At 37.3% G+C, this 115,343-nt stretch carries 120 protein-coding genes, 1 tRNA gene and 1 pseudogene (2 of these 122 only partly in view); 92 read left to right on the forward strand and 30 right to left on the reverse strand.

What is annotated here, in order from left to right; all coding sequences use genetic code 11:
* The 4 genes in view from opp3b to QNH17_RS06985 are tightly spaced (at most 17 nt apart) and all read left to right on the forward strand, a layout consistent with a single transcriptional unit that may run on beyond the window.
* Positions 1–825 carry the 3' portion of an oligopeptide ABC transporter permease gene (gene opp3b, locus QNH17_RS06970; RefSeq protein ID WP_144553652.1) on the forward strand. The gene continues 108 nt to the left of window position 1, outside the view, so 825 of the gene's 933 nt are visible here — the last part of the coding sequence; the start codon falls outside the window, past its left edge; it ends in the stop codon at positions 823–825.
* Entirely contained in the window at positions 822–1,850 is a 1,029-nt protein-coding gene (opp3C, locus tag QNH17_RS06975) for an oligopeptide ABC transporter permease (RefSeq protein WP_283878019.1), read from the forward strand. Before opp3b ends, opp3C begins: the two co-directional genes overlap by 4 nt.
* 17 nt (positions 1,851–1,867) lie before the next feature.
* A complete protein-coding gene (locus QNH17_RS06980; RefSeq protein WP_283878020.1) occupies positions 1,868–2,962 on the forward strand; it encodes an ABC transporter ATP-binding protein in 1,095 nt (364 codons plus the stop codon).
* Positions 2,963–3,901, forward strand: coding sequence for an ABC transporter ATP-binding protein (locus QNH17_RS06985; protein WP_283878021.1), 939 nt, complete (start codon positions 2,963–2,965; stop codon positions 3,899–3,901).
* Positions 3,902–3,966: 65 nt separating this feature from the next.
* Here QNH17_RS06985 and QNH17_RS06990 read toward each other — a convergent pair whose 3' ends face one another.
* Positions 3,967–4,152, reverse strand: a complete 186-nt coding sequence (locus tag QNH17_RS06990) for a hypothetical protein (protein WP_283878022.1) — start codon at positions 4,150–4,152, stop codon at positions 3,967–3,969.
* Between the two features lie 571 nt (positions 4,153–4,723).
* Between QNH17_RS06990 and spxA the strand changes: the two genes are divergently transcribed.
* The 5 genes from spxA (at position 4,724) to pepF (ending at position 10,950) form a co-directional block, all read left to right on the forward strand.
* The gene (gene spxA, locus QNH17_RS06995) at positions 4,724–5,119 is read left to right on the forward strand and encodes a transcriptional regulator SpxA (protein ID WP_026566143.1); all 396 of its coding nucleotides are present in this window, start codon (positions 4,724–4,726) and stop codon (positions 5,117–5,119) included.
* A gap of 306 nt (positions 5,120–5,425) precedes the next feature.
* Positions 5,426–6,097, forward strand: a complete 672-nt coding sequence (gene mecA / locus QNH17_RS07000; protein ID WP_283878023.1) for an adaptor protein MecA — start codon at positions 5,426–5,428, stop codon at positions 6,095–6,097.
* Positions 6,098–6,176: 79 nt separating this feature from the next.
* Entirely contained in the window at positions 6,177–7,688 is a 1,512-nt protein-coding gene (gene cls / locus QNH17_RS07005) for a cardiolipin synthase (protein ID WP_283879449.1), read from the forward strand.
* Positions 7,689–7,786: 98 nt separating this feature from the next.
* Positions 7,787–8,983 carry a competence protein CoiA gene (locus QNH17_RS07010; protein ID WP_283878024.1) on the forward strand — a complete coding sequence of 399 codons (1,197 nt, stop codon included), beginning with the start codon at positions 7,787–7,789 and terminating at the stop codon, positions 8,981–8,983.
* A 143-nt stretch (positions 8,984–9,126) separates the two neighbouring features.
* A complete protein-coding gene (gene pepF / locus QNH17_RS07015; protein ID WP_283878025.1) occupies positions 9,127–10,950 on the forward strand; it encodes an oligoendopeptidase F in 1,824 nt (607 codons plus the stop codon).
* Positions 10,951–11,650: 700 nt separating this feature from the next.
* Here pepF and QNH17_RS07020 read toward each other — a convergent pair.
* The 3 genes from QNH17_RS07020 to QNH17_RS07030 all read right to left on the reverse strand — a co-directional run bounded on the left by QNH17_RS07020 (position 11,651) and on the right by QNH17_RS07030 (position 14,649).
* On the reverse strand, positions 11,651–12,538 hold the full coding sequence (locus QNH17_RS07020) for a ClpXP adapter SpxH family protein (RefSeq protein ID WP_283878026.1): 888 nt from the start codon (positions 12,536–12,538) through the stop codon (positions 11,651–11,653).
* Positions 12,507–12,917 carry a globin domain-containing protein gene (locus tag QNH17_RS07025; RefSeq protein ID WP_283878027.1) on the reverse strand — a complete coding sequence of 137 codons (411 nt, stop codon included), beginning with the start codon at positions 12,915–12,917 and terminating at the stop codon, positions 12,507–12,509. Before QNH17_RS07025 ends, QNH17_RS07020 begins: the two co-directional genes overlap by 32 nt.
* Positions 12,918–14,061: 1,144 nt before the next feature.
* Positions 14,062–14,649, reverse strand: coding sequence for a CYTH domain-containing protein (locus tag QNH17_RS07030; protein ID WP_283878028.1), 588 nt, complete (start codon positions 14,647–14,649; stop codon positions 14,062–14,064).
* A 122-nt stretch (positions 14,650–14,771) separates the two neighbouring features.
* Between QNH17_RS07030 and QNH17_RS07035 the strand changes: the two genes are divergently transcribed.
* The 4 genes from QNH17_RS07035 to QNH17_RS07050 are packed head-to-tail and all read left to right on the forward strand — an operon-like array spanning position 14,772 to position 17,564.
* Positions 14,772–15,137: a UPF0738 family protein gene (locus QNH17_RS07035; RefSeq protein ID WP_283878029.1), complete on the forward strand. Its 366-nt coding sequence runs from the start codon at positions 14,772–14,774 to the stop codon at positions 15,135–15,137.
* Positions 15,138–15,157: 20 nt separating this feature from the next.
* Positions 15,158–15,796 carry a GTP diphosphokinase gene (gene yjbM / locus QNH17_RS07040; protein WP_144553676.1) on the forward strand — a complete coding sequence of 213 codons (639 nt, stop codon included), beginning with the start codon at positions 15,158–15,160 and terminating at the stop codon, positions 15,794–15,796.
* A 49-nt stretch (positions 15,797–15,845) separates the two neighbouring features.
* Complete coding sequence (locus QNH17_RS07045; protein ID WP_098572462.1) at positions 15,846–16,640, forward strand: NAD kinase; 795 nt, start codon at positions 15,846–15,848, stop codon at positions 16,638–16,640.
* Between the two features lie 18 nt (positions 16,641–16,658).
* Positions 16,659–17,564: an RluA family pseudouridine synthase gene (locus tag QNH17_RS07050; protein ID WP_283878030.1), complete on the forward strand. Its 906-nt coding sequence runs from the start codon at positions 16,659–16,661 to the stop codon at positions 17,562–17,564.
* A 33-nt stretch (positions 17,565–17,597) separates the two neighbouring features.
* Here QNH17_RS07050 and prpE read toward each other — a convergent pair whose 3' ends face one another.
* Positions 17,598–18,335 carry a bis(5'-nucleosyl)-tetraphosphatase PrpE gene (gene prpE, locus QNH17_RS07055; RefSeq protein ID WP_283878031.1) on the reverse strand — a complete coding sequence of 246 codons (738 nt, stop codon included), beginning with the start codon at positions 18,333–18,335 and terminating at the stop codon, positions 17,598–17,600.
* An 89-nt stretch (positions 18,336–18,424) separates the two neighbouring features.
* Here prpE and QNH17_RS07060 point away from each other — a divergent pair, with 89 nt between their 5' ends.
* The 3 genes from QNH17_RS07060 (at position 18,425) to QNH17_RS07070 (ending at position 21,883) form a co-directional block, all read left to right on the forward strand.
* Positions 18,425–20,284, forward strand: a complete 1,860-nt coding sequence (locus QNH17_RS07060) for a monovalent cation:proton antiporter family protein (RefSeq protein WP_283878032.1) — start codon at positions 18,425–18,427, stop codon at positions 20,282–20,284.
* Between the two features lie 157 nt (positions 20,285–20,441).
* A complete protein-coding gene (fabI, locus tag QNH17_RS07065) occupies positions 20,442–21,212 on the forward strand; it encodes an enoyl-ACP reductase FabI (protein ID WP_283878033.1) in 771 nt (256 codons plus the stop codon).
* A 143-nt stretch (positions 21,213–21,355) separates the two neighbouring features.
* On the forward strand, positions 21,356–21,883 hold the full coding sequence (locus tag QNH17_RS07070; protein WP_283878034.1) for a CotO family spore coat protein: 528 nt from the start codon (positions 21,356–21,358) through the stop codon (positions 21,881–21,883).
* A gap of 44 nt (positions 21,884–21,927) precedes the next feature.
* On the opposite strand, the gene QNH17_RS07075 is transcribed toward QNH17_RS07070, so the two are convergent.
* Positions 21,928–22,437 carry a CotY/CotZ family spore coat protein gene (locus tag QNH17_RS07075; protein WP_283878035.1) on the reverse strand — a complete coding sequence of 170 codons (510 nt, stop codon included), beginning with the start codon at positions 22,435–22,437 and terminating at the stop codon, positions 21,928–21,930.
* Between the two features lie 134 nt (positions 22,438–22,571).
* On the opposite strand from QNH17_RS07075, the gene QNH17_RS07080 reads away from it, so the two are divergent.
* The 7 genes from QNH17_RS07080 (at position 22,572) to spoVIF (ending at position 26,308) form a co-directional block, all read left to right on the forward strand.
* Positions 22,572–22,928, forward strand: a complete 357-nt coding sequence (locus tag QNH17_RS07080; RefSeq protein ID WP_283878036.1) for a DUF1360 domain-containing protein — start codon at positions 22,572–22,574, stop codon at positions 22,926–22,928.
* 378 nt (positions 22,929–23,306) lie between these two features.
* Positions 23,307–23,774, forward strand: a complete 468-nt coding sequence (locus QNH17_RS07085; protein WP_283878037.1) for a sporulation protein — start codon at positions 23,307–23,309, stop codon at positions 23,772–23,774.
* Positions 23,775–23,790: 16 nt separating this feature from the next.
* Positions 23,791–24,270, forward strand: coding sequence for a stage V sporulation protein AC (gene spoVAC, locus QNH17_RS07090; protein WP_098572471.1), 480 nt, complete (start codon positions 23,791–23,793; stop codon positions 24,268–24,270).
* A 1-nt stretch (position 24,271) separates the two neighbouring features.
* Complete coding sequence (spoVAD, locus tag QNH17_RS07095) at positions 24,272–25,297, forward strand: stage V sporulation protein AD (protein ID WP_283878038.1); 1,026 nt, start codon at positions 24,272–24,274, stop codon at positions 25,295–25,297.
* A 4-nt stretch (positions 25,298–25,301) separates the two neighbouring features.
* Positions 25,302–25,658 carry a stage V sporulation protein AE gene (spoVAE, locus tag QNH17_RS07100; protein ID WP_144553697.1) on the forward strand — a complete coding sequence of 119 codons (357 nt, stop codon included), beginning with the start codon at positions 25,302–25,304 and terminating at the stop codon, positions 25,656–25,658.
* Between the two features lie 107 nt (positions 25,659–25,765).
* On the forward strand, positions 25,766–25,885 hold the full coding sequence (locus QNH17_RS07105) for a YjcZ family sporulation protein (protein ID WP_283878039.1): 120 nt from the start codon (positions 25,766–25,768) through the stop codon (positions 25,883–25,885).
* A 168-nt stretch (positions 25,886–26,053) separates the two neighbouring features.
* Positions 26,054–26,308 carry a sporulation-specific transcription regulator SpoVIF gene (spoVIF, locus tag QNH17_RS07110; RefSeq protein WP_283879450.1) on the forward strand — a complete coding sequence of 85 codons (255 nt, stop codon included), beginning with the start codon at positions 26,054–26,056 and terminating at the stop codon, positions 26,306–26,308.
* Positions 26,309–26,331: 23 nt separating this feature from the next.
* Here the strand turns inward: spoVIF and QNH17_RS07115 are convergent, their stop codons facing one another.
* The 5 genes from QNH17_RS07115 to QNH17_RS07135 all read right to left on the reverse strand — a co-directional run bounded on the left by QNH17_RS07115 (position 26,332) and on the right by QNH17_RS07135 (position 30,876).
* On the reverse strand, positions 26,332–28,632 hold the full coding sequence (locus tag QNH17_RS07115) for a UvrD-helicase domain-containing protein (protein ID WP_283878040.1): 2,301 nt from the start codon (positions 28,630–28,632) through the stop codon (positions 26,332–26,334).
* 138 nt (positions 28,633–28,770) lie between these two features.
* Positions 28,771–29,193: a GNAT family N-acetyltransferase gene (locus QNH17_RS07120; protein WP_283878041.1), complete on the reverse strand. Its 423-nt coding sequence runs from the start codon at positions 29,191–29,193 to the stop codon at positions 28,771–28,773.
* Positions 29,190–29,711, reverse strand: a complete 522-nt coding sequence (locus QNH17_RS07125; protein ID WP_283878042.1) for a YjcG family protein — start codon at positions 29,709–29,711, stop codon at positions 29,190–29,192. Before QNH17_RS07125 ends, QNH17_RS07120 begins: the two co-directional genes overlap by 4 nt.
* 122 nt (positions 29,712–29,833) lie before the next feature.
* Positions 29,834–30,556, reverse strand: coding sequence for an alpha/beta hydrolase (locus QNH17_RS07130; RefSeq protein ID WP_283878043.1), 723 nt, complete (start codon positions 30,554–30,556; stop codon positions 29,834–29,836).
* A gap of 110 nt (positions 30,557–30,666) precedes the next feature.
* The gene (locus QNH17_RS07135) at positions 30,667–30,876 is read right to left on the reverse strand and encodes a hypothetical protein (RefSeq protein WP_283878044.1); all 210 of its coding nucleotides are present in this window, start codon (positions 30,874–30,876) and stop codon (positions 30,667–30,669) included.
* A gap of 202 nt (positions 30,877–31,078) precedes the next feature.
* Between QNH17_RS07135 and QNH17_RS07140 the strand changes: the two genes are divergently transcribed.
* Positions 31,079–31,151 (forward strand) — tRNA-Val (locus QNH17_RS07140).
* A gap of 296 nt (positions 31,152–31,447) precedes the next feature.
* On the opposite strand, the gene QNH17_RS07145 is transcribed toward QNH17_RS07140, so the two are convergent.
* Positions 31,448–32,341: a LysR family transcriptional regulator gene (locus QNH17_RS07145; RefSeq protein WP_283878045.1), complete on the reverse strand. Its 894-nt coding sequence runs from the start codon at positions 32,339–32,341 to the stop codon at positions 31,448–31,450.
* Positions 32,342–32,537: 196 nt separating this feature from the next.
* On the opposite strand from QNH17_RS07145, the gene QNH17_RS07150 reads away from it, so the two are divergent.
* The 4 genes from QNH17_RS07150 to QNH17_RS07165 all read left to right on the forward strand — a co-directional run bounded on the left by QNH17_RS07150 (position 32,538) and on the right by QNH17_RS07165 (position 35,390).
* Positions 32,538–33,380: a fumarate hydratase gene (locus QNH17_RS07150; protein WP_283878046.1), complete on the forward strand. Its 843-nt coding sequence runs from the start codon at positions 32,538–32,540 to the stop codon at positions 33,378–33,380.
* A 25-nt stretch (positions 33,381–33,405) separates the two neighbouring features.
* A complete protein-coding gene (locus QNH17_RS07155; RefSeq protein ID WP_283878047.1) occupies positions 33,406–33,981 on the forward strand; it encodes a Fe-S-containing hydro-lyase in 576 nt (191 codons plus the stop codon).
* A gap of 26 nt (positions 33,982–34,007) precedes the next feature.
* The gene (locus QNH17_RS07160) at positions 34,008–34,337 is read left to right on the forward strand and encodes a hypothetical protein (protein WP_283878048.1); all 330 of its coding nucleotides are present in this window, start codon (positions 34,008–34,010) and stop codon (positions 34,335–34,337) included.
* Between the two features lie 120 nt (positions 34,338–34,457).
* Positions 34,458–35,390, forward strand: coding sequence for a DMT family transporter (locus QNH17_RS07165; protein WP_283878049.1), 933 nt, complete (start codon positions 34,458–34,460; stop codon positions 35,388–35,390).
* Positions 35,391–35,793: 403 nt separating this feature from the next.
* On the opposite strand, the gene QNH17_RS07170 is transcribed toward QNH17_RS07165, so the two are convergent.
* Positions 35,794–35,970: a hypothetical protein gene (locus QNH17_RS07170; RefSeq protein WP_186328809.1), complete on the reverse strand. Its 177-nt coding sequence runs from the start codon at positions 35,968–35,970 to the stop codon at positions 35,794–35,796.
* Positions 35,971–36,584: 614 nt separating this feature from the next.
* Here QNH17_RS07170 and QNH17_RS07175 point away from each other — a divergent pair.
* The 12 genes from QNH17_RS07175 (at position 36,585) to QNH17_RS07230 (ending at position 49,279) form a co-directional block, all read left to right on the forward strand.
* Positions 36,585–37,766 carry an acyl-CoA dehydrogenase family protein gene (locus tag QNH17_RS07175; protein WP_283878050.1) on the forward strand — a complete coding sequence of 394 codons (1,182 nt, stop codon included), beginning with the start codon at positions 36,585–36,587 and terminating at the stop codon, positions 37,764–37,766.
* The gene (locus QNH17_RS07180; RefSeq protein ID WP_283878051.1) at positions 37,756–38,628 is read left to right on the forward strand and encodes a transporter substrate-binding domain-containing protein; all 873 of its coding nucleotides are present in this window, start codon (positions 37,756–37,758) and stop codon (positions 38,626–38,628) included. The genes QNH17_RS07175 and QNH17_RS07180 overlap by 11 nt, the downstream gene beginning before the upstream one ends.
* 21 nt (positions 38,629–38,649) lie before the next feature.
* Positions 38,650–39,357, forward strand: coding sequence for an amino acid ABC transporter permease (locus QNH17_RS07185; protein WP_283878052.1), 708 nt, complete (start codon positions 38,650–38,652; stop codon positions 39,355–39,357).
* Between the two features lie 12 nt (positions 39,358–39,369).
* The gene (locus QNH17_RS07190; RefSeq protein WP_283878053.1) at positions 39,370–40,083 is read left to right on the forward strand and encodes an amino acid ABC transporter permease; all 714 of its coding nucleotides are present in this window, start codon (positions 39,370–39,372) and stop codon (positions 40,081–40,083) included.
* A gap of 22 nt (positions 40,084–40,105) precedes the next feature.
* Positions 40,106–40,861 carry an amino acid ABC transporter ATP-binding protein gene (locus QNH17_RS07195; protein ID WP_283878054.1) on the forward strand — a complete coding sequence of 252 codons (756 nt, stop codon included), beginning with the start codon at positions 40,106–40,108 and terminating at the stop codon, positions 40,859–40,861.
* A 482-nt stretch (positions 40,862–41,343) separates the two neighbouring features.
* On the forward strand, positions 41,344–41,841 hold the full coding sequence (locus QNH17_RS07200) for a TRAP transporter small permease (RefSeq protein WP_283878055.1): 498 nt from the start codon (positions 41,344–41,346) through the stop codon (positions 41,839–41,841).
* 1 nt (position 41,842) lies between these two features.
* Positions 41,843–43,138, forward strand: a complete 1,296-nt coding sequence (locus tag QNH17_RS07205; protein ID WP_283878056.1) for a TRAP transporter large permease — start codon at positions 41,843–41,845, stop codon at positions 43,136–43,138.
* 47 nt (positions 43,139–43,185) lie between these two features.
* Entirely contained in the window at positions 43,186–44,211 is a 1,026-nt protein-coding gene (locus QNH17_RS07210) for a TRAP transporter substrate-binding protein (RefSeq protein WP_283878057.1), read from the forward strand.
* A 118-nt stretch (positions 44,212–44,329) separates the two neighbouring features.
* Entirely contained in the window at positions 44,330–46,174 is a 1,845-nt protein-coding gene (locus QNH17_RS07215) for a sensor histidine kinase (protein WP_283878058.1), read from the forward strand.
* Positions 46,171–46,911, forward strand: coding sequence for a response regulator transcription factor (locus QNH17_RS07220; RefSeq protein WP_283878059.1), 741 nt, complete (start codon positions 46,171–46,173; stop codon positions 46,909–46,911). Before QNH17_RS07215 ends, QNH17_RS07220 begins: the two co-directional genes overlap by 4 nt.
* Positions 46,912–47,251: 340 nt before the next feature.
* Entirely contained in the window at positions 47,252–47,470 is a 219-nt protein-coding gene (locus tag QNH17_RS07225; protein ID WP_283878060.1) for a hypothetical protein, read from the forward strand.
* A 51-nt stretch (positions 47,471–47,521) separates the two neighbouring features.
* Positions 47,522–49,279, forward strand: coding sequence for a glycoside hydrolase family 3 protein (locus QNH17_RS07230; RefSeq protein WP_283878061.1), 1,758 nt, complete (start codon positions 47,522–47,524; stop codon positions 49,277–49,279).
* 66 nt (positions 49,280–49,345) lie between these two features.
* Here the strand turns inward: QNH17_RS07230 and QNH17_RS07235 are convergent, their stop codons facing one another.
* On the reverse strand, positions 49,346–50,263 hold the full coding sequence (locus QNH17_RS07235; RefSeq protein WP_283878062.1) for a DNA-3-methyladenine glycosylase 2: 918 nt from the start codon (positions 50,261–50,263) through the stop codon (positions 49,346–49,348).
* A 181-nt stretch (positions 50,264–50,444) separates the two neighbouring features.
* Between QNH17_RS07235 and QNH17_RS07240 the strand changes: the two genes are divergently transcribed.
* Positions 50,445–51,428 carry a 2-hydroxyacid dehydrogenase gene (locus QNH17_RS07240; protein ID WP_283879451.1) on the forward strand — a complete coding sequence of 328 codons (984 nt, stop codon included), beginning with the start codon at positions 50,445–50,447 and terminating at the stop codon, positions 51,426–51,428.
* Between the two features lie 216 nt (positions 51,429–51,644).
* Positions 51,645–52,589, forward strand: a complete 945-nt coding sequence (gene cyoE / locus QNH17_RS07245) for a heme o synthase (RefSeq protein WP_283878063.1) — start codon at positions 51,645–51,647, stop codon at positions 52,587–52,589.
* Positions 52,590–53,040: 451 nt separating this feature from the next.
* On the opposite strand, the gene QNH17_RS07250 is transcribed toward cyoE, so the two are convergent.
* A complete protein-coding gene (locus tag QNH17_RS07250; protein WP_283878064.1) occupies positions 53,041–54,141 on the reverse strand; it encodes an AI-2E family transporter in 1,101 nt (366 codons plus the stop codon).
* 187 nt (positions 54,142–54,328) lie between these two features.
* Here QNH17_RS07250 and yknW point away from each other — a divergent pair, with 187 nt between their 5' ends.
* From yknW to QNH17_RS07285, 7 genes are all read left to right on the forward strand, one after another.
* Positions 54,329–55,000, forward strand: coding sequence for a YknW family membrane protein (gene yknW, locus QNH17_RS07255; protein WP_283878065.1), 672 nt, complete (start codon positions 54,329–54,331; stop codon positions 54,998–55,000).
* Positions 55,000–56,121: an efflux RND transporter periplasmic adaptor subunit gene (locus QNH17_RS07260; RefSeq protein WP_283878066.1), complete on the forward strand. Its 1,122-nt coding sequence runs from the start codon at positions 55,000–55,002 to the stop codon at positions 56,119–56,121. Before yknW ends, QNH17_RS07260 begins: the two co-directional genes overlap by 1 nt.
* Complete coding sequence (locus QNH17_RS07265) at positions 56,118–56,810, forward strand: ABC transporter ATP-binding protein (RefSeq protein WP_283878067.1); 693 nt, start codon at positions 56,118–56,120, stop codon at positions 56,808–56,810. Before QNH17_RS07260 ends, QNH17_RS07265 begins: the two co-directional genes overlap by 4 nt.
* A complete protein-coding gene (locus QNH17_RS07270) occupies positions 56,807–58,000 on the forward strand; it encodes an ABC transporter permease (RefSeq protein ID WP_283878068.1) in 1,194 nt (397 codons plus the stop codon). Before QNH17_RS07265 ends, QNH17_RS07270 begins: the two co-directional genes overlap by 4 nt.
* A 179-nt stretch (positions 58,001–58,179) precedes the next feature.
* Positions 58,180–59,346 carry a tryptophan synthase subunit beta gene (gene trpB, locus QNH17_RS07275; protein ID WP_283879452.1) on the forward strand — a complete coding sequence of 389 codons (1,167 nt, stop codon included), beginning with the start codon at positions 58,180–58,182 and terminating at the stop codon, positions 59,344–59,346.
* Between the two features lie 68 nt (positions 59,347–59,414).
* A complete protein-coding gene (locus QNH17_RS07280; RefSeq protein WP_283878069.1) occupies positions 59,415–60,293 on the forward strand; it encodes a GNAT family N-acetyltransferase in 879 nt (292 codons plus the stop codon).
* Between the two features lie 170 nt (positions 60,294–60,463).
* The gene (locus QNH17_RS07285; RefSeq protein WP_283878070.1) at positions 60,464–61,069 is read left to right on the forward strand and encodes a YitT family protein; all 606 of its coding nucleotides are present in this window, start codon (positions 60,464–60,466) and stop codon (positions 61,067–61,069) included.
* 139 nt (positions 61,070–61,208) lie between these two features.
* Here QNH17_RS07285 and QNH17_RS07290 read toward each other — a convergent pair whose 3' ends face one another.
* Together QNH17_RS07290 and QNH17_RS07295 are read right to left on the reverse strand one after the other, a co-directional pair.
* On the reverse strand, positions 61,209–62,012 hold the full coding sequence (locus QNH17_RS07290; RefSeq protein WP_283878071.1) for an alpha/beta fold hydrolase: 804 nt from the start codon (positions 62,010–62,012) through the stop codon (positions 61,209–61,211).
* 92 nt (positions 62,013–62,104) lie between these two features.
* Positions 62,105–62,884 (reverse strand): alpha/beta fold hydrolase, encoded by a 780-nt coding sequence (locus tag QNH17_RS07295; protein ID WP_283878072.1) that lies wholly within the window; start codon positions 62,882–62,884, stop codon positions 62,105–62,107.
* Positions 62,885–63,434: 550 nt separating this feature from the next.
* On the opposite strand from QNH17_RS07295, the gene QNH17_RS07300 reads away from it, so the two are divergent.
* The 6 genes from QNH17_RS07300 to QNH17_RS07325 are packed head-to-tail and all read left to right on the forward strand — an operon-like array spanning position 63,435 to position 68,665.
* Positions 63,435–65,069 (forward strand): long-chain-fatty-acid--CoA ligase, encoded by a 1,635-nt coding sequence (locus QNH17_RS07300; protein ID WP_283878073.1) that lies wholly within the window; start codon positions 63,435–63,437, stop codon positions 65,067–65,069.
* Between the two features lie 17 nt (positions 65,070–65,086).
* Positions 65,087–65,866 carry an SDR family oxidoreductase gene (locus QNH17_RS07305; RefSeq protein WP_283878074.1) on the forward strand — a complete coding sequence of 260 codons (780 nt, stop codon included), beginning with the start codon at positions 65,087–65,089 and terminating at the stop codon, positions 65,864–65,866.
* A gap of 38 nt (positions 65,867–65,904) precedes the next feature.
* Complete coding sequence (locus tag QNH17_RS07310) at positions 65,905–66,378, forward strand: hypothetical protein (protein WP_283878075.1); 474 nt, start codon at positions 65,905–65,907, stop codon at positions 66,376–66,378.
* Positions 66,362–66,985: a hypothetical protein gene (locus QNH17_RS07315; protein ID WP_283878076.1), complete on the forward strand. Its 624-nt coding sequence runs from the start codon at positions 66,362–66,364 to the stop codon at positions 66,983–66,985. The genes QNH17_RS07310 and QNH17_RS07315 overlap by 17 nt, the downstream gene beginning before the upstream one ends.
* A gap of 22 nt (positions 66,986–67,007) precedes the next feature.
* Positions 67,008–67,574, forward strand: a complete 567-nt coding sequence (locus QNH17_RS07320) for a polyhydroxyalkanoate biosynthesis repressor PhaR (protein WP_283878077.1) — start codon at positions 67,008–67,010, stop codon at positions 67,572–67,574.
* Positions 67,575–67,594: 20 nt separating this feature from the next.
* Positions 67,595–68,665, forward strand: a complete 1,071-nt coding sequence (locus QNH17_RS07325) for an alpha/beta fold hydrolase (RefSeq protein ID WP_283878078.1) — start codon at positions 67,595–67,597, stop codon at positions 68,663–68,665.
* A 62-nt stretch (positions 68,666–68,727) separates the two neighbouring features.
* Here the strand turns inward: QNH17_RS07325 and QNH17_RS07330 are convergent, their stop codons facing one another.
* Positions 68,728–69,510 carry an alpha/beta fold hydrolase gene (locus QNH17_RS07330; protein ID WP_481858578.1) on the reverse strand — a complete coding sequence of 261 codons (783 nt, stop codon included), beginning with the start codon at positions 69,508–69,510 and terminating at the stop codon, positions 68,728–68,730.
* A gap of 279 nt (positions 69,511–69,789) precedes the next feature.
* Between QNH17_RS07330 and QNH17_RS07335 the strand changes: the two genes are divergently transcribed.
* Positions 69,790–70,932: a sensor histidine kinase gene (locus tag QNH17_RS07335; RefSeq protein ID WP_283878080.1), complete on the forward strand. Its 1,143-nt coding sequence runs from the start codon at positions 69,790–69,792 to the stop codon at positions 70,930–70,932.
* Positions 70,925–71,524 carry a response regulator transcription factor gene (locus QNH17_RS07340; protein WP_283878081.1) on the forward strand — a complete coding sequence of 200 codons (600 nt, stop codon included), beginning with the start codon at positions 70,925–70,927 and terminating at the stop codon, positions 71,522–71,524. Before QNH17_RS07335 ends, QNH17_RS07340 begins: the two co-directional genes overlap by 8 nt.
* An 82-nt stretch (positions 71,525–71,606) precedes the next feature.
* Here the strand turns inward: QNH17_RS07340 and QNH17_RS07345 are convergent, their stop codons facing one another.
* A complete protein-coding gene (locus QNH17_RS07345) occupies positions 71,607–72,455 on the reverse strand; it encodes an alpha/beta fold hydrolase (RefSeq protein WP_283878082.1) in 849 nt (282 codons plus the stop codon).
* Between the two features lie 268 nt (positions 72,456–72,723).
* Here QNH17_RS07345 and QNH17_RS07350 point away from each other — a divergent pair, with 268 nt between their 5' ends.
* The 3 genes from QNH17_RS07350 to QNH17_RS07360 all read left to right on the forward strand — a co-directional run bounded on the left by QNH17_RS07350 (position 72,724) and on the right by QNH17_RS07360 (position 74,819).
* Positions 72,724–73,632, forward strand: a complete 909-nt coding sequence (locus tag QNH17_RS07350; RefSeq protein WP_283878083.1) for an ABC transporter ATP-binding protein — start codon at positions 72,724–72,726, stop codon at positions 73,630–73,632.
* The gene (locus QNH17_RS07355) at positions 73,625–74,467 is read left to right on the forward strand and encodes an ABC transporter permease subunit (RefSeq protein ID WP_283878084.1); all 843 of its coding nucleotides are present in this window, start codon (positions 73,625–73,627) and stop codon (positions 74,465–74,467) included. The genes QNH17_RS07350 and QNH17_RS07355 overlap by 8 nt, the downstream gene beginning before the upstream one ends.
* 157 nt (positions 74,468–74,624) lie before the next feature.
* Positions 74,625–74,819: an IDEAL domain-containing protein gene (locus QNH17_RS07360; RefSeq protein WP_026566206.1), complete on the forward strand. Its 195-nt coding sequence runs from the start codon at positions 74,625–74,627 to the stop codon at positions 74,817–74,819.
* A gap of 185 nt (positions 74,820–75,004) precedes the next feature.
* Here the strand turns inward: QNH17_RS07360 and QNH17_RS07365 are convergent, their stop codons facing one another.
* The 4 genes from QNH17_RS07365 to QNH17_RS07380 form a co-directional block, all read right to left on the reverse strand.
* The gene (locus QNH17_RS07365; protein ID WP_283878085.1) at positions 75,005–75,637 is read right to left on the reverse strand and encodes a PepSY domain-containing protein; all 633 of its coding nucleotides are present in this window, start codon (positions 75,635–75,637) and stop codon (positions 75,005–75,007) included.
* 126 nt (positions 75,638–75,763) lie between these two features.
* Positions 75,764–76,516, reverse strand: coding sequence for a PepSY domain-containing protein (locus tag QNH17_RS07370; RefSeq protein WP_283878086.1), 753 nt, complete (start codon positions 76,514–76,516; stop codon positions 75,764–75,766).
* A gap of 68 nt (positions 76,517–76,584) precedes the next feature.
* Entirely contained in the window at positions 76,585–77,946 is a 1,362-nt protein-coding gene (locus QNH17_RS07375) for a sensor histidine kinase (protein ID WP_283878087.1), read from the reverse strand.
* A complete protein-coding gene (locus QNH17_RS07380; protein ID WP_283878088.1) occupies positions 77,943–78,638 on the reverse strand; it encodes a response regulator transcription factor in 696 nt (231 codons plus the stop codon). Before QNH17_RS07380 ends, QNH17_RS07375 begins: the two co-directional genes overlap by 4 nt.
* 175 nt (positions 78,639–78,813) lie before the next feature.
* On the opposite strand from QNH17_RS07380, the gene pabB reads away from it, so the two are divergent.
* From pabB to QNH17_RS07425, 10 genes and pseudogenes are all read left to right on the forward strand, one after another.
* Positions 78,814–80,205 (forward strand): aminodeoxychorismate synthase, component I, encoded by a 1,392-nt coding sequence (pabB, locus tag QNH17_RS07385; protein ID WP_283878089.1) that lies wholly within the window; start codon positions 78,814–78,816, stop codon positions 80,203–80,205.
* Positions 80,206–80,210: 5 nt separating this feature from the next.
* On the forward strand, positions 80,211–80,804 hold the full coding sequence (gene pabA / locus QNH17_RS07390; protein ID WP_283878090.1) for an aminodeoxychorismate/anthranilate synthase component II: 594 nt from the start codon (positions 80,211–80,213) through the stop codon (positions 80,802–80,804).
* A 2-nt stretch (positions 80,805–80,806) separates the two neighbouring features.
* Positions 80,807–81,673, forward strand: a complete 867-nt coding sequence (pabC, locus tag QNH17_RS07395) for an aminodeoxychorismate lyase (RefSeq protein ID WP_283878091.1) — start codon at positions 80,807–80,809, stop codon at positions 81,671–81,673.
* 2 nt (positions 81,674–81,675) lie between these two features.
* Positions 81,676–82,446, forward strand: a complete 771-nt coding sequence (locus QNH17_RS07400) for a nucleotidyltransferase domain-containing protein (RefSeq protein ID WP_283878092.1) — start codon at positions 81,676–81,678, stop codon at positions 82,444–82,446.
* Positions 82,447–82,671: 225 nt separating this feature from the next.
* Entirely contained in the window at positions 82,672–83,406 is a 735-nt protein-coding gene (locus tag QNH17_RS07405; protein WP_283878093.1) for an urease accessory protein UreH domain-containing protein, read from the forward strand.
* Positions 83,407–83,515: 109 nt separating this feature from the next.
* Positions 83,516–83,723 (forward strand): annotated as a pseudogene (locus QNH17_RS07410) (C40 family peptidase); the annotation flags it as partial.
* Between the two features lie 219 nt (positions 83,724–83,942).
* Positions 83,943–84,569 carry a YdhK family protein gene (locus QNH17_RS07415; protein ID WP_283878094.1) on the forward strand — a complete coding sequence of 209 codons (627 nt, stop codon included), beginning with the start codon at positions 83,943–83,945 and terminating at the stop codon, positions 84,567–84,569.
* Positions 84,570–85,374: 805 nt separating this feature from the next.
* Entirely contained in the window at positions 85,375–85,542 is a 168-nt protein-coding gene (locus QNH17_RS07420; protein WP_283878095.1) for a hypothetical protein, read from the forward strand.
* On the forward strand, positions 85,535–85,678 hold the full coding sequence (locus tag QNH17_RS29960; RefSeq protein ID WP_481858579.1) for a FeoB-associated Cys-rich membrane protein: 144 nt from the start codon (positions 85,535–85,537) through the stop codon (positions 85,676–85,678). Before QNH17_RS07420 ends, QNH17_RS29960 begins: the two co-directional genes overlap by 8 nt.
* A 276-nt stretch (positions 85,679–85,954) precedes the next feature.
* Positions 85,955–86,878 carry a F510_1955 family glycosylhydrolase gene (locus QNH17_RS07425; protein WP_283878096.1) on the forward strand — a complete coding sequence of 308 codons (924 nt, stop codon included), beginning with the start codon at positions 85,955–85,957 and terminating at the stop codon, positions 86,876–86,878.
* Positions 86,879–86,932: 54 nt separating this feature from the next.
* Here QNH17_RS07425 and QNH17_RS07430 read toward each other — a convergent pair whose 3' ends face one another.
* On the reverse strand, positions 86,933–87,655 hold the full coding sequence (locus QNH17_RS07430; RefSeq protein ID WP_283878097.1) for a response regulator transcription factor: 723 nt from the start codon (positions 87,653–87,655) through the stop codon (positions 86,933–86,935).
* A 277-nt stretch (positions 87,656–87,932) separates the two neighbouring features.
* Here QNH17_RS07430 and QNH17_RS07435 point away from each other — a divergent pair, with 277 nt between their 5' ends.
* The 8 genes from QNH17_RS07435 (at position 87,933) to QNH17_RS07470 (ending at position 94,106) form a co-directional block, all read left to right on the forward strand.
* Positions 87,933–88,310 carry a hypothetical protein gene (locus QNH17_RS07435; RefSeq protein ID WP_283878098.1) on the forward strand — a complete coding sequence of 126 codons (378 nt, stop codon included), beginning with the start codon at positions 87,933–87,935 and terminating at the stop codon, positions 88,308–88,310.
* On the forward strand, positions 88,291–89,676 hold the full coding sequence (locus QNH17_RS07440; RefSeq protein ID WP_283878099.1) for a 4Fe-4S binding protein: 1,386 nt from the start codon (positions 88,291–88,293) through the stop codon (positions 89,674–89,676). The genes QNH17_RS07435 and QNH17_RS07440 overlap by 20 nt, the downstream gene beginning before the upstream one ends.
* Before the next feature lie 410 nt (positions 89,677–90,086).
* Positions 90,087–90,431, forward strand: coding sequence for a metal-sensitive transcriptional regulator (locus tag QNH17_RS07445; protein ID WP_283878100.1), 345 nt, complete (start codon positions 90,087–90,089; stop codon positions 90,429–90,431).
* A 25-nt stretch (positions 90,432–90,456) separates the two neighbouring features.
* Complete coding sequence (copZ, locus tag QNH17_RS07450) at positions 90,457–90,663, forward strand: copper chaperone CopZ (RefSeq protein WP_283878101.1); 207 nt, start codon at positions 90,457–90,459, stop codon at positions 90,661–90,663.
* A gap of 83 nt (positions 90,664–90,746) precedes the next feature.
* Entirely contained in the window at positions 90,747–93,161 is a 2,415-nt protein-coding gene (locus QNH17_RS07455) for a heavy metal translocating P-type ATPase (RefSeq protein WP_283878102.1), read from the forward strand.
* Positions 93,162–93,172: 11 nt separating this feature from the next.
* Positions 93,173–93,301: a hypothetical protein gene (locus tag QNH17_RS07460; RefSeq protein ID WP_283878103.1), complete on the forward strand. Its 129-nt coding sequence runs from the start codon at positions 93,173–93,175 to the stop codon at positions 93,299–93,301.
* A gap of 111 nt (positions 93,302–93,412) precedes the next feature.
* On the forward strand, positions 93,413–93,604 hold the full coding sequence (locus QNH17_RS07465; protein WP_283878104.1) for a hypothetical protein: 192 nt from the start codon (positions 93,413–93,415) through the stop codon (positions 93,602–93,604).
* Positions 93,605–93,752: 148 nt separating this feature from the next.
* Positions 93,753–94,106, forward strand: coding sequence for a hypothetical protein (locus tag QNH17_RS07470; protein WP_283878105.1), 354 nt, complete (start codon positions 93,753–93,755; stop codon positions 94,104–94,106).
* A gap of 344 nt (positions 94,107–94,450) precedes the next feature.
* Here the strand turns inward: QNH17_RS07470 and QNH17_RS07475 are convergent, their stop codons facing one another.
* Entirely contained in the window at positions 94,451–94,708 is a 258-nt protein-coding gene (locus QNH17_RS07475; protein ID WP_283878106.1) for a hypothetical protein, read from the reverse strand.
* A 350-nt stretch (positions 94,709–95,058) separates the two neighbouring features.
* On the opposite strand from QNH17_RS07475, the gene QNH17_RS07480 reads away from it, so the two are divergent.
* Positions 95,059–96,708 carry a copper resistance CopC/CopD family protein gene (locus QNH17_RS07480; RefSeq protein WP_283878107.1) on the forward strand — a complete coding sequence of 550 codons (1,650 nt, stop codon included), beginning with the start codon at positions 95,059–95,061 and terminating at the stop codon, positions 96,706–96,708.
* Positions 96,709–96,739: 31 nt separating this feature from the next.
* Entirely contained in the window at positions 96,740–97,396 is a 657-nt protein-coding gene (locus tag QNH17_RS07485; protein WP_283879453.1) for a YcnI family copper-binding membrane protein, read from the forward strand.
* Between the two features lie 100 nt (positions 97,397–97,496).
* Here QNH17_RS07485 and QNH17_RS07490 read toward each other — a convergent pair whose 3' ends face one another.
* Positions 97,497–98,132, reverse strand: coding sequence for a YczE/YyaS/YitT family protein (locus tag QNH17_RS07490; RefSeq protein ID WP_283878108.1), 636 nt, complete (start codon positions 98,130–98,132; stop codon positions 97,497–97,499).
* Between the two features lie 178 nt (positions 98,133–98,310).
* On the opposite strand from QNH17_RS07490, the gene QNH17_RS07495 reads away from it, so the two are divergent.
* From QNH17_RS07495 to QNH17_RS07530, 8 genes are all read left to right on the forward strand, one after another.
* Positions 98,311–99,492: an LL-diaminopimelate aminotransferase gene (locus QNH17_RS07495; RefSeq protein WP_283878109.1), complete on the forward strand. Its 1,182-nt coding sequence runs from the start codon at positions 98,311–98,313 to the stop codon at positions 99,490–99,492.
* A 140-nt stretch (positions 99,493–99,632) separates the two neighbouring features.
* Positions 99,633–100,082, forward strand: a complete 450-nt coding sequence (locus tag QNH17_RS07500; RefSeq protein WP_283878110.1) for an SRPBCC family protein — start codon at positions 99,633–99,635, stop codon at positions 100,080–100,082.
* An 84-nt stretch (positions 100,083–100,166) separates the two neighbouring features.
* Positions 100,167–101,318 carry a cadherin-like beta sandwich domain-containing protein gene (locus tag QNH17_RS07505; RefSeq protein WP_283878111.1) on the forward strand — a complete coding sequence of 384 codons (1,152 nt, stop codon included), beginning with the start codon at positions 100,167–100,169 and terminating at the stop codon, positions 101,316–101,318.
* A 173-nt stretch (positions 101,319–101,491) separates the two neighbouring features.
* Positions 101,492–104,251, forward strand: a complete 2,760-nt coding sequence (gene ppc / locus QNH17_RS07510) for a phosphoenolpyruvate carboxylase (RefSeq protein WP_283878112.1) — start codon at positions 101,492–101,494, stop codon at positions 104,249–104,251.
* 267 nt (positions 104,252–104,518) lie between these two features.
* Entirely contained in the window at positions 104,519–107,122 is a 2,604-nt protein-coding gene (gene adhE, locus QNH17_RS07515) for a bifunctional acetaldehyde-CoA/alcohol dehydrogenase (RefSeq protein WP_283878113.1), read from the forward strand.
* Positions 107,123–107,161: 39 nt separating this feature from the next.
* On the forward strand, positions 107,162–107,815 hold the full coding sequence (locus tag QNH17_RS07520; protein WP_283878114.1) for a hypothetical protein: 654 nt from the start codon (positions 107,162–107,164) through the stop codon (positions 107,813–107,815).
* Positions 107,816–107,834: 19 nt separating this feature from the next.
* Entirely contained in the window at positions 107,835–108,383 is a 549-nt protein-coding gene (locus QNH17_RS07525; protein ID WP_283878115.1) for a hypothetical protein, read from the forward strand.
* 1 nt (position 108,384) lies between these two features.
* Positions 108,385–109,446 (forward strand): alpha/beta fold hydrolase, encoded by a 1,062-nt coding sequence (locus QNH17_RS07530; protein WP_283878116.1) that lies wholly within the window; start codon positions 108,385–108,387, stop codon positions 109,444–109,446.
* A 68-nt stretch (positions 109,447–109,514) separates the two neighbouring features.
* Here QNH17_RS07530 and QNH17_RS07535 read toward each other — a convergent pair whose 3' ends face one another.
* Positions 109,515–110,297: an alpha/beta fold hydrolase gene (locus QNH17_RS07535; RefSeq protein ID WP_283878117.1), complete on the reverse strand. Its 783-nt coding sequence runs from the start codon at positions 110,295–110,297 to the stop codon at positions 109,515–109,517.
* Positions 110,298–110,447: 150 nt separating this feature from the next.
* Here QNH17_RS07535 and phaQ point away from each other — a divergent pair, with 150 nt between their 5' ends.
* From phaQ to QNH17_RS07550, 3 genes are all read left to right on the forward strand, one after another.
* Positions 110,448–110,885 (forward strand): poly-beta-hydroxybutyrate-responsive repressor, encoded by a 438-nt coding sequence (gene phaQ, locus QNH17_RS07540; RefSeq protein WP_283878118.1) that lies wholly within the window; start codon positions 110,448–110,450, stop codon positions 110,883–110,885.
* The gene (locus QNH17_RS07545) at positions 110,866–111,450 is read left to right on the forward strand and encodes a hypothetical protein (RefSeq protein WP_283878119.1); all 585 of its coding nucleotides are present in this window, start codon (positions 110,866–110,868) and stop codon (positions 111,448–111,450) included. The genes phaQ and QNH17_RS07545 overlap by 20 nt, the downstream gene beginning before the upstream one ends.
* 396 nt (positions 111,451–111,846) lie before the next feature.
* Complete coding sequence (locus tag QNH17_RS07550) at positions 111,847–113,058, forward strand: coiled-coil domain-containing protein (RefSeq protein WP_283878120.1); 1,212 nt, start codon at positions 111,847–111,849, stop codon at positions 113,056–113,058.
* A 32-nt stretch (positions 113,059–113,090) separates the two neighbouring features.
* Here the strand turns inward: QNH17_RS07550 and QNH17_RS07555 are convergent, their stop codons facing one another.
* The 3 genes from QNH17_RS07555 to QNH17_RS07565 all read right to left on the reverse strand — a co-directional run bounded on the left by QNH17_RS07555 (position 113,091) and on the right by QNH17_RS07565 (position 114,826).
* Positions 113,091–113,648 (reverse strand): hypothetical protein, encoded by a 558-nt coding sequence (locus tag QNH17_RS07555; RefSeq protein WP_283878121.1) that lies wholly within the window; start codon positions 113,646–113,648, stop codon positions 113,091–113,093.
* Between the two features lie 94 nt (positions 113,649–113,742).
* Complete coding sequence (locus QNH17_RS07560; RefSeq protein WP_349632566.1) at positions 113,743–114,192, reverse strand: DUF6114 domain-containing protein; 450 nt, start codon at positions 114,190–114,192, stop codon at positions 113,743–113,745.
* Positions 114,193–114,220: 28 nt separating this feature from the next.
* Positions 114,221–114,826: a DUF6230 family protein gene (locus QNH17_RS07565; protein ID WP_283878123.1), complete on the reverse strand. Its 606-nt coding sequence runs from the start codon at positions 114,824–114,826 to the stop codon at positions 114,221–114,223.
* Between the two features lie 270 nt (positions 114,827–115,096).
* On the opposite strand from QNH17_RS07565, the gene QNH17_RS07570 reads away from it, so the two are divergent.
* Positions 115,097–115,343, forward strand: the beginning of a protein-coding gene (locus tag QNH17_RS07570) for a response regulator transcription factor (protein WP_283878124.1). 944 nt of this gene lie beyond the right edge of the window; 247 of the gene's 1,191 nt are visible here — the first part of the coding sequence; its start codon is at positions 115,097–115,099; its stop codon lies off the right edge, out of view.

Genomic DNA, 115,343 nt, shown 5'->3' on the forward strand with positions numbered 1-115,343 from the left:
AACTTCGAAAAGCTTTCTGAAGTTCAGCGGAATATTTTACTGGATAAATATGGTTTGAACGACCCCCTGCCTGTTCAATATTTTAACTATATGATGAGCTTGGTAAAAGGAGATTTAGGAGTTTCCTTCCAATTTGATAATACCCCTGTAACAGAACTTATTGCTAATCGCCTGGGACCTTCTGCACAATTAGGTTTTCAAGCTATGGTTGTAGGTTCCATTTTAGGTATCTTATTAGGTGTAGTCGCTGCATTAAAGCAAAACACTTGGATAGATTACGGTTCTACTTTTATCGCAGTAGTTGGTAAATCTATCCCATCATTTATTTTTGCTGGATTAATGCAATATTATATTTCGGTAAAATTAGGCTGGCTTCCAGTAATGTTATGGAAAGGTCCAGAATATACGATCCTTCCTACAATTGCACTAGCGATGTTCCCAATCTCGATTGCAGCGCGTTTTATGCGTACTGAAATGGTTGAAGTATTAGGGTCTGATTATATTACTTTGGCGAGAGCTAAAGGTGCGAGCCGCTGGCAGATTAGCTTTAAGCATGCTTTAAGAAATGCCTTAATACCTGTTGTAACTGTCTTAGGGCCTTTAGCAGTTAGCTTAATGACTGGGTCCCTTGTTATTGAGCAAATATTTGGGATCCCAGGAATTGGTGAGCAGTTCGTTAAATCAATTAATATGAATGATTACCCAGTTATTATGGGTACTAACATTTTATTTGCGGTCCTATTTATCGTAGTAATCTTAATTGTTGATATTCTTTATGGAATCATCGACCCACGTATTCGTGTATCGGGGGGGAAAACTAAATGAGCAACAAAGACATAACAATTTCAAAGGATATGTTTGCTCCTGTCCATATTGATCCATCAAAAAGTGAAAAAATTGCCAAACCAAGTTTAAATTTCTGGCAGGATTCATGGCTAAGAGTCAGGAAAAATAAAGGTGCTGTAGTCAGCATGATCATCCTTGTTATTATGATTATCATGGCCTTTGTTGGTCCAATGATTACGCCATATGACTACGATACGCAAAACACTAAACATAATAATTTGCCACCGCGAATTCAAGGTTTAGAAGATGTTCACTGGCTTCCTTTTGATGGAACATTGTCAAGAAGAGATGGTACAGTTTATAACGCATATGAAGTTCGTAAAGTGGATGCCTATTATTGGTTTGGTACTGATAATTTAGGCCGAGACCAATTTGCACGTGTTTGGAAAGGTACACAAGTATCATTATTTATCGCTTTTATGGCTGCGTTAATCGATATGGCTATTGGAGTTGCATATGGAGCTGTCTCCGGTTATTTAGGTGGACGAGTAGATAGTGTAATGCAGAGGATTATCGAGGTTATAGTGGGTATTCCGAACCTGATTGTTGTTGTTTTGATGATTCTCGTGTTAAAACCAGGTATTATCCCAATTATTATCGCCTTAACCATTACGGGATGGACAAGTATGGCTCGTGTGGTACGTGCGCAAGTATTAAAATTTAAAGGTCAAGAATTTGTTCTTGCGGCTAAAACTTTAGGTGCTTCAAATTCGTCTATTATTTTTAAACACATGATTCCAAATATGTTTGGAGTAATTATTATTAATACGATGTTTTCTATCCCGAATGCCATTTTCTTTGAAGCATTTTTAAGCTTTATCGGGTTAGGATTACAGGAACCTCATGCATCTCTTGGAACATTAGTAAATGCAGGATTTAAATCGATGATTGCTTTCCCTTATCAAATGATTATTCCTTCCATTATGATTGCGTTAATCATGGTTTGCTTCAACCTTGTTGCAGACGGATTACGTGATGCATTGGATCCAAAAATGCGTGATTAGAAGGCAGGTGGATGTAAATGGAGAAAATTTTAGAAGTAAAAGACTTAAATATATCGTTTCATACGTTTTCAGGTGAAGTTAAAGCTATCCGTGGCGTAAGTTTTGATTTATATAATGGAGAAACCTTAGCCATAGTAGGTGAGTCTGGTTCAGGTAAATCTGTAACCACCAAATCAATCATGCGTTTACTTCCTGAGCATAATTCAGAAATAAAAGGCGGACAGATTCTATTTGATGGCAAGGATTTAACAAAATTAAAAGATAAAGACATGCAAAAAATCCGTGGAAAAGATATATCAATGATTTTCCAGGATCCGATGACGTCTTTAAATCCAACCATGAAAATTGGCAACCAGATTATGGAACCGCTTATTAAACACCAAAACATGAGCAAACACGCAGCAAAGGAAAGAGCCATTGAATTATTAAAGCTAGTTGGTATTCCAAAGGCGGAGTTACGTGTGGATCAATATCCGCATCAGTTCTCTGGTGGTATGAGACAAAGGGTTGTTATCGCTATTGCGTTGGCATGTAACCCGAAAGTACTCATTGCTGATGAACCGACCACTGCACTTGACGTAACCATTCAAGCGCAAATTCTTGAATTAATGAAAGATTTGCAAAAGAAAATTGATACATCAATTATTTTTATTACGCATGATCTGGGTGTGGTTGCAAATGTAGCCGATCGCGTTGCTGTTATGTACGGAGGAAAAATAGTTGAAATTGGGACTGCAGATGAGATTTTCTATAATCCAAAACATCCTTATACATGGGGACTAATTAGTTCGATGCCTGATATGGATACCCAAGATGATGAACTTTTCTCTATTCCGGGAACACCACCAGATTTATTAGATCCACCAAAAGGGGATGCGTTTGCACCACGTAATCCATTTGTTATGAAGATAGATTTAGAGCAAGAACCACCATTCTTCAAAGTGTCTGATACGCATTATGCTGCAACATGGCTGCTTCATCCGGATGCGCCAAAAGTCGAACCGCCAGCTGCTGTTCTAAGACGGCAAAATCAATTTTCTGGTAATGCAGATTTAGTCAAAGTTGGAAAAACTGATCATGCACCATTCCCTGAAAATAAGGAGGGGAAATAAATGGCTGAAAAAGAAAAATTACTTGAGATCAAAAATCTCAAGCAATATTTTAATGAAGGTAAAACAAATGAAGTAAAAGCTGTTGATAATGTATCCTTTGATATTTATAAAGGTGAAGTAATGGGCCTTGTGGGTGAGTCTGGCTGTGGTAAATCCACAACAGGACGTACAATTATTCGTTTGTATGATGCTACTGGCGGAGAAGTTTTATACGACGGAGTAAATGTTCATGGGAAAAAATCAAAAAAGCAATTAAAAGATTTCAACCGAAAAATGCAAATGATCTTTCAAGACCCTTATGCATCTTTAAATCCTAGATTAAAAATAGCAGATGTTATTGCCGAGGGAATTGATATTCATGGTTTAGCAAAGTCTAGGGAAGACCGAATGGAGCAGGTTTATGAGCTCCTGGAAACCGTTGGCTTGAATAGAGAGCATGCAAACCGTTATCCACATGAATTTAGTGGCGGTCAGCGTCAACGGATTGGAATTGCACGTGCCCTTGCTGTCCAACCTGAATTTATTATTGCTGATGAACCGATTTCCGCATTGGATGTTTCTATCCAAGCTCAGGTAGTTAACTTAATGAGAAAACTGCAAAAAGAGAAAAGCTTGACTTATCTGTTTATTGCTCATGATCTTTCCATGGTTAAATACATTAGTGATCGGATCGGTGTTATGTATTTTGGTAAAATGGTGGAGCTTGCACCTGCGGATGAACTCTATAAAAACCCACTACATCCGTATACACAATCACTTTTATCAGCAATTCCATCTCCAGATCCAATCAGTGAACGGACTCGTAAACGGAAGTCTTATGACCCGGCAAGTCATAACTACGAGCCGAATGATCCAGTCGAATTTAGAGAAGTTACACCAGGTCACTTTGTACTATGCTCTGAGAAAGAATTCAAACAATACCAAGTACAATCTAGATAATCAAAAAAAACGATCTCGCTTTTGAGATCGTTTTTTCACCTATTAACGGCAATATTTAAGTATTCTTATTTCCGATTTCCCCCAACAGTTTTCCATCCAGTCTGGTATTTGGCACTTTCATCAACAAATTCACTCCGATTTTTACCACCGAATACCTTTTCACCAAAACTGTTCGTAATCACACCCATTAAGGCCGTAATTCCTATAATTAATAAAGCAACAATCGTTAAATCCAATATGTATGAGCCCATGGTAATAACCCCTCCATTAATAAGCTGCTTAGAATATTTGTGATGCAAATTTAAATATCTCCTACTTTATTGTAAAAGAACTTACCGTTGATTTAAAGAGGAAATTAAATTACATCGATAAGTTTTCAAAAACTAAATGAATGCGTTTTCATTTCGGATTTATAATTGAGAATACATTGATGGTTTATTTTTCTTAGAAATAGGGTAACTCAATATTATAAGTAATTTATCTCATGAAGACCCTCGCATTATCAATCATTGTTGACGAACATTATAACAGATGAATAATTATGAGTGCAAAAATACAGATAAAATAATTAAAAAACATGAAACTTTTAGAAGAATTATTCGTCTAATATAGTGTAAACGAAATTTTTGAATGTTTTGCTCTTACAATATTTTTTGGAAAAAAGGATACCCTTTTAAGAAACAGTGGTGTATAATCAATGATATAAATTACTTATTTATAATTATTATTGAAATTGGTACTACCTGATTATAACCAAATTGCTTGATTCAATATAACGGATTTTAAATAACAGTCTCAAATAAAAGAGGAGTGTGAAGATCGATGGTAACACTATACACTTCACCAAGTTGTACATCATGCAGAAAAGCAAAATCATGGTTAGAAGAACATGAAATCCCATACACAGAGAGAAATATTTTTTCAGAACCATTAACCATGGAAGAGATTAAAGAGATTCTTCGAATGACCGAGGATGGTACAGATGAAATTATTTCTACAAGATCAAAGACATTTCAAAAATTAGACGTTAACCTAGATGCAATGCCGTTACAAGATCTATTTGGTTTAATCAAAGAAAATCCAGGGCTATTACGGCGCCCGATTATCATTGATGAAAAACGATTACAGGTTGGGTATAACGAGGATGAAATCAGACGATTCCTTCCAAGAAGAGTTAGAACGTTCCAGCTCCGCGAAGCACAGCGAATGGTTAATTAAATAAATAGGCCTTCATATAGGAGGTCTTTTTTTGTATATAAAAAATTATTTGATTTCATTTGTAGTTTCGCTGTCACTTTGCTACAATAAAATGAATATCGTACCGCTAATCTTTAGGCATTATAACGGTTTTTAGATTTTAGCCTTTTTTATTTCCCTTATTAGTACTTTTATCATAAAATAAAGTACACGAGTATTTACTTTTTGCCCTATGAGAATTCTTTTGGATTTAAGTAAATGCTAAGGCAGTATCTGCTTGGGGGTATTTTGTCCCTTCAATCTGGAAAACGGAAGGGAGAGGTTTAGATGGAGATTGAACGCATTAATGAAAATACAGTAAAATTTTACATTTCATATGGTGATATAGAAGAACGAGGCTTTGACCGTGAAGAAATCTGGTACAATCGGGAACGAAGTGAAGAACTCTTTTGGGAAATGATGGATGAAGTTCATGATGAAGAGGAGTTTGTAATTGAGGGTCCTCTTTGGATTCAAGTTCAAGCACTTGATAAAGGTTTAGAAATCCTTGTTACTAAAGCACAACTATCAAAGGATGGTCAAAAGTTTGAATTACCCATTCCAAATGACAAACTAAAAGATCTTCCAGTTGATGAGCAAATTGATGAGATTCTGGACCATCATTTCAATCCTAATCATACAGATGAGGAAGATATATTGCTTGAGGAAGAAACATTAGAATTCCTCATTGGTTTTAAAGATTTTGAGGATGTCATTAGTTTATCCAATCGAGCAGGTTTAGATGATTTAGTGACAAAGCTATATCATTTTGAGGGGAAATATTTTCTATTTACAGAATTTCCTGAAGACTTGTTTGAAGAAGATGAAATTGATGATATATTAAGTATTTTACTTGAATACGGTTTCGAGACACAACTTACGATACATCGAATTCAAGAATACGGAAAAGAGATAATTTCTGATAATGTTTTTGCTGAATTGCGCAAACATTTTCGCTAACTAATGTACCGATTTCGATATTGAAATCGGTATTTTTAGCATTAATTATTTTGGAAATAAATTCTGGCAGGTGAGGACACTGAAAAACACAGTAAGGGTTATTCTATATTTGCTGCTATTATCCGTACTATGGTTTTTCTTTAAGGATCGTTTAGCTAGTGGAATATTCGGTATCCTAAGTGTACTTGTTACACTGTCGGTCATATTCATATCCATTGTAATTTTCCTTGAAAACCGTCATCCAACGCAAACGATCACATGGTTAGTGGTCTTAGGCAGTTTCCCGTTAGTTGGTTTTATTTTTTACCTCCTGTTTGGAAGGAATTATCGTAAGGAAAAGATGTTTAGAAAAAAATACTTCTTAGATAAACAAGCTTTTTTGACCGTTGAAGGGGAAGAAGATCCAAGAAATGATGAAAAACTTAGTTTAATGGGTGAGCATCAAGGGAAATTATTTAACTTGGCTCAAAAGCTAGGGAATAGTCCTATCTCCTTTGACACAGCTACAAAAATATTAACAAACGGTGACGAAACCTTTCAGCATATTATTGAGCAAATAAAAAAGGCTAGACATCACATCCATCTGGAATATTATATTGTTCGTCACGATCATATTGGGCAGGAAATAAAAAATCTATTAATTGAGAAAGCCCATCAGGGTGTTAAGGTACGTTTTTTATATGACGCTGTAGGTTCTTGGCAACTTTCAAAATCTTATATTAATGAACTTAAAAATGAAGGGATTGAAATGGTCACTTTTGGACCTGTAAAACTCCCATTTTTAAATAATAAATTTAATTTCCGTAATCACCGTAAAATGATCATCATTGATGGAAATATCGGCTTTGTTGGCGGGTTGAATATTGGGGATGAATATCTGGGTAGAAATAAACAGATAGGGTTTTGGCGTGATACGCATTTAATGCTTCGAGGAGAAGCCGTAAGAACGTTGCAGTTAATATTTTTACAAGACTGGTATTATATGACCAGTCACAGTTTCTTAACTGCTGAGTACCTATCACCTCAGATTGATGACGAAAGTCACGGTGGGGTGCAGCTCATTGCTGGAGGACCGGATAATGAGTGGAGTGTGATTAAAAATATTTTTTTCTCCATGATTGCAAGTGCAGAGAAATCAGTTTGGATTGCATCCCCTTATTTTATTCCTGATGAAGATATTTTTTCAGCCATAAAAGTAGCTGCACTTAGTGGCATTGATGTAAGACTTCTTGTACCTAATAAACCAGATAAACGGATTGTCTTTCACGCTTCCCGTTCATACTTTCCGGAACTTTTGGAGGCAGGGGTAAAGGTCTATGAATATGAGCGGGGGTTTATGCACAGTAAGATTGTCATTGTTGATAATGAACTAGCCTCGATCGGGACATCAAATATGGATATGAGAAGTTTTCATTTGAATTTCGAAGTAAATGCTTTTTTATTCCGTACCAATAGTACACAAAAGCTTGTTGAGGAATATTTAAATGACCTTGAATATACCAAACAGTTGGATAAAGCAACCTTTGATGACAGACATCTTGGTTTTAAGGTTCTTGAATCGACAGCAAGACTTCTCTCGCCATTACTCTAAACTTATAATAAACTCGTCAATGGCGAGTTTTTTTATCTTTTTTAAAGGTATTTATCGAATTTTGACGAATTAACATTATGAAAGGAGGTGTGAATTTATTGCTAACTGCTCAAACAAAAATGGGTGTATCTATCTGTCTCGGCCTTGATTACAAAAAAGATACTCTTTTAGAACTTCGCAGTAAAGAAGAATTTTTTTGCCCTATTTGCGGGGAAAGCGTTTTACTCAAATTAGGGAATCAGCGTATTTTTCATTTTGCCCATAAGCAAGGTGGAGTTTGTCATGATTTTTATGAAAATGAATCCATATATCACATGGAGGGCAAACGTCAACTCTATCAGTGGCTCGTGAAACAAAAGATCCCTTCCATATTAGAGTACTACGATAAGGAGATTCAGCAGAGACCTGACATAATGTTCAAGTTTAATGGAGAGAAATTTGCATTAGAGTATCAATGCTCAACGATTCCAGAAAGTATACTTATCAAAAGGACCAATTCATATCTTCAGAACGGTTATCATCCCATATGGATTATATCTAGCAACCAAATCCGTACGAAAAGAAATAATATGGTTGTTTTATCCAACTTTCAATACCTATTTTTACGTACCACTGCCGCAGGAAAGTTTTATATACCATCATATTGCCCCGATAAACAGCAATTTCATTTTGTTGGATCCATTACCCCTTACTCAATAAAAAATGCCTTCGCACATCATTCTTTTTACCCAATAAGGAAAATGGATATAAAAGATCTATTAGAACCAAAGATCAACAATCAAATAGATTTTTCTAGTTGGAACAAGCAAATTGAAAAATTTCTTCTTAATTGGACCCTCCATCCTAGTAAACAGCATCATTCATTTCTTCATGAAATCTATAACAGAAACCTTAATCTTTTCCTACTACCGACAGAAATAGGCCTTCCAATCCCTCATTCACTAGTCATTCAAACTTCGCCGATTATTTGGCAAACCTATTTATTTATTGATTGTATTGACAACAAGAATATTGGTGATTTAATAACCCTACAGGAATTATCCTTCCATTTCAATAAAAGGATTCACAGAAATGAAATAGTCTTAAGAAATTTACCACAAGCTAAAACAGGGACATCGTTATCTGCCATACTTGACTATCTTTTATTGTTAGAGCAAATGGGTATCTTTACGAAAATGGGAGAAACCACATTCAAATTGAAACGAAAAATATTTATTCCTAGGACAAATCGAGAAAAGGAAGAATCAAAGGTTTTATTTTCTCAAAAATATCAGCGTTTCCTATCGAATAGATAAATGAAAACAAACAGAAGGGCATACTATATAGAGGTGTAAAGAGTTTCCTTTCTGTCAATTGCTAAAAGGAAATTGGAAAGGTAAGGAGAATACTATGTAATGATGCTTTCTATCACAGGTAAGAATAGAATGGAGGATGAAGGATGGCAAATGAAACAGCAACAAAATCACTACCAGCAAGAAATGAGATCCCTGAACAAGACACATGGAAATTAGAAGATATTTTTGCAGATGACAAGGAATGGGAGAAGGAATTTCAAGAAGTAAAAAGCCAAATCCCAGGAATTAAAGAATTTGAAGGGAAATTAGGTGAAAGTGCAGAGACACTTTATAAAGCGCTTCAATTCCAAGATAAACTGTTAGAACGAATTGGAAAGCTTTATACATATTCACATATGCGTTATGACCAAGATACAACAAACTCTTTTTATCAAGGCCTGGATGACAGAATGAAAAATATGTATTCACAAGCAGCGAGCCAATTAGCTTTTATTGTCCCTGAAATTCTTTCATTGGATGAGAGCCAAGTAACCAGTTTCTTAAGTGAAAAAACAGAATTAAAACTCTATGAGCATGCACTAGCCGAAATTAACCTGCAAAGACCACATGTCCTCACTGCAGAACAGGAAGCGTTGCTTGCAGAAGCCAGCGAGGTGATGGATGCTTCTAGTAATACGTTTGGGATGTTGAATAATGCAGACCTTGAATTTCCATCTATTAAAGATGAAAATGGTGTTGAGGTCGAAATTACCCATGGCCGCTATATTCGCTTTTTGGAAAGTGAAGACCCGCGGGTAAGACATGATGCATTCAAAGCTGTATACAAGACATATGGTGATTTTAAAAATACCTTTTCAAGTACATTAAGTGGTAATGTGAAAAAGGATAATTTTAATGCAAGAGTAAGAAAGTATGATTCAGCGAGACATGCTGCACTTTCTGCGAACAATATCCCAGAAAGTGTGTACGATAACCTAGTAAACACGGTTACTGATCATCTTCATTTATTACATCGATATATAAAGCTTCGTAAAAAAGTCCTGGGTCTTGATGAACTTCATATGTATGATTTATTTACACCTCTTGTCAAAGATGTAAAAATGGAAATCAAATACGAAGAAGCGAAGGACTTAGTGATTAAAGGGTTAGCTCCATTAGGCGAGGAATATGCGAAAATACTTACTGAAGGATTTGAAAATCGCTGGGTCGATGTGCATGAAAATAAAGGCAAGCGGAGTGGTGCGTATTCATCAGGTGCATATGGGACACATCCATACATTTTAATGAACTGGCAGGATAATGTAAATAATTTATTCACACTTGCCCATGAATTTGGCCATTCCGTACACAGTTTCTATACTCGAAAATCACAGCCGTATCCTTACGGCAATTATTCAATTTTCGTTGCAGAGGTGGCTTCGACCTGTAATGAAGCACTTTTAAACGACTATTTATTAAAAACAATTGATGATGAGCAAAAACGTATATACTTACTCAACCATTATCTGGAAGGCTTTAGAGGGACAGTGTTCCGTCAAACTATGTTTGCTGAGTTTGAACATATGATCCATCAAAAAGCACAAAATAACGAAGCTTTAACGGCTGATGCGTTAACAGAAAGTTATTATGCATTAAATAAAAAATATTTTGGCGAAGAAGATATTGTAATAGATGAGGAAATCGGATTGGAATGGGCGAGAATTCCTCATTTTTATTACAATTACTATGTTTATCAGTATGCAACTGGTTTTAGTGCGGCTACAGCGCTAAGCAAGCAAATTTTAGAAGAGGGCGAACCAGCGGTAAAAAGGTATATTGACTTCCTAAGTGCAGGAAGCTCAGATTATCCGATTGAGGTATTGAAAAGAGCTGGCGTCGATATGACTAGTGCAGATCCAATAAAAAATGCTTGTAAGGTTTTTGAAGAAAAACTGAATGAATTAGAGCAATTATTAACACAAGCATAATGAAAGGGATGGTGCCAAACTGGCTCCATCCCTTTCTAAAATCCTCTAAATTTTTTCCGGTCATTAATGTAATTAATGAAGATAAATATTGATACAAATAATATAGGGGTACTGAATAATAAAGGGAAAATCTTTAACAGTGCAAGAATTTGAAGAAAAAAAGCAATAAAAATAAAAACAATCATAAGCGTTAAAGGGAATTTTCTCATATAAAAAGGCCACCCTCATAAAAGTGAGTTTCATTTCTTTTACTACTATGTCTATTGTCCATTCAGTGAATTTATGATAATTTGACAATTATGTGAAACAAAGCACATACTTATTGCCGCACCTGGAAATAGCGTGTTATATTATACACATGAAGTTGATCACAACAAACACAAACCCCTTTGTTTGACCGTGAAAAATTTCTCCCATCCCCTTTGTTCGTATAATAGAAAAATGCCTTGCAGTAGAATCTGCAAGGCATTTTTGTTTATGAAAAGGATAGTTAAAGTTTATTGCTTATTTGGGCACCCTGTTGATTGGAGCAGAAGGCACGAAGACTCCTGCGGGAGGACGGGGCAGGGGAGACCCCGCAGGAGCGCAGCGACGAGGAGGCTCCCGGACCGCCCGCGAACCGCTCGTGCCTGGAGCGGAAATCAACAGGCAGTGTAACAGAGCTATAAAAAAATAAAGCATACCGTTGAACGGCATGCTTCTATTGTTCGATATATCTCCAAAACGTACCATACTTTGCTGGAATTTGTTCCACCACTTGCTTTAAAAGAAGCTTTTTCATTTCCTTTTCAATTTGAGAAATCGACATATTATAAACAACAGCAATTTCTTTTGATGCTACAAATTTAAAAAATTTCAAAAACGTTTCTAATGGCGGTGGAGGAGATTGGATTGGTTTTTCAGAAAGCATTTCCTCTAATATTTGAACATACACCTCATAGGGGTAGGATCCGGTAATCTTAATTCCTTCATCCTCTACATTTTCATTAAAAAATACTAAAGTAGGGATTTCTTGTACATCCATTTCAGAGGTGATTTTCAGATCGCATTGGAAAGCTTTTGCTGCACTTTCAGAATGGATATCATACATGAATTCCTCCACATCCAAACCTAGGCTCCCAGCGCAATCTTTTAACACCTCAAGATTAGAAACATTTAGTTTCTCTAAAAATAATCCCTCTTGGATTCTCCGCAAAAAACGGAGTCCAGCACGTCGCCCTTGTAATTCTGCTGCTTTTAGAGCGATGGAAACAGTATAAGGAGAATCGACAGGATTCTCTAACCATAGGCTTCCATCACATGACATTCCTGACCTGCTAGCAGTCTTCTCCCATACCTGAGCGATATTCTCAAAATTCTTTTTCTTGCTTATATTTAAATCGGCTAATCGTCCACTTAAAATATGCTTAATTGAAAAATAACGTCCATATTCGATTTGCAACTTCTTTAAAATCGGCTCTAATGCCCAACATTCAGGACATAAAGGATCAATAAACATGTATATCTCAATCGGCTTTTTATCACTGCATTGCCGCTTTGCACTCGAAGATTTTGAACTATTCACTTTCTTCACCTGTGGTCTTGCCATCGTTAGGCGTATTAATCATATGTTGTGCAGTAAGATAAAGCCGTGAATAAAATTCATCTCTTAAAGGACCCTCTAAACCTACTTTGTCCATAGCTTCTGACATGCATGCTAGCCAGGCTTTGGCGCGTATAGGGGTAACTGGAAATGGCAAATGACGTGCACGCATCATTGGGTGGCCATGTTCCTCAGTATACAATGCAGGACCGCCTAAATATTGAGTTAAGAATTGCTTTTGTTTCCGAGCAATTTCTGTAAATTGATTTGGGAAAATTGAAGCAAGGTCAGGATGTTGTGCAACAAGGCCATAAAAAGTGTCCACAAGATGGTGTAATGTTTCTTCACCAATGGATTCAAATGGTGAAAGCTTTCTTTCAATCATGTTGCCAACTCCCTTAAATGTATTATGTAGATTTATTTTATCAATGCAAATTTCATATCTCAAATGAATTGCTTTGAAAATGGAAATTTGTCAATTAAACATATTAATAATGTATGCCAAGTGAGCATTTCTTAATAGAAAAAGCAGGAATTTGAAAGTTGAAAATAACTCCAACTAATAAAAATCTACATTTGAATACGTTTAAGATTCATTTCAGTTTAATGATGACCTTTTCTTTGTCTATTGTTCAGAGTTCTGGTCATCATCTGCTTGATGATGACCTTTTCCTCGGTTATTGTTCAGAGTTTTGGTTATCCTCGGCTTGATGATGACCTTTTCTTTGGTTATTGTTTAGAGTTCTGGTCATCATCGGCTTGATGATGACCTTTTCCACGTCTATTGTTCAGAGTTTAGGTCATCATCAGCTTGATGATGACCTTTTCTTTGGCTATTGTACAGAGTTGTGGTCATCATCGGCTTGATGATGACCTTTTCCTCGGTTATTGTTCAGAGTTTTGGTTATCCTCGGCTTGATGATGACCTTTTCTTTGGTTATTGTTTAGAGTTCTGGTCATCCTCGGCTTGATGATGACCTTTTCTTTGGTTATTGTTTAGAGTTCTGGTCATCCTCGGCTTGATGATGACCTTTTCCACGTCTATTGTACAGAGTTTAGGTCATCATCAGCTTGATGATGACCTTTTCTTTGTCTATTGTTCAGAGTTCTGGTCATCATCTGCTTGATGATGACCTTTACCTCGGTTATTGTTCAGAGTTTTGGTTATCCTCGGCTTGATGATGACCTTTTCTTTGGTTATTGTTTAGAGTTCTGGTCATCATCTGCTTGATGATGACCTTTTCCACGGCTATTTTACAGAGTTTAGGTCATCATCTGCTTGATGATGACCTTTTCTTTGGCTATTGTTCAAAGTTTAGGTCATCATCTGCTTGATGATGACCTTTTCTTTGGCTATTGTACAGAGTTTTGGTCATCATCTGCTTGATGATGACCTTTTCTTTGGCTATTGTTTAGAGTTCTGGTCATCATCGGCTTGATGATGACCTTTTCCTCGGTTATTGTACAGAGTTCTGGTCATCCTCGGCTTGATGACGACCTTTTCACGGCTATTATTCAGTGTCTGGGTCTTATTGGTTTGTTTGCTGGTATTTTCGGTTATAGAAACGGCGAATTTTATTTTCTGTTAAACGAGCGGGGATCTTAAATTGTTCTAACAGTTCAATAAAGATTTTCTCTCCATTCTGATAGTTTTTAACCTCATATTCTAATTCATAATCTTCTGTATCTAGATAGATACTATGGTCCAATACCAATAATCCTTTCTGATACTCGAATTCAACTCGCTCGGTTATTAATGAACCAAAATATTCAAGTGTTGAAAATGGAATCTCGCTTTCTTCTATAAGTCTTTGAATGATTCCTATGGGAAGTTTTCCAAAACGAAAGGCCAATTGTGCTTCAGCTTCACTGATTGTCTGATTGGTCTCTAGAAGACCGACATCTGCTGGCTGTTTTAAAGTCATTTCGAAGTTTAAACCTTTTTTACGAATCCTTAGTGCAGTCTCTTTACTCTTTAAAGAAAAATTTGGTGTATCAAAGTAATGGTTTTCCTGTTTAAAAATTTGATTTGTATCTACCTTAAAAAACTTAAGCAAATGTTCATATTCATTTTTAGTTAGAATATTTTTAAATTCAATTTCAATATTTTGCGTCATGTGTCCATCAACCTTTCTTAAGGGGTATATTCTTTATTAGCTCTTTTCTAACCTAACATCAATCCTTGGGTGAAATCGTGAATTATGCTAAAATAAGGGGGTAAATAATGGAGGTATAAACGATGAAAAAAAGAATAATGATCGAAAAGTCATACATAATTGAAGAGAAACTAATGTTAGAAACAAATGAGAGCATCCTTGAATTGGTTCCCGGGGAACAAATTCTTGTAGATTCTGACCAATTTTCTTTCATTTACTTAATGGAAGATAAAGATGATTATACATATATCGTGTTAAATGAACAAATCTGGCCAGACCTAAAAATTGCAAACGAAAATAAATTACCTGTATGGGTTACTTTTAACGAAGAGAAAAAAGAACTTGAAAACTTCCAGGATGAATTTAATTATGTGCTAACTAATATTTCGGGTAATAGTAATTATGGGAAAGAAATGGTTACAAAAGTAGAGCATATTTTCTTAACATAACTTGTTTTAGAGGTGAAATTATGAAGCATTGGGACCAATTTCTAGCCCCATATAAACAGGCGGTTTCAGAGTTAAAAGTAAAATTAAAGGGGATGAGAGGTCAGTTCGAACTTGATGCTACTCATTCACCAATTGAATTCGTTACAGGAAGAGTTAAACCAATTGCAAGTATTCTTGATAAGGCAAATCAAAAAGGGATACCACTTGAAAGATTAGAAGAAGAAATGCAAGATATTGCGGGAATGCGCATTATGTGTCAATTTGTTGATGACATTCACACAGTTGTCGATTTACTCCAAAACCGTAATGATTTTGAAATAGTTGAAGTTAGGGATTATATCTCACATAAAAAAACAAGCGGTTATCGGTCGTATCATGTTGTGATTCGCTACCCTGTTCAAACTATTCATGGCGAAAAGAATATCTTGGCAGAAATTCAGATACGAACACTTGCGATGAATTTTTGGGCGACAATTGAACATACATTGAGCTATAAGTACAAAGGGATATTTCCAAGTGATATCCAAATGCGGCTGCAAAGAGCAGCTGAAGCAGCGTTTCGTTTAGATGAAGAAATGTCATTAATTCGCGGTGAAATACAGGATGCTCAAGCCTTTTTTACAAGGAAGAAAGAATTGAAACAGGAAGAGAAGGACTGAGCCATACGAAAGTCGATTTAAAAGCCATTCGCACAAGGAGCCAAAATCTATGAAATTTGCGATTACATCAAAAGGAGATCAAAAGTCAAATATATTAATGCACAAAATGAGGACGTATTTACTTGATTTTGATCTTATATACGATGAAGACCAACCTGATATAGTTGTTTCCATTGGAGGTGACGGCACGCTTCTTTATGCATTTCATCGCTATAGCAGCCGTTTAGATAAAACTGCTTTTGTTGGAATACATACTGGACATCTTGGGTTTTATGCTGATTGGATTCCGGATGAAATTGAAAAGCTAGTGATAGCGATTGCGAAAACACCTTATCAGGTTGTCGAATACCCTCTGTTAGAGGTGATAATCCGTTATTCTCATGCTGGAAAGGAATCAAGGTATCTGGCCTTAAATGAATCAACTGTAAAAAGTGTTGAGGGAACACTGGTTATGGATGTGGAGATTCGTGGACAGCATTTCGAACGGTTCCGTGGTGACGGCTTATGTGTTTCAACCCCTTCAGGCAGTACGGCCTATAATAAGGCCCTTGGCGGGGCGATTATTCATCCATCAATAGCTGCCCTTCAAATTGCGGAGATGGCATCAATTAATAACAAGGTTTTTAGGACGATCGGCTCGCCGTTAATTCTTCCAGCTCACCATAATTGTATGCTTAAACCAGTCAATCGCTCAGATTTTCAGGTTACAATTGACCACCTGACAATGCTTCATAAGGATGTTAAATCCATTCAATTTAGAGTGCCTGAAGAAAAAATCCGCTTTGCCCGCTTCCGTCCATTTCCGTTTTGGAAAAGAGTTCATGATTCCTTTATTTCAGATTAAGAGGCAGGTGCAGTTGTAATGTCTCAGCAATTTCAAATGAAGTGGGTCATTGGTGAAAGCGATGCTGGAAAGTTGGTTAGGGAATTTTTAAAAGAGGAAGAGATTTCTCGGACGGCTTTAACAGATATAAAGTTCAAAGGTGGTAATATCCTAGTAAATGGTGAAGAAGTAAATGTCCGCTACCGTTTAGCATGGAGCGATATATTAACCGTGATTTTCCCCAGTGAAAGTCCGAGCGAGGGGCTTTTGGGTGAAAATGTTCCTTTATCGATTCTTTATGAAGATGAGTATTTGTTGGTAGTAAATAAATCAGCAGGAATGAACACAATTCCGTCCAGAGAACATCCTGGAGGCAGTTTGGCGAATGCACTGATTGGTTATTATCAACGGTGCGGTTTGCAAGCTACTACGCACATTGTCACACGGCTTGACAGGGACACTTCAGGAATTGTTCTGATTGCTAAACACCGCCATGTACATCATTTGTTTAGTATGATGCAGCAGAGCGGTCAAGTTAAGCGGACATATGAGGCATTTGCAGAGGGTGAAATGCAACAAGATAATGGTACGATAGTGGCACCTATTGGCCGTAAAGATGACAGTATCATTGAGCGGGAAGTTCGTAAGGGGGGACAATATGCGTGTACTCATTATCAAGTACTTGCAAGGTATAATGGATTTACGCATTTGGAACTTATGCTTGAAACGGGACGAACCCATCAAATTAGAGTCCATATGTCTTTTTTAAATCACCCCTTACTTGGGGATGATTTATATGGAGGAGATATATCACAAATAAATCGACAGGCACTTCATTGTAAAAAAATATCCTTTATTCACCCATTTTCAAACGATGAAATGATATTTACTGCGCCATTACCTAGCGATATGGGTAACTTATTAAAGGCTGACCTACTTGATTAAGAGGCAGCCTTTTTTATATGTTCGCAATACTTCTTAATCAAATTGTTTAAATTTTTCCTCCACATATGGCATAGTAGAGGTAACTGATACCAATTCCATCTCTGGATATCTTAAGGCTGTAAGTTTCCCGCCAAAGACTGCACCAGTATCAATATTGTACGTATTATTTATGTACCTAGGCTCTTTAACGGGCGTATGTCCATAAATGATACAGGGCTCACCATGATACTCCTTCGCCCAATCTCTTCTGATTGGAGACCCATCTGGGTGTTTTTTACCTGTGATATCCCCGTAAAGGACAAATTCCTTAACTTTCCCATGGGATTGTCCGATAAATTCTTGTTTAATCCCTGCATGGGCAATAACAAGCTTCGTATTGTCTAATACTAAATAGAGTGGAGCTTTTTCATATAGTTCAACAAATTTTTTTCGAATGGATTGCTGTTCTTTTTTATATAATGATTCATACTCAGCAACGGTTGTTTCAAGCCCATGTGCAATCTGAACCTTGTTGCCTAGGAAGAACCGATATAACTTATTACAATGATTCCCTGGTGTATAGTAAGCCTTTTTTTCTTTCAGCACCAACTTCCAAACAATTTCGATTACATGAAGGGAAGCAGGTCCACGGTCTGTTAAATCACCAAGAAAACCAAGTACTCTGTTTTCGTGAAGGGGGATTCCATTCACCCATTTATAGCCAAGCTTTAACGTGTGTTCCTGGAATTCTGCTAAACACCCATGGATATCACCGATTACATCAATTTTCATTGGATCAACTCCTTTTCCCTCATATTTTTAGTCGAAGCGTTGGATTTTATAAATAGAATTCCTACTTAATGATTGAAAGGAGTCATTTTATGGAGCAGCATGTTTCCGTTATCTCTCTGTTAATTGTTGTTACAATGGCATTTATTACCCCCATTCTTTTACACAGATTTAAATTAAATTTTATACCTGTTGTTGTTGCTGAAATTATCATGGGACTTGTCATAGGGAAGAGTGGTTTCGATGTAGTTCATGAAGATATATGGCTTTCCACCTTATCGACACTTGGTTTTATTTTTCTCATGTTTTTAAGCGGGCTTGAAATAGATTTTAAAGCCTTTGCTGGAGGGAATAAGCGTAAGGTGCTTCCTAATGGGAAAAGGGAGCCAAATTCATTTGTTGTGGCGTCACTAATCTTTGCCGGAGTTTTTATCTTCTCTCTCGGACTATCCATTGTCTTTGTCATGGCAGGTTTTATTGAGAATGCCTTTTTAATGACGCTAATCATTTCGACGATATCATTGGGGGTAGTCGTTCCAACCTTGAAAGAGGCCCATTTGATGAAAACTGTAATTGGCCAAATTATCTTATTGGTTGCGGTCATTGCAGATTTAGTAACAATGATTTTACTGGCTGTGTTTGTTTCGTTAAATGAATCAGGGCATGGGAATACGTGGCTGTTACTTATATTGTTTGCAGCGGGTATCGTTCTTTATTTTCTTGGAAAAAGATTTAAAAATCGTACGTTTATTGAATCACTGTCAACGGGGACCGTCCAAATTGGTACGAGGGCAGTTTTTACACTGATCATTGTTTTAGTTGGGCTTTCTGAAACAGTTGGTGCTGAAAATATATTAGGGGCGTTTCTAGCAGGTGTACTTGTATCCTTGTTAGCACCTAATCAAGACCTTGTACATAAGTTGGATTCTTTTGGTTATGGATTTTTGATTCCTATCTTTTTTGTCATGGTAGGAGTAAATCTTGATATTTGGTCGCTTTTTAGTGAAAAAAAGCTTTTGTTATTAATACCGCTTTTATTAGTTGGGCTGCTTTTCTCAAAACTTGTACCAGTTTACCTATTGAAAATTTGGTATGATTTAAAAACAGTCATTGCATCTGGTTTTTTGCTCACATCAACGCTGTCACTCGTCATTGCGGCCGCTACAATTGGAGAAAGATTAGAAATCATATCAGCGGAGATGAGTGGAACACTAATTTTAGTAGCAGTAATCACGTCTATTTTCACACCAATTGTTTTTAAAAAGTTATTCCCAAAAGAAGCGGTTGCAAATAAAAAGGTTAGTGTATCGTTCTTAGGAGCCAATCAGACGACACTGCCTGTTTCACGAGAAATAAAGTCAGGTCTGTATGATCCAATCCTTTACCATACCCAAATGGAGAAATCAGATAAACAAATTGCCGATTCACTATTTGAAATCGTTGAAATTCCTAATTATTCACTTGAAACGTTGGAGAATACAAAAGTTTTTCAATCAGAGGTTGTCGTGATATCAACAGGTGATGAAAGGCAAAATGCAGCCTTGTCGATCGCTGCAAAAGTAAAAGGGGTATCTAGGGTCATTGCACGAATTGAAAGTCCAGATATCGAGGAAAATTTACGTGAACATAATATAGAAATGTTTTCGACATTTATGTCAACAAAAGTGTTACTTAGGGCATTGATTGAATCACCAACCTTAATCAACATACTTACTAATCAAGAGACAGGTCTTTATGAGATTGTCATGATGAATAGCCAATTTAATGGGATGTCATTACGGAAGTTTCCCTTTACGGGCGATATCATTTTTGTACGAATTTTTCGGGGCAAGGATTCAATCGTTCCTCATGGAGATACAGAACTAGAGATGAAAGATCGATTAATCGTTACTGGCTCGAAGGAGTATGTTGATGAGTTAAAAAGAGAATTGGAATTTTGCGAGACCTGCTAATTATTATTGAAAAAGACTATGTTAGAGCTAATTGTTTAATTCAACAGGTTATTTAACAGAGCCTTGAAAAAATGTAAACTTTTCATTTATGACAAATTAGTGTAAAATTAGTACCAAGTACTAATATCATGTGTAATTTTAGGAGGACTTTTTCAATATGAATCTTTCTTTATCTGGAAAAACATACGTAGTAATGGGTGTAGCCAATAAACGAAGCATCGCGTGGGGAATTGCCCGCTCACTGCACAATGCAGGAGCAAGATTAATTTTTACCTATGCAGGTGAAAGGTTAGAAAGCAGTGTCCGTGAACTGGCAGGTTCTTTAGAAGCCGAGGGGACGATTGTTTTACCTTGTGATGTGACAAACGATGAGGAAGTTGCAAAATGCTTTGCTGAAATCAAAGAATCAGTAGGTTCCATTCATGGAGTAGCACACTGCATCGCATTTGCAAATAAAGAAGAATTAAGTGGTGAGTATTTAAACACAACTAGAGAGGGCTTTTTGCTCGCTCACAATATCAGCTCATATTCCTTAACTGCTGTAGCGAAAGAAGCAAGAGGATTAATGACTGAAGGAGGAAGTATTGTCACATTGACATACTTAGGCGGCGAACGTGCCATCCAGAACTATAATGTTATGGGTGTAGCCAAAGCTTCTCTTGATGCTAGTGTTCGTTACTTAGCTGCAGACCTTGGTAAAGAAAATATTCGTGTTAATTCAATTTCTGCAGGTCCAATTCGTACCTTATCCGCAAAAGGGATAAGTGATTTTAATTCCATCTTAAAAGAAATTGAAGAAAGAGCACCATTACGCCGAGCAACAACTCCAGAAGAAGTTGGCGACACTGCCGTGTTTCTTTTCAGTGATCTATCAAGAGGAATTACTGGAGAAAACATTCACGTTGATTCCGGATACCACATCCTATAACTCGGGAAGCACACGTTTGAGTAAAAATGGAGGTCCGTATTTATACGGGCCTTTTCTTATGCAAATTTTTAATTTTTTTGTGACCTGTATGGGCCTCTAGCATAAATATATTCTAAAGGTTTATGTAAATGGAGGTGCTAAGAATGTCCGAAGAAAAGAATAAAGGACCATTATTATATATACATCAGCCGTTTGTAAGAACTACTGCCACTAATATGCAAGACACATACTCAATAAGACAGGACCTAGTGATTGAAGAAGAAAAGCCAAGCGAGGAGGAAGGAAAGACGATAATCTCACTTGCAAAAAAGGAACTAGGACCAGAGCAAATAATTAAAGACGAAACTAAATTAGATAAACCATCAATAACACCAAATTCGAATTCACCTGGAACAACATCCAAATCGCCTCAAAAAAGGGAGCGTGCATTCTTTAATCGGGTAAAGCCCTTTAAAGAAATGAATATCGAAGAACGCTTAGATTATTTAAAAAACTATCCGAGGGTCCTTCCACCAGCTCCATGCGTTTTTGTTACCGAGGAAGATAACTATCAAGGGTATCTGAGCGAATACGATGGTCAAGATGTGACGATTCGATTTCATGATCAAACAATTAAAACCGTGCCTGTACATGCACTTATAAATATATTCTTAATCGGGCTCAGGAAATAGTTGGACCATAAAAAAGCCAGCCGTTTTACCGACTGGCTACATTTTTAGCTACAAATTCCTAAGTTTACATCAGCAATACATTGCACTGCACAGAAGCAACTTAAGTCAACTGTAATACAGTCGTTACTTGCGCGGAAGCGTTCAACCTGACAAACTTTGTCTAGATTGATGCAGCATTTATCCCCGCCGGAAACCAAGTTAACTGGACAGAAAGTTCCACCTTCGCGGCGTCCTGGTACTAACACACGAAGTGTAGCACAGCAGTTATCAAATACATCTTCTACGCGGAAGTAGATGGATACACATGCATTATTTTCATTACTAAAAAATGCATGGAATGGCGAACCATCCGCAGTACTTAGCACAAATACGCGAGTATCGACAGGATCTCTCCTCACTGGTGACACCAATGATCCTAGCGGCTCAGCAAAGCAACTAGAACACTCTGGGCATTCGTCCTCCATTACAGCATTATCTTGGATATCCTTAATGGCACGAACGACTTCACAAACGCAGTTACCATGACGAAAATCATGATTATTTCCACAACCCATAAATATTTCCTCCTTATTCCGATATATTTCTTACAATACTAAGATATTTAACAGAGCAGTTTTGGGACACGGACAATCGCCTTATTTAAGTAAATTAGGCTTGATAATAAAGGTCTTTGAAAGGATCCTCCAATATGAAAATAACCTTATTAAACTTGCTTCTTCTTTCGCTGGCGAGCTTTAGGCTGACAAGGTTACTTGTTTTTGACAAAATTACCGAGTTTATTCGGGTTCCTTTTTTTAATGAAATAAATGAAATAAATGAGTACGGAGAAATGGAAGTTTATTACGTACCGAAAGAAAAGGGAGTCAAAAAATTTTTCGGAGAACTTCTTAGCTGTTATTGGTGTACAGGAATATGGACTTCGATCGGAATTGTTAGTTTATCCATGCTATTCCCAGTCTTTTCATTCCCAATTATCTTAATTTTGGCTGTTGCGGGAAGTGCTTCTATAGTGGAGACCATTGTGCAGTTTTTTATCGAAAAATAGTGGTGTCCGCTGAGACAAGGCTTAGAGATTGTTCATATTCTATATCAGTGAACATAGAATTGACAGCGAGGGAGAGAGAATCATGAGTCAAAAGAAAAGGAGAACTCAATCAACTGACTATGACTATTCACAATCAATTCAATCGTCACAATCGACCAACATGTATCAACCATCAAAATCGATAAAGCAAAAAGGAACAGGTTGTGGCTGTGGGAAAAAAACTTCAAGGTAAGTAAGAGGAACTGTCAGATTCGCTGGCAGTTTTTTATTTTTCATAAACAATAGATAAATTATAAGTTATTCCTCATAATTTTAATCATTGTCGAAAAAACTACATAGTAGTGGTAAATATAAAATGGAACAAGGGATGGGAATCATATGGGAGCAATTCATCGCTGGGTATTACTCGCTTGTTTGTTGGTACTTTCCTCCTGTGGACAAAACCAACAGGTTAAGGATAGCCAATTAACTCTTATGAAAACAACGAATCCTAGCCCAATCGTTACACAAAAGAATAAAAGTAATGATCATGTTAAAGACATTGAGCAGGATGTCAGTTCGTTTCCAGAATTATATGATGTGGCTGTTGTGAAAGGAAAGAAAGATACACTAGTTGTTTATAAGGTTAAGCATTTGTATCGTTTTAAAATGAAAAAAATTGAAAAAAATATCAACAAAATGCTGGAACAAAAATATCCCGATGAAAACTTTACAATCTCAAGTGACTATAAAATTTTTCTAGAAACAGTCAGACTTGATGAAAAAATGAAATCCTCTAAATATACAGCTAAAAATGCTGAAAACCGTTTTAACGAAATCGTTAATATGACAAAAGATTTGAAGTAAGAAAGGAAGAAAAAAGATGGCAACGAGTAAACAAAAAAATATGACACCCCAGCAGCGCAACTATCAACAACTTCAACAGAAGCATGAAATTAAACGGCCTGTCCTGAAGAACTGTATTAAGGCATTTTTTGTTGGTGGTATAATTTGTGTGATCGGTCAAGCCATCAGTTATTTTTATATTTATTATTTTGATTTTACTGAACAGAGTGTTGGAAATCCAACTGTAGCAACCATGGTATTTTTATCTATGTTACTAACTGGATTTGGAGTTTACGATCGACTTGGACAATTTGCCGGGGCCGGAAGTGCTGTGCCAGTTACAGGCTTCGGAAATGCAGTAATATCTGCAGCTATAGAGCATCGAACAGAAGGCTTTGTTTTAGGAGTGGGTGGAAATATGTTTAAGCTTGCGGGGTCAGTCATACTCTTCGGTGTTTTCTCGGCATTTGTTGTCGCACTGATAAAGACCCTGCTGGTGATTTGGGGGGTATTGTAAATTGTTAAAAGGACACCAATCATGGATATTTACAAATCGGCCAATGATCACCTCTACCGGGGTTACCGGTGGACCGTTTGAAGCCAATGGTAATTTAGCAGAGGATTTCGATTTACTATATGAAGACTTGTGGATGGGGAAGGAAACTTATGAAAAAGCACACCGGTTACTATTAGAAGAGGCGATTAAAACAGCACTAAATAAAAGAAATATGGAAAAAGAACAGATCCAATTTTTATTTGCAGGAGATTTAATTAATCAAATAACACCAACCAGTTTTGCCGCAAGGACCATGCAGATTCCTTATTTTGGACTATTCGGTGCATGTTCTACATCCATGGAAGGGTTGGCTCTGGCTTCATTTGTTGTAAATTACCAGGGAGCAAAATATGTTCTGACAGGTGCATCCAGTCACAATGCAGCCGTAGAGAAACAGTTTCGCTACCCAACAGAGTATGGAGGTCAAAAACCGCCGACTGCACAATGGACTGTAACAGGAGCAGGTGTGGCACTTGTGCAGCCTAATGAGCCTGGGCAGGTATTTCCGGTTACAACCTCGGCTACGATCGGAAAAGTAATTGATATGGGTTTAACAGATCCCTTTAATATGGGAGGGGCGATGGCTCCTGCGGCAGCCGATACCATTATTGCTCATTTCCGTGATTTGCAATTAGACCCCTCTTATTATGACTTGATTGTTACAGGGGACTTAGGCAGGGTCGGTCACGATACAGCCTTTGAACTAATTAACAAAAGTGGTCTCGAATTAGAACGAGGACAATTCCAAGATTGCGGGCTATTAATGTATAAGGATGATCAACCAGTACAGTCTGGGGGAAGTGGGGCCGGTTGCTCAGCAACAGCCTTGTACGGCCATTTATTGAACCAGTTGAAAAAGGGTACATATAAACGGATTTTAGTAGTCGCAACAGGCGCATTGCTGTCCCCGCTCAGCTTTCAGCAAAACGAATCAATTCCATGTATTGCACATGCTGTTGCCATTGAAATGAATGGAAGTGAGGGGTGATCCTATGTTAGCAATGTTTTTTTGGGCATTTGTCATTGGCGGGCTAATCTGCGTGATCGGGCAGCTATTATTTGATGTTGCAAAGCTTACTCCTGGTCATACTCTGAGTTTGCTCGTGGTGATTGGCGCTGTATTAGATGGTTTCGGTCTTTATGAACCACTCGTTGACTTTGCTGGGGCAGGTGCTACCATTCCAATTACCAGTTTTGGGAATTCCTTAGTTCATGGGGCAATGCAGGATGCAGAGAAACATGGACTTATTGGCGTATTGACTGGGATGTTCCAAGTGACCAGCTCTGGAATCTCAGCAGCGATTATTTTCGGATTTATCGGCGCATTAATATTTAAACCTAAGGGTTAAACTAAACATTTTTGAATCCAATTTACTTAAATAGATGTCGCGCCTACACACAGTAGAAGGTAATTTCATATGTTATTAATGAGATTACAGAAGTGAGGTGACATTCTATGTTTGGATATGGCGGCTGTGGTTACGGTTACGGCGGTGGATACGGCTACGGTTCAACTTTTGTATTAATCGTCGTATTATTCATCCTTTTAATCATTGTTGGTGCAAGCTTCTATTAATAGATAGTGCTTGTTTAGGGAAATGGGTTGGCTTGAAAAAGGAGCCAACCCTTTCGCTTTGTTTCCTGAAAAGTGCCTAAGGCACGTACGCTTTTCCAATTTTTATTCACCAAATTATCCATCCTTCATACAATAAAAGTAGTTTATGAAGGAGCGTGATCTTTGAATATGGATAATGGATTTTTTAAAAACATTGAAAAGAAAACGGGCGTAAATATGAAAGATATCTTTGAATTAGCTAATTCATTACAAAATGCGAACTTTAAAGATGAAGAAACAGTCCGTAAAGTAATCTATCGTGTTTCTGATATTGCCAAAAAACCGGTAAGTAAAGAAATGGTAGAGCAAATTGTTAAGTCCATTGTTAATGATGGCAAGCAACTTGATCTCAATACGATTTCTAATATGATTAATAAAAAATAAAAAGAGAAGACCTCCTTCCTAAATTAGGATGAGGTCTTCTTCTTTTTAGTTAGAGGTGCAATAAACCGCGAGCGATGTGCTTTTTTTCCTCGTCTATTTTCTGGAACGGAGATAAAAAGCTGATCCTTAGCTCGAGTCATTGCTACGTAAAATAATCTTCTTTCTTCCTCAAGCGCGGTAAAATCGCCATTTCGATACGCTTCTAGTGCAAAATCGTGAGGCAAACTGCCGTCGACAGCACCGACAATATAAACCGTTTTGTATTCGAGACCTTTTGAACGATGAATCGTACTAAGACTAATGGCTTCATGAAAATGTTTACTTAAATTCTTAATTTCTTTGTTCATAGCCGACATATGCTCTGCATGAGCAAGGAACGTTTCAATTTTATCGAAGCTTTTTGCAGCCACTTTTAGGTCTTTAAGATCGTCAGAGCCTTTTTCAAGCTGATTTGACTCGTTACCCCTTTTTTTCAAGAAATCAAGAAACCCAATATCTTTTTCGACTTTTTCAAGTGCTGAGTGTGGGGATGAATGTTTCAATCCCCGAATAATCGTGACCGCTTTTTTTAATTTCTTTTCTTGAAAAGCATGGGCGGTAGTTAAGTGGCTAAGCGCTTCAAGCAGGCTGCAATCGTTTAGAATGGTCTGTGCTTTTAATTCTTTAAGGACTGTTTGCTTTAGAAATAACAAAGGTAATATCTCAGACATAGCTTGTGGGTCATCTTCATTTAAGCTCACCTTGAGAAAGGAGAGGGCGCTTCTAACGATATAACGATCGTAAAAAGCTTCTGCATCTAGATCAATCTTAAATGGAAGGTTAGAGCAGGCTAGTCTTTCAAACACCGCACGCGAACCAGCATTGGTTCGATAAAGAATGGCAAAGTCGGAAGGGTTTGCTCCAAAAGATATCTGCTCTTGTATATCTGTGACAACCATCGTTGCTTCTTCCTCTTCATCATAGGGAAAAAATAACTGTGGAAGTGCTCCTGAAGAAAACTGTGCCTTCATTTTCTTTGATCTTCTGATTTTATTCGCCGCAATCATCTGGTTCGCTGAGGAAACAATTTCATGTGAAGATCGATAATTTTGATCAAGTGTGACCAATTTTGCGTTGGGAAAATCCTTTTCAAACTGTAGTAAATAACTAGGGTCACTTCCTCTAAATGAATAAATGGCTTGATCATCGTCACCAACCGCACAAACATTTTTATGTTTTGCAGATAATAGTTTGATGAGTTCGTATTGGACCTTATTTATATCCTGAAACTCATCAATTAAAAAATAATGAAAACGATTTTGATACTGGTCAAGAAGGGAGGGGGATGAGATAAACAAATGATAGCAGCCAATCAGCATATCATCAAAATCAAACAGTCCCTCTTTTTTCTTATAGTCCTCATATTTTTTATATAAAATGGCCGTTTTTTCTTCCCAATCAGAAGTGGGCTTCACTTCAGTTGGCATTAGCAGAGAGTTCTTCCAAAGGCCAATTTGCTGAAGCGCTAAATCATAGGCAAACTCTTTTTCAGATAAATCCAGTTCTTTTCCAGCTTCCTTCAGGATTTTGTCTCGCTGCCATTCTTTTTTTAAAAGTTTGCCTGATGACCAATTATGTGCGTCGTGGAACATCAGGATGCGATAAAAAATACTGTGAAAAGTACCAGTAACCAGTTGATTAATTTTATCGCGTTTTATTTGTGGATATGAAAGCAGTCGGTGCTTCATTTCTGTTGCCGCTTTTGATGTGAAAGTGACAAGCATGATCGTTTTTGGGTCGATGAGTTTTTCAGTCAGCATATATGCTGTTCGTACTGTTAACACCCGAGTTTTACCACTTCCGGCACCAGCAAGTACCAACAGAGAGCCATCTGTCTCTTTGACAGCAGCAGCCTGACTTTCATCAAGAACAACTCCATTTCCTGCAAGTCGTTGTAAAAAAGGTGAGAGTTCCTCCTGAGTGTTTTTATCTGGCAGGTTAAATGGAACAGAATATTCAATTGACTTGGCGGCATTGAATTGGTCAATTATTTGCGGGGTTTTTGTAATCGTCCTACCCTTTGGGATGTTAAATCCATTCAATTCAGTAGTCGGTTGTAGATCAGCCTTGTCGAGCATGACAGCGGGCTCTGAACAATGTTTTTCAGGTGAATGTGTATGGAAAAAATGGGGTTCCTTGTGAATACCTAAAAACAAGCGAACGTTTTCGTTACAGATTGGACAATTTAAATGACCATTTTTTCCGGCAAGAAATATTTTCTGATACTGGTCCCTGCTTAATTGCTCAAGGACAATATTCTGATTTTGATAAATCGCTGTTTTCATAATTTTTTATCCTCTATATCCAAAAATCAAGACATGTTCTATCATATCAAAACCTTGGAGGAACTAAAAGAGGTTCTTTGACATTGATGGAATTACCAAAAAAGCACTTGACGCTGCCACGCCAAGTGCTTCAAAAAGTTATAATTTTTTTACCATCGTTTTATGTGGAATTCCTGCATCCATAAATTCTTCTGAGACAATCTCATAACCAAGTCCCGAGTAAAATGGAATAGCCTGGGTTTGAGCATTAAGCTTTAATTTATGAATATCTTTTTCACGTGCATAGTTTTCAATCGTATTCATAATCGCTTTTCCTGCCCCAGTTTTTCTTGCCTCTTTCAAGACACAGATTCGTTCGACTTTACCATAACCGTCAACGAAACGAAAGCGACCAGCACCAACTGGAGAACCTTCATGGTACATGATAAAATGTTTTGCATCGTTTTCATAGGCGTCGATTTCCTCTTCAAGTGGGACCGCCTGTTCTTCAACGAAAACAGTTTTCCTAATAAAATAGGCATCTTCAAGTTCTTTTTGATTTTCTACAATCTTTACTGTCACTTAAACTGTTCCTTTCCAAGACGAAATGTTTCATAAACGGTCCAGGAACCATTTTCTAATTGATAAAGAAGATGGAAACGATCAATCGTTTCTTCATGGTTAATCGCGGTCATACGTAGTGAACCAAATACATCAGAATGTTCATCATTGGAAAGTTGTTGACCAATGGTGATATGCGGAACAAATGCATATTCTAAGTTTTGCTCTGTAAATTCTTGATTAACTTCGTTATGCAAAGCGGTTAGTTCGTCCGATTTTTCGACTTTAAAATAAATAACATTGTTTACGGGCTTAAATGAGCTGATTTTCGAAGTTTTTAATGTAAATGCATTGTGACTTGCAGCCAATCTTCTTAATTTATCTGCATATTCTCTCGCTTCTTCTTCGGACGCCTCAAATGCATTTTTCAATGTTAAGTGTGGCGTAATTAAAGCATAATGCGGGTCATAACGTTTTCGATAGGAATTAGCTAAATCCTGTAGTTTTTTTGATGGAAAAATAACAACTCCAAATTTCATACGTATACCTCCATTTAGATGAACTTCCTTTTTACAATATAAACAAAAATTAACCTTCCTAATATTATAGCAAATTTTCAAAATATATTAAATGACTTAGCATGATGTTGATATTTGTTAAATTAAAACAACATTTTAAGGGCGCGCCGTAAATCAGGCTGCCAGTACTTCCAGGTATGATTACCGCTAAACTCTTCATAAAAATATGTAATGGGTTTCTCTGAAATTATTTTTGAAAGGTCCCTGTTCGGGGTTAGGAAATCTTTAAGACTGCCGTCCGTTGTCTGAACTTCCGTTTCTTGATTCCCAATTACATGATAGAGTTGTAATAACTGCCCCTCTGAGAAGTTCTTAACAGCGCTTAAAATACTTTCATCCACATATGGAGAGTGTAATAGGACTTTTCCAAATGTATGTGGGTATTGAAGCGCTGTCATTAAAGAAACAGCACCGCCAAGGGAGTCGCCTATTAGTGCTCTTGTTGAGCCCATTTGATAGGTAGGAAACTCTTGATCAAGAAAAGGAACTAATTCATGGGCTAGGAACCGAATGTATTGTTGATTCTGAGAGCCATTTGGATGATATTTCTTGCGGCGGTCTTCTACATTTTTATAGGGTACCCCTACAATGATTAAATTTTCAATTTCTCTTTGAAAAAGAAACTCGTCTGCCAATCGCGCGATTCTGCCAAGCTGAAAATAGTCTCGGCCATCCTGGGCGATTAACAGCGAGTATTTATATAGCGGTGAGTAGTTTGCTGGCAGATAGACAAGGAGCTGGATATCCTCTCCAAGTTCTGCACTATAAATGGTAAGTTCATTGATGGTTCCTTTTGGAAACGCCATGTGATAAATCCCCCCGTGATTCGATCTCTACCACTGCATTATAACAAAACTAAAGTGGAAATGCTTTTAATATAGGGGGAGGAACTGTGGTGTGAATGCGGTTGTGAGGATTAGTGAAGGTAGCGGTAGTTGGTACGGGATTCAGGCATAATGGATAATATATTTTCACGTTTGAAGGTGCGCATTTGTTTTCGGAGCAGACAAAAGGCGCGAATATATTCGTCATTCACTTCCTTCACAATCAATTTCCGTTGGGACAATTCTTGGTTGTCAGCTAGGTAAATCATTTCTAATGGAATATTTTCCTCAATTGAACGCATGAAAAGCCCTTCCATCTGGATCACTCCTTTCTTGGTTTATAGTATTATTATATCCAAACATTTGTTCTTTATTCAAGGATATTAGAACTAATGTTCTTATTGGTATATGTGATTGGTTTTAATAGATATTTATATGGAAAAATAAAAATGGTATTGACATTTTTATTATTTTTACTATAATTAGATTTGTAGTTAAATAAGAGATCTGTTAGCTCAGCTGGGAGAGCGCAACCTTGACAGGGTTGAGGTCGGGGGTTCGAACCCCTCACAGGTCATCAACCAAAATCCTAAAATCTTAATGATTTTAGGATTTTTTCTTTTTTAAGAATTAAATGATCCGTTTAAATGAATTTATTATTTTTGAAAATATTGGTTTGTTAAATGCGAAAAACAGCAAAAAAGACTTATCACTAGATGAAAGTGCAGTCTTTTTGCTGTTTTTGTTATTTCTCTAGAACAAAAGAAAGGCTAGAGTTTATATATTGGGAAAAATCGATTTCTATATATTCGTTTTGGGATTCCAATTTTCTTCCACTCTATTTTGGAGCTCGTTAGAAGCCTGTCTTTATGGTTAATCTCTCTTAAAAGTAAATTCTTTCCTTGATATTAACTCGATAAAGCTATTGATTGTCTGGTTTTGATTCTTACGCGTCAGTATATAGGTGTGTGCAGACGGGAGAGAAAAGTATGGAAAAGGAATTATATCGATATTTCCCTTCTCTACCTGGTCTTTCACTGTTGTGAGCGGAAGAAAGGATATGCCCATCCCCTCCTTAATCCATTCAACGGAAACGTGTACCTTGCTTACCTTCATGGTTCTCACATTTGACACGTGTTGCCGAAGTTGAAATAACAGATCATCCCAGTATAGTGGATGGTTATTGGTGAACAGTAAATTTTCATGAAAGATATCGTTTGTACTTAACTCTCTTTTATTTCGTACACCAACGCCGTGTGGACCAACGAGAACAATTGGGTCGTTATATAGTTCAATGCTTTCCAATTGTTCCTGTACTACGGGAATTCGGCCAATGCCGATGTCACACTCCTGATTGATCACGCTCGTTATTACAGAACTCGAATCCGTCACTTCAATTGAGAACTCTGTTTCTGGACTCATTTTGCGAAACTCTCTGATCCAGCTAGGAAGATATGTTGTTGCAACGACCGTAGCTACAGAGATTTTGATGGTTTCCTGGTAACCCTGTAGACGCCTGGCGACATATTCTATGCTTTCGTTGTAGTTCTCCAAAATGGTTTTGGCGTACTGTAAGAATCCGAGTCCTGTTGGATTTAACTGTACTGACCTACCGACGCGGTCGAACAGCTGAGTTTCGAGCTCGTCCTCAATATTTTGAATATGAAGCGTGACCGTTGACTGGGCAACATGGAGCCTGTCTGCAGTTCTCCTGAAATTCCCCTCTTCTGCAGCCGTTATAAATGTATTTAACCAATTAAGTTCCAAAGTGACTCTCCTCCTTACGACTATGATATTACCAATTTTGATCGACTTTGTCGATTAAATCAATCATAAACATTCATTATACATGAATGTTTTTCTGTTCTATACTTGATTCAAGGGACAAACAGAGAGGGGGGCACAAATAGACCTTTTCTCGCAATATTTTATGCGTAATAAAAATTAAAAGGATGGATGAAGAATGAGAAAGATTTCTGTAGAACAGATTCGTGATGCAGTCTCTGTACTTTGCTGGGAGGCTTGCTATTACTTGCCTGAAGACATTGTGAATGGATTCCATAAGGCCTTGGAAACGGAACAGTCTCCGTTAGGGAAGTCGATTCTTGAACAGTTAATTGAAAACGCTAACTTGGCAGCCAAAGAAGACAGACCTTACTGCCATGATACAGGGCTTACCGTTGTTTATGCAGAAGTGGGCCAGGAAGTACACATTGATGGAGGAGATTTTGAAGCAGCGATTCATGAGGGCATTCGAAAAGGCTACAAGGAGGGATACCTTCGTAATTCAGTTGTAGGGGATCCATTACTCCGAATCAATACAAACGATAATACCCCGGGTGTGATACACACCAGACTCGTTCCAGGAGACAAGATTAAATTAACGGTTCTGCCTAAGGGTGGCGGAAGTGAAAATATGAGTGCAATGAAATTCTTGCTCCCTGGAGAAGGAGTGGCAGGAGTGAAAAAATTTGTATTGGATACGATCGAAGCGGCTGGAGGAAGAGCATGTCCTCCTATCGTAGTGGGGGTAGGTGTTGGTGGGACCTTTGATAAGGTAACGGAGATTGCTAAAGAGGCCGTTCTGCGTGAAATTGGCGTGTATCACCACGAACCACATATTGCCCAGCTAGAGAAAGAATTACTCGAAGAGGTTAACAAGCTGGGAATTGGTCCGCAAGGATTGGGTGGTACGAATACGGCATTATGGGTAGCTGCAGAAACCTATGGATGCCATATTACAGCCCTTCCAGTAGCCGTGAATATCCAGTGCCATGCTGCACGTAAAAAATCTTATGTAATCTAAATTTGCAAAAGGAAGGTGCTAAAAAATGGCTAAAGTCTACTTACAAACGCCACTTACTAATGAGGATGTTTTGAATTTACAAGCAGGAGATGAAGTCTTCCTAAATGGAATTATTTATTTAGCCAGAGACGCTGCCCATAAGCGGTTTCTCGAGCTGTTGGACAGAAATCAACCACTTCCTGTGGATCTGAAAAACCATATCATCTTTTACGCTGGACCAACACCTCCTAAACCTGGTCAAGTGATTGGATCCATCGCTCCAACAACAGCCTCCCGCATGGATCCCTATGCACCGGCCATGTTTGAATATGGGGTTAAGGGTGTGATTGGAAAAGGACCACGGGGTCAATCGGTGAAAGACGCATGCAAAGATCACCAAGCCATTTGTTTTTCTGCCGTTGGCGGGCTATCCGCGCTTTTAAGCGATAAAATCCAATCCGCAGAAGTAGTAGCATATGAAGATCTTGGCCCAGAAGCTGTTCGTGAACTTACTGTTAAGGATTTCCCGGTTATGGTAGTCTATGATGCATACGGTAACGATCTTTATGAGCAGGAAATCGCTAAGTATCGATCAATAGATAAAACAGTAGGGCACATTTAAAGGATAAAAAATAGGAGTAATATCTAATGAAAAAACTTGGACTTCCTATTCAAATTTTACTTGGTCTAATCTTTGGTATCATCGTTGGGTTGGTATATTCGGGTACGGCGGTGGGATTTTCCACAGCAATAACCCGTGACGCCTCCGACACTAGTACGTTTCTCTCCCCAACCATTATGGCGAACTATGGTTTGGCAGTAACATTGTATATTTGTGGGGCGTTGTTTTTCATTGGATTCCTACTCTGTTTATTCATGGCTCCTGAAACAAAGAATATGAGTTTAGCGGAATCCAGCTCTATAAAGAAAGGCACTACTCAGCGGGTGGATACATTCGCACTGAGGAAAAACGGTTAAATAGAAGAGTGAAGGATTGTGGAACAGCAGAAACAATTGAGTTTCTGGGGAGGGTTTGCACCGGTTAACGGCGAAGTGATTAATTGGTGTCATTCCCTTTGGAAATAAGAGGTGCAAAAAATGGAAAAATTGACGAGTTTAAGAGTTTACATTATTACAATTGCTGGTGCGGTATGTTGGGGACTTATTGGTTTATTTATTGCCCCATTGTATGCTCGCGGCTTTACGGCTTGGGACGTAGTTGCCATTCGAGGTATTTTTACCTTTGTTATCTTAATTCTAGTTATGACAGCATTTTATCGGGATCAGTTACGTACCAGATTAAAAGATCACATTTTTTTCGCTTGTGCAGGAATTTTAAGTGTCGCTTTATTTAATTTTTTTTATTTCGAAGTTTTTTCTCAATCGAGTTTATCCCTTGCAGTAACACTTTTATATACAGGTCCTCTGTTTGTAACCATCCTGTCTCGGCTCTTTTTTAAAGAGCCCTTGACTATTCGTAAAGGGTGGGCACTTGCTCTTGCAATTACAGGTTGTGCATTTGTTGTAGGCCTGCTGCCACTAGGCCAGGATGGTATACATATGAAAACCTTGTTCATGGGGATTCTATCTGGATTTTGTTATGCGTTGTATAGTATATTCAGTAAACCTGTAACCCAAAGGTATTCTGCCTTGACCATTACAACGTACACATTTTTTTATACGAGTATATTCATGTTAGTGACAAGTGACATAATAAAAAAGACTGATCAATTTCAATATGCAGATGTTTGGATGTCAGCGGTGTTGTTAGCACTAGTATCAACGGTTGCAGCTTTTGTTTTGTACACTTCAGGACTAAAGCATTTAGAAGCTAGTAAGGCTTCCATTTTAGCAACGATTGAACCCATCATTGCAGTGGTAACTGGAGTACTTTTTCTTGGGGAACATCTACGGGGATGGCAGGTGTTAGGAATTGCATTGGTTTTGTATTCAGCAATTCTTGTCGCAGATGGAAGGGCTAAGGCAAAGAAACCAGTTGATACCATTTTAGAGGAGGAAAGCACAGTATGATACAACTAGATCAGGAAAAAAGTGTATATGACTTTTTAGAAAGACTATCCCAATGTAAACACAGCAACAGTCAACCTTTCAGTCCAAGAGTTTAGAAGATACCTTCATTTGATCAATAATCCTGTTTCAATAATATCCTTATAATACGAAGGGGCGCCATTTAAAAGGTGTCCTTTTTGTATTGGGCAATTTTCTCGAATATGAGATATAAAGGATTCAAGGTGGTCCTTATAAATGAATGTAAAAAGAGGGATATAAATGAGTTTAGAAAATCCAAAAACAATAATTAAAAAAAATAGTTGATATGAAAGATTCTTTACCCACGGGGTGACGTTTTTATTTGTACAAAAATTAAAGAAAGCCCTATGTTCAAGGGCCCAATTGTCGTGTAAAGTATCGATCATTAATTTTTAGAGTTTTCCTCAATTTTATGAATATACACGACACCGCTCGTTACAACTGAACCATTTGTTTCACCGCAATGGGGGCAATTGATATACTCACGCTCTTTGCCTCCAGGGACATTCATTTCCGTAACTTGGAAATAAAACTCTTTTTCACATTTTTTGCAGTTTATCAAAAGACATCCCTCCGTGTACTTTTATTAATAACTCAAAGTATATATTCGCTAAGTTGTAAGCGTTTTCCTCTTTGGAATCATTTATTTGACGGAATTATAGAGAGTATTAAGAGTATACCTACTGGGGTATATGAAAGAAGGAACTCGGTATTTCGGAATATGTGCGGGTAATGGTGCGTAATGTGGAAGAAATAACACTGGGTGCTATTGGTTTTGACTACCGTCATTATCTTGCATTTGCTGTTTTAACTCAAAGTATAATAAAAAAGCTAATATAACGAGAGGAATCGAGAATAAAGAGATGACAAACCAACCTGTGTTTATAAAATGAGTGTATATCCAAGAAGAATACATGCGAAGCACCTCCTAATTCTAGAGTGTCCGAAATGTATCCAATTAATCATCAGCACGGAGTTTCTATAAATGAATTCTTTCTAAATTCCTAGTTGACATATTGGATTAGTCGAGTTTATTATATGTAATAGATTCATAATATTAAAAAAAGCATTTTACATATGAGCTTATGAGCATAGCTGATCAGTCAACTGAAGGCTGCTCCCACTACAACGGGGGCAGTCTTTTTTATTTTAAAGTGTTTAGGAGGCAGCAGAAGGATGCTAGAAGTATTTATTAAAAATAGTAAACAACGTGAGTGGCTGGAGCGTTTGACGCCCCTAGAAGTGGAATTTAAACAACGGTCCGCCTTGATTGACGAGGAAGGCAGCTTCCCTCATGAGAATATTCATGCCTTACGAAAAATTGGTTACACAAAGGTAACCTTGCCTGAAGAATTTGGCGGGTCTGGTTTTTCTCTTTATGATGCCATTCTTGTCCAAGAAACACTGGGCAGTTTTGATGGCAGTACAGCATTGTCAATTGGCTGGACATTAATGACCGTTGGAGAATTATTTGAAAACCGCTATTGGGAACCGGAAAAGCTAGCTTTTTTTGCAGAAGAGGTCAATAACGGTGCCATCATTAACCGGGCTGTGAGTGAAATCACGACAGGCAGTCCAATTCGCGGCGGCCGGCCGGGAACCAATGCCAAACAATTAGATGGCAATTGGGTGATTAATGGGCGTAAGAGTTATACAACCTGCTCACCAGAACTGGATTACTTCCTAACTTCTGCCTGGATAGAAGAAAAAGAAACAGTTGGCTTTTTCCTTATTCCAAAAGATGCCGAAGGTCTATCCATCGAGGAAAATTGGAATGTGATCGCGATGCGTGGGACTGGGAGCCATGATCTGGTATTAAAAAACGTGGTGGTGGGTGAGTCAGATTTAGTAGAAATTCCAAGCTACAATACGGGGTTTAAATTGAATGGATGGGGTCTGCTAATCCCCGCATCCTATTTAGGAATAGCGCAGGCAGCCAGGGACTTCGCGCTCCATTTTGCCAATACCCACTCTCCCAATAGTATAAAGGGAACAATTGCAGGGCTACCGAATGTGCAGGCATTGTTAGGCGAGATGGACTTGGAATTATACAAAGCCAGATTTGCGCTTTATGGTGCAGCTGAAGCTTACATGGATGAGGAACGCAATAAAAACATTACGAATGAAGCGCTTATAGCGAAACAGATCGTGACCAATTCATCTATTACAGTCGTTGACAAGGCTATGCGGTTAGTGGGAGCAAAAAGCTTGCAGCTGACCAACCCCTTGCAGCGATATTACCGGGATGTCCGGGCAGGACTGCACAATCCGCCAATGGATGATTTAACCATTTCAAAATTAGCTCAAACAGCTATTCAACAATATGAATCTAAGGGAGGAAAAAACAATGAAAATTAATAAGTTATTAAAAATCGCAGCAACAGGAGCAGCTTTAGTTACCTTAATCGCAGGATGTGGTTCCACGACAACAACAGGAGCAAAGTCAGATTCAGGAGATGCTAAGAAAGAAGTCAGAACAGTAAAAGTAGCGTTTGATCAAGGCGGTAAACCAATCGGGTATGTAGATGAAAAGGGAAATCCGACTGGATATGAACTTGAAGTGATGAAATTAGTGGATAAGGCACTTCCTGATTACAAATTTGAATATGTGCCAACATCAAGTGAGGACTTATTGGTAGGGGTACAGCAAGGCAAATATCAAGTAGGCGTAAAAAATGCCTGGTTCACGGAGGAAAGAACGAAAAGCTATATTTTTCCGAAAGAATTCCTCGGACTTAGCGGTGTCGGCCTTTTAATGAAAAAAGAAAATAAAGATGTCAAAGATTTATCCGATTTTGCGAAAAAGAAGTTTTCTTTAGCGCCTATAGCGGCAAGCAATGCTCAATATACCATCGTGGATGAATATAACCAAGCTAATCCTGATAATAAGGTCAAACTAAAGGCCGGAGATGCGTTCTCAGTGGATGTTGTTCAATGGGTTAATGAAGGACGTGTAGATGGCGGTATTTATTTAGGAGCAACGTACGAAAAGCAAGTTCTCGCTAAGGATGGTCCCTATCATAATTTAGTAGATCAGGTTGTCTATAATGAGTTTACGGTTGTCAAAACCTGGCCATTATTTAACAAAAAAGAACAGGAATTTGCCGACGCCTATGACAAAGCCATTAAGGAATTAAAGGAAGAGAAGAAGACGAATGAAATTATGGTGAAATTCTATAATACTGATTTATTCAAACTATTGGATACTGTAAAAAGATAATAACTAAAATGGAGGCAGCACATGCAAAAGTATTTTGATGTTTCCTACCTTTGGGGTACAATACCACAGCTTATTCCATTTTTAAAAGTAACATTTATGGTTGCGGGTCTATCGGTTTTGTTCGGATCAATTTTAGGCTTTATCCTAGCGTTGATGAAGCTTGGAACGAGTAAAATAGCGAAAAAAACCGCCAATGGTTATACCACCATCATTAGATGTACCCCATCGATTGTACTGTTATTTTTGGTTTATTATGGACTTCCCGCCATAGTTGGTAATTTTGGTACAGACTTGAATACTCTACATACCGCTGTCTTTGTTATCATCACCTTTTCGCTTCAATTTGGTGCATTGATGTCTGAGGTGATGCGAACAGCCTATGAGGCGATTGACAGAGGTCAATTTGAAGCAGCCGTTAGTGTCGGGCTCAGCCCGGCACAGGCATTTAGGAGAATCGTTTTACCGCAGGCATTTGTAGTAGCATTGCCCAATTTCGGTAATAGCTTTCTAGAATTATTGAAAGAAGGCTCGTTAGCCTATACCATTGGGCTGGTGGATATTATGGGTAAGGCAAGTCTCATTATATCAAATAACTATAATTCCCATTCATTGGAAATTTATCTTGGGTTATCGCTTACATACTGGATTCTATCCATTTTAATAGAACAATTCTTCTCCAAGCTGGAAATAATATTCAGTAAGGGCAAGCAGGTAATCAAAACAACGTAAGGGGGTGACAGAGTGTCGGTCGGCTTAGATTATCAGTTTTTAGTTAAAACGTTTTTTGTTGCGTTATCTGGGGTACCTACAGCATTAATCATTACCATTATTTCGCTGTTGATCGCACTTCCTTTGGGATTTTTGCTTGCCTTATCGAGGATCAATCAAATTCCTGTCATCAGCCAGTTAGCGCGGGTGTATGTTTCGTTCGTAAGAGGGACACCTGTTATTGTTCAAATTTTTATTACTTTTACCAGTGTGCCATTACTATTGAAGCCGGTATTTGAAGAGTACCAGGTTCAAACGAATATATACGATATAAATCCGATTTGGTATGCATTCATTGTTTTTTCTTTAAATACGACTGCTATATTAATAGAAGTATTTCGCTCTGCTATCAGCACAGTGAGCAAGGGGCAGCTGGAGGCTGCGTATTCCGTGGGGTTGAACAATGTGCAGGCATTCAGGAGGATTATCATTCCACAAACATTGGTCGTTGCATTGCCCAATATTTGCACAGCAACCGTCAATCTCATCAAAGCTACCTCATTAGGATATGCTTTGTCTTTAAGAGAGATAACGTTACGAGCTCAAGTGGCAGCCAATGCCGGCTACAATTATATTGAAGCGTACATAGATATCTTTCTCGTCTATCTTCTTTTATGCAGTTCAGTTGAATACTTATTTAAGCTGTATGAAAAACGGTTAAGAAAGTATAAAGCAGTGGATGTCTGAAATCAATATTGGAGGCGAAATCATGTTAGCGATTAAGAATATCCATAAATCCTTTGGTAAGAATGAGATTTTAAAAGGAGTAGATTTAAAGATTGAAAAGGGGGATGTGGTGGTCATTCTTGGCCCAAGCGGTTCTGGGAAGACAACCTTACTCCGGTGTATCAACTTTCTTGAACGGGCGGATGAGGGGCAGGCCATTTTTGGGAACATGGATGTTAACCTCAAATCGGCTTCCCGAAAACAAATTCACCAAATAAGGCAAAAGACGGCTTTTGTGTTTCAGAATTATAATTTATTTAATAATAAAACAGCATTAGAGAATGTGACAGAAGGTCTTATTATTGGAAGAAAGGTTCCGAAAGCAGAGGCCATAGAGATTGGGAAGCTGGCGTTGGAGAAAGTCGGTTTATCAGATAAAATAAATTCCTACCCCAGCCAGCTGTCCGGCGGCCAGCAGCAGAGGGTAGGAATAGCTAGAGCCATTGCTTTAAATCCCGATATTATTTTATTTGATGAACCCACTTCCGCTCTCGATCCCGAATTAGTCGGCGAAGTTTTAACCGTCATGAAGACCATTGCTAAAGAAGGCACAACCATGTTAGTCGTGACTCACGAAATGTCTTTCGCAAAAGATGTAGCGAATAAAGTCATCTTTATGGACGGCGGTGTCATCGTAGAAGAAGATGCCCCTGAAGAAATTTTCTCAAGACCAAAAGAAGAAAGAACCCAGCAGTTCCTAAAACGAGTGATTCCCGAGGATTATATCTATAATATTTAGGCAGGGGGACGGTTCTCTGCGTCAGGAGCCACTCAATGGCTGAAAAAATCATTAAGCTGGACAGATTTTTGTTGTTTTTTGTGTTTCACTCTAATGAAGATATGCTTCTAAGAGCCTAACAAAAAAATATTAATTGTAGTATAGAAAGAGGTACTTCTTCAAGGAAGTACCTCTTTTTATTATTTTGTTATTTAGAAGTCTACAAAAAAGAACCACCAGAAAATGATTTATTGATAGAAATCTGCAAAAATGATAAATTTAAGATAAAATTAATTTGTTTAATTAACTAATTAATTTGCAAGTGCGACAACTATTGAAGTAGGATGAGTAGTTCATCCTTAGACCAAGTTCAGTTGAAAAGAAAAATAAATAAATCCCAACCTAAAAAAAACACAAATTATCCTAAAAAAACAGCATTTTAAAAGATTCATATGATTCGTACAATTAAAGACAAGAAAACGTTTTCAGCTAGGGGGGATCATATGAATTTTATCAAAAAGGTGTGCCTTTTCATCGATGTAGTTTTTGAAAAATTCACTCTTTTATCATTAGTCTTATTAATCTTTGTCGTAACCACTCAAGTCTTGACCCGAAAATTATTAAACTTCGTCTTTTTCTGGTCAGAGGAAGTTACCCTTCTTTTACTTGCCTGGTTTGCTTTTATGGCGATCGCCATAGGTTTTCGGGAGTATATTCATTTGGGGATTGATTCTTTTACAAACCTTTTTCCAAAAAGATTTAATAAAGTCTTAGATAAAATCATCAGTGTTAGCACTTTTGCTTTTGGGTTATATTTAGTGATTCAAGGTTGGGACTTTACGGTATTGATGATGGATTCCACACTACCAGCTACGAAACTTCCAAGTAGTGTTACCTATGCAGCCATGCCAATTACAGGAATAATGATTTGTGGTTATTCGATTTTGCATTTCTTAAATATAAACACAAGCCGACATCAAGATGTAGAGGAGGGCATGTAATATGGACAGCAACACGATAGGTATTATTATCTTACTTTCAAGCTTTGTTATCTTAATTTTATTTCGCTTTCCAATTGCCCTTACACTCGTTGCTTCATCATTGCTGACTGTCATCTATCTAGGAATCCCACTTCCGGTAATAGGACAGCAAATGATACAAGGTGTCAATTCTTTTTCCTTGCTCGCCATTCCGTTCTTTATCCTGACAGGACAAATAATGAGTGAAGGTGGACTTGCCAACAGAATTGTAAACTTTGCAAGTTTATTAGTTGGAAGAATTCGCGGTGGTCTGGCAATGGTAAATAGTGTTGCTGCTTTGTTTTTCGGTAATATATCGGGATCTGCTGTTGCAGATGTTTCCTCTGTAGGGTCAGTTATGATTCCAATGATGAAAAAGAATGGATACGAAGCTGATTACGCTGTAGGCGTTACCATTGCATCTGCTATTCAAGGTGTAGTAGTTCCACCTAGTCATAATCTAGTTTTATATTCTCTAGCTGCTGGAGGAGTTTCAATCGCTAGTCTATTTATGGCTGGTATAGTTCCCGGAATCACCATGTTGATTGCTTTAATGATCACGGGCTACATCATTGCTAGAAAAAGAGGATATGGAAAAGCTGATCCTGTGCCAAAATCTCAAATCGGCGGCATCCTTCTTCACGGAATTTTGTCTTTAAGTCCAGCCGTCATTATTTTAGGCGGTATCTTAACTGGTTGGTTTACGGCAACAGAGTCCGGTGCATTAGCATGTTTGTATTCTTTTATTCTAGCTTTCGGTATATATCGTGAGGCACCGGTATCAAGCATTTGGAAAATTTTGATTAGAACAACGAGAACGGTGTCTATGGTTTTTTTCTTGATTGCCGCTTCTGCAGCCTTTGGCTGGATCCTAGCATATTTGCAGATCCCGGGAATGGTAACAGATTTATTCTTAAATATTTCTGATAATCCACTTGTTATTTTATTAATTATTAATATTTTATTGCTTCTCCTTGGTGCACCGATGGACATGGCGCCAATGATCTTAATAATGACTCCAATTCTCCTTCCTGTAGTAACGAACTTAGGAATGGATCCTGTCCACTTTGGAATTGTCCTTATTTTAAACGCTGGGATTGGTCTTTTAACACCACCGGTAGGAACGGTATTGTTTGTCGGGTGTGCCATAGGGAAGGTCTCCATTCAGCAGGGAACGAAAGCTATGATGCCATTTTTCTACGCATTACTTGTTGTTTTGTTAATTATCACCTATATACCTGAGGTTGTTATGTGGCTGCCGCATTTGTTAGTTAAGTAACCGAAGGAATAGGAGAAAATATAAAAAAATTCAAGGGGGTTTCAAGAATGATAAGAAAAAAGGTTACAGGAGTTTTAGCAGCGACGCTTTTAATGGGTACCATCCTAGCTGCCTGTGGGAAAGAAGAAACTGCTTCCACCAAAGATGGAGAATCTAAAGCGGAGGAAGCCAAGTATACGTTTCGCTTAGCAGATAACCAGCCGCCAGATTATCCGACTGTTGTAGGAGACAAAAAGTTTGCTGAATTAGTAGAAGAAAGATCGGATGGAAGAATTAAAATTGAAGTATTTCCATCCGCACAATTAGGGGATGAAAAATCTGTTTTGGAACAGGTGCAACTTGGTGCTATTGAGTTTACTAGAATCAATTCCAGCCCACTAGCAGAGTTCAACAATCAGTTTGCAGCACTTTCACTCCCATATGTATTTGAAAGCGATGAACATCTATGGAATTTCCTTAACGGTGATATGGGGACAAAATTGCTAGATGGTCTTGAGCAATCCAAAATGAAAGGGCTTGCTTATTACGACTCAGGGTCTCGGAGTTTTTATTCTACCAAACCGCTTAATAGTGTAAAGGATTTAAAAGGGCAAAAGATCCGTGTACAGCAGAGCAAAATCAATATTGATTTCATGGCTGCTTTAGGGGCAAGTGCGACACCAATGCCATATGGTGAGGTATTCAGCGCCCTTCAAACAGGAATTATCGATGGAGCAGAAAATAACCTGCCAAGCTTAGACTCCTCCAACCATTATCAGGAAGCCAAGAATTTTATCTTAGATCACCACCAACGTATTCCTGAAGTATTACTCATTAGTAAAGCGGCGTGGGATAAGCTATCAGAAAAAGATCAAAAAATTATCAAACAAGCAGCGTTAGATTCGGTCAAAACGCAGCGAGAAGAATGGGCGAAGTGGGAAGAGCGTTCAGAAAAGAAATTGAAAGAAGCTGGAGTAAAATTTGTTGAAGTTGACGATATGACACCATGGAAAGAGGCAGTCCAGCCAATGGTTGATAAATACTCCAAAGATTATACAGAAGTAATGGACGCAATTGACAAAGCACGTCCATAGTTTTTAACTAGCATCAAGCCTAGCTGGTGAATGTATCCATTTACCAGCTGGGTCTTTTCTGTTTATTTATCCAAAAGAAAAAATCGCGGAAATTTTACCTAATTGGGATGGATGAAAAATGAAAAAGCAGTGGAGAAAAACAGCAGAATTTATTAATCGCTACATTCTATTAAGAGACCAATCACTAATAACAAAGCTATGCGCATTCTCCAGTGTTCTGGTTATTTTTCCTGTTCTTTCTGTTGGATTGATTTCATACAAGCGTTCATCCATTGAACTGGAAAATGAGCTTAGTCAATCCAGCAGGCAAGTGATTGATCAAGTTGAAACTCATATAGAATATTATTTACAAGATTTTGAGATTACAAGCTTAAAAATAATAAACTCTCCTGAATTCTCTAGCCTTTTAAAAATGCGAACACAAGTAGTAGAAAATAAAGAGGCAACTCGTGAATTGGCTCGTAATACCTTGAAGTCAGCGGAATATTCACGAGCTGATATATCAAATATTACGGTGATCCTTGATAAAGGACAGGTAATTGATACCCTTGGGACAAGGAATTATTATCCTGCATCCAAAATAAAGGATGAATATTGGTATTCTTCTGTCCCGCTTAATGGAATGAGTATGTTGGTAACACGAACGCTAAAACTGCAAAATAAAGAGGAGCCTGTTATTTCCCTTGTTAGGAGGCTCTATAACCCTGTAACTCTTCTGCCAGTGGGAATGTTGATTATTGATATCAATTTCAGGAGGATAGAAGAAATTTCAAATAAAGTAACGATTAGTGAAAATGGCTACTTTTTTATTCTAGATGCAAAAGGACATTATGTATATCATCCCGATTATTCGAAACTTGGAGAAAAAGTAGAATTCAATCAACTTTCTAAACTGGAAACAGAAGGAAGTAGTACGAAAATATTAGAAAACAAACGGAAAGATTTCGTCACCTATACATTTTCCCGAAACCTTGGCTGGGTTTTTTTTACAGCCGTCCCATACCGAGATGTGACGGGGGGAATTATTCAAATTGGAAGGACAATTGCCTCAACAATTCTTATTTCATTAATCATTGCCTATCTGATCGGTTTTGGTTTTGCCACCAGCATCATTCGCCCGATTCGGCGTTTGCAACAATATATGAAGGAAGTTGAAATTGGAAATCTTAATTTTAGAGTTCGAGTGGAATCAAACGATGAAATTGGACAACTGACCACAGGTTTTAATAATACAGTTGAAAAGCTATCAAATCTGCTTGAAGAAGTATATGTATCGAAGTTAAGAGAAGCAGAAATGTTGCTCAAACAAAAGGAAATTGAATTAAAAATGCTTCAGTCACAAATGAACCCTCATTTTTTATATAATTCTCTTGAAACGATAAGAGGCATGGCATTGGAACAGAATCAGGAAAATATTGCTGATATGTCTTCCGCGTTAGGAACGCTGCTTCGCTATAATTTAAAAAATAGCTCATCTACAGTAAGTTTGGGTGAAGAGATTAAATTTTGCCAAATGTACCTGCAAATTCAGAAATTTCGCTTTGACGACAGGTTTGAGTATTTATTTGATATTCCAGAATGGGCAATGAATCTTAAGGTGGCAAAGTTTTCACTGCAGCCATTAATAGAAAATTGTTTTGTTCATGGTTTTGGCCCGAATATTTGGAAAATGAAAATAATCATATCTGTATTTCGTCAATCTGAAACTTCCTTTATTATTCGAATATCAGACACAGGTGCTGGAATAAAAGAACAAATTCTAGAGCAAATCATAAAGAAAATTGAACTAAAAACTACTTCAAGTGATGGAATTCACATTGGGGTAATAAATGTCCACCAAAGAATTCATTACTTGTTTGGTCCTGAATACGGAATTTCCCTTCATAGTGAAGAAGGGGCAGGGACAGAGATCAATATGCATTTACCAATCATATATGAACAGGAGGAAGGGGAACAATTATGAAAAATATCTTGTTGGTTGACGATGAGAAATGGGTCCGAACAGCTCTGAAGTGGACGATTAACAAGTTAAACCTTCCCTTGCATGTGGTCCACGAATGTGAAAACGGGTTAGCGGCATTAGACTGGATAAAGCTAAATAAGGTAGACCTGATTATTACGGATATCCGTATGCCGATAATGGATGGTCTTTCATTGGTGAAGGAACTAGACCAATTAAAGAGAAATCAGGATGTAGTCGTAATCACGGTACATGATGAGTTCCAGTTTGTCCAACAAGCAATGCGAAACGGGGTAACCGATTATCTCCTTAAACCGATAGAGGAGACTGAGTTAAGAAGTTGTCTTGAAAAGTGGTTAGATAAATGTAATAAAGAAGAACAGAAAAGGAACATTGCTCATTATGAGGATGAAAACCTTCCTTCCTCAACGATCGACCGGGTGCTGCATTATTTAAAGATAACCCCATTAGACCAAATAACGCTTAAGGATGCAGCAGAGAGTGTACACATGAATCCTAGTTACCTCAGTCAATTGTTCAAGCAGCAGCTTAGTAAAAAGTTTGTTGATTATATAACCGAACTTCGAATTGAGGAGAGTAAACGTTTGTTACTAAATACAACATTAAGAATGTCGGAGATTGCCGAAAGAGTGGGCTACTCTGATTTAGCCTATTTCAGTAATAACTTTAAGAGAATTACGGGTTGTTCCCCATCAGAGTTTCGGAAATCTGCAATATGAAAGGGTTTGTTACATTCTAAATAGTGGAGATTAGCGTAGTCAATAATCATGAGATTACTGACTATTTTTTTGGCTGAATCTAATTCGAATCTTTTAATTTGGAAGGTTACAGGCAGTTACTATAAGACTTTTATCATAGGATAATATAACTGAATATTACAAATCTTAATAAAACACAAATCCATCTAAAAAATCTCCCTATTATCTATTTCAAATTGAAATGTACAATCAATTTGTATTGAAAGCGTTTACGTGAATTAGGAGGTGTTTTGGCAGACCTGGTCCATTGAGCAATTTACTAGTTTTTTTGGCAGTGTTTATCTGAAATGGGGGAAAGAGGATGAATTTATTTTCAAATCATTTTAAAAGGGCAGCATCGTTATCGCTTGCTGCTGTGATGCTAGCATCGATTGCAGTACCATTTGCACGTGCGGAGCCAGGAAATTCGAATGGCAATAAGCAAAATGCACCCAAGATAGAAGCAACAACCAAGAACGTCCTTGTTCAGGGAGGCAAAAAATTCAAAGACTTAAATGGGAACAAAAAAGTCGATCAATAAGAAAACTGGCAGCTCCCAACTCAAGTACGAGTAAAGGACCTTATCAAACAGATGACACTTGAGGAAAAAGCAGCGATGATGCTTATCACTGAATTTCCGAAATTTTTGAATGGTAAGTTACAGCCTAATGAGTTAATTGATCAAGGTACACGCTACTTCATCTTTCGTCAAACTCCAACAGCAGATGTAATAGTCGACTATAATAATCAGCTGCAAGAGGCAGCGGAGGGATCAAGGCTAGGTATTCCAATTGTGATCACATCCAACCCGCGGAATCATGCTTCGACCGATTATACGAATAGTAGTGAGGGATCTGGAATGTTTTCCTTTTGGCCTGGTCCATTAGGTCTTGCCGCAACCCGTGATACGAATCTTGTAAATGAGTTCGCTCAAATTGCTGCAAAAGAATGGAGAGCTTCCGGTATTCGCAAAATCTACGGCTATACGGCGGATGTTGCCACAGACCCGTTATGGGCAAGAATTGAAGATACCTTTGGAGAACATCCTGAGCTTGCTGCAAACATGATCTATAACACGATAAAAGGTTTTCAAGGCGATGAACTTGGGACAGACAGTGTTTCAATCACGACGAAACATTTCCCGGGAGGCGGGGCACGTGATAATGGTTTGGACCCACATTTTGTGGAAGGTAAATTCAATCCATATCCGACCGAAGGGAGTCTACTAAAGTATCACATTCCGCCTTTCAAAGCGGCAATTGCAGCAGGTACATCGGCAATCATGCCTTACTACGCGTATCCAAGCAACACGAGCGCTGATCAAGGATTGCCATGGTATACACAAGATAAGCAATTTGAAGAGGTTGGCTTTGCGCTGAATAAAGGGTTTATAACAGATTTCTTGCGTGGAGAGCTTGGATTCAAGGGCTATGTAAACTCCGACACGGGTGCGATTGGAAATAATGCTTGGGGTGCTGAAAACTTAACAACGGCACAAAAATTTGCGAAAGCAATCGATGCAGGGACAAACATTATTTCTGGAGCATCCGATCCAACTCCAATTATTAATGCAGTTCAAAGCGGTTTGCTTGATGAAGAGAAAGTAAACGAATCGGTATCGTTTTTGCTGACAGAAATAATGAAATTAGGGCTATTCGAAAACCCTTATGTAAACGCAGAGAATGCCCTTAATGTTGTAAACAATCCAGCATCACAGAAAAAAGCGGATGAGGCCCATCGTAAGTCAATCGTCCTTTTACGAAATGATAAAATCAATGGCGAAAATCTATTGCCATTGAGGGATGAAAAAGTGAAGAATGTTAAGCTTTATGTCGAGATGTTCCCTGCTGGAAGTGATGATGCCAGTACCAATAAATTAAAAGAAACCATACAAAACTATGATTCTTCTATCACGATCACGAATAATCTAGCTGAATCGACACATGCATTTGTTTGGGTCCGTCCTGTGCAATCGAATTGGGATAATAATCCACGAATAACCATCGGTCCTGAAACTGGGATTACAAATGTCGATAGAATTATTGAGATCCAAAAAACGGTGCCAACGATTACAGCGATAAACATGACAAACCCTTGGTTGATTGATCAAATTGAGCCAAATGCAGCAGCTGTCATGAGCACTTTTGGTGTGAAAACGGAGGCAATTGTTGATGTTATCCGTGGAAAATTTAATCCTACTGGGAAACTTCCGTTTACTATCCCTGCTAATAAGGAAGCTGTAGTTAACGAAGTCGGAGATATTCCTGGCTATGTAGAAGATCCGTCCTATTCTTACAAGAACAAATATGGTGACACGTACGGGTTTGATTTTGGTTTGTCATATAAATAAGAAAACTTTTTAGCCAAGATGAAAAGTCCAAAAACACCAGCCCTTTAGTGCTGGTGTTTATTTGATTTAATAGAGAATACGCCATAGATAAAAGGTTGCATAGGATTCCCAATTTCTCCATGGTATAGATAACTTTAAGATCTCATCTTTGGAAGGCTTTCTATCCATAGTAAGTACTGTTTTAATTGCATTAATTAGACCTACATCATCGATAGGGAAGGCGTTAGGAAAGCGTAGGCAGCGCATCAGGACATAATTGGCTGTCCATGGTCCAATCCCACGTATTTTTATTAAGTTTTTTTCGACATCTTTAAAGTCGCCGATCTCTCTTAATTTTTTCTTGGATAACTCGCCGCTGGCCATTAATTGCGCAATGCCAATAATATATTCACTCTTTTTAACGGTCATTTTTATATCTGCCAGATCAATAGGTGTGAGTTTAGCAATTCTTTTGTAAGTAGGGAATATCCAATATTTTTTTTCTTCCCATTCCATTGACTCACCAAATTTTTCAACAAATTGCTTCTTTAATGAGTAGGCGAAGTTTAAGTTAATTTGCTGACCTAGTACTCCCCAACAGAGTGCCTCAAACAAATCTGGAATGCCGATAAGACGTAATCCCCAAAAATTTTCTACGGGCAATTTAAGTAATGGGTCAGCATTCGCCATTTGATAAAAGGGAGTTAAGTCGTTATCTAGGTCAAACCATTCTCGGATATAGCGGATTACATCAGTTGTCTCACATGGTTTACCAGCTAAAAAGTGTACAATCATTTGATTCTTATCGTTTACATTTATTTGTACAAGAGTTTGAATTTCGCCAATCGCGATAACCCTTGTAATGGTATTATTTTCAACTTCATACATACATTCATTTTTATTCCGCTCTAGATAACCAAGGTTTACTCTAAGGTCAAATTCTTCAGGCAGCGGAATTATCACTTTGCATGGTTCCTCTTCACACGTTTTTCTAAGATTCGTCAATTTATCTCCCCCAGCATTTTGCTATATTCTATTTTTATCATAAAAGTGTAGAAAATAATGTTTCTATCTTGATGTTACAATCAAAAATCTATTATTTTCCACTTAATTAAGTGTATATTGATTATGTAATTATGTTAAATGCTTCTATGAAGGATCTAATAATGAAGGTGAGGAATCTTTGTTGAAACCAAAAGTTATTGTCTATAAAAAGGTTGATTTAGAAGTTTTAGAATATGTTCGTGATAATTGTGAAGTTATTTACTTTGAAACCTTGGATGAGCAGACCCTTCCTGACTTTTACCGGGAATTAAAGGAAGCATATGGGATTCTAGGCTCAGGATTAAAAGTGGATAAGCAGTTCTTGATGCAGGCGCCTCATTTGAAAATTATTAGCAATATATCGGTCGGCTACGATAATTTAGATATTCCCGAAATAACTAAACGAAAAATTATGGCTACCAATACCCCTGATGTACTATATGATAGTGTAGCCGATACTATTTTCGGTTTACTACTTGCAACCGCAAGAAGAATGCCGGAATTAAATCAGATGGTCAAGTCAGGAAAATGGACATCGAAAATTAGTGAAGAGCAATTTGGTGTAGATGTTCATCATAAGACGCTAGGTATTATCGGAATGGGAGGAGTAGGTTCGGCTATTGCTAAACGGGCTCATTTTGGCTTTGATATGTCTATCTTGTATCATAATCGCTCTCGAAATCTAGAAGTTGAACAAACCTTTCAAGCAACCTATTGTTCACTTGAAGACATTTGCAAGCAAGCTGATTTTATTTGCTTAATGACACCGCTAACTCCAAATACTGTTAAGTTAATCGGAGAAAAGGAATTTAAGTTAATGAAGAAATCAGCCATTTTTGTCAATGGTTCGCGCGGGGCAACTGTCGATGAAGATGCCTTAGTTCGGGCTCTTCAAAACAGAGAGATTTTAGCTGCAGGTCTTGACGTCTTTACACAAGAACCAGTAAACCCAGATAACCCGCTATTGTCAATGGATAATGTAGTCACATTGCCGCATATTGGTTCTGCTACCTATGAAACACGGTTGAAAATGGCTAAACTTGCAGCGGAAAATCTAGTGCTTGGTCTCCAGGGGAAAATGCCGCCTTCCTTAATAAATCAGGAGGTTTTAAGCGAAGTCCAATAAATAAAAGGCGTGAAGAATCATTTTGAAAAAGGTGATTCTCTACGCCTTTTTTATCTAAGATGAGCCGAACATCCTTAAAAATTTCATCAGGTTTTCGGGCAATTGGTAATATCCAACAATCATTTTCAGGTGCCTGACAACAATTATTATGATAATCTAAATATGGTATGATAGTATTAAATTTGTTTAGAATTTCTTCTTAGGAGAGGATATTATATGAGTAATAATGAGATACCTTCTCTACAGAAGGATGGAAGGTCTATAATATTAAATCAACGAAATCTATCTAGTTTAATGACTGATCTAAAGTTACTATTTAAAGCAAATGTTTTAACCGCTAATGTCCTGCCGGTTTTTGCAGGATTCTGGTTAGCTTTATATTTTTCGGATGCCTCTCTCTCAAGTAATGTGGATATATTACTTTTGACCATTTTCGGAAGTACAATGGTAATTGCCGGGGCACTTGCGCTCAATAACTGGTACGATGTTGATATTGATACAGTAATGGATCGTACAAAGAATCGACCAACGGTGACTGGGAATTTCTCACTTAAGCAAGTATTAACCATTGGAATTTCACTTACCGTAGTTGGATTTATTTTATTACTGTTTACGACCTTCGAAGCGGCATTATATGGTTTCGTCGGCTGGTTTACTTATTGTTTTCCCTATACCATGTGGTCGAAACGAAAGTATACCTTTAATACCATAATTGGCAGTGTGTCTGGTGCGGTTACACCTTTAATTGGCTGGACAGCGATTGCACCTGGATTTCAAAAGGTACCAATGATTATGTTTTTAATTTTGTTTATCTTTCAAATGCCGCATACCTTCGCAATAGCCATTAAGAAATATAAAGAATATAAAGCTGCTGGGGTGGCGATGCTTCCTGTTGTTCGTGGTCTCTCTGTGACTAAGAAACAAATGGTCATGTATATAGCCTGCTTGTTTCCATTGCCATTCTTTTTAGATTCACTTGGAACTACCTTTATGGTCATTGCTACTTTGCTTAACGCTGGGTGGTTAGTGGTAAGTATCAGCGGTTTTTTTATCAAAGATAACCTAAAATGGGCACAAGTGAATTTCTTATACTCTGTTAATTATATAACGATAATCTTCCTCATGATGATTGTGGTTACCTTACCAATCTTCCAGCGCTAAAAGAAACTTATAAAAAAGTCTGATCGTTGTAGGCAAATACATTGCTTACAATCGATCAGACTTTTTGTTGTTTTTATTATATAGGAAATTAAAAAATATTTAATTGTGGATAAATTGAAATAGTTCTCTGAATAAAGCTCCAGTGCCCAGCGGCTAGCGAACATCGCACTCCGCACTACGATAAGACAACATGGAATCGAATTGAGCTCCGTGTTTCCTTTATCTCGGTTGGAGCGCTCCAGTCCATACGCCGCTAAACGGGCGCTAGCGCTCAGGCTGGGGATTTATAACAACTGCAATCTGTATGGTCATTTATTTGGTTTGTAATGCTTTTGTTGATCCAACGAAATACGAGTAATGCTGTTGTGATTCCCAGCATAAAAACATAAAAAAACTGTTAGGAACCATTGATCCTAACAGTTTTTTGCATTCGATATTTTATTAGAGATTCTTATGGTTCGTTTTGAGCAGTTGCCCTTTTTCGCGCCTGCAGAAACTTTATAACATTTAAAACGATGGTCTTGACTACGGCATAAAACGGTACTGCCAATACCATTCCTAGGATGCCAGCTAAATTTCCGGCAGCGAGCAAGACGATAATGATTGTCGCTGGGTGGGTATCAAGTGATTTTCCAAGGATGAGCGGAGATAAAACATTCCCTTCCACTTGCTGGGCAATTACAATAATCAAAATAACTAATAATGCCTTTGTCGGTGAATCAAATAATGCAACAATTACAGCGGGTGCACCGCCTAGAATGGGGCCAACATAAGGAATGATGTTGGTAAACGCAACAATTAATGCCATAACTAGTGCAAACGGCAGATCGATAATCAGGTATCCAATAAAAGCAAGTATTCCAACTGACAGGGCAACAATAACTTGTCCTTGAATATAGGAGGAAAGTGTTTCACCTGTCTCTTTCAACATAAGCAATCCTGCTTCTCGATATGAAATAGGAAGGAATTTAGTTACAGCCCTAGGAAACTTATGTCCATCCTTAAACATATAGAACAGTAAAAACGGGACAGTAGCTAGAATGACAGCAATATTAGCAAACACACCAAGGATATTCGTAATACCGCCGGTAATCCTGTCCGGCAAGGTATTTGCAAAGGCGATCAGTTTTTCCTTACCGGTTTCCAAAAGATCATTTTGCTCTTCCATGATCCATTTGAATTCAGAACTTCGAGATAGCTTATCAAAATACTGCAAGGTCTTGTTGGCATAATCAGGAAGTGCATTAGCAAGTGCGGTAAATTGCTCTGTGATGGCAGGAACCAAGTTGCCAATCGCTAAAACAAGAATACCAATAAACACTACATAAATAATTAGGATGGCAAGAATTCTTGGTACTTTTTGGCGCTGAAGAAAATTAACGATTGGATTAAGTAAGAAAAAGAGAAATCCAGTTATAAGAATTGGGAAAAAAAGAGTAGAGAAAAAGATACCGATCGGCATAAATAAAAATGAAATCTTTGTTGAAACAAAGATGATGGTTAATATTAGAAGGATCTGGATTAACCCATATTGGAATTTTCTTTTTGACATTATTTTCCCCTTTTTTCAATTAGTTTAACTAAAATTATATCAAAAACTTGGAATAGAAGACAAATAATAGTATTCCTTTTGGTGACAGGCAGCAGAAGGGTATTTTGAAAAAAATGAAACTTTCGGCTTAGTTTGTCGTATACTTAAATGGAATATTTTACATGAGTGGAAAGAAGGGGTGTTAGAAATGGAATTGCAAACAGAAGTAAATATACAAAAAGAGAATCCTAAGTTATTAGGAATGTTTACGAGTCCAGGGGTACAGTTTGAGCGGATTAAGCAAAGTCCGAAAATTTGGGCACCATTAACTATTATTAGTATTCTTTATGCCATTGGGATGGCATTAATGGCCCTATCACTAGATGCAGCTACTTTAATTGCTCAAGGAGTCCCAGAAGATCAAGTTGATTTGGTGTTAACCATTACAAAGGTAACTGTTGCAATTACGGGCATCATTACGCCTATTATAGGTGTTTTAGTTAGCAGTGCTATTCAATTAGTGATTGCCAAAATTGCTAGTTCCACTGTTTCTTTTAAACAATTATTATCTATGAATACTTTTATCATGATTATCGGGGCAGCAGGACTTATATTGAATATGGGAATCAGATATGCCATCGGCGGGGACCCAGAAATATATATTACTAGTTTGGCAGGGCTTCTCAATCAGGATAAAGCTGGTGTTTTAGGGTCCATCGAGGTATTTGGGATCTGGTCCGCTATTTTGACTGCCTTGGGCCTTCATAAAACAGCGCAATTTTCTAAAGGGCTGGCATGGACAATTGCGGTGATTTTCTTCGTTGTTAGTATTGGCTTTGCTTTGGTCGGTACCCTTTTACAGGGAGCGCCGAAGCTATAATGAAAAAGAAAATTTGGATTAGCATTAGTGTCATTTTATTAATCATCATGATGATTTCTGTAAGTGTCTACCGGCAGGTCCTTGCAAAGGGGCCTTCCGTTAAGACCACGGAAATCAGCCAAGAAGAAATCTCCTCTTTATTAATGATTCCAGGAACAGTGAAGCTACCTCAAGAACAACTGGTCTATACGACACCAGACAAAGGGGAAATCAAGAAATTGCTGGTCAAAGAAGGACAGACAGTCAAGAAAGGTACTGTCTTGGCTAAATTAGAAAATCCCCAGCTTGAGTTGGAGATTGAGCAGAATAAATTAGCGGTCGAATCAGCTAATTTAAAAATAAACCAAATTGATAAGAAATTGGAGCAACTCGAAGACAAAGAAAAGACGTTAGGTGAGCAGGTTGGAAAAAAGGAAGCGAAAAAACAGCTTTCTCCTGAATTTGAACAGCTTGAGATGGAAAAGGAACTAGCTAACATCGAACTTAAGCAAACAGAACTTCAAAAAGACTTGATTAGTAAACGCCAAGATGAATTAGAGATTAAAAGTACTATAGCTGGTATTGTTTTAACAGCTAAAAAGCCAGCAACATCACTTGATGCAACAAACGAGCCTTTTATACATATTGGGAAATTAGCAGGGATGACAGCATCAGGACTACTGTCCGAATACGATACGCTTAAAGTTAGCAAAGGTCAAAGAGTGATCATCAAATCAGAGGCATTGCCAGGCAAAGAGTGGCTGGGTGAAATCACGAAGACATCTATTTTGCCTGAGCAGAACCAAGCCGGTTTGCAAAATGGTACACAGGCTGTGCAGTATCCTGTCAGAGTAAAGATTTCCGGTGATACTAAAACGTTGAAACCAGGCTTCCAAGTCATTATGGAGATAGAAACAGACAAAAAGACAGCGATGGTCCTGCCGCTCGATGCGTTATTTGATGAGGGGAATCAGCCCTTTGTATATCTCGTCAAGGATGGAAAGGCGCATAAACAAAATGTCAAAACTGGCATTACATCAGGAAAGAAGATTGAAATCCTTGAAGGTGTTACAAAAGGAGACAAAGTCATCATTAATGGACCTGACAAATTAAAAGATGGGTTGGAAGTGATAGTTAAATGATCCGGCTAGAATCCATCACAAGATCGTTTTTGTTAGGAAAAGAAAGTGTGCCTGTCCTAAATGGTATCAGTCTATCCATTCAAAAAGGTGAATTTGCTGCCATTATGGGTCCATCTGGTTCAGGAAAGTCAACTTTAATGAATATTATTGGTTGTTTGGATAAACCGACAGAGGGAGAGTATTATCTTGGCGGGGAAAATGTCTCTCATTATAATGACAAGGAATTGGCCAGGGTTAGAAATCAATCGATTGGCTTTGTCTTTCAGCAGTTTCATTTGCTTCCGCGCTTGACGGCATTAAAAAATGTAGAATTACCAATGATATATGCAGGAATCCCCAAAAAAGAGCGCCAGGCCCGTGCAGAAGAGGCATTAATGAAAGTTGGTCTTGCCGACCGAATGAACCATCTTCCTAATGCTCTATCTGGGGGACAGAAGCAACGTGTTGCCATAGCGAGAGCCATTGTTAATACACCTAAGATTATTCTAGCGGATGAACCCACAGGTGCCCTTGATTCAAAAACAAGCAAGGACATTATGGAACAATTTAGCGAACTGAATAATGAAGGAGTTACGATTATTATCGTTACCCATGAATCAGAAGTAGCCGAATACGCGAACAGAACAATTATGGTTAGAGATGGAATGATTCAGTCGCCTTTTGAGGGTGTTAGGGGGCCGGCAGGATGAGTTTTATGGAAAATCTTTTTATGGCATTAAGCTCACTTAAAGCCCATAAGATGCGGAGCATTCTAACAATGCTGGGGATTATTATTGGGGTAGGTGCTGTTATTATCGTCGTAGCCATCGGGCAGGGCGGGGAAGCGATGCTGAAATCACAAATTACCGGACCAGGGAATACGATTGAGTTATTTTATCAGCCTTCCGATGAAGAAATACGTGCGAACCCTAATATATTTCAGCAAGCCCCGTTCAAACAGGAAGATATTAGAGCACTGGAACAAATTTCTGAAATTAAAAGTGTGGTGGCCACAAGCACCCAATTGTCTTCTGTTAAATTTCAAAAGGATACTGTGGATGCCTCATCGACTGGAATTAATCAGGCCTATATAAAATTAAATGAGTTGAAAGTTGCTAAGGGAAGGAATTTTTCAGGCTCTGATTTTCTAGGCGGCCGCCGTTCAGCATTAATCAGTAATAAATTGCAAGAGGAATTATTTAAAGGGGAAAATCCAGTTGGAAAGGTTGTTATGGTTGCCAATCAACCGATTGAAATCATTGGGGTTTTAGAGAAACCAACTGGGCTTTTATCATTTGGATCAATGGAGGTATATCTACCTTTCCAAACGTGGAAAACGATTTACGGAAGAAGTGATTTTACCCAAGTAACTCTGCAAGCAGCATCAGCTGAACAACTGCAGGTCGCAGGTAAAAAGGCTGCTAGATTATTAAATAATCTGCATAATACGGAAAAATCCTACCAAGTTATTAATATGGAAGAAATCGCTCAAGGGGTAGGACAAATCACAAAAATCATGACATTAATTATCGGAAGTATAGCAGGTATCTCATTATTTGTTGGTGGAATTGGTGTTATGAATATCATGCTCGTATCCGTGACCGAAAGAACAAGAGAAATCGGGATCCGTATGGCGTTAGGCGCTACACGAGGTCAGGTGCTGACTCAATTTCTAATTGAATCAATGACACTAACTTTTATAGGCGGTATGCTCGGGATTGTGCTCGGCTGGGGTACGTCCACCGTTGTTAGTTTCTTTGCAGGTTGGCCATCCTTAGTGTCCTGGCAAGTGGTAGTAGGTGGAGTGTTGTTCTCAATGGTTATTGGGATTGTGTTTGGACTACTTCCAGCAAACAAGGCTTCTAAACTTGATCCGATTGATTCTCTGAGATATGAATAAGGATTGATTAGGAAACTAGACCAAGGGTCTACACGAAGGTGTAGGCTTTTTCCTATTATTGCCGTATAGTTCTGTTTGCAGATTAAGAGTAATGTGATAATATAATTACAGGAATATTCAGATAATTATTCGTAATAAGAATGAATTAGAATAATAGTTTAGAAGGAGTCGTGATGAGTATGGATAGAGTAAGTGTTGAGAGCAAAGGTTTTTTTGGAGAGTTTGGCGGGAGTTTTGTTCCCGAGGATTTACAAGTGGTTATGAACGAATTAGAATCGCAATTTAATCGTTATAAGGAGGACCCTGAATTTATAGCTGAATTCAAATACTACTTAAAAGAATATGTGGGCAGGGAGAATCCATTAACGTTTGCAGAGAATTTAACCAAACAAAATCAAGGGGCAAAAATTTATCTGAAACGTGAAGATTTAAACCATACTGGTGCACACAAAATTAATAATGCAATTGGCCAAATTCTTTTAGCAAAACGAATGGGTGCCAAGAGAATTATCGCTGAAACGGGAGCAGGACAACATGGTGTAGCAACAGCAACCGCCTGTGCCATGTTTGGGATGGAATGCATTATTTATATGGGTAAACTAGATACGGAACGCCAAGCACTCAATGTCTTTCGGATGGAGTTATTAGGTGCCAAAGTTGTGCCTGTAGATAAAGGGCAGGGCCGTTTAAAGGATGCTGTCGACGAAGCCCTTGGGGACTTGGTGCAAAACTATAAGAATACCTTTTATTTATTGGGTTCGGCCGTAGGCCCACATCCTTATCCTACAATGGTTAAGCATTTTCAGGCGATTATCAGTGAAGAATCGAAAAAGCAGATTCTTGAAAAGGAAGGAAAGCTGCCGACAGCGGTGATTGCTTGTGCAGGAGGTGGCAGCAATGCAATTGGTGCCTTTGCTCATTATATTGACAATAAAGAGGTGCGCTTAATTGGGGTTGAACCTGCTGAAGCACCGACAATGACTGAAGGAGTACCTGCTGTAATTCATGGCTTTAAATGTTTAACATTACTGGATGAAAATGGAGAACCTAAACCAACGTATTCGATTGCTGCGGGGCTGGATTATCCAGGTGTCGGTCCAGAGCACAGCCATTTGAAAACAAGCGGGCGCGCAGAGTATGTAACAGTGACCGGGCAAGAAGCCCTAGAGGCATTTCAATTGTTAAGCAAGACGGAAGGAATAATCCCGGCGTTAGAAAGTTCGCATGCTGTTGCATATGCTATTAAGCTGGCGAAAGAATTATCTAACGAAGATGTACTAATTGTTAACCTATCAGGACGCGGTGATAAGGATGTTGAGCAGGTATTTAAGATGTTGAAAAAATAATAAAATAGATAAGGACAAGTCGATAAATGGCTCGTCCTTTTTTGTTTTTATCGAGGGGGAAGAGTCCTTTGAGAGAATTATTATTTATAAAAGATTATAAAGATCATGAATATTTAAGGACAAGTTTTAATCAATTGGCGTCTGCTACTTTTGGAATAGAGTTTGAAACATGGCACCAAAATGGATACTGGACAGAAAAGTATCTGCCGTTTTCTTTTGTTGATCGTAATCAAGTGGTAGCTAATGTATCCGTTAATCTTGTAAACTTGGTCGTAAATGCGGAGGTTATACAAGCAATCCAAATCGGGACTGTCATGACACACCCTGATTTTCGAAATCAGGGATTGTCGAGACGCTTGATGGAGATTGTATTAGACGAATATAAACATGTCGATATAATTTATTTGTTTGCCAATCAAAATGTATTGGATTTTTACCCGAAATTCGGATTTTCTTCTACAGATGAAGTGCAATTTTTATTGGACTATAATCATATGCCTGCAGTTTCTTCTAAGGTAAGAAAATTAGATGCTAGCAATCCAGAGGATTTAGATTACATCTATAATTTAGCGGGGAATCGTAAGGTTATCTCGGAACAATTCGGAACTTCAAATTGTGAAGAGCTCCTCATGTTTTACTGTATTATGGTTTTTAGCCAGGACCTCTACTATCTTGAGAATGAGAACGCACTGGTGATTTTTCAAAGGGAGGAGGGATATATACATCTTTATGATATAGTCAGTCCTCGGAAGGTAAATCTTCGAACAGTTTTAAGCACGATTGTCCCGCCTGATTGCAGTAAAGTCATTTTCCATTTTCATCCTGATGAGAATGAACTAGGATATGAGAAACAGCCATATAATACCAATAATGTCCTCTTTATAAAGAATCAAACAAACGTCTCGTTACCCAATGAATTTAAGCATCCGCTTACTTCACAGGCGTGATGGTGCCTGACACCATGGAAGAGCCGCTCGTATAAATTATCTATTTGTACGAGTGGCTCTTTTTAGTATCGGGGGTTAGAGAATGTTTCTCGAGTTAATTGAATATATTTTAAACACAATTAATCTATGGAATTTTGTTGAAAAAGGGGACAAGTATGATAAGGAACCGGATGAACTTTTATATTGATTTAAGCAGAGCAGGGGCATGTTCTTTTTATAAACGGCTATTGTTCATTTTTTTTGGTGCTACACTTGTATCCTTATCCTTACAATTATTTTTGGTGAAAAATCATGTGATTGATGGAGGAATTATTGGCGTAAGTATCCTGCTTGCCCATATTTCAAAAGAAGAAATTGGCTTGTTTTTATTGGTATTAAATACACCTTTTTTCCTCCTTGCCTATCGATTTCTGGGCAGAAGGTTTCTCATGCTCAGTCTTTTTGCTATTCTCATTCTATCGTTCGAAACCTATCTATTCGATTCGCTTCCTGTCATCACCACCAATCCACTCCTAGTAATTGTGCTTGGCGGATTAGGTTTAGGACTGGGTGTCGGTATAACGATTCGATTCGGTGGATGTTTTGATGGAACAGAAGTGATAGCAATTCTTTTAAGTAAACATTCTTCTTTTTCGATCGGACAAATTATCTTGTTATTGAATGTATTCATTTTCAGTAGTTCCATTTTTATATTTGGGTTAAGTGAGGCCATATACTCTTTAGCAACCTTTCTTATAGCCTATCGAACGATTGATTTCTCTATTCAGATCCATTAATATGCTTATTCCACCGTTTGTACCAAGGACACACTGCAGCATTGGGATACCTGTTCCAAGCACTATGTTAAGAATTGTTCGTGAGACAGAAGAAGGGAAAAAATGCCCGTTCTATTAGTGAACGGGCATTTTTTAAGCATTATTGATTTTCTAAAAATTCTACTACTCTTTCATTTACTAAATCATTGGCCTCGGTTACATAAATGTGGCCAGCACCTTTAATTGTCAAAAATTCAGCATTCGGAATTTTCTCTGCTAAGGTTACCCCATTTTGATAGGGAACCAATTTGTCTTCATCTCCATGGATAACTAAGACAGGACATTTGATTTGGTCAATCTCGCTGGAGGTATCGTGAGCTAGGCAGGCCTGAAGTTGAAGGATATAGGCGAAAGGGAGAACAGGTATCTCTATTCTTTTTTGTATGTCCTCTGCCACTAATTCACGTTGGTTTTCTATAAATGATTGACTGTATAGGATTGGAGCGGTAGCCCACGCCATTTCTTCAGGTGTTGCAACAGCAGAACCCCTTGAAAGCATAAGCATCGAGACTTCTGCACTAGGTTGGACATGTGTCGCGCCCCCAGAGGTTGTACAACCTAAGACAAGCGAACGGACCCTAGAAGGATACAAAAGTGCTAATCGTTGTGCAATCATCCCGCCCATTGAAATGCCATATACATGGGCTGAGTCTACTCCGGCAGCATCCAAGACGCATTTAGCATCTTCAGCCATTTTCTCGATCGAGTAGGGGGAGTTTGGTTTGTCACTAAGACCTGTCCCGCGATTATCAAATATAATTACTTTAAAGTGCTCACTGAGAGAAGGGAGAGTCCTGAACCAAGATTTTGAATTTAGTGATAACCCCATTATTAAAAGTAATGGTTCACCCTCTCCATGAACCTCATAATAAAGATTAATACCATTCCCATTAGTTATTGGCATTAATTTAATCCTCCTTTTTAAAAGTAACGGTAAATTATATGATAATTTAACTAAGGAAAGAACATGGAAGAAGGGAGGAAAATATCCCTCCCTTAACTTACTTTTGAGTGTTTTTTCAAAAAGTTGCGAATAACTCTATTAAATGCCTCCTTTTGTTCTAATTTGGCAATATGACCAGTGTTCCTAAGGATCACAAATTCAGAGTGGGGAATTTGTTTGTGCATTAATAGTTGGATCCAAACAGGGATGACAGAATCATATTGGGATCCCATGATTAATGTAGGGACTTTTATTTTAGGAAGTAGTTTTAAATTATTCACTTCCAGACATGCTTTAACCGATTTTAGAAAAACCTCATGATTAGGTTGGTAAAATTTCTGAAAGTCCTGATAGACTTTACCTTTCCATGAATTAAGTGAAATACGAGCAGCTGTTTTTTTTGGTAAACTTGGGTTTGTAGATAGTGAGCGAACTTTTCGATAGTTTATGATTAGCTTTGCCAAGTGTCTAGGGATGTAATGAAAGGTGCTTACCAACATTAATGACCGACACATCTGGGGAGCCTGACGATAAATTTCCTGGGCTACCATTCCGCCCATTGATAAACCACAAATATGAGCACTTTCCACCTGAAGGTCATTTAATAGAGTAATAATGTCACGGGCAAACTGTGGAATAGATATCTTCTCATTCGTAATATGCTCACCATGCCCTCGTAAATCAGGGATAATCAAGTCATACTGATCCGCAAATTCAAACTGATTGTTCCAGCCCTCCTTTACCTCTCCTAAACCATGAATAAAGACTAAAGGTTCTCCAGCACCAAAACGTAAGTAAGGAATTTCAGAGCAACTAAAAGAAACTTTACTCAAACATACCCCTCCTATTGATATATATCATAAAGGGTATTACCACAATTTGTAAAGTTTTAATTTTTATAAAATTCAGAATAATAGAATCGTGAATATTCCGAGTGTCCTCTTCTGCTGGACAAGTGTATTTCTTTGGTGCCTGACACCAATAAGTATTATAGGAGAATAATACTTTCTTGATTTAAAGGTTCTTTGGGTGATGTTTGGTGAAGGGGTTTAGTGACTGCAAATTACATTTTTTACGATTTGGGATTAGAAGTGTTGAAAAAATATTCCGACAATTTTCGCTATTTTTCCTGTTTTTGAGTTAGTGTTTTGAAAGCGTTTGCTATATTTATCGGCGTTGATTATATATTATTTTATGAAACAGAGAATTTTGTAGAATTTTGTCGAAAGAGGGAGGTTTACAAAACTACATTAAACCACAATAATCTTAACTATATTAATATTCTAATTAATGATTTTGACGAACCCTTCGAAGTAATTACAGCTATTTTTAAGAGGAATATTTCCTATTTGACATTAAATATCCTGAGGAGGCATCGTTTTAATGGTTTATCAACAAAAGCCGTGGTTAAAAGTTTATGACCCTAGAATTAGCGAGCATGTGAATATTGAACACAATTCTCTCTACGATTTTTTGCAAGGTTCAGTAACACGTTATACTAATAATCCCGCTTTTACCTTCTTTGGCAACGTATGGACATACAACGGTACAAAACTAATAACCGATCAATTTGCTGCAGCCTTATATCGGGCAGGGTTCACCAAAGGTGATCGTCTGTCGATTATGCTTCCTAATTCCCCGCATTACATATTCACGCTATTCGGTACTTTTCGTTTAGGTGGAATAGCTGTTCAAGTTAATCCAATGTATGTAGACAGAGAAATAGAACACGTTTTAAATGATTCGGGCTCTGAGTACATCGTTGCATTTGATGCATTTTATCCAAGAATAAAAGAATTACAATCCAATACATCCTTAAAAAAGGTGATCGTAGTAAGTTTTGGTGGTGCTAGAGCTGATCTTGCAGAAGGCGATCATTATTTTGATGAATTTTTACATGAGGACGTAAATATCCCAGAAATTGAAATTGACCAATACGAAGATGTTGCCCTTTTACAATATACAGGGGGAACAACAGGTGTATCTAAAGGTGTCATGCTCACTCATCGCAACCTCCTAGCTAATTTCAATCAAGTATGTGATTTTGCCTATAAAGCTTGTGATAATAAACCTGAAAACCTAAAAATGATTACCGTCCTGCCAATGTTCCATGTCTATGGATTATCTAGTGTGGCACTGTGTGGAATTCGTGAAGGTGCCAATCAAATTGTCTTACCCCGTTTTGATGTTAGAGAGGTAATGGAAACGATTAACCGTGAAAAGCCGTTCCAAATGTCAGCGGTTCCAACCATGTACTTTGCTTTAAATAGCCAGCCAGATTTAGATACTTGCAGTTTTAATGAAATGTACTATTTAAGCAGCGGTGGGGCTCCTCTACCTGTTGAACAAGTAAAAATGTTTGAAAAGAAAACAGGTGCCATGTTACTAGATGGATATGGACTTTCAGAATCAGCCCCAACTGCGATATTTAGCCCTCCGTTTGTCCCAAGAAAATATGGAAGTGTGGGAATCCCTGTCCAAAGTACAATTGCAAGAGTTGTTCAATTGACTCCAGACGGGTATATTGATGCACCAGTTGGAGAAGAAGGGGAGCTAATAATCCAAGGTCCTCAAGTCATGAAAGGCTATTGGAATCGCCCGGAAGATACCGCCAAAGTATTAAAAGACGGATGGCTGTTTACTGGAGATATCGCAAAAATGGATGAAGACGGCTACTTTTATATCGTTGACCGGAAGAAGGATATGATTATTGCGAGTGGATATAATGTTTATCCTAGTGAAATCGAAGATGTCCTTTATCAATTAGAAGGAATTGAAGAAGTGCTGGTTATAGGCGTTCCTGATTCCTACCGCGGGGAAACAGTAAAGGCATTTGTCAAATTGAAGGACGGGTACACCCATACAGAAGAAGAAATCAAACAGTTTGGGAAAGAGAACCTTGCCCCATATAAGGTTCCAAAAGAAGTAGAAATCCGGGCTGATTTGCCTAAATCTTCAGTTGGAAAGTTACTTCGCCGAGTATTAAGAGACCAAGAAAAATTAAAAGTAAAAGCATAATAGAAAGGAAGAAAGCAGTGAATACTCAAGAGCTTTTTAGCTTAAAAGGCAAAACAGCCATTATTACAGGCGGTGGAAGAGGCTTAGGACAGCAAATTGCAACCGTCTATGCAGAAGCAGGCGCAAATGTGGTAGTATGCTCTAGAAATCTAGATGCTTGTCAACAATTCATAGAAACATTGCAGGAAAAAGGGATTCGGGCAAAAGCTTTAAAATGTGATGTAGCGAATCCGAGGGATATCCAACTGGTGGTCGATGAAACCATGAAGGAATTTGGCCGGATTGATATTTTGGTTAATAACAGTGGTACCAGTTGGGGAGCTCCTGCTCTAGACATGCCTGAAGATAAATGGGACAAGGTGATGGATATCAACTTAAAGGCGGTTTTCCTATTTTCTCAGGCAGTTGGTAAAATTATGGTCGAGCAAAAATCCGGCAAAATTATTAATATTGCCTCAATCGCAGGTATGGGTGGACAAGACCCTTTAGTGATGGATGCGATTGGGTATTCAGCAAGCAAAGGTGCGGTCATTACCTTAACAAAGGATTTAGCCGTAAAAATGGCACCGTATAATGTTCATGTCAATGCCATTGCTCCAGGATTTTTCCCAACAAAAATGGCAAAAGCTATTCTGGACTACTCAGGTGAAAAAATTCTTGAGCGGACACCAGCTGGACGCTTTGGTTCAGATGATGACATTAAAGGTCCAGCACTATTCTTAGCCTCAAATGCTTCTAACTATGTTTATGGCCATGTACTAGTTGTTGACGGCGGGACAACTGCCAGTGTACAGTGAAATAGCAGACACTGACTAGTTAATTAAGAGGGATGTACATGGAGTCCACACATCAAGATAGAGATTCTTTTTTTAAAAAAATAGAAGCAGAAATGAACAAGAGAATCCATGCCTCAACAAATAACAGAAAATTCACCATTGCATTTGGAAATGCTTTGGAAGCACATGTGAAACAGTTAAAAATTCATAGAAGATTAACAACCAGAAGGTTAAATCAGTTAGGCCTTGCAAATAAAGATGAAATAAGTGCTATTTCTGTAAGAATCGTAGATTATGAGGAAAAGTTAGATTATTTGGACGAATCTATCTATTGGATGAACAAAAGACAGCAAGAGAACCGGAATAAGTTAAAAATGATTCGTGAATCATGGGAAGCCTTGCAAGCTATTTTGGAAAAGGAAGCAGTGGAAATCCACGCTTGTAAACTAAAAAGCTTGGAAGATGAGTTAATAGAGTTAAAACAATTATTTGATTTGAACTTGGAGGAGAATAACCATGACGAAAAAAAATGAAAAAGTATTAGAGTTAGAAAATCAAGAAGTAGAGGTTGACGAGGAACAGGATTCATCAAGCTTAGATCTGCTTTGGAAGGTAGGATTTAATGAATTAGATGCTTGGGAAGACCGCTTAAATAAACGAGATACACTTTTCTTGGAAGCAGTCAGAAACTACGTGGAAAAGCTTAAACAGAATCAGGAAAATGCCCTCACCATTTCGGCGCAATTTGGGATGGAACTGAAAGAGTGGGAAAAGGGAGCACGCGAAGAATTACTTATGACAACGACTCCACTACAGCAGTTCTTTCCAGTGAAATCATATGAAGAAATTAATAAAGTTGTTGAGGATATTCAAAATAAAACATCACATTTATTATTAACCCCAACTCAAGCATTAATTACAGGACAATTAGATGCCTTAGATAAATATGTAGAAACCGTTGAACAGTATATCGCTTATCGGAAAAATGGCAGAGAAAAATATATTGAGAGTGTTAAGAAAACAAGCAATGTTTTATATGAAAATCAAAAAGTATTTGTAAATATGTTTGCTAAGCAAGTGAAATCTGCAATCCTGCCGTTTCAGAATTATATGAAGAATGCAACCGATCAATCTAAATAATGAAAAAATAGGAGTGGAAGTAATGTCTGGTAAAAAACCTTACGATCCATTTGAATCCATTCATAAGCTTAGTCTTTTATGGGAAAAACAGATAAATGATTTTATCTATCATTGGACAGATAACAAGGATTTCATAAAAATGTCTAATACCGGAACAGAAATTAATTCTCGTTATCTTGAGAAATTCAAAAAGAATCAGGAAGCACTTGCAGGTGTTTTGAATTTACCAACTAAAAATGATATAGCTAATGTTGCAACATTAACGGTCCAAGCCGAGGAAAAAATTGAAGCTCTTGAGGAACAAATCTGGGATTTGCAGGATACCATGAAGTCCCAGAACAAAGAAATCGAGAGTGTTGTGGAAATTTCAAAAGAAATCATTAAATTAACAAAGCAGCTTAAAACAGAGTTAGTAAAAACGAAAAAAGAGCAAATAGAGACCAAAGAATTAAAGGCAGAACTCCAAGAAATGAAGTTTGAGTTAATGAAATTAACTAACTTTAAAGAAGAATTCGAGTCAATAAAGGGTCTTCTTGAAAAGAACAAAGAAGTGGATCGAGAGTTGGCTGGATCAGGGACAGCGAAATAAAATGAAATGGAGGGGTGAGCTTGGCAACAGAAGCACCTTTCAAGGGGAGCATTCCGGAGTTTGATTATCAAAAAGAAGTGGACCGCTGGGCAAATGTGGTTAAACTTTTATCTGAACCTGAACCCAAGGTTGGTCAAACTCCAAGGACTGAAGTATGGAGAAAAAATAAATCAGTTTTATGGCATTATCCTGCCAAACAAAAAAAGTATGAGATTCCATTATTTTTTGTGTATTCCCTTTTTAATAAACCATACATTTTAGATATTGACCCAAAGAAAAGTGTGATAAAAAACTTAACTGACATGGGCTATGAAGTGTATTTATTGGATTGGGGTACACCAGGCTATGAAGACAAAAAGATTGGTATAGATACTTATGTCGAGAAATATTTAAAAACGGCTGTTAAGCGGGCACTTCGCCATTCTGAAGCGGAGGAAATTACTCTCGTTGGATATTGTTTAGGAGGTACGATTGCCTCTATCTACGCATCTGTAGCCGAAGAACCAATCAAAAATTTAATCGTAGCTACGGTTCCTATTGATTTCAGTACGTTTGTAGGGCCGGAAAAATGGGCGGAAGGTCTCAAAAATGGAGATATTAATCTCGATCATTTTCTAGATATTTATGGGGTTGTTCCCTCTAAATATGTGGAAATGATGTTTAGAGCTATTGGTTCGCCAATCTATTTTACCAATTATACCATGCTCTTAAATCGGGCCCACGATCACCGTTATGTTGAAAAATGGCGTCGGATGAATAAATGGACACTTGATCAAGTGCCTTTTACAGGTGAGGCCTATAAACAATTTGTAAATGAATTAGTAAAAGGTAACAAGCTGGTTAAAGGGGAGTTCATGGTTGGGAAAAGGGCTGCCGATTTGAAAAATATTCGTGCCAATCTATTCGTGGTCTCAGGGTCTAGAGACAATTTAGTTTTAGAAGAGCAAAGTAAACCAATTATGGATTTAGTATCGAGCGAAGACAAAACGTATGTTTGTGTTGAATCAGGGCATGTTGGTCTAGCATTATCTGGTTTATTTGCAGGGATTGTTGATCAATGGGCATCTAGTCGTTCCAATCCGCTTTTTTAAATAGTTTGGGACAAGTTATTTCTGTAGGGCAAGATAGGAGAGGAAGGATGATCCCTCTACTCCTAACTTGCCCATTTATGTTTGTTTAAAAATGCTCTCAGAACTTTGTTGAATTCATCCTTTGCCTCTAATTTGGCAACATGGCCAGTGTTCCTGAATATGACAAACTCTGAGTGCCTAATTTGTTTATGCATTAGGAACTGAACCCAAACAGGGATAACTGCATCGTACTGCCCGCCAATAATTAAGGTTGGCACATTAATCTGTGGGAGTAAGTTTAGGTTATTGACTTGTAAACAAGCTTCCATGGATTTAAAGAAGAATTCACGGTTTGGTTTGTAAAATTTAGAGAAGGTCTCGATATTTTCCTTGCTCCAAGAATATAGACAAACCTTTGCGGACCTTTCTGCGATCGCTTTAGGAGATTTATTTTCTAGTTGTGCTTTCCGGTATTTTAAAAACAGCTTTCCGAGTTGCCTTGGAGCATAATGGAAAGTGCTCACAAGCATTAAAGACCGGCACATCCCAGGTGCTTGCCGATAAATTTCTTGCGCAACCATTCCTCCCATCGATAACCCGCATATGTGTGCGCTTTCGATTCCCAGTTCTTTCAATAGACTAATTACATCAAATGCAAAGTTTTTTATGGATATCTCTCCAGGAGTAGTGTAGTCTCCATGTCCTCGCAAATCAGGAATAATTAAGTCATATTGATTTGCAAATTCAAACTGGTTTGCCCAACCCTCCTTAACTTCACCTAGACCATGAATGAAAACTAAAGGTTCACCAGCACCAAGTCGCAAATAAGGAATTCCGGAGTAACTCTTGAATATTTCACTCAACATTCATTCCTCCTAGTTGTATAATAACAACTGTTATTTCCAATATTTGAATGGTGTAAACGGGTATAAAAGTATGATTATTTTATTATATTTGGAATTGTGGAAAAATATAACATATGGGTGTAAAGTACATATATCTGATTTACTTGTCTCAAAGGAAGAATATTATAGTGTATGAATTGAGAAAGTTTTAGCTAAAATGGTGCTGTATTGGAGTACAACTTGCTTGTTTTGAGTTATGATAAAAGGGTTAAGGATGTTAAGTGAAAATGAGGTTCCCTTATGATAAAAAAATATCTGACATTTCAAAAAAATAATGGAATTGCTCCGTATATTTGGACGGTTCTTGGCATTTTACCGTTTTACTTTATTTTTCAATCCCCCTCAACCATTGAAATAGTAGTGGGGATATTACTCACATTATTATTCTTTATTCTTTACCGAATCGCGTTTTTATCTAAAGGCTGGCCCGTCTATCTATGGACGTTGATTCTGATTGGTATATCGATCACTGCCACAAGTCTTTTCAGTTATGTTTACTTTGCTTTTTTTCTCGCTTATTTTATCGGCAATATCAAAGAAAGAATCGCCTTTTTAACGTTGTATTTTATTCATTTGTTTAGTACTTCTGTGTCCATTAACTTCAGTATTGTCATGCAAGAAAAATTATTTCTGCAGCAATTGCCCTTTGTCATTATTATCTGGATTAGTGTCATCCTCCTCCCGTTTAGCATCCATAATAGAAAAGAACGTGGTCAGCTAGAAGAAAAGTTACTGGATGCCAACAAACGGATTTCAGAGTTAGTTAAAATAGAGGAAAGGCAGCGGATCGCCAGGGACCTTCATGATACCCTCGGACAAAAGCTTTCACTTATTGGGTTGAAAACGGATTTGGCCCGGAAGTTAATCTCAAAGGATCCGGAGCAAGCGCGAAATGAATTAAAGGATGTGCAGCAAACAGCTCGAACCGCATTAAGTGAAGTACGAAAGATGGTATCGTCGATGCGTGGGATCCGCTTGAGGGACGAAATTGTCCGTGTTGAACAAATCCTTCACGCTGCTGAAATTAATTTGATCAAAGAAGGAGATTTTACTCCAGCAAAAGTTACGCTGTTAACCGAAAACATTCTAAGCATGTGTATGAAAGAAGCAGTAAATAATGTTGTCAAACACAGTGGTGCGAAATCTTGCTTCATAACTATTATTCAGTCAATGCAGGAATTGGTCCTGACAATTCGTGATGATGGGGTTTTTAAGGGCGAGCAAGAAAAGTTGAAAGATGGCCATGGACTGATTGGTATGAAAGAGCGCTTGGAATTTATAAATGGGAGTCTGGAAGTTTCGACAAAAGAAGGAACCACGTTAATCATAAGAGTACCAAATGATGTTAAACCAGGGATGGAAAAGGAGGAGAAAAATGATTAAAATTGTGATTGCTGAAGACCAGCAAATGCTATTAGGTGCCTTTGGTTCACTTCTTAATTTGGAAGAAGACATGGAGGTGGTCGGAAAGGCATCAAACGGTGAAGAAGCCGTAGCACTCGTAAAAAAATTTCAGCCTGATGTCTGTATTATGGATATCGAAATGCCAGGTAAGAGCGGTCTAGAGGCGGCAGAAGAACTAAAGGGGCTGGGCTGTAAAGTAATCATACTAACAACTTTTGCTAGAACAGGTTATTTTCAACGTGCGTTGAAGGCAGGAGTGAACGGGTATTTGTTAAAAGACAGTCCGAGTGAAGAGTTGGCAAGTTCTATCCGTAGTGTAATGTCAGGAAGACGAATTTATGCACCAGAACTTATGGATGATGTGTATGGTGAGGAAAATCCATTAACAGACAGGGAAAGAGAAGTGTTGGAGCTCGTTGCAGATGGTAAAAATACAAAGGAAATCGCAGAAGAGCTTAGTATTAAGACAGGAACCGTCAGAAACTACATCTCAATTATCCTCGACAAACTTGAAGTAAAAAACCGTATCGAGGCAATTACTCAATCCAAAGAAAAAGGCTGGTTTAAATAAGGAGTGGATGAACGGTGTCTGGCACCGTTCATTTTTTGTTTCTTCATGGTAAAACGAATCCAAATCCAGTACCAAACGGCAGCTAAGCTTCAGCTGCCGTTTGGTACTTATCAATAAAATCTTTGATATAATCAAAAACTTCCCTAGGACGTTCTTCAGGAAGGGCATGTCCAGAATCTTTTAAAACAATGAGCTCTGAGTTGGTTAAATCCTTATTTAATTTCTCACCAATATTAAGGGGCATTGATTTATCATGATCCCCCCATAGTAATAAACAAGGTGTTTTTATTTGGTTAAGAATTTGGGCGGGCAAGTCTCCTTCACGATCACGAATCATCCTTGTAAGAGCTACAAATATTTCATCCGTTAAAAACGGTTGTAAGTAACCGTTAATCATTTCATCATTAATAATGGCGTGATTATAAAGTGCGTCCTGAAGATTCTTCTTTACTCCCGTCCGTGCAAACCAATATTTTACGAAAAGATGGAAATAGGGTAGGTAACTTGTAATAATCAAAGGCAATTTTGAGCGTTTGAGATAAGCTGAACTGCAGAGAAGAATAGCTTTGTCCGCGAGTTCTGGCATCATATGGAGGATATTTAAAACAATTTGTCCACCCATAGAATGACCAATAAACGTCATTTTTTTAAGGCCTAATGATTCTGTAAGCTGGATTACTGTTTGGGCTAAATTTTTGTAGGAATATACATAACGGTTACATTTAGCGCTTTTCCCAAATGGTGGAAGATCAATCGATAGAACCTGGTACTCTTTTTTCAATAAAGAAATTAAATGGCGAAATGTGAAGGTGGAAGAAAGGAAGCCATGTAATAAAACAAACGTTTTTTCAGATGTGTGATTAGGATAAAACTCGTAATAAACATCAATGTTATTTACTGATTGATGACCTGCTAAGACAGTTTGTTCCATTAAGATCTCTCACCTACTCCGTAAATAAAATAGATGAGTATAATGTTCCCCAAATTCCGGTACATACACAAAAAATATTGCCATAAATAAAAAACCATAAATTTCAGCAATTTATATAAATTTCAAAATAACAGTACAAACAGCCTATAACAATCTGATAAAATTTAATAAAACTGGTTATTTTTGGTGCAGAGTCTATCCATCGTGGACAAATGGAGAGAGTGTCTTTTTGCGGTGCCTGACACCAAATAAATAGGGGGAATATAGGTTGTCAATTATTGAAGCGGTTGATGTGGATAAGGCTTTTAATGGACGTGATATTTTAAAGGGTGTTTCTTTCTCGATTAAGGAAGGTAGTATTATTGGATTGCTTGGACCAAATGGGGCTGGAAAGACAACGATGATTCGTTTGTTAAATGGAGTCATTAATGCCACGAGTGGTAAGATGAAAGTAATGGGATATGATCCTCAAACAGAGGGTGATAAAATCAGAAAGAGGGCGGGGATTGTAACGGAGAGTGCCGCTTTGTACCATGACATGAGTGCATGGGATAATCTAGTCTTTTTTTCTAAAATCTATAATGCCTATGATCCGAAGCGTATTACTCATCTGCTTGAGCAATTTGAAATGATTGAGAAGAAGGATCAATTGGTGGGAACGTTTTCAACGGGGATGAAAAAAAGAATTACCCTAGCAAAGGCGTTGCTCCATAAACCAGCGCTTTTGTTCCTGGATGAACCCACAAATGGTTTAGACCCTGAAGGGATAAACGATGTGATTCATTACCTTAAGAAAGTAAATAAGGAAGAAAAGGTCACGATTGTCATCTGTTCACATGTTTTGCACCAACTGGAGACCATATGTGATACTTTCCTGTTTTTAAAGGGTGGTCAAATCGTTGAGAAGGGAACTAGAAGCGAATTAGAGGATCGCTATTTAACAGAGGTTACCCTATTGGTTGAAACTGGTCTCTTGCCAATTGACCACAAGACATACAGGGGCTTTGGGTACATTAGAAAAGATCGGCATATGATCGAGTTTCATCTATCTTCAAAAAATGAAATTCCAGGTCTGCTAAAGAGTATTCTGAGCGAAACGTGGATCCATTCATGTGAAATTACCAATAGAAGTTTGGAGTCATTATATTTTAAAATAAGGGGGGAAAAACATGAATAAGAACATTATTGCTGCCGTTGCTCAAAAAGATATTAAAAACACTTTTTCTTCTAAAAAGATATGGGTACCAATGATCATCCTTCCTTTAATTCTATGTATTTTACTCCCAGCAATATTTGCTTATGTTGGTTTAAATACAGGATTAATTGGGGAATCCTCACAGGATCTAGAAAAACCAATCAATGCCATCATCAAGAACTTTCCGAATGAAGAGTTAAGAAATACCCTAGCTGCACTACCGACACTAGGATACAAATCGGTTTATTTTTTCTTAAACTTTATGATTATCCCGTTTTTCTTAATGACTGCTATCATCAATTCAATGGTTACTTCTTCGAATAGCTTTGCAGGGGAGAAGGAGAGAAATACATTGGAAACATTATTATTCGCTCCGATCACAGTTACTGAATTGTTTTTTGGCAAGGTGATTGCATCCTTTATCCCTACTATAGTCATAACGTTTGTGGCTTTTTTACTTAATGCAGTGATTGTAAATCTAATTACTTATCGAATTTTTAATGAAATTTTATTTTTGAATTCAACCTGGTTGCTTTTAATGTTTTGGGTTATCCCAGCCTTAGTGATCTTTAATATCGTTTTGAATGTGCTAGTTTCCGCCAGAGTAAAATCCTTTCAGGAAGCACAACAATTTGGCGGTATTATGGTGTTACCTGTCGTCGGCCTTATTATCAGCCAAGTAAGCGGGCTTTTCTTTCTAAGTCCACTAACCTTATTCTTAATTGGAGTAGGTTTATTGGTTGCTAATGGAATACTCCTTAAACTCATCACCAAATTTAACCAAAGAAACACCCTATTTGAAAGCCAAATTCACTAAAAACCTGTATTTGTCCGCTGAAGGTGGACGAATGTCTTTATGTGGTGCCTGACACCAAATCTTTTTGGGGAAAAATTTTTTAAATTTTTCGAACAAAGTGTTTGAATTTTTAGAAAATTAACTGTATAATTAGAAAAAACGTAAGGAGTTGATTTCCATGGAAAAGAAATTACTTAATTCACCACAACATTCGGATGAGAATACAGATGCTGTTGTTGCAGAAATGTTTCTAAATAATGCCCTGCTAGAATTTAGACGGGAGAAAATCCGCAAGGAAATCGACCACACATTACTACATGGGGATAAGGAATTATTCCTAAAATTAACAGAAGAGTTAAAAAAGATTTCCTAAGTTATCGATTAATGGATCCTATTCTTTAAAAAAGAAGCCTATCCAGATATGGATGGGCTTCTTTCTGTTTACATATAAATGAGTGTCCTTAACAAAAATCTAATTTTTATTAATGATTCAAAATAATAGGGAACCAATCCAATAGGATTGGTTCCCTTATTGGGGATTACTCATAAGGAATCATCTCAGATATTATCGTCATCGCCGCTATGTCTGTTTTGATGAGCCCCATCATCCGCTTTGTTGTCGTCATCACCGCTATGTCTGTTTTGATAAGCCCCACCATCAGCTTTGTTATCGTCATCGCCGCTATGTCTGTTTTGATGAGTGCCGTCATCCGCTTTGTTGTCGTCATCGCCGCTATGTCTGTTTTGATGAGCTCCGTCATCCGATTTGTTATCGTCGTCGCTGTTATCATCATCGTGCTCAACTCTAACTACTTTTCCGGATTCAGCATCGATCCTTACCTCTGCTTCACCCGTGTTCGTGTTTAGCTCAACTTTATATTCCATTCTACCATGCTCTAATTCTTGTTCAATTTCAACTACTGTTCCATTTACTTCACTAATTGCAATCTCTTTTGCTTTTTCCGCCGTAATTAAATTAGGATTAGTTGCTGCTGTACTATTGCTGTCATCAGTTTCCACTTTAATAGTTGTTTGGCCTTGGTCATTTCCATTAACATTTGTACTTATTTTTTTATCTTCCTGATGGATAGAATCCTCTGCACGTGTATCATTTTTTGAAGCCCCCACTGCAACGGCCCCGCCCAAGATTAATAACCCAGATAATGCACCAACAATAAATTTATTTTTCATTAAAAATTCCTCCTTTGTGTTTGTTTACTTCACTAATAGAATATCCAGTGAAGATTAGAGCAAAAGGGGGAAAAACATTAGAATTTAATGAGAATCATCATTAGTGTAAACTATCTGTTCTTTACTTTAGTCATCATCTTCCTTTTTATCATCATCGCTACTGCGATCGTCCCATGAAACCGACATAACATTGCCTGTAATGGAATGTATTTGTACAATTGCTTCTCTGTCATCCTGGGTCTCAACTTCAACAAGGTAGTAGGTTTGTTCACCTTTTGTTTCCAGCCAAATATGTTCCACAATCCCATTTACTTGTTTCTTTGCAATATCACGTGCCTCTTCCTCAGTAAGTCTCTTACTGGAAGAAGTATTATTTTGTGTAGTAGTTGAGGAGAGAATCTCTCCAGTATGAGCATCCACTATGAGTGTAGTTTGATTATTTCCTTTTTTTACGACTGCCTTGTATATCGTTTCGTCCTCGCTGGTTATTTTTTCAAATGATGTAATCGTTCCTTTTACCTTGGCTAATATGATTTTTTTAATTTCATCTTCTGATTTAAATGTAACCTCTGGTTGATTAAGAGGTGGAGACTTCGTTTCTTTTTTGATAAATGACAGGACTTTTCCAGAAATCGCATTTAGTTCGATCTGATAAATAGTATCCTTTTTCTCTAAATCTATATGGTATTGCTGGTCATCAGTTAACTTAATTTGAATAACTGTTCCCTGATAGCGGTCCTGGACAAGCTTTTGTGCTGCCTGTTTTGATAAAATTTCAGCCGATGCTTCGGTCGGGCCGAACATTTGCCAACTAAAATAAATGAGAAAGGCAAAAATAAGAAAGCCTATTATCATCCAGAACCCAGTTTTTTTCTTCATTCTTTCACCTCACCACGTAAAGTACATTTATTTTCTAATATGAAGATTAGAAATTGCTGAGAAATGGATTAATTTTTATTAGTTTTAATAAAAAGAGTTGCCGTGGTTCCAACTCCTTCTTCACTTTCAAGGAGAATCCTGATACCAATGGCATCAGCAATTTCCTTTGCTAATGATAAGCCAAGTCCAGAACCGCCTTTTTTTCTATTTCTTGCTTTATCAACACGGTAAAAACGGTCAAAGACCTTTGGCAGTTCATCTTTTTGAATGCCGATTCCCTTGTCGGCTATACTTATAAATGCCTCATCATGCTTTATTCCTAAATTAACTGTAATGGCATCATCACTATATTTCCGTGCATTATCAAGAAAGATATACAGTAGCTGCTTTAGTTTCTTTTCATCCGTAACAACCGTTTTCTGAAAATTGTTTTTCTGCTGAAAATGTATTTCTCTATTATAAGCACTTTGAAAGGCCTTAACCGTTCGCAGCATAAAGTCGCTAAGATTTAGCTCAGACTTTTGGATATTCCACTGCTCGTGATGCTTAGCCAACAGTAACAGCTGTTCAGTCATGTCTTTCATGCGAACTGCTTCGGAATGAATCGCTTCAATCGATTCGGCAAAAAGCTCCGGTTCCTTTAATCCTCTCCGCTTTAAAAGACTAGCATAGCTCTCAATAATGGTTAACGGGGTTTTAAATTCATGAGAAGCATTTGAAACAAACTGTTTTTGTTTTTCGTAATTTGTTTCAAGTAAATCGATCATATGGTTAAAGGTTTCTCCCATTTGATAAAGTTCGTCCTTTGATTTTCCATCAAGCGTCAGCCTCTTGAAGCGGCCGCTCTGTCTAATTTCTTTCATGGTCTTAATCATGGATGTAACAGGGTTGGTAATCAGTTTACTGAGAATCCGGCTGGAAACAACTACAGGAATTAGTGCCAGAAGTGTCACCAAAATCAAGACAAGCCTCAGAATTTTTAAGTTATCAGTTGCAGGCTGAATGCTTTTAGTCACTTGAAGATTTGCGACACTTCCATCTAGTAAAATAATAGGCATAGACTCAAAGGTATATGACTTTTTTTGAAAAACAATAAAAGTACTAACTTCCCCTTGATGAAACTCGGCTTTTCTTCCGATTAAAGCTTGCTCTGTGGGGCTTGTGACTGTTGATAAGGGGTTGTTATCCTCTGTGACAAATTGGATCATTCCATTGATAGGGACGTAAGAACGTAAAAGTTCTGCCTCAGAAATGGAACCAAGTGATTTCCCAATATCATTTGTCGTTTTTTCCATTTCCTTTGCGGAGGTGTTTAATTCACTGTTGAGAATTAATTTGTTAAAGGTGTAATACACAGATAGATTCATCACTATCAATAAGGCGGCAAATAACACGGCAGTATAAAAATTTATTTTATTACTAAGTTTCATTTAGCTTCCTTTAAGACATACCCGACACCACGGACGGTATGGATTAATGCGGGCTTATTCTGCTGTTCTAATTTTTTTCTGACATATCGAATATAAACATCGACTACATTTGTGTCACCGATAAAGTCATATCCCCAGACTGCTTCCAAAATTTGATCTCTGTTTAATACCTGCCGCTTATTTATTAATAAATAAACCAACAAATCGAACTCTCTAGGAGTTAATTCAATGGCATCTTCTCCACGAAAAATTTCCCTTGTTTTTGAATTTACTTTTAGGTCAGCAAATATTAATAAACTTTCGTCTTCCTGAGGATGTTCTACAGCTTTAACCCTTAAAGCAGCACGGACCCGCGCTAATACCTCTTCAATTTGAAAAGGCTTTGTTATATAATCATTTGCCCCATAATCCAGTCCTGACACTTTATCTTCAACCGAACTTTTGGCAGTTAGTAAAAGAACAGGTGTGATTTGGTCGTTTATCCGTATCCGCCTGAGCAGTTCAATTCCGCTGATTCCAGGGAGCATGACATCAAGTAAGATTAAGTCCCATTTCCCCTTCTTGTATGCTTCAAATGCTTCTAGACCATCATTTACCTTTGTTACCATATATCCTTCGTACTCAAGTTCGATCTCAAGAAGCCGAGCGATCTTTTCTTCATCTTCAACCACTAGAATGGTTTCCTTTTTCATAAGTGAGCCCCCTTAGAAATTGAATATTACTAATTTATTACCCTTTTCCACAGCCAGTTAATAAATTCCTTTTAATGATTGAAAAAAATATCGACCTGCAACCTCACAACAAGAGTGGTGCCTGACACCCTTTTCAAGTATGATGAAAAAAGAGAAAAGTTAAGGAGTGAATTGATTGACACAACTTCATTTATACTGTAAGAAAATTCCTTTTACTTATTCAAGGTTTTTTAGCCAATATCGTGTACTGGGTGAGAAAAACACCCATCATGTGCTGTTGGAAAGCGGCCGCGGCGGGCGCTACAGCATTGCTGCATTTCAGCCTGAGACGATAATAAAAGGGAAAAACCATATGCTTGAAATTCAAAATGAAAATGGTACCGAGAAACAGGAAGGGAATCCATTACACTTATTGATGGAATATATGAATCGGTATCATGTCGATAAAATAGAAGGTCTTCCTAGTTTCCTAGGAGGTGCAATTGGTTACATAAGCTATGATTATGCTAGGTATATTGAAGTCCTTCCGGATCTAGCAACAGATGACTTACAAATACCGGAAATCTACTTTTTTATTGTGAAAGAATGGTTTGTCTTTGATCATAAAGAAGAGATTTTGTGGCTTATGTTTTTAGCTGAAAATGACCAGGGGATGGAAGAAAAAATTTCCTTATGGGAAAAACAATGGATTCAAGACATCCCTTCCATTCAAATAAAAAAGCCTAGAGAAAGTAACAATAATAATCTAGAGGTTTCAATGACAGAAGATGAATTTATTCAGGCTGTAATCAAGATTCAGCAATATATTGGACAAGGCGATGTATTTCAGGTGAACCTTGCCGTCCGCCAATCAAAACCGATTGATATAGAAGCAATAGAAGTGTATGAACAATTAAGGTCCTTAAATCCATCTCCTTATATGGCCTATCTTCATACTCCGGAATTTCAACTTGTAAGTGGGTCGCCTGAACTTCTTGTTAAAAAGGACGGACTAGAAGTAAGTACACGTCCGATCGCAGGCACTCGTTCAAGGGGTAAAAATCACGAAGAAGACATCCAACTTGCGAATGAATTAATTGAAAATGAAAAAGAGCGTGCGGAACATGTGATGTTGGTGGATTTAGAGCGAAATGATCTTGGTAGGGTATGTAAGTATGGGACCGTCGAGGTCAATGAATTTATGGTCATTGAAAAGTATTCCCATGTCATGCATATTGTCTCCAATGTAAGAGGAGAATTAGCGGAGGACAAATCAAGCTTTGATATCATTGATTCTGTATTCCCGGGAGGAACTATAACTGGCGCTCCTAAAGTCCGTACAATGGAAATAATTGAGGAACTTGAGCCCGTTCAAAGAGGAGTGTACACCGGTTCTCTTGGCTGGATTGATTTTAGCGGCGATTTAGAATTAAACATTATTATCCGCACCATGCTTGTTAAAGATGGGATGGCACATGTGCAGGCCGGGGCAGGAATCGTTATTGATTCTAATCCAAAGCATGAGTACAAAGAATCGATGAAAAAAGCAGCTGCATTATGGAAAGCGAAAGAAATGGCAGAGGAGTAAGAGCAATGATATTTATGATAGATAATTACGATTCCTTTACCTTTAATTTAGTGCAATATTTAGGTGAATTGGGAGAAGAATTAGTGGTTAAGCGAAATAATCAAACATCGATAGCAGAGATTACAAAACTACAACCTGAATTCTTAATGGTGTCTCCAGGGCCATGCAGTCCAAATGAAGCTGGAATCAGCTTGGATGCGATTCAAGCATTCGCAGGGAAAATCCCGATATTCGGTGTGTGCCTAGGCCAGCAAGCAATTGCTCAGGCTTTTAATGGAGATGTTATTCGCGCGGAAAGGCTGATGCACGGGAAAACATCCGATATGTATCATGACGGAAAGACAATTTTTCGAGGATTGCCAAACCCGTTTCCTGCTACTCGATACCATTCATTAATAGTCAAACGAGAGACATTGCCTGAATGCTTTGAGATTTCCGCATGGACAAAAGAAGGAGAAATTATGGCCATTCGTCATAAAGAGTTACCGATTGAAGGAGTCCAGTTTCACCCCGAATCTATTTTAACAACATCGGGAAAAGAGTTGTTACGTAACTTCGTCCATCACTATAAAAATATTGCTATTCAAAAGGGTCATTAATTATGTTCATCTATTTAAACGGACAGTTTTTAACAAAAGAAGAGGCGATGATTTCCCCGTTTGATCATGGTTTTTTATATGGAATGGGGTTATTTGAAACGTTCCGGGTCTATGAAGGACATCCTTTCTTACTAGATGACCATTTAGAGCGTCTTAATCAAGGATTAGAGGTTCTAAACATCAACTATCGTTTTGAGCGTAAAGAAACGAATAACATTTTGCAAGAATTATTAAAACTAAACGGTTTGACTAACGCTTATTTAAGGCTAAATGTCTCGGCCGGCATAGGGGATATTGGTTTGCAAGTGGAGCCTTACTTTGAACCAAACATTCTTTTTTTTCCTAAACCATTACCTCAAAGTGAGGGATTAACAGAAAAAAAGGCGGTATTATTGGAGTTGAAACGAAACAGTCCCGAAGGAAGTGAACGTCTTAAGTCCCATCATTTTATGAATAATATCTTGGCCAAAAGAGAGATAGGACATGCTGCAGATACAGAAGGGATTTTCCTAAATGAGAAAGGGTACATAGCAGAAGGAATCGTTTCTAATATCTATTGGGTAAAAGGAAATGTCGTATACACCCCTTCTGTACAAACTGGTATTTTAAATGGGATTACACGCCAGTTTGTTTGTGAGTTAGCGAAGAAACATAATTTGAGTGTAGAAGAGGGGCTTTATTCCTTGGAACACAGCCTAGAGGCCGAAGAGATGTTTGTCACTAATTCCATACAAGAGATCGTCCCCATTTCTATATTTGAAGGACATGAATTTCCTGGTAAACGTGGCCAAATTGTACAATTATTACATCGTGAATATCGCCACTATTGTAAAAGTCTGTGGTCAAGGCATGGATTAAGGAGTGAATAACCTTGAAAGAAAAAATACTCGCTGAAATCAAAAAAATTGAAGAACAATATGAAGTAAAAGTCTGTCTTGCCGTCGAGTCTGGGAGCAGAGCATGGGGATTTCCTTCTAAGGATAGTGATTATGATGTCCGATTTATTTATGTCCATCAAAAGGACTGGTATTTGAGCATTGACCAAAAGCGAGAAGTGATTGAACTTCCAATTAATGACCTCCTTGATATTAATGGTTGGGAAATTCGAAAGGCGCTCAAACTCTTTCGAAAATCCAATCCACCGCTAATGGAGTGGCTCCATTCGGGAATTGTGTATTATCAAGCTTTTTCATTAGTAGATCAATTAAAAGCAATCCAGAATCAAGTGTTCTTACCACAATCCGCACTTTATCATTACTTAAATATGGCAAAAGGCAATTTTCGCGATTATCTCCGTGGAGACCATGTGAAAATTAAAAAGTACTTCTATGTTCTAAGACCGGTATTAGCTTGTTTATGGATTGAAAGATACAATACAGTCCCGCCAATTGAATTTCAAGTACTAGTAGAAGAGCTTCTTGAAGAGGGGAAGTTAAAGCAGGAAATTCTAACCTTGCTAGCAAGGAAAATCAGCGGTGATGAACTCAATCTTGAGCCGAAGGTTAATGCCATCAATGAATTTTTAGAAAAAGAAATCAATCGGCTTGAGGAATACACGAAAACCCTTAAAGTATCCAAAGAGGATATGACCCCAGTTTTGGATAATCTATTCCGAGATATTCTTGATGAGGTTTGGGCATAATCACCTCAGTCTAAAAAATTTAATTTACTTTGGAAGCCACTTTATTTCAAAAGTGGCTTATTTTTTTTATATAAATATAAGCGGTTGATAATTGTGAGAGCTATAAAAATTCATAATTTCTGCAAATTTTTGTTGTAGAATACCTTTTGAAATAAAATTTTAGTAGGAGGTAAATTTTTAAGTCAAGCTTTATCTATCAAATTTATATTGATTTAAGGTGGTTAAATGTACAGTATATTAAGTCAATTTAGCTCATTTGTAAGCAAACCGTTTTCTAATATAGCCTATAGCCTAGAAACATGGCCAATAGTGTTTGCGTTTATTCTAGGACTTATTGGAGCTCTTGCACCTTGTCAGCTAACCGGTAATATTAGTGCTGTAACACTTTATGGTAACCGTTCTATTCAAAAGAAAATCGCTTGGAAGGATGTTATCTTTTTCACTTTCGGTAAAATAGTAGCATTTTCTTTATTAGGTGTTTTGGTGTGGTTGCTCGGAAGGGAATTTGAACAAAATCTTACTTTATATTTTCCTTGGCTTCGGAAGATAATGGGGCCTTTATTAGTTATAGTCGGGTTGTTTATGATGGGTTTTATCAAATTAACAGGAACTTTAAATCTATTAAAAGGATTAAATGTATACAAGGGTGAAAATCCATTCGGATCTTTTATGTTAGGATTTAGTTTTTCACTAGCATTCTGTCCGACTATGTTTGTACTATTCTTTATGACCTTAATGCCTGTCGTATTGTCTAGTACTTATGGGTTTATTCTACCTCCAATATTTGCAATTGGAACCGCAATTCCACTATTGATTTTTATTTTAATCATTTGGTTCCTCGGTGGTAGTGGGATGATAATGAAAAAAGGGAGAAAGTTTGGAATGGTGATACAAAGGTTTGCCGGGGTTTTGATGCTTCTCTTAGGGATTTTTGACACTTTAACTTATTGGTCTTTATAACATGATACAAACAAAAACAATGAATGAATCATGTTGTTTTTTGTCATTAATAATTTCTAGGTTTTTGAATCTATCTGTTCCATCTCCAATAGATTGGAATTATTCAAAAGGATATTGGAATAGGATGAAGCCTGTAAATACTTTATCTGTTGGCGATTTCGTCTATTACGAAACATATAAACCCGGTCCTTCGCATATGGGGATCTATGTAGGAAATGGTAAAATTCATTCATTCTAGTTCTTCCAGGGGAGTCGAAATTTCTGATAAGAAAAATTCTTACTGGAAATCTCGATATCTAGGAGCAATACAATTATAACCTAACTTGTATTCTTTTATGGTTGCATTTTTTTCTGAATAATTCTCGGATTTATAACCATTTCTGGAGAAACAGAGAGTTTTCCATTAAGAGGAATCTCCCTGTTTTTGGTGTTAACACCTTTTATGTAAGAAAGTGTTTATTTTTCAAACAAAATCCATACTTTCTGCACATTTTTATAGTAGGATATGTTTTGTAACAAATTTTAGGAGGGTTAAAATGAAATCTAAAAAATTGTTGATTGGAATTGTTTCCTTGATATTAATGTTAATGTTAGCTGCTTGTTCTAACAATAATGATGATAAGAGCTCGGATAATTCTAATATGGATCATGGAAACATGAAGATGGATGATAAAAATTCAAATAAGGATGATTCGAATACAGATGATTCAAGTATGGACATGGGGGATATGGATCATTCTGGTACAGGTGAAGTTCCTGAAGGATTAAAAGAAGCAAATAATCCCACCTATAAAGTAGGAACCAACGCCATTGTTCATTCAGAACACATGGAAGGTATGAATGGTGCTAAGGCAACCATTGTAGGTGCATATGATACAGTAGTTTACGCGGTTACCTATACACCAACAACCGGGGGAGAACCGGTAAAAAATCATAAATGGGTTATTCAAGAAGAAATTAAAGATGCGGGCACTAAAACCTTAGAACCTGGAACAAAAGTTACCTTAAATGCAGACCACATGGAAGGTATGATGGGGGCAACTGGAACAATTGATTCCGCAGAAAAAACAACGGTATACATGATTGATTACACTCCAACTAACGGAGGAGAAAAAGTAACAAATCATCAATGGGTAACAGAAAGTGAACTATCTGCAAAATAATATTAGAGGGTTTAAATATGAAGAGGGGTTGCAGTGCACCCCCTTTTTTCAATTCAAAAAAATGGTTTCCAAGCTAAGAAATTGTATTGATAATGACTGTAAGGTTATCCTTTTACTTTCTTAAATTATTCCAAAGCTTGTTCCATGTCTTACTTGACTCTCAAAAGAAAAGAGGAAAAACATTGCAAGGCAGTCCTAAATTATTAGAATGGAGATGTCTAGATTGGAAACTACAAGTAATTATAAAAAATAATTAATTAATATTTTGATAGAAATTAATCGCCTAGTAACAGAACATTTAAAAGTTCAAACAAGTGTTTTTAACCCTCCAGGTAGAAAAAGATTCATTTTCAAAAAAAATGATTACGAAAGCCTCTACGAAACGAACAAAAAAATACAAACTGAGTTATATCAAGTAATTAGTAAAATGCATAGGTTAAAAAAAGAATTAAATATCGATCCATTCATCTACCGGGGAATAAAAGATTATGCTCTTCTATTTCATGCCTCAAAAGGAAATACAATTCAAAGAATTGCTGTTCTACTTGCCCAATAAATAAGAATGGGTAAAGTTGTTATAAATAAAAACCTTTTTTTCCTAGTCTTTGTCAATACATCCTTTAATAGATCTATTTCATTGGATTTAGAGCTAATGAAACAACCTTCCTAGGTAGGATTCGAAAACACTAATCTATAGTTCTGTAGATTGTAATAATTTCTTGTTACTTTCTGCAAACTTGTTTACTACACTAAAAGTAGATAAAGGCGCTGTATGATTTAATAGGGAATACTAAGGAGGATCCTTATGTGCCAGAAACCCATGAAATTCACTCTCCACCAAATAGAGATGGAAAGAAAGGCAGCATTAGAAACTAAAAATCAACCACCAAACTTTTTAAGTAAGTTATTTAAAACATTAACTGTTAGCAATAAATCTAAAGTTTTGGTTAAAGGTGGAGTGAAAAATGATTAATTGGCTTATTGGTATTGTTATATTTACAGTTGCTGGTTTAATCCTATTTAAAAATATTCAAAAATCCAAACAAGGGAAATGCCCTTCTTGCTCGTCGTATTGCTCTTGTAAGGGAGAAAATTGTCAATGCCATTAGTATTTAGAGAATAATCTAAAATCGTTTCCTGTGGGAAACGATTTTTAATGTAGTAGTTGGATAATAGTATCTGTTTGTTCAAAGTGAACAATTATTATTTCATATCGAAAATTTAATTGAAGAGGGTCAAAATATTTGTCAAATGAATTAAACCTAAATGAAAGTTGACCAATTCGTGACAATAATGAATAATGCACAATTTCTCAATATTTTTTTGATAGATTAAACATATAAGCAATATAAATTTGTTTAATAAAGACTGTTTGAGGTGAAGTAATGAAAAAGGCATTTGTATTATCAGTATTATCTTTGAGTTTAATTCTTTCCGCTTGTAGTTCAAAAGAGGAGTCCAAGGTTACATCAGTAAAAAGCGGGAAAAAAATTGAAGATATCCATGGGGTAGGTGTTTCTAACGATGGGACAACCTACATAGCAACTCATGAAGGACTTTTCTCAACAAACGGAGAATCTTGGAAGAAGGTGGGTTCTGCAAATGATGATTTTATGGGATTCCATTTGCGTTCAGATGGAACGATGATAACAAGTGGACACCCTGGTACAGACTCTGAATATCCGAACCCAATGGGAGTTTTAATCAGTAAAGATAAGGGGCTGCATTGGAAAGAGGTAGAGTATGTTGGTAAAATCGATTTCCATACTCTAACAACATATCATCACGATCCAAACGTCATTTATGGTCTAAATGATATGGGTACCGGACAATATGGTGCTGGGATTTATAAAAGTTTAGACGGTGGGAAAAAATGGGCTAAGGTAGAACCAAAAGGATTACCAAGTGATCTTATGAAAGTTCACTCCCTATTGGTTCTCCCAGAAGATAAAAATACCTTGCTGGCGGGAACTGAAAATGGAGTTATGGTATCAAAAGATGGTGGAGCAAATTGGGCAATTTTTGATGATACCCGTCTTATTACAGCCATGACACTCATGCCTAATGGAAAAGACATTATTGCTTACTCCATGGACAATGTGACCAGAGGAGTTATGATTTCTCAAGATGGAGGGCAATCCTGGAAGAATATTGGTTTAGATCTTGATCAAGATGCAGCCTCTTCCATATCAGTAAACCAAAAGGACGAAAAACAAATTGCTGTTTCCACATTTTCAACCTCTTTGTATGAAACAAAAGATGGCGGGGGAAATTGGGAGCAAATTATTAAATCTGGAAAATTAAAATAACGATAAAAAAGCAGTGATCATCTTGATATCACTGCTTTTTGAGTAAATAAAGGATTAATTAAGGAAGATTTTATCATTAATAGATACTTTCGGATCTTTATTTACCCATTTATATCCAATGCCCCATACAGTAAAAAGGTGTCTATCTATAGGGAATCCTGCACTCCGTAACTTTTCTCGTAAATTCCTAATATGGGAATCAATAGTTCGATCATCTATCTGTGATTTAAGCCCCCATATTAATGACAATAAGTGATCACGGGAGTACACTTTTTGAGGATTTTTTATAAACAAACCAATTAAAGCAAATTCTTTTGGTGTAACAGAAATGACTTGGCCTTTATACTTCAATTCCATTGATTCTTCATTCCATTCTAGGCCATTGAAAACTAGAAAATGCTTGTCTTCTGTTGAAACCCTCGTTCTTCTGAGCAATGCCTCCATTCTGGCTAATAACTCCTCTTCATTAAAAGGTTTGGTCACATAGTCATCAGCCCCAAATTTTAATCCCTTAATAACATCAGGCGTTTCACTCCTGGCAGTTAGCATAATAATGGGAACATCTGAAATTTCTCTTATTTTTTGGCAGGTTGTCCAACCATCCATCTCTGGCATCATTATATCAAGAATTACAAGGTCAACCTTTTCTTTTTCAAAATAAGTCAAAGCAGTTTTCCCTGAATCAGCCTTCTTGCATCTATAACCATGAGGGGATAAATATAGTCCTAAAAGGTCAAGCATTCGAGCTTCATCATCTACAAGTAGAATTGTCTTCATATATCCACCGCCTTAGCAAGGTTTATATCATTATCATAGAAGAAATTTATGAAGAAACTTTGCAGATTTAATATTTTTTCTGTACTTCTAAAAAAATCTACATATAAAAATGGGGGGGCTTCAAACTTTATTTCAATTTTGTGTCAAAATCGAGATATTTTTGCAAATGCCATATTTTATACAACAAAAAATCAAAGTTTCTGCACACTTTTTTATTAATGTTTAAGTTGTTAAGCATTTATCGTACTCTACACATATTTGGAATGAGGTGAGGACTTTGAAGGGAAAATGGTTGTTAATGATTATCCTTGTGGTTGTATTTTCAGGTGGAAGAATAGCTTTGGCAGATGGTGACCATAGTAAGGTTCCATCCACATCTAACCTTAATGGACAATCGGAACATAATATGGAAGACATGAGCGAGGGAAAAAACTCAGACAGTCATGATACAGAAAGCACGAGTAATGATCATGATATGGAAGGAATGGACATGGAAGGCAGTGGTGGCCATGGTCATGAGCCTGTCAAGGAAAAACCTGCAAACATGAAGGTTTTAGGAACTTTTGGTGCGGTCAATCTTTCCTTTATAGTGATTGGCGTTTGGAATAAGTGGTTTAGAAGAAAGGATGTTTCCAATGGCAATTCCAAAAGATAAGTTATCTAAAGAGAAAAAACAAATGCAAGATAAGAAACCTTATAATCTATTATCAATACCAATTGTAAAAAAATTCATTCAAAGCAAATGGTATCCAGGGATTTTTCAATGGATTGTACTCGCTGTTTTTTCGATAATTGTTTATGAATTGGTGGCGGGAACAGTTGATCCAACTCGAAATGTTGGAACGTCATTAACTTGGGTGTTATGGTGGCCATTAATTCCAATCTTTTTCTTAGTAATCGGTAGATTTTGGTGTGCGATTTGCCCCTTTGGTAAAGTAAGTGATATTATTCGGAAAACGATAGGCAGTAATCGTCCAATGCCAAAATTCTTAAGAAAGTATGGACTTTGGATGATTGACCTTTTCTTTATTGCCATTACCTACAGCGATCATATTTGGGGAATTGTTGAATCTCCGAGAGGTTCTGGTTATTTACTGCTTTTACTTGTAACAATGGTAATAGGAACATCGATTTTTTTCGAGAGAAGAACATTTTGTAAAACTCTATGTTTTCTAGGGGGACTTTCAGGAAACTATTCACGTTCTGGTTCATTAGAACTTCGAGGCACACCTGAAATATGTAAGACTTGTAAGACACAATCTTGCTTTAAAGGAAGCGAAAAAGCAGAAGGTTGCCCAATGTTTCAGTTTGTTAGAACGATGGATACTGCAGCTGATTGTAACTTATGTGGGGACTGTGTAAAAAACTGCCCAAATAACTCCATTCGAATTTCACCACGGGTACCTACATCTGAACTATGGGTAATTAAAAAGCCAATGATTGAACATACATTCCTAGCAGCAGTCATTATGGGTATTGTTTTCGTTCAAAATATCACAATGGTAAATATTTGGCAGGACATTTTAAAAGCAATTGGTTCAGTAACAGGAACGGAAAATTATAATGTAAACTTTACTGTGGCCTTTATTATTTCAATGGCTATCCCAGTTGCTCTCTTATATGGTACTGCAAAAATTGCTACGATAACTGGCGGATCTGTAGAGAAAGTTAAGAAAAACTTTATTCGGTTCGGTTATGCAATTATTCCACTGGATTTAGCAGGACACCTTGCTCATAACTTATTCCATATCATTACGGAAGGAAAAGCAATTTGGTACAACTCTGCTGCATTATTTGGTATGAATGTAACAAGGGGAGACCTTGCATTTGCACCTGCTTCCTCTGTTCAAATTTTACAGTACATCATTATTGTAATAGGAATGGTCGGCTCAATCTATACTGCCTATCGTATTGGTAATAAGGGCTCCTTTAAAGCATTGGCTCCATATTATGTATTAATGGTATTACTTGCAGTAGCTAATATTTATCTATTCTCACTACCTATGATGCATCGAGTTTAATAAATTATCGAAATTTGAAAAAGACTAGATTCTTCAAAATCTTGTCTTTTTTTCATATTAATGAAAATAAAGGAGCATTTATAGTAACTTTTACTAGTTCCCCATATTTGCTATATAAGCAAACATAAGAAGGCTGGTTTGAGTAAAAAAGCCCATTGGATTTTGAGACATGGGATAAACAATTGACATATTTATAAAATAAAAGATAAATGCATAGTTTCTCCATATTTATTTGATAAAGTTAATAAGGTAAATCGATTGCATAACTACTTTGAACAGCATTTATGTAATAAAAGCAAGAGACTTGTGGACATATTGTGAAGTCGTATAAAAATCTAAATAATTTTTAATAACGCCTATTTACATAGGGTGGGGGGGTATGGTAAATTAGATTTAAAGGAGGGGTGGTAATGAATAATCACGATCCTGTTAACCTGAATCATTCTAATGAGCACTGTGATCCTTTAACATCGGAGCGGAAAAGTCATCATTCAGATAAAACAAAACAAAATCTTATTTCAAGATTAAATCGTATTGAGGGACAGATTCGTGGTATTAAAGGTTTGATTGATAAAGATACCTATTGTGATGATGTTATTACGCAAATTGCTGCAACCCAAGCAGCTCTAAATAGTGTGGCGAAAGTGCTATTGGAAGGCCATATGAAAAGCTGTGTGGTCGAAAGAATTCAAGAGGGTGACTATGAAGTTGTGGATGAATTGCTAACTACCATCCAAAGACTTATAAAAAAATAATTCATAAAAGAGAGGGAGTTTCAAAATGGAAAAGGTAACATTAAATGTTCAAGGAATGTCTTGCGGTCATTGTGTAAAGGCTGTCGAAGGAAGTGTTGGTGCACTTAAGGGAATCAGTTCCGTTAAAGTGGATTTAAAGGCTGCTAAAGTGGATGTTGAGTTTAATGACCAAGAGGTTTCATTAAATCAAATTAAAGAAACGATTGAAGATCAAGGATACGATGTGAAATAACATAGTTAAAAAGACGTGCTAGTCTCTAGCACGTTCTTTTCAAACAAAAATATACCTATATGGGGTATAAGGAGTTGGCTTTAATGAGTCAAAATTTAAAAGAAACAAATTTACAAATCTCAGGTATGACCTGTGCAGCCTGTGCGATAAGAATTGAAAAGGATCTAAATAAGTTAGAAGGCGTGGAAACAGCCAATGTTAACCTTGCTCTAGAGCGTTCTAATGTTAAATATGATCCGGAAAAAGTAAATGTTGAAGACATTGAAAAAAAGATTAAAGATCTGGGTTACGATGTTGTTAATGAGAAAACAGAATTGGACATAACCGGTATGACCTGTGCAGCCTGTGCTACCCGAATCGAAAAGGGTTTAAATAAATTAGACGGTGTCGTGAAAGCAAATGTGAATTTGGCACTTGAAAAAGCGACCGTGGAGTACAACAGTGCGGTCCTAAATCCAAGTGAAATTATTAAAAAGGTAGAAAACCTTGGTTATGGTGCTCAAATAAAGGATGATGCAAAAGAAACCAGTGACCACCGTCAAAAGGAAATTGAAAGACAAAAAGGGAAGTTTATCTTTTCTGCCATCCTTTCCTTCCCGCTTTTATGGGCAATGGTGGGTCACTTTTCGTTCACCTCATTTATTTGGGTCCCCAAAATTTTTATGAATCCATGGGTGCAATTAGCTTTAGCTACCCCGGTACAATTTTACATTGGTAAACAATTTTATGTTGGGGCCTATAAAGCATTAAAAAATAAAAGCGCAAATATGGATGTTCTAGTGGCTTTAGGAACATCGGCAGCTTATTTTTACAGTTTATATTTATCATTAATGTCTATCGGAGGAATGAACCACTCCGTAGAACTTTACTATGAGACTAGTTCCATTCTTATTACGCTGATTATTCTTGGAAAGCTTTTTGAAGCAAAGGCTAAAGGAAGGTCATCAGAAGCGATAAAAAAACTGATGGGTCTCCAAGCAAAGACAGCGATTGTTGAAAGAGATGGAGTAGAACAAGAAATCCCCATTGAAGAAGTAATTGTTGGAGATATCGTTCATATTAAACCAGGTGACAAAATACCGGTGGACGGAAAGATATTGGAAGGACGTTCCGCCATTGATGAATCGATGCTTACAGGAGAGAGTGTCCCAGTTGATAAGACCATCGGTGATGAGGTAATCGGAGCTACAATCAATAAAAATGGTTTCTTATTGATTGAGGCCACAAAAGTGGGCAGAGATACAGCCTTAGCCCAAATTATTAAGGTAGTAGAAGAAGCACAGGGGTCAAAGGCACCTATTCAACGTCTAGCTGATAAGATTTCAGGTGTGTTTGTTCCTATTGTAGTTGCCCTTGCCGTCCTAACATTTATTGTTTGGTATGTTTGGGTGGAGCCTGGCAATTTTGCAGAAGCATTAGAAAAACTGATTGCCGTTTTAGTTATCGCTTGTCCTTGTGCATTAGGTCTAGCAACGCCAACATCTATCATGGCTGGGTCAGGTCGTGCAGCGGAATATGGCATTCTGTTTAAGGGTGGCGAGCATTTGGAAATGACCCATAAAATTTCTAGCGTTGTATTAGATAAAACTGGTACCGTAACAAATGGAACACCTGTTTTAACAGATGTAATAACTGTCCAGACTCAAATAGAGGATGAATTTTTATCATTAGTGGGTTCTGCCGAAAAACAATCTGAACATCCACTAGCTCAAGCCATTGTTCAAGGGATTAAAGATAAAGAGATTCCATTAAAGGATGTAACAGAGTTTGAAGCGATTCCTGGATTTGGTATTAAAGCAACTGTTGATGGAAAAGAACTATTAGTTGGTACGAGGAAATTAATGAGTAAATTCAATGTAGCTGCAGAAGAGGCTTACGGTCAAATGGATGAGTTAGAAAAGGTCGGTAAAACAGCAATGCTGGTTGCTATTGACTCTCAATATGCTGGTATGGTTGCAGTAGCTGATACTATCAAAGAAACGTCCAAATCAGCTATAGGTCGCCTCAAAAATATGGGAATCGAAGTAATCATGATTACGGGGGATAATAAACAGACTGCAAGAGCTATAGCTGCACAAGTTGGTATTGATAATGTTATTGCGGAAGTTCTTCCTGAAGGAAAAGCGGATGAAATAAAGAAATTGCAGGCAGAAGGGAAGAAGGTAGCAATGGTTGGTGATGGAATCAACGATGCGCCAGCCCTTGCCATTGCAGATATCGGAATGGCTATAGGAACTGGTACCGATGTTGCAATGGAAGCAGCTGATATCACGCTTATTCGTGGGGATTTAAATAGTATCGCAGATGCAATCTTCATGAGTAAGAAGACAATCAGTAATATTAAGCAGAATTTGTTCTGGGCCCTTGCCTATAATACTCTTGGTATTCCTGTTTCTGCACTTGGATTTCTGGCGCCTTGGCTAGCAGGTGCAGCAATGGCATTCAGTTCAGTATCTGTTGTTCTCAATGCGTTACGTTTACAAAAAGTAAAATTGTAGAGGTGAGCATAATGTGGAAAAAGTGGGCACTTTCAGCGATAGCTTATTTATTAATAGTAATGGTTGGTTATGGAATCTATGTATCAGTAGTAGGATCGGATACGAATCCATCTCATCAAATGGATGTAAAAGGTGATTAATCATATAAGGAAATAAGTGAACTATTAATGACAATTGTATCCTTCGTTATCAATCTTCATAGAAAATGCAAGTATATTTTATAAGATGGAAAAAAGGAAGGAGTGATTGTTATGGAATGGTTATTATACTTGTTCGTTTTACTTTATCCGTTTGTGATGATTATTTGTATGAAAGCAAATAATCATCATAAAGATATAGTTTCTCCAGCGGAGATAGAGAAAAAATTAAAGTTTATTCAAGAGGAAAATAATATGCTTCGTGATGAAGTTGATTTTCTTTCAGAATTGGTAAAATTAAAGTGATTGTTAAAGCCGTTATCCTTGAGGTTACGGCTTTTTTTAATTAAAAAGTACGTAATAAATAGTTGCAGTAATAATTTTAGGATTCGTTGGGTTTTATCTAACTAATTTTTTCCTAGATGGAAGTAAGACAAAGGAAAGCTCCACCTCTGTGAAAGTACAACAAAGTATTTCAAATAAAATGAGTACCGAACAAACAAATGCAAAGGAAATGGAGAGTGAATGGACGAAAATTAATTCTGAAGGAGCCGTGGAGGTAAAAGCTACCCTAGTTCCAGAAAAAAGCAGCAACAGTCAGCTTGTATTCGAAGTGATAATGAACACTCATTCTGTTAATCTTAGTCAATATGACTTTACTAAACTAGCTGCAATTTCTTTTGGAACGAATAAAATTATTTCAGGAACTTTTAAATGGGATTCATCGAGTGATGAGAGTAGCCACCATGTGATGGGGTTCTTGGTCTGGAACGGCGATTTTAAAAATAACTACAAAAATAACTTTTAATAATCCTTTTCGAATGGTCCTAAAAGCTTTCAATCGATCATTACTTTGTAAAAGCCATGTGTGATACACGGATTATTGGTCAGTTTTATACAATTCTATTAATGACTTCATGTTTGTTTCTTCCCTTCTAATATTTCATCTAGGGTAGTACACCAACCTATTATAGGATTTTTAAGATTAGGAGGATATGACAAAGTTCATACAAAATAGAATAGAAAGTTAGCAATTGAATGTAAAAAAGGTCTGGTAGGTATACCAAACCATTAGAAAAAATATAGTTGACAATCATTTCTTATTTTACGATGTTTCGAAACACTAATTTATCTGCTATAGTCACGCCATTTTTAAAAACTATTCATCATATTATCACTTTCCATTTCCTTTCCTTTTGTATCACCCATCATCCCATCATTTTTATGACAAGCTTTGTACATGTTTTTTAATTCAGCCTTGGAAGAATCAGGATGCATCTTTTGCATAAACGGTAACATTTTTTCAAAGCTTACACCATTACCAGAGTGGCCGTTTCCAGATGCAAATACAGCAGTGCCAGCTCCTAGAATAAAAGTTGCACTTAGAATTCCAACAACAAACTTTTTCATTATTTTACAACTCCTTTCTTTTATCACCTTTATCCTAAAACAAAAATTTGCAGAAATAAGGGAGATTTGGTGTTGATCTTATGAAGATTTTTATTAGACAATGAATTTATTCCTAATGGCTATTTAATAGAGGTTTATTGTTTTAATAAAATATTAGCGGTAAGGATGATAATGTGTAACAAATTCCTCAATTACTGAGAAAGTTCAACAATTAGTCACAAGTTGGACTGATATAGATATTGTTATTACCTCTATTTATCATTATCATAGTATCGATAGTAGAAACTATTTTGCATAAAGCTATAATTTATTAATTACAACAACGATTTTGATGATAAGGGTGTGAGGGTTTGCAAACAAAACAGAAGGTCAGTACATTACTAGGAATCCTTGCCCTGTTTCTATTTTTATTTCCGTCTATTTCATCTGCGCATGCCTACATAAAAAAATCTACACCATTGGAAAATGAAAAAGTAGAAAAAGCTCCAGCGGAGGTAATAATAAAATTTGATGAATCAATCCAGCCTGCCTTTAACTCCATTAAGGTATTTGATTCGGAAGGTAATCGAGTTGATAAAAACAATGGGCAAATTGATCCAGAACATCCGTCTATCTTAAAAAGCGGATTAAAGAAGGACCTTCCCATTGGATCCTATCGAATTAAATGGAAGGTGGTTTCAAGTGATGGCCATCCTGTCGAAGGAGTCATTCCATTTCAGGTTGGTGATGAAGGTCAAAATTCAGCTTCTTCCAATAAGGAAACAAAGGGTTATATTCCTAAAGCCGATCTAATCGTCATTCGTTGGCTTCAATATATTAGTAATGCCTGTTATGTAGGGCTAATCTTTTTTTATATGATGGTCATGCCCAAGAAGTTAAGGGAGATAGAAACAGTTGACAAGAAGTTCCGGAGACTAATTAGTGCAAGTCTAACACTACTATTCTTTAGCATCCTGTTAAGTCTGCCATTACAGGCAACGATTGAATCTGGTTTCCCATGGAGTGAAGTGTTCAGCATTACATTAATTGAAAGTATCTTAACAAACACGAATTATGGTCATTCATGGCTTCTGCAAATCGCCCTTCTCATTACTCTTACTCTCCTTACCTCGTTCATCGGGATGGCCAAGAGTACGAAACGAATCATTTTGTGGGCTTGTTTTATTTTAGGAAATGCTTTGCTATGGACCAAGTCGATGACAAGTCATGCCGCTTCACAATCAAATCAATTTTTACCGCTTGCAATGGATTTCCTTCATTTATTTGGCGCATCGATTTGGATTGGAAGTTTAATTGGTTTTGTCGGATTCCTTTCCTTCCGGAAAAATACGGATTTAAAACAGGATTATCTAAGAATGATAAAAAACTTCTCCAAATGGGGATTAATAATTGTTCTTCTCTTAACCTTTACAGGAATATATAGCAGCCTATTATATATTCCCAACCTTTCAGCTTTAGTGCAAACAAACTATGGACAGGTATTAATAGGTAAAGTTAGTTTATTTGTACTGATGGTATTGCTTGCTGCTGTGAATTTGTTTAAAGGAAGAAAGGAAACCACTAAAGGACTTGGGGCATCATTAAAGGGTGAACTTTTAATAGGACTAATGATCCTTATTCTTTCTGTGGTCTTAACCAATTTACCAACAGCCATGCAGTCGCCGGGGCCGTACAATAACACCAATATAGTGAATCATGGCAAGCGAATTACACTGAAAACAACCCCAAATATAGTTGGAACAAATTTATTTGAAGTTACATTAAAAGACAGAACAGGTCAGCCAATTAAAGATATTGAACAATTACACTTAACGTTTACAATGCTTGAAATGGATATGGGAAAAGAAACTGTGAGCTTAGCAAAAACGGCTGAAGGAAAGTACGAAGTGAAAGGTTTACATTTTAGCATGGCTGGGAAGTGGAACGTACATGTACACGTTCTAACAAAGTCATTAGAAAGTATCGATACAGATTTCCATGTTTTAGTGGGAAGTCAATAAAATCATCTGAGGAGAGTTACTAATGAAAAAAATGATTGGCATAATTTCAAAAGTATTTATTCCGACAGTAATCAACTTATTTTTCTTCACAAGTATGGCAAGTGCACATGTAACAGTGATGCCAAAAACATCTTCAACTGGAGCATGGGAAACTTATACCTTAAAAGTGCCAGTTGAAAAAGATGTTGCCACTACCAAAGTAACAGTCAAAGCACCAGCAGGTGTAGAAATTATGTCTTATCAACCCGTTCCAGGCTGGACCTATTCATCTGAAAAGGATGCTAGTGGAAAAGTAAAAACATTCACCTTTGAAGCGACTGGGGAAGGGATTTTAAGTGGTCAATTCCAACAATTTGAATTTGTAGCCAAAAACCCTGAAAAGGCAACCAAAGCTGCTTGGGATGCTTTTCAATATTACAAGGATGGCAGTATAGTGGAATGGACAGGAGAAGAAGGGTCTGACTCACCACATTCGATTACAGATATTATAAAAGCTGCTACCACGGGTCAACATAGCAGTCAAACAACAGAACATAGTGATAAGACACCGACAAAAGATAACGAAAAAACGAAAACAGAAGTGACTGAAAAGAAAACAGAAACATCCACATCTTTATCACTAATTTTATCAGGATTAGCAGCGTTGCTTTCCTTTGCTGCACTGATTATCGCAATCCGAAAAAAATAACCTTAAAAAAATAGAGGATGCCGTGGGCATCTTCTATTTTTTATAAGGTTTTCTTTAATTAGCTACTATATAAAAAAAAATGGTGGACTCATGGTCTTATTTAAAGGGCAATCCCTTGTGGTTGGCTTTTTTTCTTTTTGATCGCTTCTACTAATGACTTAAATAGCTTTAGAGAATGTTGGAAAATTGGACTTTGAATAAATGTATATAGGAAAGTAGCAATAAACACAGGCCCCCCTAAAAATAAACCAATCAAAAGGACCATGGACTCTACGATAATGCGAGCTTGACTAACTGATAACTTAGTTTTATCAGAGATGGATAGCATAAAGCCATCGCGAGGACCCGCACCAATTCCTGCTGCAACATACATCCCGCCGCCGACCCCTGTAATTATGATTCCACAGAGAAGAATGAGATAATCAACCCAAGTACCCGTTGCTTTTGGGAGAATATCTAACCAGAGGAAGAAGTCCATGATAGGTCCAATACATAAGGCATTAAGGACAGTACCTATGCTAATATAACTCCTTGCTACAAAAAAAGATATGATTATCAAGATCAGCCCGCATATGACTCCCCAAGTGCCAATGGTGAAACCAAAATGTTCAAATAGCGCAACATTCAGTACCTCCCAAGGATGTAGGCCTACATATTTTACCTTAACGGCAATTGCATTTCCTAAGCCAAAAAAGGTTAGTCCCGCAAAAAATAATAAATACTGAACCAGCTTCATTTTTCAGTTACCTCCACATAAAGCCCTTTTCCTGAATATTAAAACCTATCTTAAGATTCTAAAGTATGAGTGAATAATAATCAATGATTATCTTAAAATATAGAATTGAATTCATTAGACTGATATAATTTAAATATGTTTGAATTGTTGAAATTTTACTTAGGATAGAGGGATATCTATGAATCTCGTTGCATCAGAAAAAGTAAAAAAAATGTCGGCAAGTATTTTCCAAGAGGTAGCAAATCGGAAATTAAAAGCAATGAAAGCCGGTAAGGATGTCATTGATTTAAGTGTAGGAAGTCCAGATTTTCCACCGCCTTCATTTGTTGTGGATACATTGCTTGACTCCGCAAGTGACTCAAGCAAATATGGTTATACCCTGGCAGGGATACCTGAATTTAATCAGGCAGTAAGTTATTTTTATAAACAAAGATATGGGGTCGACCTTAACCCAGAGTCCGAAGTATTGCAGTTGATGGGGTCTCAGGATGGTCTTGCCCATTTGGCTACGGCAATCATTAATCCAGGTGATTATGTCCTAGTACCGGATCCCGGGTATCCTATCTATGAGGCAAGCGTAAATATTGCAGGCGGGATTATCTATCCGATGCCATTATTAGCTGAAAACAAGTTTCTACCAATGCTTGAGGAAATCCCGTTAGATGTGCTAGATAAAACGAAAATGATGATAATCAGTTATCCTGGTAACCCAGTAACAGCTTTAGCTGATCAGTCATTTTTTGAAAAGGTAGTTTCCTTTGCTAAGCATCACAATATTTTGGTTGTTCATGATTTTGCGTATTCTGAGTTGATATTCGATGGGAATCCACAACTTAGTTTCATGTCGGTTCCAGGGGCTAAGGAGATTGGAATTGAATTTAATTCCCTTTCGAAAACCTTTAATATGGCAGGATGCCGTATCGGTTATGTCGTAGGCAATGAACAAGCGATTGACATCTTGGCTTCATTTAAATCCCACATAGATTATGGAGTCTTTTATCCTATCCAAAAAGCAGCAGTAAGGGCGTTAACTTCAGATTTCGCTTTTCTTAAAAAACAGGTTAATGAATATGAACTTCGCCGCGATGTGTTAATTTCTGGGCTTGAAAAAAGCGGTTGGCAAGTGGCCAAGTCTCCGGCAACCATGTTTGTGTGGGCAAGAATCCCTGCAGGCTGGAAATCCCGTGAGTTTGCCTTTGAATTGATTGACAAAGCTGGAGTGGCTGTCATTCCTGGTGATGCGTTTGGAAACTTGGGTGAGGGCTATGTTCGGATTGCCATGGTACAACCACCAGAACGACTATCTCAAGCAGCTGAACGAATTCATGAATTCCTAATGGAATATTCAAGAAATAAGTAAAAAGTAACTTCATCTGTGATGAGGATATTTTTGGCAAACTGCTTCGCGCCTCTTCTATAAATATAAATTTCTACATATATATTGTAAAAGACCTTCTGCCATATGAGGGTCTTTTATTTTTAAAACGAAAGAGGGATAAGATGCTTAGCGATTTACAACATCTAGAATTAGATATCCCAATTGAAGTGATTTGGGACTTTATTCGAGACGAAAATAATTGGGCACCGCTTGTACCAGGTTATATTCAACATGAAAAGAGAAATGAGCGTCAAATCTGTTGGGAATTTAAGAGTGATCTTGGCGTAATGAAGAAAAAGGTTAGTTTATTGATAGATATTAAAGAGTGGAATGAACCATCCAGAGTATCTTTTGAATTAAAACGTTCAAATGAAAAACATTTAGGTGAAGGTTATTTTGAAGCAAAAGCCTTAAATAAAAATAAAACTCGTGTAACGGGCTTTCTAGAAATCAATGCGTCAGGGCCGATGGGATCATTAGCTAATTCCCTTTTTAAAAAAGCACTCCAAAAATCGGATGATGAGGTAGCCTCAGTCATTTCTACAAAGTTAGAAGAATTTCATCGCAGGTAAAAAATTAAGATAAACTTAAGCAATCCATGATAAAGTTAGTCCAAATTCCACTATCCCACAAGATAGAGGACAGGAGGATTAACGATGAAACAATTAAAATCAAACAAAGCCCTAAATGTAATGATAGTTATTTCACTGGCATGGTTGGGAACTGGATCACCCATTACATCTGCCTATGCTGAAACTAACACAACAACAGTTCAAGAAAACCAATTAGCGAGCACTCTTTCAAAATTAGAGATTGAAGGAATCAAACTCGAGCAGAAATTCGCTGCAGATTTATTTGAATATACTGCCACAGTAGGGAACGAGGTTCAAAATATAAAGTTATTAGTAGATAGCTCTAATACAGATTCATCGATTACAATCAACGATCAGGTGATTGTCAATGGATCAATAGGGACCTACGCCCTTCAAACAGGTGAAAATAAGTTTATTATTTCTGTAAATAATGGCAATGGTTCATCCAATTCCTATACCCTGACGGTAACAAGAGAGAAAAATGCTAATAATTTCTTGCAAAGTATTGAACTATCAAAAGGTGAATTATCACCCAAATTTTCTTCAGATGTTAATGACTATAAGGTCAATGTTCCAAATGAAGTTCCTGCCATTACATTTAAACCGACAGCCATAGAAGCAACTTCAACAATAAAGGTGAATTCTACTATAGCAGGAAAAGATGGAGTGGATGTTTCGCTACCCGTTGGTCAGTCAAATATTATGATCACGGTAACTGCTGAAAATGGCTCGATGAAGATTTATACCATCCACGTTACAAGAGAGAAACCTGTTGAGGATAAAGCGGTGGAAGATAAACCAGCTGAAGTTAAAACACCTGCAGAAAATCAGAACAATAATCCAGGTTCTATACAGCCCAATATAAAAACAAATAATCGGGCTAATTCTACACAGCCTACTTCTCAACAGCCAAGTTCCATAAATACCGATAAAGTAAGTAAAGCATTACTATCGTCACTGTCAGTATCTGAAGGAACATTTGACAGCGCGTTTACAAGTAATGAGTTTACGTACCATGTGAAGGTTTCAAGTGATGTGGATGAAATAACACTAGAGCCGATTGCAAAATATAGCAGTGCTGAAATATTAATAGAAGGAGAAACGAGGAAAACAATAAAACTGGAAAGTGACAAGAAAACAATTATTTCTGTCGTCGTTACGTATGATGATGATGATCGAAAGACATATGTGCTTGTGTTTGATAAAGAATCTTAAAAAGATTACTTTTAGAAAAAAATCGTAAAAAACCTGCACAGAGCAGGTTTTTTTCGTATAATTGAAAATTTATTAAAAAAAAAGAAAACTTATTTTTAACATGTCCTTTAAAATTGTGGTATATTAATAAATAAAAAATTTAGCGAATTTTGAGATTAAAGGAAGGTGGCAGTATGACAACAGAAGTTAAAGTAAATGACAGCAGTCTTCCGTTGCGTCGTGATGTGAAATTACTGGGGAAAATGTTAGGAGATATTCTGATAAATCACAGTGGTTCCGCATTATTTGATAAAGTGGAAAAAATACGTTTAATGTGTAAAACATTAAGGGAACATTTTGATCAATCAATTTATGATGCCTTAAAGGAAGAAATCTCTAGTTTAGATGCACCGATGAGGAAACAAGTTATTCGAGCATTCTCAATGTATTTTCATTTAATTAATGCAGCGGAACAGAACCATCGTATGCGTAGAAGAAGACAGTACCAACTTCAAGAGGAAAGGGTTGTCCAACCTGCTTCTATTGAAAGTGCGATTCTTTTGCTTAAAGAGAATAATATAGAAGAAGATGTCATTCAAGATACTTTAAATACTTTATCTCTTGAGCTTGTGATTACAGCTCATCCAACAGAGGCAACGAAACGCTCCATACTTGAGATTCAGCAGCGAATTGCTGAAATTCTTAAAAACCTCGATCACCCCTTATTAACAAGAAGAGAAAGAAAAAAGCTGGAAGAAAGTCTGTTTAACGAAGTTTCAATACTTTGGCAAACGGATGAATTACGACAGAACAAGCCTACTGTTTTAGACGAAGTTCGAAATGGTTTGTATTATTTTGATCAAACTCTATTCGAAGTACTGCCTGAAATTCATCAAGAAGTGGCGGAATGTTTAGAGAAGAACTTCACAAATGCACAATGGGAAGTTCCTAATTTCTTACGTTTTGGTTCCTGGATCGGTGGTGACCGGGATGGAAATCCAAATGTTACACATGATGTCACTTGGGAGACATTGAAAAAACAAAGAAGACTCGTCTTAAAAAAATATAAAAATGCCTTAGTTGAATTAATGAAACGATATAGTCATTCCACTACCAGGGTGGAGGTAAGTGATGATCTTCTTACATTAATTGAGCAAGAGGATATTTATTTAACGGATGACAAAAAATGGCCAAATAAAGGTGAGGCATACCGCCGTGCATTTGCAATTATTATTGAACGTGTAAAACAAGTAGGAAAAACGGACTTAGGCTATAAATCTGCCGAAGAATTATTAGAAGACTTGTATGTGATTAAAAGGAGTTTGAAAAAGCATCATCCAGCAGCCCATGAATCAAAAATTATTCAAAAGCTGATCCGACAAGTACAATTATTTGGGTTTCATTTAGCTACACTCGATATTCGAAATCATAGCGGCGAACATGAAGCAGCCATGACAGAAATATTGCGCAAAGTCAGTATCACTGAGAATTATGCGGGTCTTTCTGAAGAAGAAAAACTAAAAATATTGCAAAATATATTATTGGATCCTCGTCCACTCTTATTACTAAATGAAGACTACTCTGCTGAAACACAGGAAATGATTAAAGTATTCCAAACGATTAAGAAGGCACACGAAGAATTCGGAAAGCGAGCTATTTCCGTTTATCTTGTGAGCATGACAAAATCACCGAGTGATTTGCTTGAGGTACTTGTCCTTGCAAAAGAAGCTGGAATTTATCGCCTTCACGCAGATGGCACATTAGAAAGTCACTTACATGTGGCACCATTACTGGAAACAATTGACGATTTAACAGCTGGACCAAAAATAATGGAAACTCTTTTCGAGATGCCTGTCTATCGTAATCATTTGCAAATATTGGGGGACCAGCAGGAAATAATGCTTGGGTACTCGGACGGTAGCAAAGATGGTGGAACGTTAACAGCTAACTGGAAACTATATAAGGCTCAAATTGAGATTCATGAAATGGCGAAAAGGTACCAAATCGGACTTAAGTTCTTCCATGGCCGTGGTGGTTCATTAGGCCGTGGCGGCGGTCCATTAAATAAAAGTATCCTGTCGCAGCCTGCTGAAACGATTGGGGATGGTGTCAAAATAACCGAGCAAGGTGAAGTATTATCTTCAAGATATTTACTTGAGGATATTGCCTACCGCAGTTTAGAACAAGCTACATCCACGTTACTTTTAGCAGTTACACATATTTCTAAAGAAGCAGAGCAAGGGCATCAACGTGATCCAATTTGGGTTGAGACAATAGAAGAAATCTCAAGCTTAGCCTTAACGAAATATCAATCATTGGTGTTTGGTGATCCAGATTTCCTTACCTATTTCACTGAAGCAACACCACTAAGAGAACTAGGGGACTTAAACATCGGCTCCAGACCAATGAGCAGAAAAAATCAAGGGCGTTTTGAAGATTTACGGGCCATTCCTTGGGTATTCGCTTGGACGCAAAGCCGCCAATTGCTTCCTGCATGGTATGCAGCCGGAACTGGTTTAGAAGGATTTGCAGCAAAGGGAGAACAAAATTTGCATATTCTTCAGGATATGTATGAAAAATGGCCGTTTTTCCGATCAACAATTGATAATTTACAAATGGCATTAATGAAAGCAGACATTACGACGGCCAGAGAATATTTATCACTTGTTGAAGACCAAAATATGGCTGAACGGATATTTACTAATATTCTTGAAGAATATGAACGAACCAAAGAAATTCTTCTCCGAATTACAGGCGATAAAGAATTGCTTGATCATACACCGAATATTAAGGAATCGGTATTTAGAAGAAATCCATATGTCGATCCGTTGAACTTTTTACAAGTGGAGTTAATAAAAGATCTGCGAAATCAGGGTGGCTCTAACGACGATCTATTAATTGAGGTATTGTTAACTATCAGTGGAATATCAGCTGGACTACGGAATACTGGTTGATTTATGAAAGTAAGCCATAAATTCTTTTTCAAAAGGATTTATGGCTTTTTTTATATGGGGGACAATTTATGAACATTTTATGAATTCTTTAAAAATGAATGGTTATTCATTCATTTTAACGCAAAATTCGACATTTTTCGATTTATCCATCGTGCTATATTTTAACCAGAAAAGAGAAGAAGTGAAAATCCACGTAATTATAAACGATATACAAGCCTAGTTTTAATGGAATCAATAAAAGAGGAATGAACTTGGAGGGGATATTACATGGCAGTTGAAGAAAAGGCAGTACATGAAAAACATCTAATTACTTCAATGATTGATATGTTAGCAAATAATGCAGAGAAAGCACTTAGTGAATTCCGTACATACAACCAAGAGATGGTTGATGAAATCGTCAAACAAATGGCTCTTACTGCTCTTCAAAATCATAAGAATCTTGCAAAATTGGCTGTAAATGAAACAAGAAGAGGGGTTTATGAAGATAAGGTATTCAAAAATATGTTTGCGACTGAGTTCATTTATAACAATATTAGAGATATGAAAACTGTTGGTGTAATCAACGAAAACGAAAATGAAGGAATGGTAGAGATCGCCGAGCCAGTAGGTGTGATTGCTGCTGTTATTCCAATCACAAATCCGACCTCTACTGTAATTTTTAAATCATTGATTTCGCTTAAAACAAGGAACCCAATTATTTTTGCATTCCCACATTTTGCCCAAAAATGTTGTACGGAGACCGCGATTTTACTGAAGGAAGCAGCCATGAGGGCAGGTGCACCAGAGAATTGCATTCAGTGGATTGAAGTTCCTTCACATGAAGCGTTTCAGGCTTTAATGAAGCATCCGAAAGTTTCTCTTATTCTAGCAACGGGTGGACCAAATTTGGTAAAAGCGGCTTACAGCTCAGGGAAACCGGCACTTGGGGTTGGTGCAGGAAATGTACCTTGTTATATTGAAAAAACAGCAAATATCAAAAGGGCTGTTAACGACATTATCCTGTCGAAAACCTTTGATAACGGGATGATCTGCGCTTCTGAACAAGCATTAATTATTGATCAAGAAATTTATGATGAAGTGAAACAGGAACTAATCTTAAATAATTGTTATTACCTTAATGAAGAAGAAAGATTAATGGTAGAGAAGGTTGCCGTTTTTGAAAAGACGAATACAATTAATCATTTAATTGTCGGGTTATCAGCCACAATGATTGCCAAATTGGCAGGTGTGAATGTACCTGCAAATACCAAGATTCTCATTGCAGAACTAGAGGGTGTAGGGCCAAAATATACGCTCTCATGTGAAAAACTAAGTCCGATTCTAGCCTGTTACAAGGTTAATTGTTTTGAAGAGGGCATGCAAATTGCGGAAGAAACCTTAGAATATGGTGGTCTTGGGCATTCAGCAGCTATTCATACCTCAGATCAAGGTTTAGTAGATTTGTTCTCACTACGTATGAAGGCAGGGCGAATCATGGTCAATACCCCATCGACGCATGGTGCAATCGGGGATATTTATAATACATCCTTACCGTCCTTAACGATCGGATGTGGTACTTATGGAGGGAACTCTGTGTCACAAAATGTAGGAGCACAAAATCTCATAAATATTAAAAAGGTTGCAAAAAGAAGAACATTTACCCAGTGGTTTAAAGTACCTTCGCAAATTTTCTTTGAAAAAAATTCAATCCAAATGCTTGCGTCAATGCCAGGAATCTCGAAGGCATTCATTTTAACAAGCAACAGTGCTGTCAAAAATGGAAATGTGGACAAGGTTGTTTACTATTTAAACAAGAATCAAAGGACAATCCAATTTGAAAAATTCTCCGAAATTGAACCTGAACCTACCATTGATACGGTAATAAGTGGTGCAGAGCGGATGAGAAGATTTCAGCCAGATTGCATTATTGCTCTTGGCGGCGGCTCTGTGATGGATGCTGCAAAAGCGATGTGGCTATTTTACGAACATCCAGAAACTGATTTTCATAGCTTGACACAAAAATTCTTTGATCCTAGTAAAAGAGTTGTTAAATTCCCAGCGCTTCGTGGAAAAGCAAAATTGGTTGCGATTCCCACTACATCCGGAACGGGTTCAGAGGTCACAGCCTTCTCTGTTATTTCAGATAATAAAACAAATATAAAATATCCACTTGCAGATTTCCAATTGACACCAGATGTAGCCATTATTGATCCACAGTTTGTTATGACAGTTCCGAAACATGTTACCGCTGACACCGGGATGGATGTATTGACACACGCGATTGAATCGTATGTTTCCGTATTGGCCAATGACTTTACAGATGGACTTGCATTAAAAGCGATTCAACTTGTCTTTAAGTATTTGCCAGTAGCTTACCGAGATGGAAGTAATGAACTTGCCCGTGAAAAAATGCACAATGCTTCTACAATTGCAGGTATGGCTTTTGCCAATTCCTACCTTGGAATAAACCATAGCCTAGCCCATGTTTTGGGAGCTGAATTTAATATCCCACATGGACGCGCCAATGCGATTCTTTTGCCGCATGTAATCCGTTACAATGCTGCTAAACCGAATAAGTTCATGACATACCCTAAATATGAAAGTTTCATAGCAGATGAACGTTATGCGGAAATTGCTAAAATGCTTGGGCTCCCTGCGGGTACGACAGAGGAAGGCATTGAAAGCCTAGTCCAAGCAATTATTAAATTAACGGAGGAATTAGAAATTCCGATGAGTATTGAAGCAAGCGGGGTTGGTAAGGAAGTATTTGAAAGCAAAGTAGCCGTTCTCGCAGAACGTGCATTCGACGATCAAGATACAATTGCAAATCCAAAACAACCATTTATCAGCGAACTTGCAGAAATTTATCGTCAGGCCTTTAGTGGTATTTAAAAAGAAGATATAAAAAATTCATAAAAGGATGCGAGTAGGATGTCTGAGAAAAGAAAAATTGAAAAAGAGCAAGGACCTATCCTTGAATCCACCAATAAGGACGATGAACAAATTAGAGAAAAAGAGGTAAGCGATGCACAGCTATCAAGCCTAGACGTTCTCTGGCACAATGCATTTAATGAATTAGACGAATGGGCCAAGCGTTCAGACTTCCGGGACGAGGTATTTCTAAAAGAGGCCAAGTTTTTTGCAGATAGCATCCAAAGGAATCAAGAAAATATAGAAGAGATGGCAGAGAAATTTAATAAAGAATTTACTGAATGGGAAAGGACAGCAAGAGAGGAATTCTTGATGTCCACCACTAGCCTGCAGCATTTCTTTCCACTTAAGTCATATGAAGAAATCAATGCCCAGATTGATCAACTTCAAAAAAGAACCATGTCGATTCTAAGTACACCTTGCCAAGTTATTAGCAAAAATCAAGTAATGGATAAATATCTTAAAATGATTGAGGAGTATGTTTCTCTTAGGAAAAAAGGCAGGAAGCAATATCTCAAGGCTACTAAACAAGTAGGGAACCTAATCTATGAAAATCAAAAAGGGTTTGTCAATTTATTTGCACGCCAAATTAAACCGTTGATGTTTCCATTTAATAAATACTTGGAGAAAGAAGAAGAGATGACAAATTCCTAATTAAGGAGGCAAAAGGCTTATGTCAAAGGATAAAACCTATGATCCATTGCAAGGACTTAGAAGAATAAGTGAAATGTGGGAAAGACAATTAAATGGCATGCTATATATGATATCTGACAATAATGAGTTCGTTCGACTTCTTAAGGTTGGAACAGACAGTCATGCAAGATATATGGAGCGGTTAAGAAAGAACCAAGAACTCATGGCGGGTGTAATGAATATTCCAACCAAAAAAGATATTGCAAATGTAGCTAAATTATCTCTTCAAACCGAAGAAAAAATTGATATTTTAGAAGAACAGGTTTGGAATTTACAGGATAGTTTGGAATCCTTAAATAATGGAAACGTGGCAATGTTCCAAGATATGGTGACGATCATAAAACAGATGAAGGAAGAATCAGCTTTCATTCAAACAGAGTTTCAAAATGTAAGACAAGAAATCTCTCAATTAACAGAGATTAAACAGGAACTTGAGGCCTTGAAAAATCTTGTGCAGCCAGGGAAGCCGAAAGTCAGGGAAAATGCGCTTGTTCTGACTGGTGCTGGCAGTGAGAGTGAAAGGGGCTGATATGATGATTGCAAAAGCATTAGGAAATATTCCATTAGTTGATTTGAAAAAGGAATCTTTAAGGTGGGAACAAGTCTATAAAGTTTTAACAGAACCGAAACCGGATATTGTTCCAACAACGAGAGAAATTGTCTGGAAAAAAAATAAATCAACAGTATATTATCATCCTGCTAAAGAAAAAAAATATCAAATCCCTGTGTTTTTAGTCTATTCACTGCTAAATAAATCGTATATTTTAGATGTTGGGGAAGGAAGTAGTGTAGTAGGAGGATTAACGGAAAGAGGATATGATGTTTACTTCCTTGATTGGGGTTCTCCTGGTTATGAAGATAGTGATATCACTCTTGATGATTATATTCTTGAATACTTGGAAAAAGGCGTCAAACGTGCGTTACGACATTCCGGTGCAAAAGAAATATCGATGATTGGCTATTGTTTAGGAGGCACAATTGCCGCTATTTTTACCTCACTAACAAACTTGCCTATTAAGAATTTAGTCCTAGCAACCGTACCAATTGATTTCAGTATAGGAATCGTTCCGGATAAGTGGTTAAAAGGACTTCAAAAAGGGACAATTAATTTTGATCGACTTTCTGAGGTTTATGGTGTTATTCCATCTGAGATAATGTACGGAATGTTTAGAGGACTTTCCCCCGTCTACGTTAGTCCATTGGTAAACCTGATTTCCCGTGCACATGATGATGAATATGTTAAAAAGTGGCGGCGGATGGACAAGTGGACAAAAGACTCCGCATCGTTTTCAGGGGCTGCTTTCAAACAGCTATTTAATGATCTCTATAAAGATAACAAACTCCTAAAAGGAGAGCTGACAATTGGCGGCAGGAAAGTAGATTTAAGAAATATCCATTGTTCATTCTTTGTCTTCTCAACATCACGAGATACTTTGATACTAGAGAAACAAAGCCTCCCTGTTATTGACATGGTTTCCAGTGAAGATAAGACATACGAGGTATTTGAAGGTGGACACGTTTCTTTAGCCTTAACCGGAAAGTTTGCCATTTTCGCGGACAAATGGCTCTGCTCACGTTCACAAGTAATTTAGGAATTTCTTAATTAAGTCAAGAATGTAGTAAAAGCAGGAAGGACTCCCCTCCTTCTCGCTTTTACTAGTTATGAAGCAGATTTTTGTTGGGCAAGGAATGTCCTTAAAAGTTGATTAAACCGGTCTTTTGCCTCCAATTTGACCAGATGGCCGGTATTTCTCATAATAATAAACTCTGAATTTGGAATCAGCTTGTGCATCCAAGCCTGAATCCAAACAGGCAAGACTGAGTCGTACTGACCTCCAACAATAAGGGTCGGAACAACTACCATCGGTAATAACGATAAATTATTTACCTCAAAACATGCCACTAATGAGTCAACAAATATCTGTGGTTTTGGTTGGAAAAACTTATTGAATTTTTCAACTGTGTCTTTATTCCAGGAATATAGTGTCATCCGTGCGGCATAATCCGAGTGTTCTTTCGTATATGAAATCTGCTGAAGAAGTTCTTTTCGTGGTTCATATAATACGCATTTAAGTTTCTTAGGAAAATAATGAAATGAACTAATTAACAGGAGAGTCCGGCAGCGTTCGGGTGCCTGCCGGTAAATCTCCTGTGCAACTGCACCACCCATTGACAGACCTAAAATATGAGCGCTTTCAATTTTTAATTCATTTAATAAGCTGAGTATATCTAAGGCAAAGTTTTCTATTGATATTCCTTCCGTCTTACTGCATTCTCCATGACCACGTAAGTCAGGGATGATCAACTTATATTGATCAGCCAATTCAAATTGGTCTTCCCACCCTTCTTTGACTTCACCTAAACCATGGATCAAGACCAACGGGTCGCCTGTACCTATATGCATATAAGGCACTCCCAATTTACTAATTCTTGATTTTTCCATTTCACACCACCTTGTTATAATTATTAGTGTATTGCCGAATAATTATAAATGTAGACAGTAATTTTTAACTTTTAATCATAATTATTTACTAAGTTGACAAAATATTACCCATAGGTGTAAAATACATATATAGGGTGAGGTGATGAAGATATGGGAAATCAGGACAATCAAACAATTAATCCATCCAAAAATTTTGTGCTGCCATTTATTTTATTGCTTCTTAGCAGGGTGTCACTTCATGGGTATGAACTTATACAGAAGTTAGAGGCATTCGGGTTTAAGACGCTTGACCAAGGGAATTTATACAGACTTTTAAGACAACTAGAAAAGGACGAGCTTCTTTCTTCGGAATGGGATACAAATGGGAGCGGTCCTGCTAAAAGAAAATATTCAATAACGAATGCAGGAATTACATACCTAAAGGGTTATGCCAATCAACTAGAATCTTACCAATCGTTATTAGATCAATTTTTCAACATGTATACCAGTTTCTTTGAGCTCTACATTCCTTCGTTCCAAAAGAAGGATCCAATAGAGAAAGTCAATAATAGAAAGAGGAGGAAAGACGATGGCACAGAAGAAAATTGAAACGGTTCAAGCTGCTAAAGAAGCAGAAGAATCGGTAGCGGTAGGATCATTTGTAAACACATTTTGGGATCAATTTGAACTTTCACGTGTACGGGCAGAAAAGCTTCGGGAGAATAGTGAGGATGCATACATTAATGCATTAAGAGAGGTCTTTAATTTTAATAAACAATTTAGAAAATCGGTTGCGAATTTGTATCAACAGTCGAAAAAAACAAACAAGGAAATGGTTTCTGAACTAATGCAGCAATTCTCATTTGGTAAAGAAGAAATCATGGATGAGAATTTACCAATAAACGAGAGAGAAGAACTTAAGAAACAGATACTAGAGGTTTCTGGGCAATTTGAGAACTTAGCATTAACACCAATTAAATCAGTTTTCCATATTGTTGACCAGCTAGAAGATAATTTTGAAAAAAATGCAGAATCAAGTGTAGCCTTTGGTCGTGACCAGCGCAATGCATGGCAGCAGGTTGGGAAGGAATATATTAAATTTGCAAGAGATACTCATTTAAACATTATTGACAAAAGCAAAAATAGTCTTAAAGAATTTGTAAAGATGCAATAATTACTAGGTATTAACTTCTAAGGAGAATCAACAGCATTGAGCAATATAAGCATCGATTGCAAGTCATAAGAACCACAATCTCTTTTCTTAAAATTATAGAGATTGTGGTTCTTTTTTTTGTTGGAGGTTATACATTCAGTGGATTAATAACCAGTAATTACCATTTAAATGTAAATGTAATAAAATTAATACTCATTTGACAAAGATAGTTGATATACTTTTAGTTGGGACAAAATAAGATGATATTGGAAAGTTTATATGAATAATGACCTACATAATTGAAAGCTTAGATTATTAAATTGGCAATTACATAGGAATTTTGTCGCGCGACCTAGAAATTAATATAAAATCGTCTTAGATGCTTGATGTCTATTTTAAGAAGGCAGGGGAACCAGATTGAAAAAGAAGATGATCGCACTATGTACGACCATTATTATGGGACTCGGGAGTGTTTTCTCTTGTCCAGCAGTATATGCAAAGGAAAATAAACTTAAAATTGTACAGGATCAGCGAACAGGTCTTCAAACAGATATTTCAAAAGCAAATATAGAAATTTTTCAAGTCCAAGATGAATTAATTAAACTAATTGAACAAATTAATAGAGTTGAGCAAGCCATTAAAGATAATAATAAAATGATTGTTCAAACAGAAGAAAAGGTAAAAGCCTCACAGTCCCAAGTGCAGGATCTTCAGGAAGAAATAACAACCATTCAAGAGAGAATTAATAAACGCAATGAATTAATAAAAAAACGTGCCTTATCGCTTCAAGAGAGTGGTGGTCAGGTTAGCTATATTCACGTTTTTCTAGGTTCTTCAAGCTTTAGTGATTTTGTAGAAAGACTTGGTGCGGTTGCATCTATGGTGGAAGCAGACCAAGACCTAGTTAAGCAGTATAAAGAGGATCAGAATGAAGTCCAAACTAAACAATCTTCAGTAGTGAAAAAGTTAAACGAATTGCAAAATATGAAAACAGAACTTTTAGGAATGCAAGAACAAATATTAGAACAAAAAGAGCAAAATGATGCATTAAAAGCAGAACTTAAAATGAAGGAGCAGGAAAAACTTTCTGAGAAAGCAGATTTACAACAGAAAGATGGTACACTGGCAATAAAAGAAGCGCTATTATTAAACGAAGCCCATAATTCTAAGGATACAGATAAAAATAATGAAACCGTTAATGTGAATGTTCCTTTGCCTACAACCACCAATGAAGCGATTAATGTGGTCATTCATGCTGGAGAAAAATATATTGGAAACTCTGTTTATGTATTTGGCGGGGGGAGAAACGCTTATGATGTTGCCCATGGTAGATTTGATTGTTCCGGATTTGTTGCGTGGGCCTTTAGACAGGCAGGAATTAAAGTGGGCGCTCATACAGATATCCTAAAAAATACTGGCACTAGAGTTACCCTAAGTGATGCGCGTCCTGGAGATCTAGTATTCTTTGACACTTATAAAATTGATGGGCATGTAGGGATTTACCTTGGTGGAGGTAAATTTATTGGTTCTCAAAGTTCAACCGGAATAGCAGTTGCAGATTTAACACAAGGATTTTACAAAAAGAAGTTTAATGGGCGTGTTATGAGAATCATCAACGACCAACAATAAGGAGAAGCGATGCTTCAATGCATCGCTTCTTTTTATTGATGCTGGCTGTTTAGTAAATACTTTAAATTTGTTTTCATTTGGATAAGTTCATCCTCGCTTTTTGGTTCCAATTCAACTTCGCCGCCCTCGTTAAACCCTAACTGGAATTGGGGAAGGTTGGAATTATTAGCTGTTACACGATGTGCTAATAATTTAATCTTTTTAAAACCAATATTACCAGAACCTGGTAAATAGTGCTCAGCAAATTCAGTATTTGTAACATGAAGGGTTAAATTGTTGAATATGACCGTTTCTTTAGGATTCATATCGATTGTAACAATCCCCTTAGGAGATTGAACTAATTTTTTTATACGTAAACCCTCTGCTGAAAGATTTTCAAATTTCAATTTAAGCATTGGCCGAGCTTTCTGTGCTGCCGTATCTTCAGTTATAATGACAGGCTCTTCTAAGGTACCTTCAATTTGATCAGCTTCAATAATGAATCCAATAACTATGGTATTGCTAGCAAAACTATCCTTGGTGGGTATAAACAGACCACCCAAAATAAGAACCAAAATGATTAAAAACTTATAAATATTATTTCTTTCCAAAGCGATCACCATTTCTGCGAATGCTATTAATATTTCTTAAACAAGCTTGCCTGTATATTTAACAAGCCTTTATAAAAGGTACTGCTTTAAACTATTATTCTGATAATATATCTTTACCTGATGCTACTTCCTTCTCTGCGAAATTATTGTTTTTTGACTCATGTTCTGCCGGTTTTGATGCAATCTCAGGCTTCCAAGCAATCAGCATCGAACCGCCAATGATACCGAGAATGGTACCAATGAGGAATCCGCCTAGTGCACCCATTATTGAAAGAACTGAAGCAAAAATAGCCAAAATACCAAGAAGTGTAGAAAGCCTTGGCATAATATACGATAAGAAACCCATTAACAATGTCAGACCGCCTAAGAAGAAGCCCACAAATAGGATACTTCCTGGGGCAGCTGCCACTTCATAAAGTTTTGCCGGTACCCATAAAATGATCAGTCCAGAAAGGATACACAAGGTCGCCCCCCAAAAAGGGCGCCTTGCTCTCCAGCTCTTAAACCGCTCACGTTTTGAATAAGTAGAGTTCATTTTTATCATCCTTACTCAATAATCTGTGGTGGTTAAATTAGTTTAGCTTTTCGAAGTAAACCTTCATACCTGGTAAGCTTACAGTTTTTTGGAATAGATATAATGTTTGTAAATTACCATTTTCAATTGTGATGGTATTGGCCTTTTGAGTAAATTCCTTAGCCAGGGCTTCTGCTCTTTGTGCTGGGTCAGTGAGGTCATAATTTCCAATGTAATTTTCGGACATTGTAAGTTCTTCAAATTTGGCATCCCCATTTACCATTGTTGCTTTTTGAAGAAGTCCATTAATCTCAACTGGTTTGTCAGAGGTAATAACAACCCGAATTCCAAGAGCAGGGATCGCTTTAGAAATTTCTAAGCCATTAATCGTAGCTTTATCAATAGCGTTGACGGCAACTGGATTATTTTTCGTTGTTGCTCCGTCCGCAACGCCACCATATAATTGGAATCCCTCGCCAACCATTTTGTCGAATTTGACAGTAAATTCACCAAAACCACTTAATGGAGCTGCAACGGCTACACCTGTAATTCCAAAAATACTAAGCAGCATCCCTAAGAATAAAAAACCACCTAATAAAGCATAGACCAACTTCTTTTTAACTGTTTGCCCACCAACAATTACTGATTCTGCTGTTAAATTCATTCCCTTTCCTCCTTTTGTATTATAAATCGCGCAAGCATTACAGCCGCTTGTAAGTGCTTACACTATTCGTCACAATTTTATGATAAATCAGTAGATTCCGAAATCCCTACATTTGTAGGAAGATTATTAATAGTAAGAACAAAGTTCTACGAAAATGCAAAAAAATCCAAAATTAGCAGGGATTTTGGCAGGTTTAGAGGAAATATGTATAGAAGATAACTATGATTTCATTCAGAATCAATAACATCTTAGATTTTCAGGGAAGGGAGTGTGGGTGAATTGTCGAAGTCATTAAACCACCATTTAGACAATCTTTTAATTGATGCTGTTAAAATGTTAGCAATTTATCAGGATGATTTATTAAAAGAATGGGGATTAATGCTCCAATCTCTAAAGAATACAAATAAAAAATCGGTAGCAGTTTTTGAATTTATTAGTGATTTTTTAGTAAGTTTTTTACGGTCCGTCAATGATCAACCATCTGATATATATAGGATGTTGGATGAGATTCAAGATC

The sequence above is a fragment of the Neobacillus sp. SuZ13 genome (assembly GCF_030123365.1).
Taxonomy (GTDB): Bacteria; Bacillota; Bacilli; order Bacillales; family Cytobacillaceae; genus Neobacillus.

Bases quoted from the DNA above. Each gene is read 5' to 3' on its own strand.
- opp3C (WP_283878019.1), top strand. From the start codon at position 822: ATGAGCAACAAAGACATAACAATTTCAAAGGATATGTTTGCTCCTGTC.
- QNH17_RS06980 (WP_283878020.1), top strand. From the start codon at position 1,868: ATGGAGAAAATTTTAGAAGTAAAAGACTTAAATATATCGTTTCATACG.
- QNH17_RS06985 (WP_283878021.1), top strand. From the start codon at position 2,963: ATGGCTGAAAAAGAAAAATTACTTGAGATCAAAAATCTCAAGCAATAT.
- QNH17_RS06990 (WP_283878022.1), bottom strand. From the start codon at position 4,152: ATGGGCTCATACATATTGGATTTAACGATTGTTGCTTTATTAATTATA.
- spxA (WP_026566143.1), top strand. From the start codon at position 4,724: ATGGTAACACTATACACTTCACCAAGTTGTACATCATGCAGAAAAGCA.
- mecA (WP_283878023.1), top strand. From the start codon at position 5,426: ATGGAGATTGAACGCATTAATGAAAATACAGTAAAATTTTACATTTCA.
- pepF (WP_283878025.1), top strand. From the start codon at position 9,127: ATGGCAAATGAAACAGCAACAAAATCACTACCAGCAAGAAATGAGATC.
- QNH17_RS07020 (WP_283878026.1), bottom strand. From the start codon at position 12,538: ATGGCAAGACCACAGGTGAAGAAAGTGAATAGTTCAAAATCTTCGAGT.
- QNH17_RS07025 (WP_283878027.1), bottom strand. From the start codon at position 12,917: ATGATTGAAAGAAAGCTTTCACCATTTGAATCCATTGGTGAAGAAACA.
- QNH17_RS07030 (WP_283878028.1), bottom strand. From the start codon at position 14,649: ATGACGCAAAATATTGAAATTGAATTTAAAAATATTCTAACTAAAAAT.
- QNH17_RS07035 (WP_283878029.1), top strand. From the start codon at position 14,772: ATGAAAAAAAGAATAATGATCGAAAAGTCATACATAATTGAAGAGAAA.
- yjbM (WP_144553676.1), top strand. From the start codon at position 15,158: ATGAAGCATTGGGACCAATTTCTAGCCCCATATAAACAGGCGGTTTCA.
- QNH17_RS07045 (WP_098572462.1), top strand. From the start codon at position 15,846: ATGAAATTTGCGATTACATCAAAAGGAGATCAAAAGTCAAATATATTA.
- QNH17_RS07050 (WP_283878030.1), top strand. From the start codon at position 16,659: ATGTCTCAGCAATTTCAAATGAAGTGGGTCATTGGTGAAAGCGATGCT.
- prpE (WP_283878031.1), bottom strand. From the start codon at position 18,335: ATGAAAATTGATGTAATCGGTGATATCCATGGGTGTTTAGCAGAATTC.
- QNH17_RS07060 (WP_283878032.1), top strand. From the start codon at position 18,425: ATGGAGCAGCATGTTTCCGTTATCTCTCTGTTAATTGTTGTTACAATG.
- fabI (WP_283878033.1), top strand. From the start codon at position 20,442: ATGAATCTTTCTTTATCTGGAAAAACATACGTAGTAATGGGTGTAGCC.
- QNH17_RS07070 (WP_283878034.1), top strand. From the start codon at position 21,356: ATGTCCGAAGAAAAGAATAAAGGACCATTATTATATATACATCAGCCG.
- QNH17_RS07075 (WP_283878035.1), bottom strand. From the start codon at position 22,437: ATGGGTTGTGGAAATAATCATGATTTTCGTCATGGTAACTGCGTTTGT.
- QNH17_RS07080 (WP_283878036.1), top strand. From the start codon at position 22,572: ATGAAAATAACCTTATTAAACTTGCTTCTTCTTTCGCTGGCGAGCTTT.
- QNH17_RS07085 (WP_283878037.1), top strand. From the start codon at position 23,307: ATGGGAGCAATTCATCGCTGGGTATTACTCGCTTGTTTGTTGGTACTT.
- spoVAC (WP_098572471.1), top strand. From the start codon at position 23,791: ATGGCAACGAGTAAACAAAAAAATATGACACCCCAGCAGCGCAACTAT.
- spoVAE (WP_144553697.1), top strand. From the start codon at position 25,302: ATGTTAGCAATGTTTTTTTGGGCATTTGTCATTGGCGGGCTAATCTGC.
- QNH17_RS07105 (WP_283878039.1), top strand. From the start codon at position 25,766: ATGTTTGGATATGGCGGCTGTGGTTACGGTTACGGCGGTGGATACGGC.
- spoVIF (WP_283879450.1), top strand. From the start codon at position 26,054: ATGGATAATGGATTTTTTAAAAACATTGAAAAGAAAACGGGCGTAAAT.
- QNH17_RS07115 (WP_283878040.1), bottom strand. From the start codon at position 28,632: ATGAAAACAGCGATTTATCAAAATCAGAATATTGTCCTTGAGCAATTA.
- QNH17_RS07125 (WP_283878042.1), bottom strand. From the start codon at position 29,711: ATGAAATTTGGAGTTGTTATTTTTCCATCAAAAAAACTACAGGATTTA.
- QNH17_RS07130 (WP_283878043.1), bottom strand. From the start codon at position 30,556: ATGGCGTTTCCAAAAGGAACCATCAATGAACTTACCATTTATAGTGCA.
- QNH17_RS07135 (WP_283878044.1), bottom strand. From the start codon at position 30,876: ATGCGTTCAATTGAGGAAAATATTCCATTAGAAATGATTTACCTAGCT.
- QNH17_RS07150 (WP_283878046.1), top strand. From the start codon at position 32,538: ATGAGAAAGATTTCTGTAGAACAGATTCGTGATGCAGTCTCTGTACTT.
- QNH17_RS07155 (WP_283878047.1), top strand. From the start codon at position 33,406: ATGGCTAAAGTCTACTTACAAACGCCACTTACTAATGAGGATGTTTTG.
- QNH17_RS07160 (WP_283878048.1), top strand. From the start codon at position 34,008: ATGAAAAAACTTGGACTTCCTATTCAAATTTTACTTGGTCTAATCTTT.
- QNH17_RS07165 (WP_283878049.1), top strand. From the start codon at position 34,458: ATGGAAAAATTGACGAGTTTAAGAGTTTACATTATTACAATTGCTGGT.
- QNH17_RS07175 (WP_283878050.1), top strand. From the start codon at position 36,585: ATGCTAGAAGTATTTATTAAAAATAGTAAACAACGTGAGTGGCTGGAG.
- QNH17_RS07180 (WP_283878051.1), top strand. From the start codon at position 37,756: ATGAAAATTAATAAGTTATTAAAAATCGCAGCAACAGGAGCAGCTTTA.
- QNH17_RS07185 (WP_283878052.1), top strand. From the start codon at position 38,650: ATGCAAAAGTATTTTGATGTTTCCTACCTTTGGGGTACAATACCACAG.
- QNH17_RS07195 (WP_283878054.1), top strand. From the start codon at position 40,106: ATGTTAGCGATTAAGAATATCCATAAATCCTTTGGTAAGAATGAGATT.
- QNH17_RS07200 (WP_283878055.1), top strand. From the start codon at position 41,344: ATGAATTTTATCAAAAAGGTGTGCCTTTTCATCGATGTAGTTTTTGAA.
- QNH17_RS07205 (WP_283878056.1), top strand. From the start codon at position 41,843: ATGGACAGCAACACGATAGGTATTATTATCTTACTTTCAAGCTTTGTT.
- QNH17_RS07210 (WP_283878057.1), top strand. From the start codon at position 43,186: ATGATAAGAAAAAAGGTTACAGGAGTTTTAGCAGCGACGCTTTTAATG.
- QNH17_RS07215 (WP_283878058.1), top strand. From the start codon at position 44,330: ATGAAAAAGCAGTGGAGAAAAACAGCAGAATTTATTAATCGCTACATT.
- QNH17_RS07220 (WP_283878059.1), top strand. From the start codon at position 46,171: ATGAAAAATATCTTGTTGGTTGACGATGAGAAATGGGTCCGAACAGCT.
- QNH17_RS07225 (WP_283878060.1), top strand. From the start codon at position 47,252: ATGAATTTATTTTCAAATCATTTTAAAAGGGCAGCATCGTTATCGCTT.
- QNH17_RS07230 (WP_283878061.1), top strand. From the start codon at position 47,522: ATGACACTTGAGGAAAAAGCAGCGATGATGCTTATCACTGAATTTCCG.
- cyoE (WP_283878063.1), top strand. From the start codon at position 51,645: ATGAGTAATAATGAGATACCTTCTCTACAGAAGGATGGAAGGTCTATA.
- QNH17_RS07250 (WP_283878064.1), bottom strand. From the start codon at position 54,141: ATGTCAAAAAGAAAATTCCAATATGGGTTAATCCAGATCCTTCTAATA.
- yknW (WP_283878065.1), top strand. From the start codon at position 54,329: ATGGAATTGCAAACAGAAGTAAATATACAAAAAGAGAATCCTAAGTTA.
- QNH17_RS07260 (WP_283878066.1), top strand. From the start codon at position 55,000: ATGAAAAAGAAAATTTGGATTAGCATTAGTGTCATTTTATTAATCATC.
- QNH17_RS07265 (WP_283878067.1), top strand. From the start codon at position 56,118: ATGATCCGGCTAGAATCCATCACAAGATCGTTTTTGTTAGGAAAAGAA.
- QNH17_RS07270 (WP_283878068.1), top strand. From the start codon at position 56,807: ATGAGTTTTATGGAAAATCTTTTTATGGCATTAAGCTCACTTAAAGCC.
- trpB (WP_283879452.1), top strand. From the start codon at position 58,180: ATGGATAGAGTAAGTGTTGAGAGCAAAGGTTTTTTTGGAGAGTTTGGC.
- QNH17_RS07285 (WP_283878070.1), top strand. From the start codon at position 60,464: ATGAACTTTTATATTGATTTAAGCAGAGCAGGGGCATGTTCTTTTTAT.
- QNH17_RS07290 (WP_283878071.1), bottom strand. From the start codon at position 62,012: ATGCCAATAACTAATGGGAATGGTATTAATCTTTATTATGAGGTTCAT.
- QNH17_RS07300 (WP_283878073.1), top strand. From the start codon at position 63,435: ATGGTTTATCAACAAAAGCCGTGGTTAAAAGTTTATGACCCTAGAATT.
- QNH17_RS07310 (WP_283878075.1), top strand. From the start codon at position 65,905: ATGGAGTCCACACATCAAGATAGAGATTCTTTTTTTAAAAAAATAGAA.
- QNH17_RS07315 (WP_283878076.1), top strand. From the start codon at position 66,362: ATGACGAAAAAAAATGAAAAAGTATTAGAGTTAGAAAATCAAGAAGTA.
- QNH17_RS07320 (WP_283878077.1), top strand. From the start codon at position 67,008: ATGTCTGGTAAAAAACCTTACGATCCATTTGAATCCATTCATAAGCTT.
- QNH17_RS07330 (WP_481858578.1), bottom strand. From the start codon at position 69,510: ATGTTGAGTGAAATATTCAAGAGTTACTCCGGAATTCCTTATTTGCGA.
- QNH17_RS07335 (WP_283878080.1), top strand. From the start codon at position 69,790: ATGATAAAAAAATATCTGACATTTCAAAAAAATAATGGAATTGCTCCG.
- QNH17_RS07340 (WP_283878081.1), top strand. From the start codon at position 70,925: ATGATTAAAATTGTGATTGCTGAAGACCAGCAAATGCTATTAGGTGCC.
- QNH17_RS07345 (WP_283878082.1), bottom strand. From the start codon at position 72,455: ATGGAACAAACTGTCTTAGCAGGTCATCAATCAGTAAATAACATTGAT.
- QNH17_RS07355 (WP_283878084.1), top strand. From the start codon at position 73,625: ATGAATAAGAACATTATTGCTGCCGTTGCTCAAAAAGATATTAAAAAC.
- QNH17_RS07360 (WP_026566206.1), top strand. From the start codon at position 74,625: ATGGAAAAGAAATTACTTAATTCACCACAACATTCGGATGAGAATACA.
- QNH17_RS07365 (WP_283878085.1), bottom strand. From the start codon at position 75,637: ATGAAAAATAAATTTATTGTTGGTGCATTATCTGGGTTATTAATCTTG.
- QNH17_RS07370 (WP_283878086.1), bottom strand. From the start codon at position 76,516: ATGAAGAAAAAAACTGGGTTCTGGATGATAATAGGCTTTCTTATTTTT.
- QNH17_RS07375 (WP_283878087.1), bottom strand. From the start codon at position 77,946: ATGAAACTTAGTAATAAAATAAATTTTTATACTGCCGTGTTATTTGCC.
- QNH17_RS07380 (WP_283878088.1), bottom strand. From the start codon at position 78,638: ATGAAAAAGGAAACCATTCTAGTGGTTGAAGATGAAGAAAAGATCGCT.
- pabA (WP_283878090.1), top strand. From the start codon at position 80,211: ATGATATTTATGATAGATAATTACGATTCCTTTACCTTTAATTTAGTG.
- pabC (WP_283878091.1), top strand. From the start codon at position 80,807: ATGTTCATCTATTTAAACGGACAGTTTTTAACAAAAGAAGAGGCGATG.
- QNH17_RS07405 (WP_283878093.1), top strand. From the start codon at position 82,672: ATGTACAGTATATTAAGTCAATTTAGCTCATTTGTAAGCAAACCGTTT.
- QNH17_RS07415 (WP_283878094.1), top strand. From the start codon at position 83,943: ATGAAATCTAAAAAATTGTTGATTGGAATTGTTTCCTTGATATTAATG.
- QNH17_RS07420 (WP_283878095.1), top strand. From the start codon at position 85,375: ATGTGCCAGAAACCCATGAAATTCACTCTCCACCAAATAGAGATGGAA.
- QNH17_RS29960 (WP_481858579.1), top strand. From the start codon at position 85,535: ATGATTAATTGGCTTATTGGTATTGTTATATTTACAGTTGCTGGTTTA.
- QNH17_RS07425 (WP_283878096.1), top strand. From the start codon at position 85,955: ATGAAAAAGGCATTTGTATTATCAGTATTATCTTTGAGTTTAATTCTT.
- QNH17_RS07430 (WP_283878097.1), bottom strand. From the start codon at position 87,655: ATGAAGACAATTCTACTTGTAGATGATGAAGCTCGAATGCTTGACCTT.
- QNH17_RS07440 (WP_283878099.1), top strand. From the start codon at position 88,291: ATGGCAATTCCAAAAGATAAGTTATCTAAAGAGAAAAAACAAATGCAA.
- QNH17_RS07445 (WP_283878100.1), top strand. From the start codon at position 90,087: ATGAATAATCACGATCCTGTTAACCTGAATCATTCTAATGAGCACTGT.
- copZ (WP_283878101.1), top strand. From the start codon at position 90,457: ATGGAAAAGGTAACATTAAATGTTCAAGGAATGTCTTGCGGTCATTGT.
- QNH17_RS07455 (WP_283878102.1), top strand. From the start codon at position 90,747: ATGAGTCAAAATTTAAAAGAAACAAATTTACAAATCTCAGGTATGACC.
- QNH17_RS07460 (WP_283878103.1), top strand. From the start codon at position 93,173: ATGTGGAAAAAGTGGGCACTTTCAGCGATAGCTTATTTATTAATAGTA.
- QNH17_RS07465 (WP_283878104.1), top strand. From the start codon at position 93,413: ATGGAATGGTTATTATACTTGTTCGTTTTACTTTATCCGTTTGTGATG.
- QNH17_RS07475 (WP_283878106.1), bottom strand. From the start codon at position 94,708: ATGAAAAAGTTTGTTGTTGGAATTCTAAGTGCAACTTTTATTCTAGGA.
- QNH17_RS07485 (WP_283879453.1), top strand. From the start codon at position 96,740: ATGATTGGCATAATTTCAAAAGTATTTATTCCGACAGTAATCAACTTA.
- QNH17_RS07490 (WP_283878108.1), bottom strand. From the start codon at position 98,132: ATGAAGCTGGTTCAGTATTTATTATTTTTTGCGGGACTAACCTTTTTT.
- QNH17_RS07495 (WP_283878109.1), top strand. From the start codon at position 98,311: ATGAATCTCGTTGCATCAGAAAAAGTAAAAAAAATGTCGGCAAGTATT.
- QNH17_RS07500 (WP_283878110.1), top strand. From the start codon at position 99,633: ATGCTTAGCGATTTACAACATCTAGAATTAGATATCCCAATTGAAGTG.
- QNH17_RS07505 (WP_283878111.1), top strand. From the start codon at position 100,167: ATGAAACAATTAAAATCAAACAAAGCCCTAAATGTAATGATAGTTATT.
- ppc (WP_283878112.1), top strand. From the start codon at position 101,492: ATGACAACAGAAGTTAAAGTAAATGACAGCAGTCTTCCGTTGCGTCGT.
- adhE (WP_283878113.1), top strand. From the start codon at position 104,519: ATGGCAGTTGAAGAAAAGGCAGTACATGAAAAACATCTAATTACTTCA.
- QNH17_RS07520 (WP_283878114.1), top strand. From the start codon at position 107,162: ATGTCTGAGAAAAGAAAAATTGAAAAAGAGCAAGGACCTATCCTTGAA.
- QNH17_RS07525 (WP_283878115.1), top strand. From the start codon at position 107,835: ATGTCAAAGGATAAAACCTATGATCCATTGCAAGGACTTAGAAGAATA.
- QNH17_RS07530 (WP_283878116.1), top strand. From the start codon at position 108,385: ATGATGATTGCAAAAGCATTAGGAAATATTCCATTAGTTGATTTGAAA.
- QNH17_RS07535 (WP_283878117.1), bottom strand. From the start codon at position 110,297: ATGGAAAAATCAAGAATTAGTAAATTGGGAGTGCCTTATATGCATATA.
- phaQ (WP_283878118.1), top strand. From the start codon at position 110,448: ATGGGAAATCAGGACAATCAAACAATTAATCCATCCAAAAATTTTGTG.
- QNH17_RS07545 (WP_283878119.1), top strand. From the start codon at position 110,866: ATGGCACAGAAGAAAATTGAAACGGTTCAAGCTGCTAAAGAAGCAGAA.
- QNH17_RS07560 (WP_349632566.1), bottom strand. From the start codon at position 114,192: ATGATAAAAATGAACTCTACTTATTCAAAACGTGAGCGGTTTAAGAGC.
- QNH17_RS07565 (WP_283878123.1), bottom strand. From the start codon at position 114,826: ATGAATTTAACAGCAGAATCAGTAATTGTTGGTGGGCAAACAGTTAAA.